General features: G+C 70.3%; 88 protein-coding genes, 1 tRNA gene and 1 riboswitch (2 of these 90 running past the window's edge). Of the genes, 50 read left to right on the top strand and 39 right to left on the bottom strand.

Annotated elements, in window-relative coordinates:
* Positions 1 to 2,430: the 5' portion of a TonB-dependent receptor gene (locus tag VGN74_RS11260; RefSeq protein WP_327448208.1), read on the bottom strand. The gene continues 729 nt to the left of window position 1, outside the view; the window shows 2,430 of its 3,159 coding nt (coding positions 1–2,430); its start codon is at positions 2,428 to 2,430; its stop codon lies beyond the left edge, outside the window.
* Positions 2,431 to 2,660: 230 nt separating this feature from the next.
* On the opposite strand from VGN74_RS11260, the gene VGN74_RS11255 reads away from it, so the two are divergent.
* The 3 genes from VGN74_RS11255 to VGN74_RS11245 are packed head-to-tail and all read left to right on the top strand — an operon-like array spanning position 2,661 to position 8,188.
* Entirely contained in the window at positions 2,661 to 4,172 is a 1,512-nt protein-coding gene (locus VGN74_RS11255; RefSeq protein WP_327448206.1) for a tryptophan halogenase family protein, read from the top strand.
* Complete coding sequence (locus tag VGN74_RS11250) at positions 4,172 to 5,716, top strand: tryptophan halogenase family protein (protein WP_327448204.1); 1,545 nt, start codon at positions 4,172 to 4,174, stop codon at positions 5,714 to 5,716. Before VGN74_RS11255 ends, VGN74_RS11250 begins: the two co-directional genes overlap by 1 nt.
* Before the next feature lie 42 nt (positions 5,717 to 5,758).
* Positions 5,759 to 8,188, top strand: coding sequence for a glycoside hydrolase family 9 protein (locus VGN74_RS11245; protein ID WP_327448202.1), 2,430 nt, complete (start codon positions 5,759 to 5,761; stop codon positions 8,186 to 8,188).
* Here the strand turns inward: VGN74_RS11245 and VGN74_RS11240 are convergent.
* Complete coding sequence (locus VGN74_RS11240) at positions 8,173 to 9,711, bottom strand: tryptophan halogenase family protein (RefSeq protein WP_327448200.1); 1,539 nt, start codon at positions 9,709 to 9,711, stop codon at positions 8,173 to 8,175. The genes VGN74_RS11245 and VGN74_RS11240 overlap by 16 nt on opposite strands.
* Positions 9,712 to 9,817: 106 nt before the next feature.
* Positions 9,818 to 10,564, bottom strand: a complete 747-nt coding sequence (locus VGN74_RS11235; RefSeq protein ID WP_327448198.1) for a FadR/GntR family transcriptional regulator — start codon at positions 10,562 to 10,564, stop codon at positions 9,818 to 9,820.
* A gap of 156 nt (positions 10,565 to 10,720) precedes the next feature.
* Here VGN74_RS11235 and VGN74_RS11230 point away from each other — a divergent pair, with 156 nt between their 5' ends.
* Positions 10,721 to 13,144 (top strand): glycoside hydrolase family 3 N-terminal domain-containing protein, encoded by a 2,424-nt coding sequence (locus tag VGN74_RS11230; protein ID WP_327448196.1) that lies wholly within the window; start codon positions 10,721 to 10,723, stop codon positions 13,142 to 13,144.
* A 93-nt stretch (positions 13,145 to 13,237) separates the two neighbouring features.
* Here the strand turns inward: VGN74_RS11230 and VGN74_RS11225 are convergent, their stop codons facing one another.
* The gene (locus VGN74_RS11225; RefSeq protein ID WP_327448194.1) at positions 13,238 to 14,944 is read right to left on the bottom strand and encodes a glycoside hydrolase family 43 protein; all 1,707 of its coding nucleotides are present in this window, start codon (positions 14,942 to 14,944) and stop codon (positions 13,238 to 13,240) included.
* Positions 14,945 to 15,087: 143 nt separating this feature from the next.
* Between VGN74_RS11225 and VGN74_RS11220 the strand changes: the two genes are divergently transcribed.
* The 4 genes from VGN74_RS11220 (at position 15,088) to VGN74_RS11205 (ending at position 20,075) form a co-directional block, all read left to right on the top strand.
* A complete protein-coding gene (locus VGN74_RS11220) occupies positions 15,088 to 16,245 on the top strand; it encodes a fumarylacetoacetate hydrolase family protein (protein ID WP_327448192.1) in 1,158 nt (385 codons plus the stop codon).
* Positions 16,242 to 17,000: an SDR family oxidoreductase gene (locus tag VGN74_RS11215; protein WP_327448190.1), complete on the top strand. Its 759-nt coding sequence runs from the start codon at positions 16,242 to 16,244 to the stop codon at positions 16,998 to 17,000. The genes VGN74_RS11220 and VGN74_RS11215 overlap by 4 nt, the downstream gene beginning before the upstream one ends.
* A 51-nt stretch (positions 17,001 to 17,051) precedes the next feature.
* A complete protein-coding gene (locus tag VGN74_RS11210) occupies positions 17,052 to 18,560 on the top strand; it encodes a sugar porter family MFS transporter (protein ID WP_414643554.1) in 1,509 nt (502 codons plus the stop codon).
* A 72-nt stretch (positions 18,561 to 18,632) separates the two neighbouring features.
* Positions 18,633 to 20,075: an aldehyde dehydrogenase family protein gene (locus VGN74_RS11205; protein ID WP_327448188.1), complete on the top strand. Its 1,443-nt coding sequence runs from the start codon at positions 18,633 to 18,635 to the stop codon at positions 20,073 to 20,075.
* Between the two features lie 28 nt (positions 20,076 to 20,103).
* Here the strand turns inward: VGN74_RS11205 and VGN74_RS11200 are convergent, their stop codons facing one another.
* Positions 20,104 to 22,281 (bottom strand): alpha-glucuronidase family glycosyl hydrolase, encoded by a 2,178-nt coding sequence (locus VGN74_RS11200; RefSeq protein WP_327448186.1) that lies wholly within the window; start codon positions 22,279 to 22,281, stop codon positions 20,104 to 20,106.
* Positions 22,282 to 22,443: 162 nt separating this feature from the next.
* Between VGN74_RS11200 and VGN74_RS11195 the strand changes: the two genes are divergently transcribed.
* Positions 22,444 to 23,199: a molybdopterin-synthase adenylyltransferase MoeB gene (locus tag VGN74_RS11195; protein WP_327449478.1), complete on the top strand. Its 756-nt coding sequence runs from the start codon at positions 22,444 to 22,446 to the stop codon at positions 23,197 to 23,199.
* Here VGN74_RS11195 and VGN74_RS11190 read toward each other — a convergent pair.
* Complete coding sequence (locus VGN74_RS11190) at positions 23,186 to 24,271, bottom strand: DUF2855 family protein (protein WP_327448184.1); 1,086 nt, start codon at positions 24,269 to 24,271, stop codon at positions 23,186 to 23,188. The genes VGN74_RS11195 and VGN74_RS11190 overlap by 14 nt on opposite strands.
* A 148-nt stretch (positions 24,272 to 24,419) precedes the next feature.
* Positions 24,420 to 25,142 (bottom strand): FadR/GntR family transcriptional regulator, encoded by a 723-nt coding sequence (locus tag VGN74_RS11185; RefSeq protein ID WP_327448182.1) that lies wholly within the window; start codon positions 25,140 to 25,142, stop codon positions 24,420 to 24,422.
* A 113-nt stretch (positions 25,143 to 25,255) separates the two neighbouring features.
* Here VGN74_RS11185 and VGN74_RS11180 point away from each other — a divergent pair, with 113 nt between their 5' ends.
* From VGN74_RS11180 to VGN74_RS11160, 5 genes are all read left to right on the top strand, one after another.
* Positions 25,256 to 26,020, top strand: a complete 765-nt coding sequence (locus tag VGN74_RS11180) for a prephenate dehydrogenase/arogenate dehydrogenase family protein (RefSeq protein WP_327448180.1) — start codon at positions 25,256 to 25,258, stop codon at positions 26,018 to 26,020.
* A 105-nt stretch (positions 26,021 to 26,125) separates the two neighbouring features.
* Positions 26,126 to 28,291 carry a TonB-dependent receptor family protein gene (locus tag VGN74_RS11175; protein ID WP_327448178.1) on the top strand — a complete coding sequence of 722 codons (2,166 nt, stop codon included), beginning with the start codon at positions 26,126 to 26,128 and terminating at the stop codon, positions 28,289 to 28,291.
* Between the two features lie 172 nt (positions 28,292 to 28,463).
* Positions 28,464 to 29,051, top strand: a complete 588-nt coding sequence (locus VGN74_RS11170) for a GbsR/MarR family transcriptional regulator (protein WP_327448176.1) — start codon at positions 28,464 to 28,466, stop codon at positions 29,049 to 29,051.
* 3 nt (positions 29,052 to 29,054) lie between these two features.
* Positions 29,055 to 30,440, top strand: a complete 1,386-nt coding sequence (locus VGN74_RS11165) for a cytochrome ubiquinol oxidase subunit I (protein ID WP_327448174.1) — start codon at positions 29,055 to 29,057, stop codon at positions 30,438 to 30,440.
* Between the two features lie 5 nt (positions 30,441 to 30,445).
* Positions 30,446 to 31,456, top strand: coding sequence for a cytochrome d ubiquinol oxidase subunit II (locus tag VGN74_RS11160; RefSeq protein WP_327448172.1), 1,011 nt, complete (start codon positions 30,446 to 30,448; stop codon positions 31,454 to 31,456).
* On the opposite strand, the gene VGN74_RS11155 is transcribed toward VGN74_RS11160, so the two are convergent.
* Positions 31,447 to 31,992 carry a DUF1826 domain-containing protein gene (locus VGN74_RS11155; RefSeq protein ID WP_327448170.1) on the bottom strand — a complete coding sequence of 182 codons (546 nt, stop codon included), beginning with the start codon at positions 31,990 to 31,992 and terminating at the stop codon, positions 31,447 to 31,449. The genes VGN74_RS11160 and VGN74_RS11155 overlap by 10 nt on opposite strands.
* A 47-nt stretch (positions 31,993 to 32,039) precedes the next feature.
* Between VGN74_RS11155 and zigA the strand changes: the two genes are divergently transcribed.
* Positions 32,040 to 33,245, top strand: coding sequence for a zinc metallochaperone GTPase ZigA (zigA, locus tag VGN74_RS11150; RefSeq protein WP_327448168.1), 1,206 nt, complete (start codon positions 32,040 to 32,042; stop codon positions 33,243 to 33,245).
* Positions 33,246 to 33,265: 20 nt separating this feature from the next.
* Complete coding sequence (locus VGN74_RS11145; RefSeq protein WP_327448166.1) at positions 33,266 to 33,961, top strand: hypothetical protein; 696 nt, start codon at positions 33,266 to 33,268, stop codon at positions 33,959 to 33,961.
* Here VGN74_RS11145 and VGN74_RS11140 read toward each other — a convergent pair.
* Positions 33,958 to 34,338, bottom strand: a complete 381-nt coding sequence (locus VGN74_RS11140) for a MerC family mercury resistance protein (protein ID WP_327448164.1) — start codon at positions 34,336 to 34,338, stop codon at positions 33,958 to 33,960. The two genes, VGN74_RS11145 and VGN74_RS11140, sit on opposite strands and share 4 nt — an antisense overlap.
* An 83-nt stretch (positions 34,339 to 34,421) precedes the next feature.
* Here VGN74_RS11140 and VGN74_RS11135 point away from each other — a divergent pair, with 83 nt between their 5' ends.
* From VGN74_RS11135 to VGN74_RS11115, 5 genes are all read left to right on the top strand, one after another.
* On the top strand, positions 34,422 to 35,051 hold the full coding sequence (locus VGN74_RS11135) for an ATP-binding cassette domain-containing protein (RefSeq protein ID WP_327448162.1): 630 nt from the start codon (positions 34,422 to 34,424) through the stop codon (positions 35,049 to 35,051).
* Entirely contained in the window at positions 35,048 to 36,271 is a 1,224-nt protein-coding gene (locus tag VGN74_RS11130; RefSeq protein ID WP_327448160.1) for an ABC transporter permease, read from the top strand. The genes VGN74_RS11135 and VGN74_RS11130 overlap by 4 nt, the downstream gene beginning before the upstream one ends.
* Positions 36,268 to 36,864 (top strand): DUF3299 domain-containing protein, encoded by a 597-nt coding sequence (locus VGN74_RS11125; RefSeq protein WP_327448158.1) that lies wholly within the window; start codon positions 36,268 to 36,270, stop codon positions 36,862 to 36,864. The genes VGN74_RS11130 and VGN74_RS11125 overlap by 4 nt, the downstream gene beginning before the upstream one ends.
* Before the next feature lie 96 nt (positions 36,865 to 36,960).
* On the top strand, positions 36,961 to 37,836 hold the full coding sequence (locus VGN74_RS11120; RefSeq protein ID WP_327448156.1) for a universal stress protein: 876 nt from the start codon (positions 36,961 to 36,963) through the stop codon (positions 37,834 to 37,836).
* Between the two features lie 20 nt (positions 37,837 to 37,856).
* Positions 37,857 to 38,699 (top strand): universal stress protein, encoded by an 843-nt coding sequence (locus VGN74_RS11115; RefSeq protein WP_327448154.1) that lies wholly within the window; start codon positions 37,857 to 37,859, stop codon positions 38,697 to 38,699.
* 3 nt (positions 38,700 to 38,702) lie between these two features.
* Here the strand turns inward: VGN74_RS11115 and VGN74_RS11110 are convergent, their stop codons facing one another.
* Both VGN74_RS11110 and VGN74_RS11105 read right to left on the bottom strand, forming a co-directional pair.
* Complete coding sequence (locus tag VGN74_RS11110) at positions 38,703 to 39,827, bottom strand: PepSY-associated TM helix domain-containing protein (RefSeq protein ID WP_327448152.1); 1,125 nt, start codon at positions 39,825 to 39,827, stop codon at positions 38,703 to 38,705.
* The gene (locus tag VGN74_RS11105; protein ID WP_327448150.1) at positions 39,827 to 41,878 is read right to left on the bottom strand and encodes a TonB-dependent receptor; all 2,052 of its coding nucleotides are present in this window, start codon (positions 41,876 to 41,878) and stop codon (positions 39,827 to 39,829) included. Before VGN74_RS11105 ends, VGN74_RS11110 begins: the two co-directional genes overlap by 1 nt.
* Positions 41,879 to 42,054: 176 nt before the next feature.
* On the opposite strand from VGN74_RS11105, the gene VGN74_RS11100 reads away from it, so the two are divergent.
* Entirely contained in the window at positions 42,055 to 42,345 is a 291-nt protein-coding gene (locus VGN74_RS11100; protein WP_327448148.1) for a hypothetical protein, read from the top strand.
* A gap of 19 nt (positions 42,346 to 42,364) precedes the next feature.
* Entirely contained in the window at positions 42,365 to 43,996 is a 1,632-nt protein-coding gene (locus VGN74_RS11095) for a methyl-accepting chemotaxis protein (protein ID WP_327448146.1), read from the top strand.
* Positions 43,997 to 43,998: 2 nt separating this feature from the next.
* Here VGN74_RS11095 and VGN74_RS11090 read toward each other — a convergent pair whose 3' ends face one another.
* From VGN74_RS11090 to VGN74_RS11080, 3 genes are read right to left on the bottom strand one after another with little or no spacing between them, the layout of a single operon-like run.
* Entirely contained in the window at positions 43,999 to 44,418 is a 420-nt protein-coding gene (locus VGN74_RS11090; protein ID WP_327448144.1) for a DUF2177 family protein, read from the bottom strand.
* Positions 44,419 to 44,429: 11 nt separating this feature from the next.
* The gene (locus tag VGN74_RS11085; protein WP_327448142.1) at positions 44,430 to 45,449 is read right to left on the bottom strand and encodes a cyclopropane-fatty-acyl-phospholipid synthase family protein; all 1,020 of its coding nucleotides are present in this window, start codon (positions 45,447 to 45,449) and stop codon (positions 44,430 to 44,432) included.
* A gap of 26 nt (positions 45,450 to 45,475) precedes the next feature.
* Complete coding sequence (locus VGN74_RS11080) at positions 45,476 to 46,261, bottom strand: DUF1295 domain-containing protein (protein ID WP_327448139.1); 786 nt, start codon at positions 46,259 to 46,261, stop codon at positions 45,476 to 45,478.
* A 114-nt stretch (positions 46,262 to 46,375) separates the two neighbouring features.
* Between VGN74_RS11080 and VGN74_RS11075 the strand changes: the two genes are divergently transcribed.
* The 4 genes from VGN74_RS11075 to VGN74_RS11060 are packed head-to-tail and all read left to right on the top strand — an operon-like array spanning position 46,376 to position 50,303.
* Positions 46,376 to 47,716 carry an NAD(P)/FAD-dependent oxidoreductase gene (locus VGN74_RS11075; protein ID WP_327448137.1) on the top strand — a complete coding sequence of 447 codons (1,341 nt, stop codon included), beginning with the start codon at positions 46,376 to 46,378 and terminating at the stop codon, positions 47,714 to 47,716.
* A complete protein-coding gene (locus VGN74_RS11070; RefSeq protein ID WP_327448135.1) occupies positions 47,713 to 48,531 on the top strand; it encodes a DUF1365 domain-containing protein in 819 nt (272 codons plus the stop codon). The genes VGN74_RS11075 and VGN74_RS11070 overlap by 4 nt, the downstream gene beginning before the upstream one ends.
* Entirely contained in the window at positions 48,521 to 49,051 is a 531-nt protein-coding gene (locus VGN74_RS11065; protein ID WP_327448133.1) for a lipocalin family protein, read from the top strand. The genes VGN74_RS11070 and VGN74_RS11065 overlap by 11 nt, the downstream gene beginning before the upstream one ends.
* Positions 49,052 to 49,082: 31 nt before the next feature.
* Complete coding sequence (locus tag VGN74_RS11060; protein ID WP_327448131.1) at positions 49,083 to 50,303, top strand: cyclopropane-fatty-acyl-phospholipid synthase family protein; 1,221 nt, start codon at positions 49,083 to 49,085, stop codon at positions 50,301 to 50,303.
* 4 nt (positions 50,304 to 50,307) lie between these two features.
* On the opposite strand, the gene VGN74_RS11055 is transcribed toward VGN74_RS11060, so the two are convergent.
* Positions 50,308 to 52,869: an exo 1,3/1,4-beta-D-glucan glucohydrolase gene (locus VGN74_RS11055; protein ID WP_327448129.1), complete on the bottom strand. Its 2,562-nt coding sequence runs from the start codon at positions 52,867 to 52,869 to the stop codon at positions 50,308 to 50,310.
* A gap of 253 nt (positions 52,870 to 53,122) precedes the next feature.
* Here VGN74_RS11055 and VGN74_RS11050 point away from each other — a divergent pair, with 253 nt between their 5' ends.
* Both VGN74_RS11050 and VGN74_RS11045 read left to right on the top strand, forming a co-directional pair.
* A complete protein-coding gene (locus VGN74_RS11050) occupies positions 53,123 to 55,381 on the top strand; it encodes a hypothetical protein (RefSeq protein WP_327448127.1) in 2,259 nt (752 codons plus the stop codon).
* Positions 55,378 to 56,997 carry an alpha-L-fucosidase gene (locus tag VGN74_RS11045; protein ID WP_327448125.1) on the top strand — a complete coding sequence of 540 codons (1,620 nt, stop codon included), beginning with the start codon at positions 55,378 to 55,380 and terminating at the stop codon, positions 56,995 to 56,997. Before VGN74_RS11050 ends, VGN74_RS11045 begins: the two co-directional genes overlap by 4 nt.
* Here the strand turns inward: VGN74_RS11045 and VGN74_RS11040 are convergent.
* From VGN74_RS11040 to VGN74_RS11025, 4 genes are all read right to left on the bottom strand, one after another.
* On the bottom strand, positions 56,987 to 58,954 hold the full coding sequence (locus VGN74_RS11040) for a sialate O-acetylesterase (RefSeq protein WP_327448123.1): 1,968 nt from the start codon (positions 58,952 to 58,954) through the stop codon (positions 56,987 to 56,989). The genes VGN74_RS11045 and VGN74_RS11040 overlap by 11 nt on opposite strands.
* Before the next feature lie 17 nt (positions 58,955 to 58,971).
* Positions 58,972 to 61,902, bottom strand: a complete 2,931-nt coding sequence (locus VGN74_RS11035; protein ID WP_327448121.1) for a TIM-barrel domain-containing protein — start codon at positions 61,900 to 61,902, stop codon at positions 58,972 to 58,974.
* 31 nt (positions 61,903 to 61,933) lie between these two features.
* Positions 61,934 to 63,598, bottom strand: a complete 1,665-nt coding sequence (locus VGN74_RS11030) for a DUF5597 domain-containing protein (RefSeq protein WP_327448119.1) — start codon at positions 63,596 to 63,598, stop codon at positions 61,934 to 61,936.
* Between the two features lie 67 nt (positions 63,599 to 63,665).
* Positions 63,666 to 66,566: a TonB-dependent receptor gene (locus tag VGN74_RS11025; RefSeq protein WP_327448117.1), complete on the bottom strand. Its 2,901-nt coding sequence runs from the start codon at positions 66,564 to 66,566 to the stop codon at positions 63,666 to 63,668.
* 301 nt (positions 66,567 to 66,867) lie between these two features.
* On the opposite strand from VGN74_RS11025, the gene VGN74_RS11020 reads away from it, so the two are divergent.
* Positions 66,868 to 68,367 carry a tryptophan halogenase family protein gene (locus VGN74_RS11020; RefSeq protein ID WP_327448115.1) on the top strand — a complete coding sequence of 500 codons (1,500 nt, stop codon included), beginning with the start codon at positions 66,868 to 66,870 and terminating at the stop codon, positions 68,365 to 68,367.
* Positions 68,368 to 68,369: 2 nt separating this feature from the next.
* The gene (locus tag VGN74_RS11015) at positions 68,370 to 69,881 is read left to right on the top strand and encodes a tryptophan halogenase family protein (RefSeq protein ID WP_327448113.1); all 1,512 of its coding nucleotides are present in this window, start codon (positions 68,370 to 68,372) and stop codon (positions 69,879 to 69,881) included.
* Positions 69,882 to 69,887: 6 nt separating this feature from the next.
* Here VGN74_RS11015 and VGN74_RS11010 read toward each other — a convergent pair whose 3' ends face one another.
* The 3 genes from VGN74_RS11010 to VGN74_RS11000 all read right to left on the bottom strand — a co-directional run bounded on the left by VGN74_RS11010 (position 69,888) and on the right by VGN74_RS11000 (position 73,427).
* Positions 69,888 to 70,763, bottom strand: coding sequence for an aldose 1-epimerase (locus VGN74_RS11010; RefSeq protein WP_327448111.1), 876 nt, complete (start codon positions 70,761 to 70,763; stop codon positions 69,888 to 69,890).
* Between the two features lies 1 nt (position 70,764).
* On the bottom strand, positions 70,765 to 71,790 hold the full coding sequence (locus tag VGN74_RS11005; protein ID WP_327448109.1) for a LacI family DNA-binding transcriptional regulator: 1,026 nt from the start codon (positions 71,788 to 71,790) through the stop codon (positions 70,765 to 70,767).
* Positions 71,791 to 71,855: 65 nt separating this feature from the next.
* Complete coding sequence (locus VGN74_RS11000) at positions 71,856 to 73,427, bottom strand: alpha-N-arabinofuranosidase (protein WP_327448107.1); 1,572 nt, start codon at positions 73,425 to 73,427, stop codon at positions 71,856 to 71,858.
* A gap of 109 nt (positions 73,428 to 73,536) precedes the next feature.
* Between VGN74_RS11000 and VGN74_RS10995 the strand changes: the two genes are divergently transcribed.
* Positions 73,537 to 75,123 (top strand): GH39 family glycosyl hydrolase, encoded by a 1,587-nt coding sequence (locus VGN74_RS10995; protein WP_327448105.1) that lies wholly within the window; start codon positions 73,537 to 73,539, stop codon positions 75,121 to 75,123.
* Between the two features lie 9 nt (positions 75,124 to 75,132).
* Here the strand turns inward: VGN74_RS10995 and VGN74_RS10990 are convergent, their stop codons facing one another.
* Positions 75,133 to 75,990, bottom strand: coding sequence for a LysR substrate-binding domain-containing protein (locus tag VGN74_RS10990; RefSeq protein WP_327448104.1), 858 nt, complete (start codon positions 75,988 to 75,990; stop codon positions 75,133 to 75,135).
* 97 nt (positions 75,991 to 76,087) lie between these two features.
* On the opposite strand from VGN74_RS10990, the gene VGN74_RS10985 reads away from it, so the two are divergent.
* The gene (locus VGN74_RS10985; protein WP_327448102.1) at positions 76,088 to 77,056 is read left to right on the top strand and encodes a sodium-dependent bicarbonate transport family permease; all 969 of its coding nucleotides are present in this window, start codon (positions 76,088 to 76,090) and stop codon (positions 77,054 to 77,056) included.
* A gap of 67 nt (positions 77,057 to 77,123) precedes the next feature.
* Here the strand turns inward: VGN74_RS10985 and VGN74_RS10980 are convergent, their stop codons facing one another.
* From VGN74_RS10980 to VGN74_RS10960, 5 genes are all read right to left on the bottom strand, one after another.
* Positions 77,124 to 77,783, bottom strand: coding sequence for an OmpW/AlkL family protein (locus VGN74_RS10980; RefSeq protein WP_414643551.1), 660 nt, complete (start codon positions 77,781 to 77,783; stop codon positions 77,124 to 77,126).
* A gap of 125 nt (positions 77,784 to 77,908) precedes the next feature.
* On the bottom strand, positions 77,909 to 79,264 hold the full coding sequence (hemN, locus tag VGN74_RS10975) for an oxygen-independent coproporphyrinogen III oxidase (protein WP_327448098.1): 1,356 nt from the start codon (positions 79,262 to 79,264) through the stop codon (positions 77,909 to 77,911).
* Positions 79,254 to 79,397 (bottom strand): cytochrome bd-I oxidase subunit CydX, encoded by a 144-nt coding sequence (cydX, locus tag VGN74_RS10970; protein WP_327448096.1) that lies wholly within the window; start codon positions 79,395 to 79,397, stop codon positions 79,254 to 79,256. Before cydX ends, hemN begins: the two co-directional genes overlap by 11 nt.
* 24 nt (positions 79,398 to 79,421) lie before the next feature.
* Positions 79,422 to 80,570, bottom strand: coding sequence for a cytochrome d ubiquinol oxidase subunit II (gene cydB, locus VGN74_RS10965; protein ID WP_327448094.1), 1,149 nt, complete (start codon positions 80,568 to 80,570; stop codon positions 79,422 to 79,424).
* 28 nt (positions 80,571 to 80,598) lie between these two features.
* Complete coding sequence (locus VGN74_RS10960) at positions 80,599 to 82,182, bottom strand: cytochrome ubiquinol oxidase subunit I (protein ID WP_327449476.1); 1,584 nt, start codon at positions 82,180 to 82,182, stop codon at positions 80,599 to 80,601.
* 125 nt (positions 82,183 to 82,307) lie between these two features.
* Here VGN74_RS10960 and cydD point away from each other — a divergent pair, with 125 nt between their 5' ends.
* Positions 82,308 to 83,960 carry a thiol reductant ABC exporter subunit CydD gene (gene cydD / locus VGN74_RS10955; RefSeq protein ID WP_327448092.1) on the top strand — a complete coding sequence of 551 codons (1,653 nt, stop codon included), beginning with the start codon at positions 82,308 to 82,310 and terminating at the stop codon, positions 83,958 to 83,960.
* Positions 83,957 to 85,639, top strand: coding sequence for an amino acid ABC transporter ATP-binding/permease protein (locus tag VGN74_RS10950; protein WP_327448090.1), 1,683 nt, complete (start codon positions 83,957 to 83,959; stop codon positions 85,637 to 85,639). The genes cydD and VGN74_RS10950 overlap by 4 nt, the downstream gene beginning before the upstream one ends.
* A 2-nt stretch (positions 85,640 to 85,641) precedes the next feature.
* On the opposite strand, the gene VGN74_RS10945 is transcribed toward VGN74_RS10950, so the two are convergent.
* Positions 85,642 to 86,379, bottom strand: coding sequence for a helix-turn-helix domain-containing protein (locus tag VGN74_RS10945; protein ID WP_327448088.1), 738 nt, complete (start codon positions 86,377 to 86,379; stop codon positions 85,642 to 85,644).
* A 321-nt stretch (positions 86,380 to 86,700) separates the two neighbouring features.
* Positions 86,701 to 87,081, bottom strand: a complete 381-nt coding sequence (locus VGN74_RS10940) for a cytochrome c (RefSeq protein ID WP_327448086.1) — start codon at positions 87,079 to 87,081, stop codon at positions 86,701 to 86,703.
* A 160-nt stretch (positions 87,082 to 87,241) separates the two neighbouring features.
* On the opposite strand from VGN74_RS10940, the gene VGN74_RS10935 reads away from it, so the two are divergent.
* From VGN74_RS10935 to VGN74_RS10890, 10 genes are all read left to right on the top strand, one after another.
* Positions 87,242 to 88,069, top strand: coding sequence for a universal stress protein (locus VGN74_RS10935; RefSeq protein WP_327448084.1), 828 nt, complete (start codon positions 87,242 to 87,244; stop codon positions 88,067 to 88,069).
* A gap of 105 nt (positions 88,070 to 88,174) precedes the next feature.
* Positions 88,175 to 88,642, top strand: coding sequence for a hypothetical protein (locus tag VGN74_RS10930; protein ID WP_327448082.1), 468 nt, complete (start codon positions 88,175 to 88,177; stop codon positions 88,640 to 88,642).
* Positions 88,643 to 88,833: 191 nt separating this feature from the next.
* Positions 88,834 to 90,753, top strand: coding sequence for a DUF6538 domain-containing protein (locus VGN74_RS10925; RefSeq protein ID WP_327448080.1), 1,920 nt, complete (start codon positions 88,834 to 88,836; stop codon positions 90,751 to 90,753).
* A gap of 443 nt (positions 90,754 to 91,196) precedes the next feature.
* Positions 91,197 to 91,652, top strand: a complete 456-nt coding sequence (locus tag VGN74_RS10920; RefSeq protein ID WP_327448078.1) for a helix-turn-helix transcriptional regulator — start codon at positions 91,197 to 91,199, stop codon at positions 91,650 to 91,652.
* Between the two features lie 212 nt (positions 91,653 to 91,864).
* Complete coding sequence (locus tag VGN74_RS10915; RefSeq protein ID WP_327448076.1) at positions 91,865 to 92,479, top strand: hypothetical protein; 615 nt, start codon at positions 91,865 to 91,867, stop codon at positions 92,477 to 92,479.
* 509 nt (positions 92,480 to 92,988) lie between these two features.
* Positions 92,989 to 93,093: riboswitch (SAM-I-IV-variant riboswitch) on the top strand.
* 49 nt (positions 93,094 to 93,142) lie between these two features.
* Positions 93,143 to 94,354, top strand: a complete 1,212-nt coding sequence (gene metK / locus VGN74_RS10910; RefSeq protein WP_327448074.1) for a methionine adenosyltransferase — start codon at positions 93,143 to 93,145, stop codon at positions 94,352 to 94,354.
* Positions 94,351 to 94,830, top strand: coding sequence for a DUF3293 domain-containing protein (locus tag VGN74_RS10905; protein WP_327448072.1), 480 nt, complete (start codon positions 94,351 to 94,353; stop codon positions 94,828 to 94,830). Before metK ends, VGN74_RS10905 begins: the two co-directional genes overlap by 4 nt.
* A 74-nt stretch (positions 94,831 to 94,904) precedes the next feature.
* Complete coding sequence (locus VGN74_RS10900; RefSeq protein WP_327448070.1) at positions 94,905 to 95,606, top strand: SOS response-associated peptidase; 702 nt, start codon at positions 94,905 to 94,907, stop codon at positions 95,604 to 95,606.
* The gene (locus VGN74_RS10895) at positions 95,603 to 96,196 is read left to right on the top strand and encodes a hypothetical protein (protein ID WP_327448068.1); all 594 of its coding nucleotides are present in this window, start codon (positions 95,603 to 95,605) and stop codon (positions 96,194 to 96,196) included. Before VGN74_RS10900 ends, VGN74_RS10895 begins: the two co-directional genes overlap by 4 nt.
* A gap of 113 nt (positions 96,197 to 96,309) precedes the next feature.
* Positions 96,310 to 96,885 (top strand): hypothetical protein, encoded by a 576-nt coding sequence (locus tag VGN74_RS10890; protein WP_327448066.1) that lies wholly within the window; start codon positions 96,310 to 96,312, stop codon positions 96,883 to 96,885.
* Between the two features lie 277 nt (positions 96,886 to 97,162).
* Here the strand turns inward: VGN74_RS10890 and VGN74_RS10885 are convergent, their stop codons facing one another.
* Positions 97,163 to 101,977, bottom strand: a complete 4,815-nt coding sequence (locus VGN74_RS10885) for a DUF3320 domain-containing protein (RefSeq protein WP_327448064.1) — start codon at positions 101,975 to 101,977, stop codon at positions 97,163 to 97,165.
* A 406-nt stretch (positions 101,978 to 102,383) separates the two neighbouring features.
* On the opposite strand from VGN74_RS10885, the gene VGN74_RS10880 reads away from it, so the two are divergent.
* Entirely contained in the window at positions 102,384 to 102,956 is a 573-nt protein-coding gene (locus tag VGN74_RS10880) for a recombinase family protein (protein WP_327448063.1), read from the top strand.
* Between the two features lie 451 nt (positions 102,957 to 103,407).
* Here VGN74_RS10880 and VGN74_RS10875 read toward each other — a convergent pair whose 3' ends face one another.
* The 6 genes from VGN74_RS10875 to VGN74_RS10850 all read right to left on the bottom strand — a co-directional run bounded on the left by VGN74_RS10875 (position 103,408) and on the right by VGN74_RS10850 (position 110,511).
* Entirely contained in the window at positions 103,408 to 104,505 is a 1,098-nt protein-coding gene (locus tag VGN74_RS10875) for an endonuclease NucS domain-containing protein (RefSeq protein ID WP_327448062.1), read from the bottom strand.
* A gap of 375 nt (positions 104,506 to 104,880) precedes the next feature.
* A complete protein-coding gene (locus VGN74_RS10870) occupies positions 104,881 to 108,255 on the bottom strand; it encodes a class I SAM-dependent DNA methyltransferase (RefSeq protein WP_327448061.1) in 3,375 nt (1,124 codons plus the stop codon).
* Positions 108,256 to 108,470: 215 nt separating this feature from the next.
* Positions 108,471 to 109,043: a GIY-YIG nuclease family protein gene (locus VGN74_RS10865; protein WP_327448059.1), complete on the bottom strand. Its 573-nt coding sequence runs from the start codon at positions 109,041 to 109,043 to the stop codon at positions 108,471 to 108,473.
* Positions 109,044 to 109,139: 96 nt separating this feature from the next.
* Positions 109,140 to 109,637, bottom strand: a complete 498-nt coding sequence (locus VGN74_RS10860; RefSeq protein ID WP_327448057.1) for a hypothetical protein — start codon at positions 109,635 to 109,637, stop codon at positions 109,140 to 109,142.
* A gap of 155 nt (positions 109,638 to 109,792) precedes the next feature.
* Positions 109,793 to 109,869, bottom strand: a tRNA-Arg gene (locus VGN74_RS10855).
* Between the two features lie 69 nt (positions 109,870 to 109,938).
* The gene (locus VGN74_RS10850; protein WP_327448055.1) at positions 109,939 to 110,511 is read right to left on the bottom strand and encodes a hypothetical protein; all 573 of its coding nucleotides are present in this window, start codon (positions 110,509 to 110,511) and stop codon (positions 109,939 to 109,941) included.
* Between the two features lie 103 nt (positions 110,512 to 110,614).
* On the opposite strand from VGN74_RS10850, the gene VGN74_RS10845 reads away from it, so the two are divergent.
* A complete protein-coding gene (locus tag VGN74_RS10845; protein WP_327448053.1) occupies positions 110,615 to 112,378 on the top strand; it encodes a gamma-glutamyltransferase family protein in 1,764 nt (587 codons plus the stop codon).
* A gap of 25 nt (positions 112,379 to 112,403) precedes the next feature.
* Here the strand turns inward: VGN74_RS10845 and VGN74_RS10840 are convergent, their stop codons facing one another.
* Both VGN74_RS10840 and VGN74_RS10835 read right to left on the bottom strand, forming a co-directional pair.
* Positions 112,404 to 113,870, bottom strand: coding sequence for a HAMP domain-containing sensor histidine kinase (locus tag VGN74_RS10840; RefSeq protein ID WP_327448051.1), 1,467 nt, complete (start codon positions 113,868 to 113,870; stop codon positions 112,404 to 112,406).
* The gene (locus tag VGN74_RS10835) at positions 113,867 to 114,586 is read right to left on the bottom strand and encodes a TVP38/TMEM64 family protein (RefSeq protein ID WP_327448049.1); all 720 of its coding nucleotides are present in this window, start codon (positions 114,584 to 114,586) and stop codon (positions 113,867 to 113,869) included. The genes VGN74_RS10840 and VGN74_RS10835 overlap by 4 nt, the downstream gene beginning before the upstream one ends.
* 113 nt (positions 114,587 to 114,699) lie before the next feature.
* Here VGN74_RS10835 and rpmH point away from each other — a divergent pair, with 113 nt between their 5' ends.
* The 3 genes in view from rpmH to yidC are tightly spaced (at most 42 nt apart) and all read left to right on the top strand, a layout consistent with a single transcriptional unit that may run on beyond the window.
* The gene (gene rpmH, locus VGN74_RS10830; RefSeq protein ID WP_122465063.1) at positions 114,700 to 114,834 is read left to right on the top strand and encodes a 50S ribosomal protein L34; all 135 of its coding nucleotides are present in this window, start codon (positions 114,700 to 114,702) and stop codon (positions 114,832 to 114,834) included.
* Positions 114,835 to 114,876: 42 nt separating this feature from the next.
* Positions 114,877 to 115,272 (top strand): ribonuclease P protein component, encoded by a 396-nt coding sequence (rnpA, locus tag VGN74_RS10825; protein WP_327448043.1) that lies wholly within the window; start codon positions 114,877 to 114,879, stop codon positions 115,270 to 115,272.
* A gap of 6 nt (positions 115,273 to 115,278) precedes the next feature.
* On the top strand, positions 115,279 to 115,343 hold the 5' portion of the coding sequence (gene yidC, locus VGN74_RS10820; protein WP_327448041.1) for a membrane protein insertase YidC. The gene runs 1,765 nt beyond the window's last position; only the first 65 of its 1,830 coding nucleotides appear in the window; the start codon lies at positions 115,279 to 115,281; its stop codon lies off the right edge, out of view.

Raw genomic sequence — 115,343 nt, 5'->3', positions numbered from 1 at the left:
GGGGTTGCCCACGGTGAAGCGGCCAGTCGGACGACCGTTGACGATGTCCTGCGCGTTGGTCGACAGGGTGATGTTGTAGAACGCCCGGGTCAGGCCGATGTCCGGCGGCGTGATGGTCCGCGACAGGCCGACGCGGAACTGCAGCCCGTTGCCGACCTCCAGGCGCGCATTGAAGCTGGGCAGCCAGTAATCGAAGTCCGTGTCCGCGGTGAACGGCGTGGTCGTGCCGTCGGCATAGGCCCGCGAGGCGGCCCGCACGTCCGGGGCCAGGGCGCAGAACGGCGACGGCTCCTGTCCGACCGGAACCGGGACGGCGCAGTCCGCCTCGCTCGGGAAGGTGCCGAGATTAAACGCCTGGAAGCCCTGGGCGGCGCGTTCGGTCTTGGTGTAGCGCAGGCCGAGGTTGCCGGTCAGGTTCCAGCCATTGTCGAACTCGTTGCCGAAGCGGACCATGAAGTAGGCGGCGTTGGTCTCTTCCTGGACCGGATTGATCTCCTGCGGCAGGAAGCCGTCCGCGTCAGCGCCGCAGCGCAGGGCCAGCGGCACCCAGTTCTGCTGGCAGCCCGCTCCGTTCAGGCGCGCCCGCCACTCGTCGCCGATGGCCAGCGCATAGTCACGATAGAGGCCATTGTAATTGTCGATCGTGCTCTGGCCGAAGAATAGCCGGGGCTGGTCGCCCGTGGGTACCGGCACCTGACCGCGCATGAAGTTGTCGAAGGTGAACACGCGGTTGAAGTCAGCCGGCACGAAGCCGGGGCCGCCGGGCGCGCCGTCGGCGTTCGGCACGCCGTCGACATTGTCGCTCAGCCACACCGGGCCGTTCTCGCCCCACTGCTCGGTCAGGACGCCCCAGTTGTAGGTGCTGAAGCGGGTGGTCTGGTCGCGCACCGCATGGCGCGCGCCGAACCGCAGCGACCGGATCCAGCCGTCATCGAAGCTGTACTCCCCATCGATGCGAACGGCATCGAGCGTGCCCTCGCTCTTCTCGAGGTGATCCATCGCCGCCCGCGAGAACGAGTTGTAGGGCGACGAGAAGTTTTCGTTGCCGTTGCGATAGTAGCCGGGACACGTCGCCGACGGCGCGCCGACGCAGGGCGTCCCGTCGAGGAACGGCGGCAGGAACGTCACCACCGGAACGTCGCTGCCGCGGATCTCGATGCTGGCGTTCTGGTAGGTGGTGTTCCACAGGCCGGCGTCGAGCACGTCCACGGTCGAGTCGACATGCTGGTAGTCGAAGCTGAGCCCCAGCCGGTCGGTCGGGGTCCAGCGCAGGTTGAAGCCGTAATCGGTCGTTACGGCATTCTGCTCGACGTCCCGCCGGATGTTGTTGCTCTGGAGCCCGTTGATCGGCGTGCGCGGGTCCGGGCCGTTCTGGTCAGCGCGCCAGCCGGTGGTGCCGGTGATGATGCCGCTGGTGAACAGGCCGTCCGGGCCGAAGGTCAGGGTCGTGCCCTGCTGCGCCTGGGAGTCGCCGTTGCTGGTGACGTTGTCGGTGGCGATCTCCATGGCGTGTTCGGTCCAGGCCTGGCTGGAATCCGACCGCAGGAACTGCGCCGTGGCCTGCACGCGCCGATCGTTGCTGCGCCACTGGAAGGCGCCGGCGTAGCCGCGCCGCTCGCGGTCGAACTCCTGCGAGCGGAAGGCCGCGCCGCGCGGGAACCAGACATCCTGCACCGCGGTCGCCCCGCCGGGGTCGACCACATCGCCATTGGAATAGAGGGTTCGCGGGCCATAGTTGGAGATCTGCTGGCCATCCCCGCGCGAGATCAGCTGCGAGTAGACGGCGTTCAGCATCACCCCGAACTCGCCCGCCCCGTTCTCCCAGCGGTCGCTGATCAGGGCCGAGATGGTCGGCGTGACCTCCTTGGCGAAGTCGCCATAGCTGGCCTCGGCCGAGGCGGCGATCAGCCGGCCGGCCGAGTCGAACGGAAGGCGCGTGCGCAGGTTCACGGTGCCGGCGATGCCGCCCTCGATCATGTCGGCGGAGGGGCTCTTGAACACGTCGACGCCGCCCATCAGCTCCGGCGGCACATCGGCGAAACTGAGCGCGCGGCCGTTGTTGGCGGTGAAGGTGTCGCGGCCGTTCAGCTCCGAGCGGACGAAGGTCAGACCGCGCACCACCACGCCCGAGCCCTCGACCGAGAAGTGGTCGGGGTCAACGCCGGCGGCGAAGCGGTCGATGGCGACGCCGGGGACCCGCTGCAAGGCCTCGGTGACGGAGCGATCCGGCAGGGCCCCGATGTCTTCCGAGGTGATCGAGTCAACGAAGACCTCGGCGTTCTGCTTCAGGTCCTGGCTGCTGCGCAGGCTGCCGCGAATGCCGGTGACGACCACTTCCTCGACCTCGGTCGGGTCCTGCGAAGACGGCGGTTCCTGGGCCAGCGCCGGCGTGAAAGCGGCGATGGCGACGAGCGAGACGCTGCTGGCCAAGGCCCGGCGAGCTGTTTGCGGACGCACTGCTGGCGTGATGATGCGCATGATGGAAATCCCTCCCTAGCTCCCTCCAGCACTTCCTTGTTAGCGCTATCATCGACAGGCTTGGAAATGTCTGAGTATTGACGCTAACTCACGAAATCGCCGTTCGCAAGCCCATGGTTTCCCGGGGGCTTCGGAGGCAGGATCGGAAGCAAGGACCCGGAAACCGGGCGATGGGAGGCGACATGTCGGAGCGGCGGATCCGCCGGATCGTGATCGTGGGCGGGGGCACGGCGGGCTGGATGGCCGCCGCCGCGCTGTCGCGGCTATGCGCCGACGGCGCAACCCGCGTCGAGCTCATTGAATCCGACGCCATCGGGACGGTCGGGGTCGGCGAAGCCACGATTCCGCCGATCCGCACCTTCAACGCCATGCTGGGTCTCGACGAAGCCGAGATGGTCCGCGCCACGGGCGGGACCTTCAAACTCGGCATCGAGTTCGTCGGCTGGGGCCGGCCCGGCGAAGCCTACATGCATCCGTTCGGCGGCTTCGGCGCCGATCTGGACGGCGTGAAGTTCCACCAGGTCTGGCGTCGCCTGCACGACGCCGGCCGCGCCGGTCCGCTCGGGGCCTACAACATCTGCGAGACGGCGGCGCGCCGCGGGCGGTTCGGTCCGGGCGACCCGCGGGCGCCCTTCACCCGCATGACCTGGGCCTTCCACTTCGATGCGGCGCTTTACGCCCGCTTCCTCAGGACGTTTTCAGAGGCGCGGGGCGTCACCCGGCGCGAGGGACGGATCACCGACGTCGTCCGCAACGGCGCGACAGGCTTCATCGATGCGGTGAGGCTGGAGGACGGCGGGCTGATCGACGGGGATCTGTTCATCGACTGCAGCGGCTTCCAGGGGCTGCTGATCGAACAGGCCCTCGGGGCCGGCTTCGAGGACTGGAGCCACTGGCTGCCCTGCGATCGCGCCGTGGCGGTCCCCTGCGGCCACGGGGGTGAGCCGCCGTCCCCCTACACCCGGGCGACCGCCGAGCGCGCCGGCTGGCGCTGGCGCATTCCCCTGCAGCACCGGATCGGCAACGGCTACGTCTACTGCAGCGATCACATCTCCGAGGACGAGGCGACGGCCGCGCTGCTCGCCAGCCTCGACGGCCCCGCCCTCGCCGAGCCGCGGGGCCTCCGCTTCACGGCCGGCCGGCGCCGCAAGGCCTGGGTGGGCAACTGCGTCGCGCTCGGCCTCGCCTCCGGCTTCCTCGAGCCGCTGGAGTCCACCAGCATTCACCTGATCCAGGCCGGCATCACCAAGCTGCTGGCGCTCTTCCCCGACCGCGACTTCGATCCGCGCGCCATCGACGAATACAATCGTCTGTCAAACCTGCAGATGGAGCAGATTCGCGACTTCATCATCCTCCATTACAAGGCGAACGGCCGGGTCGGTGAGCCGCTGTGGGACAGCTGTCGCGCCATGGCCGTCCCCGAGGCGCTGCAGCGGCGCATGGACCTGTTCCGCCACCGTGGCCGCTTCTTCCGTCATGAGGAGGAGCTGTTCGCCGAATCCAGCTGGCTGGCGGTCATGCTGGGCCAGAACCTCACCCCCGAGGGTTATGACCCCCTCGCCGATCTGATCCCCGAAGCGGAGCTGGACGCGGCGCTCGGCGGCGTGCGGCGCGCGATCGACCAGGCCGTCGACGCCATGCCCGCCCACGCCGAGGTCATCTCCCGCTTCTGCGCAACGCCCGAGGCCGCCTGATGTCCGACGCCCGTATACGCAAGATCGTCATTGTCGGCGGCGGGACCGCCGGCTGGATGACCGCCGCCGCCCTCGGCAGGGTCCTGGGCCGCGATTACGCCGAGATCGTGCTGGTCGAGTCCGACGAGATCGGCATCGTCGGCGTCGGCGAGGCCACCATCCCGCAGATCGGCATCTTCAACCGCCTGCTGGGCCTCGACGAGGACGACTTCGTCCGCCGCACGAAAGGCAGCTTCAAGCTCGGCATCGAGTTCGTCGACTGGGGCCGCAAGGGCCACAGCTACTTCCACCCCTTCGGCCCCTTCGGCGTCGACATGGAGGGCGTATCCTTCCACGCCTACTGGCTGCGGCTCATGCATGGCGGCGACCCGCATCCGGTCACCGACTATTCGCTGCAGTCCGTCGCCGCCGCCGACAATCGCTTCATGCGGTCGATCAATGCCGGCCGGTCGCCGCTGTCGAACATCGCCTACGCCTTCCACTTCGACGCCGGCCTCTACGCCCGCTTCCTGCGGGAGTTCGCCGAGGCGCATGGCGTCCGTCGGCAGGAAGGCAGGATCGTCCGCGTGGACCAGCGCGCGGCGGACGGCTTCATCGAGGCGGTGGTGCTGGAGAGCGGTGTCCGCATCGACGGCGAGCTGTTCGTCGACTGCTCCGGCTTCCGCGGCCTGCTGATCGAGCAGACGCTCAAGGCGGGCTACGAAGAGTGGACCCGCTGGCTGCCCTGCGACCGGGCTCTCGCGGTGCCCTGCGAAAGCGCGGCTCCGCTGACGCCCTTCACCCGGTCGACCGCCCGCGAGGCCGGCTGGCAGTGGCGCATCCCGCTGCAGCACCGCACCGGCAACGGCTATGTCTATTCCAGCGCACACATCTCGGACGACGAGGCCGCCGCCACCCTGCTCGCCAATCTGGACGGGGCTCCGCTGGCCGACCCGCGCCAGATCCGCTTTGTCACAGGTCGGCGGAAACAGGCCTGGGTCAAGAACTGCATCGCCATCGGGCTGGCCGCCGGCTTCATCGAGCCGCTGGAGTCGACCAGCATCCACCTGATCCAGAGCGGCATCGCCAGGATGCTGCAAATGTTCCCGGACCGTGAGTTCCCGGCGGCGGACCGCGACCGCTTCAACCGCATGACCGCCCGCGAGATGGAGCAGGTGCGGGACTTCATCATCCTGCACTACCACCTGACCGAGCGCGACGACACGGCCTTCTGGCGGCGATGCCGGGAGATGGAGATCCCCGATACGCTCCGGGAAAAGTACCGCCTGTTCGAGACGACCGGGCGAATTTTCCGTGAGGACGACGAACTGTTCAATGACACCAGCTGGTTCGCCGTGATGATCGGTCAGGGCCTCAGACCCCGGCGCTACGACCCCGTCGCCGACCTGCTGGACCTGGACGAAACCCGCGCCCGCCTGGACGAGGTGCGGCGGGTGATGCGCACCTGCGCTGACCAGATGCCCGATCACGCCGACTTCATCCGGCGCCACTGCGCTGCGTCAGAGGCGCCACCGGTCTTGTCACCTGCGCGGGAATTTGTCTGAGTATTGTCGACCCGGACGCAGATCCGGAACGGGAGGCACATCATGAAACGCACCCTCATCGCCGCAGCGATGGTGCTGTTCGGGCTCTGGACGCCCGCACCGGCCGCCGTCGCCCAGGACGGCGACATCATGCAGTACGTCATCAACAATCCCCGCGTGGAGTCGTGGCAGGTGATCGGCGTGTCGCGACCGCCCCGGCCTCAGCGGGCTGAAGGCGTTCTGGGCGAGCGGGCGATCCGGGTGGCGGCGCGCCGTTCGGACCAGCCCTGGACCGTGGCGGCCCAGATGACCATTCCCGGCGCCATTCGTCAGGGCGATACGGTGTTGTTGGCGGTCTGGGCCCGCCTGCACACGCCCCCGCCCGGCCAGGCCACCAGTCGGGTGACCCTGCGGGTGCAGGAAGCCGCCGCGCCCTACGGCGGCCTCGCCGAGGACAACGTCGCGATCGGGTCCGAATGGGGGCTGGTCTACGCCTCGGGCGTCGCCGGCGCGGACTATGCCGCCGGCGCCACGAACCTCGCCGTGCACCTCGCCACCGCCGACCACACGGTCGAGCTCGGGCCGGCCCTGCTGCTCAACTTCGGCCAGAACTACGATCCCGCCCGGCTGCCGCGGAACACAGCGCCGACGCCCGGGCCGGCTGCCGCCGCGACCGGCCCCCGGGTGACCGCCCCCGGCGACGCGCCGCCGGTCCGTCTGAACCAGGCGGGCTTCGAGCAGACCGGGCCCAAGGGGGCGACCGTGGTCACGGACGCCACCCGTCCCCTCCCGTGGCGGGTGGTCGGCGCCGACGGCGCTGTCGCCGCCGAAGGCCTGACCCGGGTGGTCGGCCCCGACCCGGCGTCCGGGGAGCGGGTGCACACGATCGACTTCAGCGACCTGCAGGCGGCCGGCGAGGCCTGGCGGCTGCAGGTCGGCGACGCGTCCAGCCGCCCTTTCCGGATCGCCGCCCGGCCGTTCGCCGCGCTGAAGACCGACGCCCTGGCCTATTTCTACCAGAACCGCGCCGGCGTCCCGATCCTGGTCGATCACGTCGCACGGCCCGACCTCGCCCGAGCTGCGGGCCACGCCAGCGAGATCGCCACCTGCTTCTCCGGCCGTGACCCGCGCGGCGTGGACTGGCCCGGCTGCGACTACCGGCTCGACGTGACCGGCGGATGGTACGACGCCGGCGACCACGGCAAATATGTCGTCAACGGCGGCATCTCCGTCTGGACCCTCGTCAACGCCTGGGAGCGCGCCGACCGGAGCGGTCTCGCCCCCTTCGCCGACGGGACGGCCGACATCCCGGAGGCGGGCAACGGCGTCGACGACCTGCTCGACGAGGCCCGCTACCAGCTCGAGTTCCTGCTTCGCATGCAGATCCCCGACGGGGGCCGCGTCTGGGCGCCGGTGACAATCCGGGACGGCGTCCCGCAGCTGGCGCAGATCGACGGCGGCGGCCTCGCCCACCACAAGGTTCATGACCGCGCCTGGACCCCGCTGCCCACCCGCCCGGCGGATGCGCCGGCGGAGCGCCTGCTTTATCCGCCGACGACAGCGGCGACCCTGAACCTCGCCGCGGCGACCGCCCAGTGCGCCCGGGTCTGGAGGGAGATCGACCCCGCCTTCGCCGAGCGCTGCCTGACGTCCGCGCGGCGCGCCTGGGCGGCGGCGGCCCGCCATCCCGCCCTCCGCGCCTGGGACGCGTTCGAGGGCGGCGGCGCCTATGGCGACGACGACACCCGCGACGAACTCTACTGGGCGGCCGCCGAGCTCTACGCCGCCACAGGGGAGGCGACGTACCTCGAGGCCCTGCGCGCCTCCCCTTTCTGGCTGGCCGGGCCGTCGGCGGGGCGGACGCCCGCCGGCGACATCAGCTGGCTATCCACGGCGGCGCTGGGGACGCTCGTCCTCGCCACCGCCCCGACGGCCCTCCCGGCGGAGGATCGCGACGCGGCCCGGGCCAATCTGGTCGCAAGCGCCCGGACCTATCTCGCCGAGGGGCGGACCCAGGGCTACGGCTTTCCGCGGGGCGGCCAGAACTTCGAGTGGGGCTCCAACGGCGCCCTGATGAACCGCGCCATGATCCTCGGCGTAGCCCACGACCTGACCGGCGAGACGGCCTTCCGCGACGGCGCGGTCCAGGCGCTGGACTTCCTGCTGGGACGCAACCCGCTGGACCAGTCCTTCATCAGCGGCTGGGGGGCCCGGCCGATGCGCCATCCCCACCACCGCTTCTGGGCGAGGTCCGCCGATCCGTCGCTGCCGGAACCTCCGGCGGGCGCCCTCTCAGGCGGCCCCAACAACACCGGCATGGCCGACGAGGTCGCCCGCGCGCTGCAGGGGCGCTGCGCGCCGCTCGTCTGCTGGGCCGATGACCTGCGCAGCTACGCCCTGAACGAGGTGGCGATCAACTGGAATGCCCCGCTGGTCTGGGTCGCCGCCTTTCTCGACCCGGTTCCGGTCATGCCGGCTCAGGCTGCCGACTGACCGCTCGGCGGCCGCCAGGCGCAATGGGCGGCGATATAGTCGTCCTGCAGCGGCAGGCTGCGCCCCGCCTCGGCCACCATGCGCCGCAACCGCGCCAGCCCGGCGGCGAGGCGCTGCGGGTCCTCCGCCCGGGCCAGCACGTGCGCGGTGCGCGGCATGATCCTCTGGCCCAGCAGCACCGCCACCCAGGAGGCATGCAGGAAAAGCCCTTCGCGATAGTCCGACACCACGCCCGTCTCGCGGAACAGCTCGATCCGCGTCGCCAGGCTGTCCGGGATGGTCATCTCCCGGATATGCCGCCAGAACGGCGTGTCGTCCCGCTCCGTGGCCACATAGTGCAGGATGATGAAGTCCCGGATCCGCTCGTACTGCAGCATCATCTGACGATTGAACTCGTCCGCGGACACCGTATCGAGCGGCGATCTCGGCCACAGCTCCACCAGCTTGGTTATCCCGGCCTGGATCAGATAGATGCTGGTCGACTCCAGCGGCTCGATGAAGCCTGACGACAGGCCGATCGCCACGCAGTTGCTCGCCCAGTTGAGCTTGCGGTGGCCCGCAAGGAACCGCAGGTGGTTCGGCGCCGCCCGCGGCGCCCCCTCCAGCGCCTGCTCCAGCGCAGCCGTCGCGCCCTCAGGCGTCTCGAAGGCGCTGCAGTAGACGTAGCCGTTGCCGATCCGGTGCTGCAGCGGGATGCGGAACCGCCAGCCCGCGGGCATGGCGATCGCCCGCGTGTAGGGCTGGGTCCGGCCCACGCTCTCGCAAGGGATGGCGACCGCCCGGTCGCACGGCAGCCAGTGCGACCAGTCGGCGTAGCCGGCCTTGAGCGTCTGCTCGATCAGCAGGCCGCGAAAGCCCGAACAGTCGACAAACAGGTCCCCCGCAATCTCCTGCCCGTCCGCCAGCCTGAGGCTGACGATGGCCCCGCGATCGCCGTCCTGCGCCACGTCCACGACCCGTCCCTCGACCCGGCGGACGCCCGCGGCCTCCGCCAGACGGCGCAGGAAGGCGGCGTAGAGCCCCGCGTCCAGCTGGTAGGCGTAGCCATAGGTCGAAAGCACGGAACGGGCGTCGGCTTTCGGTGGGGCGAAGCGGTCCTCATAGGCGGCCACGATGGGGACGGCGTAGTCGTCCAGCGGGCCGGCCTCGCCCCGGGCCTGCGCCGCCAGCCAGTAATGGTGGAAAGGCACGCCGCCGCCCTCGGCGCCGAAGTCGCCGAACGGATGCATGTAGCGGTCGCCAAGCCGGCCCCAGTCACAGAACTCTATGCCCAGCTTGAAGGTGGCGCGGGTGGCGCGCATGAACTCGGCCTCGTCGATGCCGAGCCGGAGATTGAAGTCGCGCAGGTGAGGCAGGGTCGACTCGCCGACCCCGACGGTGCCGATCTCCTCGGACTCGATGAGCGTCACCTCCACACCGGTGGGGGCGATGAGACGGCCGAGCGCGGCGGCGGTCATCCATCCGGCGGTCCCGCCTCCAAGGATCACCACGCGCCGCACAGCGCCGGGGGGAAGGTCAGTCATGGGCCCCTCGCCATTTTGTCAGACAATAATGACTATGCCCGCGGTGGCGCGCCGTGCAACAGGGGCGGGTGCGGCGGAACCCACACTCCCTTCCGGAGCGCCGCGGCTACCGCGACTCCAGCGCAGCCGAGGTGTGGGACAAGGCGTTGGCGATCAGGGTCTGCATCGTGGCCCGCGCCCGCTCGGGATCGCCGGCGGCGATGGCGTCGAACACCGCCCAGTGCTCCGGCAGGGGATCGGCGGGCAGTTTCGCCTTGCGGCTCTTGTAGACCGTCGTCCAGCGAACGCCCGCGCCGATCGTCGACGCCAGGCTGGCAAGCGGAGGATTGGCGGTCGCGTCGAGGATCGCTTGGTGAAAATCACGATCGGCAGCCTGGCCCTCCTCGGTCTTGAGGGTCAGCCGCTCCATGGTTTCCAGCGCCCGGCGCATCTGCTCCAGCTGGGCGGCCGATCGCCGCGTCGCCGCCAGGGCGGCGGCGGCCGGCTCGATGATCATGCGCAGCTCGAACAGCCCCTCGACCACCTTGGCGGGCGGCTCTCCCTCAAAGAACCAGGCCAGAACATCCGGATCCAGCAGGTTCCAGCGCGCCATCTCGTTCACCCGCGTCCCGACGCGAGGGCGGCTTTCCACCAGCCCCTTGGCGGAGAGGATGCGCACCGCTTCTCGATAGGCGCTGCGGGAGACGTTCAGACGCTCGCTGAACTCAACCTCGTTGCTGAGGATGTCACCCGGCCGGTGAATCCCAGAGGTGATCGCGACGCCGAGTTCGCGGGCGATCGCACCATGCAGGCGCTCCGGACCGCCGGAGGGGCGAGACCGGCTCGTGACCGCTTCGGGACCATCTGACTTCAAGGCGGGGCGCCCCTTCGACTCGGCAATCCCCGAAGTCTTAGCAGGTCATGCGTCATGGAGTCAGTTGACGCCCCTTCAAGGCCCGACTTATCGTCATGATAGCGCTATCATCGCAGGTCGCTACGAGAACCGGCGAGGGCCACGGGAGGACTAATCATGACCATCGCCACCCCACGCACGCCTGTGCTTGGCCGCCGCACCTTCGTGTCGGCGCTTCTTGGAGCCGTCGCCACGGCTCCGCTCGCCGGCCTGGCCCGGGCGCAGGTTGCGGGCAGACCGGAGGCGGGCGCCCTCTACCGCGACGCTACCCAGCCGGTCGCGGCTCGCGTGGAAGACCTGCTGCGTCGCATGACGCTCGAGGAGAAGGTGGCCCAGATGGTTGGCATCTGGGAGCGCAAGGGCGACATCCAGGAGCCCAACGGCGACTTTTCGCCGGCCAGGGCCAGCGAACGCTTCCCGCATGGTCTCGGCCAGATCTCCCGGCCGTCAGACTTCCGGGGTGTCGATCCCAGCCTGAACGGCGCGGCGGGCGCCGCTGGCGATGCGGTCAACCGCGACGGGCCGCAGACCGCCAGCTACGTCAACGCCGCCCAGCGCTGGGCCATCGAGAACACCCGCCTCGGCATCCCGCTGATCCTGCATGAAGAGGCCCTGCACGGGTACACCGCGCGCGGCGCCACCAGCTTCCCGCAGTCGATCGCCCTGGCCTCGACCTGGGACCCGGAACTGGTCACCCGCATCTTTTCCGTGGCCGCCCGCGAGATGCGGGCCCGCGGCGCCCAGCTGGCCCTGGCGCCGGTTGTGGACGTGGCGCGCGATCCGCGCTGGGGCCGGATCGAGGAGACCTACGGCGAGGACCCGCACCTCGTCTCGGAGATCGGGCTCGCCGCCATCCGCGGCTACCAGGGCGAGACCCTGCCGCTGGCCCCGGACAAGGTGCTCGTCACCCTCAAGCACATGACCGGCCACGGCCAGCCGGAGAACGGCACCAACGTCGGCCCCGCCAACATCTCGGAGCGGACCCTGCGGGAGAACTTCTTCCCGCCCTTCGAGCGCGCCGTCACCGAGCTGCCGGTCATGGCGGTCATGGCCTCGTACAACGAGATCGACGGCCTGCCCTCACACGCCAACCGCTGGCTGCTGAACGATGTCCTGCGCCAGGAATGGGGCTTCCGCGGCGCGGTCGTGTCCGACTACTTCGCCATTCGCGAGCTGAACACGCGCCACCGCATGTTCACCAGCATCGAGGACGCCGCCGTCCGCGCCATGGACGCGACGGTCGATATCGAGCTGCCCGATGGCGAAGGCTATGTCCATCTGCCTGAACTGGTCCGCAGCGGCCGGGTGACGGAGGCGCAGATCGACGACGCGGTCCGCCGGCTGCTGACCATGAAGTTCCTCTCCGGCGTGTTCGAGCAGCCGTATGTTGACCCGGACGCGGCCGAGCGCCTTACGGCGACCCCGGATGCGATCGCCCTTGCCCGGGAGGCTGCGGGGCGCGGGATCATCCTGCTCAAGAACAATGGCGTCCTGCCCCTGTCGGCCGGACGCGTGGGCAAGCTCGCCGTGCTCGGGACCCATGCCCGCGACACGCCGATCGGCGGCTATTCCGACATTCCGCGTCACGTCGTCAGCGTCGTCGAGGGCCTGCAGAACGAGGCTCAGGGGCGCTTCGAGGTGGTCTACTCCGAGGGGGTGCGGCTGACGAAGAGCCGCGTCTGGGCCGCCGATCTCGTCGAACCGGTCGAACCCGAGGTCAACGCCCGTCTGATCCGTCAGGCGGTCGCCGACGCACGCGATGCGGATGTCATCCTGATGGTGCTCGGCGAGAACGAGCAGCTCAGCCGCGAGGCCTGGGCCGACAATCACCTCGGCGACCGGGACACTCTGGAGCTGTTCGGCCAGCAGATGGACCTGGCGCGCGCCATCTTCGCCCTCGGCAAGCCGACCATCGTCCTGCTGCTCAACGGTCGCCCCCTGGCGGTCACCGAACTTGCCGAGCGCGCCGACGCCCTGCTGGAGGGCTGGTACCTTGGCCAGGAGACCGGCCATGGCGTCGCCGACGTGCTGTTTGGCCGGGTCAACCCGGGCGGCAAGCTGCCCGTCACGATCCCGCGGAGCGTCGGCCAGCTGCCGGTGTTCTACAATCACAAGCCGACGTCGCGCCGGGGCTATCTGCTGGGCGACACCAGCCCCCTGTTCCCGTTCGGCTTCGGCCTCAGCTACACCACCTTCGACATGTCGGCGCCGCGTCTGGCGCGGGGGTCGATCCGCAACGGCGAGTCAGTCCGCGTCGAGGTGGATGTGCGGAACACGGGCCGGGTGCGCGGCGACGAGGTGGTCCAGCTCTACATCCGCGACGACCACGCCTCCATCACCCGTCCCGTCAAGGAGCTGAAGCACTTCCGGCGGGTTACGCTCGAGCCGGGCGCCTCCACCACGGTCGCCTTCGAGATCCGGCCGTCGGACCTGTGGCTCTGGAACATCGACATGGAGCGGGTCGTCGAACCCGGAACCTTCACCCTGATGGCGGGACCGAACTCCGTGGACGTGAAGACGACCACCCTGACCGTCACCTGAACCGCGAACTCTCCCCGAGGCGGCGAGGGCCGGCCGGGTCACCCCGGCAGGCCCTCGTGCTTTCGGGCGCGTTCTGCTCAGGGCGCGCGCTCTTCAGGGCGCACTCTGGGCGAAGGGACCGAAGACGGCGCCGACGAACCCGCCGGCAACACGCGTGCTGAGCATCTCGCCGTCAGCCCGTTCAAGCAGGGTTTGCCAGCCTCCCTCCGCCCGGGCCCAGGCGAAGTCATAGGCCCCGGCGCGCGCCGAGATGCGGAAGCGCACGGGCCCCTCGCCCCCCAGCGGCGCAGCAGCGATCACCTCTCCGGCGGCGTCCACGCCCGGGCCGCGGCGACGGCGCAGCTCGATGCGCGGCTCGCCCCCCCGCCGGACGGCGGCGAGGCTGTACCAGTACTCGTCGCTTTGCAGCACGGCGAGGCCGGCGAGCTCGCCCTCCCCGGCCGGCACGGCTCTCAGCTCGGTCTCGGCGGTGGCGTACTGGTGCTGCTGCCGCCGTCCGAGAAACGAGGGATTGGCGTTGTCGCCAAGCCCGTCCGCGCGGGGGGTCAGCGTCAGGGCCCCGGGATGGCGCGAGAGGTCGAACCAGGTCTCGCGCGGATTGCGCATCATCATCCAGTAGGGCGGCAGCGTCGGCCCGTCGAAGGTATCGATGACCTCGAAAGCGCCCGCCGTCGGCGGCGCGGCGTCGGGCTGGCCCGGCAGGCCCGGACGCGGAAGGGCATAGGGGATGACCCGGCCGTTTTCGAGGATGACCGGCCACTCTCCGGACCAGTCGACCGGCAGCAGGAAGGTCTCGCGCCCGGTATTGTACATGTCGTCGCCATAGGGGCGGACGGCGAGGAAGGTAGCCCACCATGAGCCGTCGGGCAGCTGCACCAGGTCCGCATGCCCGGCCGAGGTGATCGGGTAGGGGCGATCGCGGGGCAGGTCGCGCTGCGTCAGGATCGGATTGCCCGACCAGGCCTCGTAGGGGCCGTCGGGGCTGCGGGAGCGAAGCACCACCTGGGAGTGCCCCTCGGCCGTGCCGCCCTCGGCGCAGATGAGATAGTACCAGTCTCCGCGCCGGATGATGTGCGGCCCCTCGATCCAGATCGGATTGGTCGACGGGTCAACGCCGCCGTCCACCAGAACCTTGCGCGGACCGAACGTCGTGAGGGTCTGCGGATCGAAGCGCTGGATCCAGACCGCCCGGTGCCCCTCGTAGCGGGGCGGCCCCTCGGGCGGCCCGTTGTTGACGACCCAGGCGGAGCCATCGTCATCGAAAAAGACACCCGGATCGATGCCGCCGGCGAGATCAGGCAGCCATACCGGATCGGACCACGGGCCGGCCGGATCCCGCGCGGTGATGACGAAGTTGTCGCCGCAGTCCACGCAGGTGTTGAAGATGTAGAAGACGCCGTCCCGATGCTCGATCGTCGGGGCGAACACCCCGCGCGACAGGCCCAGACGGCCGAAGTCGAGCTGATCCGGCCGGTCGATCGCGTTGCCGATCTGGGTCCAGTTCACCAGATCGCGGCTGTGAAAGACCGGAATGCCCGGGAAGTAGCTGAAGGTCGAGGTGACCAGATAGTAGTCGTCCCCGGCGCGGGTGATTGAAGGGTCCGGGTAGAAGCCCTGCAGAATGGGGTTCAGGTAGGTGTCGTCTCCGGGCGTGAGCCCGGCATGCGCCGGGTCCGCGCCCCGGTAGGTGAAGCTCTCGAAGACGGCTGCGCCGGGGCCGTCGGCAGCCTGGACCGCTCCCGCCATGGCGGCGCCCAGCGCCAGCCCCGATGTGAGAACGCGTCGGATGGTCTTTCCCATCTCCGTATCTCCCCTTGTTAATTGTCTGAGTTTTAGGGCGGTTGTCCGCAGATGCAAGAACGAGAGGCGCTTGACACGCGACGGCGCGAGGAGATGATAGCGCTAACACACTTGAGCTCCGTTCAACGGAGACGGCGGGGGAAATGACACAGTTGATCGATGACTTGCCGTCTGACTGGCGCGACGGCGTCTTTCTTGGCCGGCTCGGCCTGCCGCAAGGCCCCTCCCCCGTGCTGGTTCGCGGCGGCCGCGTGCTCGACATCTCGGGCTTCGCCCCGACCTCGGCCGAGGCGGCGGCGGCGCCGGGGCTGCTGGACGCCGACGGCGAGGATCTCGGCGACCTCGAGGCGCTGGACCTGCGCCCTGCCTGGGAGCATCCCGATCGCGTTCCGCAGCTGTTGTCCCCGGTCGATCTTCAGTGCGTAAAGGCTTCGGGCGTCACGTTCGCGGTCTCCGCGGTTGAGCGGGTGATCGAGGAGCGCGCCCGCGGCGATGCGGGTCGCGCGGACGAGATCCGCAAGGCGCTGGCGGCGCGGGTCGGCGCCGATCTGCGCGCCGTCCGACCGGGCTCGGACCAGGCCAGGACGCTGAAGGCGGCGCTCATCGCCGACGGACTCTGGTCGCAGTATCTTGAGGTGGCGATCGGTCCGGATGCGGAGATTTTCACCAAGGCCCCTCTGCTGTCATCGGTGGGCTGGGGCGACGAGGTCGGCGTCCGGTGCGACTCCGTATGGAATAATCCCGAGCCGGAGGTCGCCGTCGTCGCCGACCCGAAGGGCCGCATCATCGGCGCCACCCTTGGCAACGACGTCAATCTCCGCGACGTGGAAGGCCGCTCGGCGCTCCTGCTGGGCAAGGCGAAGGACAACAATGCCTCGGCCGCCCTTGGCCCCTTCATCCGCCTGTTCGACGGCGGCTTCACCCTGGACGACGTGCGCGCGGCGACGGTCTCGCTCGAGGTCACCGGCGAGGACGGCTTCGTCCTGCGCGGCGAAAGCTCGATGAGCCTGATCAGCCGCGATCCCGAGGAGCTCGTCGGCCAGACCATTGGCGTTCACCATCAGTATCCGGACGGATTTGCATTGTACCTTGGCACCATGTTCGCCCCCATCGAGGACCGCGACACGCCCGGCGGCGGCTTCACCCACAAGCCCGGCGACCGGGTTCGTGTCTCGTCGCCCCGCCTGGGCGCGCTGACGAACCGGGTCACCACCTGCGACCGGGCGAGGCCCTGGACCTTCGGGGTCTCGGGGCTGATGCGCAATCTGGCCGGCCGCGGCCTTCTGGGCGCCGCCGCGTGAGCGGCGCAGTTTACCCGTCCCTGCGCGGACGGCTGGTCGTGATCACCGGGGGCGGCTCGGGCATTGGCGCCGCCATGACCGAAGGCTTTGCGCGCCAGGGGGCGCGCGTGATCTTTCTCGATTTCGGCGAGAAGGACTCCCGGGCGCTGCAGGAACAGCTGGCGCACCTGTCGCCGGCCCCCGAGTTCATGCGCTGCGATCTGAAGGACCTCAAACGGGTGCGCGAGGTTTTCGCCGAGATCGCGGCGATGCACGGCGTGCCCGACGTGCTCGTCAACAATGCCGCCAACGACGATCGGCACGCCCTCGCCGATGTCACCCCCGAGTACTGGGATGATCGGGTGGCCGTGAATCTGCGCCACCTGTACTTCTGCACCCAGGCGGTCGCGTCCGGCATGCGGGCGCGCGGCTCGGGGGTGGTGCTCAACCTCGGCTCGATCAGCTGGCACCTCGGCCTGCCGGACCTGTCGATCTACGAGACCGCCAAGGCGGGCATCGAGGGCATGACCCGGGCGCTGGCGCGCGAGCTGGGCGCGGACGGGGTCCGGGTCGCCTGCATCGTTCCCGGCAATGTGCGCACCCCGCGCCAGATGCAGTGGTACACACCCGAGGGCGAGGCCGAGATCGTCGCCGCCCAGTGCCTGAAGGGGCGCATCGAGCCGCGCGACGTCGCGGCGCTGGCGATGTTCCTGGCCTCGGACGACGCCCGCTTCATCACGGGGCACGAGTATTTCATCGACGCCGGCTGGAGATAGGCGGACGTTGTACACAGGGGCGCAAAGCCCGGGACCGGGGAGGGTTCGACAATGACGGAGACAACCACGGGGGGCGGGGGCGCATCCGCCGACCTCGAGAAGACCAACATGGGGCTGGTGCTGCTCACCGTTCTGGTGGCCACCATCGGCGGTTTCCTGTTCGGCTATGACAGCGGGGTGATCAACGGCACGGTCGACGGCCTGCGCATCGCCTTCAATTCCGAGGACGTGGGCACCGGCTTCAACGTCGCCTCGATGCTGCTGGGTTGCGCCGTCGGCGCCGCCTTCGCCGGGCGCGCGGCCGACATCTGGGGCCGGCGCGCCATGATGATCCTGGCGGCGATGTTCTTCATCGTCAGCGCCTGGGGCTCGGGCATCGCCACCAGCTCCACCGAGTTCGTGATCTACCGCATGCTGGGCGGTCTGGCCGTCGGCGCCGCCAGCGTCATGGCTCCCGCCTACATCTCCGAGATCGCCCCGGCGCACATGCGGGGCCGGCTGACCACGATCCAGCAGATCGCCATCATCTCTGGCCTGTTCTTCTCCTTCCTCGCCAACTACCTGCTGGCCAACACCGCAGGGGGCTCGACCGAGCCGTTCTGGTTCGGCTTCACCACCTGGCGCTGGATGTTCTGGATGGAGCTGATCCCGGCGGTGGTGTTCTTCTTCGCCCTGTTCCTGATCCCCGAGAGCCCGCGCTTCCTCGTGATCAAGGGCCGCCACGAGAAGGCCGCCGAAGTGCTCGGCCGGCTGTTCGGGCCGAAGGCAGCCGGGCTCAAGGTCGCCGAGATCCAGCAGTCGCTGGTAGCCGATCACAAGCCGCGCCTGTCCGACCTGATCGACCGCAAGACCGGCGGCGTGCGCATGATCGTCTGGGCCGGCATCGGGCTGGCGGTGTTCCAGCAGCTGGTCGGCATCAACATCGTCTTCTACTACGGCGCGGTGCTGTGGCAGTCGGTCGGGCTGAGCGAGAACGACGCCCTGCTGATCAATGTGCTGTCGGGCGCCCTGTCGATCGCGGCGGTGATCCTGGGCCTGCTGGTCATCGACCGGATGGGCCGCAAGCCGATGCTGCTGATCGGCTCGGTCGGGATGGCCGTCACCCTCGGCCTCGTCGCCTACGCCTTCTCGACCGGGGCCTTCATGGCCGAGGGGACCGAGATCGCGGCCGGGACGGTGCTGAACAACGGCACGGTCTACGAGACCTCGACGGTGCTGAGCTCCAGCTTCCTCGACCTGACGCCGGAGATGGGCCTGCTCGCCCTCGTCGCCGCCAATGTCTACGTCATGTTCTTCAACTTCAGCTGGGGCCCGGTGATGTGGGTCATGCTGGGCGAGATGTTCCCGAACCAGATCCGCGGCTCGGGTCTGGCGGTGTCCGGCTTCGCCCAGTGGATCGCCAATTTCGGCATCACCCTGAGCTTCCCGATCATGGCCGCCGGCATCGGCCTGACCGCGACCTACGGCTTCTACGCCGCCAGCGCCCTGGTGTCGGTGTTCTTCGTCCTCGCCCTGGTCCACGAGACTCGCGGCAAGGAACTGGAACAGATGACCGGCTGACCCCATTTCTTCTATTGTCTGACAAATCGAAGGCGGCGGTCTCGCCGCCTTCGCCACTTCCGGAGCCCCCTCATGGCCGACACCCTCGAACTGTCCCACTGGATCAACGGCGAGAAGGTCGGCGGCGACCGACCGGCCGAGAGCCTCAATCCGTCGGATACGCGCGACGTCGTGGCGCGGACGCCAGACGGGACCCCTGCGGATGTCGACGCCGCGGTGCAGGCGGCCCGCGCCGCCTTCCCGGCCTGGTCCGAGGCCTCGCCCGAGGTGCGCTCGGATATCCTTGACCGCGCCTCCAACCTGCTGATGGAGCGCCGCGAGCAGGTCGGCCGCCTGCTGTCGCGCGAGGAGGGCAAGACCCTCGCCGAGGGCATCGGCGAGACCGCCCGGGCGGCGCGCATCCTCAAGTATTTCGCCGGCGAGGCCCTGCGCCTGCACGGCCAGAACCTGATGTCGGTGCGCCCCGGCGTGGAGATCCAGACCTATCGCCAGCCGGTCGGGGTGTTCGGCCTGATCACCCCGTGGAACTTCCCCATCGCCATTCCGGCGTGGAAGGCGGCCCCGGCCCTGGCCTTCGGCAATACGGTGGTGATCAAGCCGGCGGGCCCGACCCCGGCCACGGCCGAGGCGCTGGTGGCCATCCTGCACGAGGCGGGCCTGCCCAGGGGCGTCCTGAACATGGTGATCGGCCGCGGCGGCGTGGGCCAGGCCATCGTCGACCACCCGGGCGTCGACGGCGTCTCCTTCACCGGTTCGCAGGGCGTGGGCGCGGGCGTCGCCATGGGCGCGGCGAAGCGACAGGCCCGGGTACAGCTGGAGATGGGCGGCAAGAACCCGCTGATCGTGCTGGACGACGCTGACCTCGACCGGGCCGTGGCGATCGCCCTGGACGGCTCCTTCTTCGCCACCGGCCAGCGCTGCACCGCCTCCAGCCGCCTGATCGTGCAGGACGGCATCCATGACCGCTTCGTCGCGGCCCTGGCCGAGAAGCTGCGCGGCCTCAAGGTCGGCGACGCCCTCGACCCCGAGACGAACATCGGGCCGGCGGTGAGCGAGGACCAGCGCGAGACCTCCTACCGCTACATCCAGGTGGCGCTGGAAGACGGCGGCCGGGTGATCACCGGCGGCGACCGGCCGCAGCTGGACAAACCCGGCTGGTACGTGCGCCCGACCCTGATCGCCGACACGGCGGCCTCCATGCGCATCAATCAGGAAGAGGTGTTCGGCCCGGTCGCCTCGACCATCCGCGTGAGCAGCTACGAAGAGGCGCTGGAGATCGCCAATGGCGTCGAGTTCGGCCTGTCGGCCGGCATCGTCACCAGCTCGCTGAAGCACGCCCGCGACTTCCAGCGGCGCGCCCGGGCCGGGATGGTGATGGTCAACCTGCCGACCGCCGGGGTCGACTATCACGTGCCGTTCGGCGGCACGAAGAAGTCGTCCTACGGCCCGCGCGAGCAGGGCTTCCTCGCCGCCGACTTCTTCACCCAGACCAAGACCGCCTACAGCTGGAGCTGACGCGGCCGGCGGCGTTCGCCCGACGTCCTCAGTCCCAGTGGCCGGGGGCGTCGGGGAAGCTCTGCGCCTGGTACCAGGCGAGGGGATGGGCCGGCTCCGGCGCACCCGGCGGCAGGGGCCGGCCGGACACCTCCCGGAAGTAGGCCACCGAGGCGTCGCGCCACCAGCGCGCCTCCGCCTGCTGGATGCGCAGGAACTGGGACACCTCCGCGTGACGCTCGGGGTCGATGTGAGCGGCGAGCGACGCCCAGGTGGCGGCCATGCGGTCCACAGCCGCCACCCCCCGGTCATAGGTCAGCACCAGCTCGTCCCAGAGCGGTCGTCCGGACTCCATCCGGTGATCCCACGGCACGCGGTGAAACCAGAGCAGGTAGCGTTCGTCGATGGTCGCCGGATCCGCCCATGCGGCCGCGGCGCCGGGCGCGTACTGGGCGAGAGCGTTCGAGCCCGTAACCGTGCGGTCAAAGCCGATGCCGCCGGCGTCGGCGCGGTGATAGTAGGCCGGGTTCCACTCCGGACGGGCGAGGTCCGACACCCACGGCGCCGGACCATAGTGATGCCCCGTGCCCATCAGGTGATGCAGGCCGAGGGGCGTCATGTAGTCCACCACCGCCTCGCGCGACCCCATCATCATCTCCACGATCGGTTCGACGACCTCCGGCGCATTGGAGAAGGTCATCCGGGCCCACTCCCCGGCGACCGCGCGGGCGCCCGTCCCGGCCGGATCCCAGGCCATGCGTCCGAACACGTACCAGTTGGCCTGGTCAAAGTGGCTACCGGCCCAGTTGCGATCCGAGCCGATATTGGCGACCCCGGCCACGCCGGTCAGCTGATGGCCGAAGGCGCGACCATCGACGACATGCGCGACCGTCGTCCCCGGCCGCGGACGATGCGTATCCGCCTGCAGGACCTCCTCGAACAGCGGTCCCAGATAGGCGAGGTGGGTCGAGAAACCGAGGTACTCCTTGGTAATCTGGAACTCGAGCAGCAAGGGGGTGCGCGGCATGGCGCCGAACAGCGGGTGGAAGGGCTCGCGCGGCTGGAAGTCGATGGCCCCGTTCTTGACCTGCACCAGCACATTGTCGCGGAACTGCCCGTCCAGCGGCTCGAACTCGGCGTTGGCCTGTTTGTGCCGGTCCTCGGGGTTGAGCTCGGAATAGACAAAGGCGCGCCACATCACGACGCCGCCGTGCGGGGCGAGGGCGTCGGCCAGCATGTTGGCCCCGTCCGCATGGGTCCGGCCATAGTCCTGCGGCCCCGGCTGCCCCTCGGAGTTGGCCTTGACCAGGAAGCCGCCGAAATCGGGGATGGCGGCGTAAAGCTCGTCGGCCTTGGATCGCCACCACGCCCGGACACGCGGATCCAGCGGATCGGCCGTCGGCAGTCCGCCGATCTCGACCGGCGCGCTGAACCGCGCGGACAGATAGACCCTCACGCCATAAGGCCGGAACACGTCCGCCAGCGCCGCCGCCTTGGCGATGTACGGCGCCGTCAGCGAGCGCGCGTTGCTGTTGACGTTGTTCAGCACCGTGCCGTTGATGCCGACGGAGGCGTTGGCGCGGGCGTAGTCCGCGTAGAGCTGCGGTGTGAACTCCGGCAGCCGATGCCAGTCCCAGATGGACTGGCCCGAATAGCCGCGCTCCACCGTCCGATCGAGATTGTCCCAGTGATTCAGAAGCCTCAACCGCACCGACGGCGCCGAGCGGATGTCCAGTCGGGCCACCGGTCCGCGGGTCTGCAGGTGACGCAGGAAGGCGAAGGCGCCGTAGAGCACGCCCCGGTCCGCATTGGCGGCGATGACCGTGACGGGCCGGCCCTCGATCCTCACGCTACGGATCAGATAGCCCTCCTCCCCCAGCCCCTCCAGCGGCAGGCCCAGGGCGGCGATCTCGGGCGAGGCCGCCGGCGTGCCATACAGGACGACACCGGCGTCCGCCCGGGTGACCACCTCAACCGCTCGACCGGTCAGCCCTGACAGACCCTCACGCAGCTCTGCGGTCGCCGCCTGCAGCGTCGGGCTGTTCCCCGCCGGAAGGAGCCCGGCGGCGAGGGCGCGGTAGGCGTCCCGGTGCGCGGGCTCGACCGGCTCGTAGCGCAGCCACAGCCGATAACCGTCCTCCGCCCGGGCTCCGCCCGGGCTGCCCGGCCCGCACACGAGAATGCAGGCCAGACCAAAGGCCGCAAGGCCGCGCCAAAGTCCCTTCATCGCCCGCTCCCAGAGATCGGCCGGCTGACCCGGCCTGTTTGTGATAGCGCTATCATGACAGACCGGGCCGGCGCGGCAAGGGCGGCCGCCCCGCCGCGGCTGGCGCGCCGCCGCGCGATCTCTATGTTCGGGGAGCCCGGCCGCCCGGGCCTGGAGTATGGCCTGATGTTCAGTGACGAGGAGGTGGAGCGCTACGCCCGGCATCTGGTGCTGCGCGAGCTCGGCGGGCCCGGCCAACAACGGCTGAAGGCCGCCCGCGTGGCCCTCGTCGGGGCCGGCGGCATAGGCGCCCCGGCCGCCCTCTATCTCGCGGCGGCGGGCGTCGGCGCCCTGCGCCTGATCGACGACGACGACGTCGCCCTGTCCAACCTGCAGCGCCAGATCCTGTTCGACACCGCCGACATCGGCCGGCCCAAGGTCGAGGTCGCCGCCGCCCGCCTCGCCGCCCTCAATCCGAACGTCGCGGTCGAGCCCCGCCCCGTCCGGCTGGACGCAGACACGGTCGGCGATCTCCTGGCCGACGTCGATCTGGTGCTGGACGGCAGCGACAGCTTCGAGACCCGCGCCCTCGTCGGCGACGCCTGCATCGCGCGCGGCCTGCCGCTGGTGGCGGCGGCGCTGGGGCGCTGGGACGGCCAGGTCGTCCTGCTGCGAGGCGAGCCCTGCTGGCGCTGCTATGTGCCCGAGCCGCCGCCCGATGCCGAGACCTGCGCCCGCATGGGGGTGGTCGGCGCCCTCGCCGGCGTGATCGGTTCGGCCGCCGCCCTGCTCGCGCTCCGGGTTCTCGCGGAGGTCGGCGAGGCCCCGGCCGGCGAGATGATGCTGTTCGACGGCCTCGGCTGGCGCGCCCGCACCAGCCGCATCGCCGCCGATCCGCACTGCCCGGCCTGCGGCGGCGGCGGTCTCAGCCCAGGCTGAGCATCAGCCCCGCCCGGGGCGGCGTGCGCCCCGCCAGCATGTCGAGCCAGGCCTCGCGGGCGGCGTCCGCCCCCTGCAGATGCCGCACCTCCAGCTGCGCCCCGGCGTCGGCGGCGATCCGGCCGCTGGCCTCCATCGCCCGCCGCAGGGCCACGCCCGGCCCCCAGTCGGCCTCGCGCTTGGCGAACTGGGCCGGAGCGAAGAAGAAGGCGGGCGCCGCGCCCTTCAGCGCCCCGGGGCGCCGCCCCGCGTCCCAGTGGGTCGCCCCCACCAGCACATTGGCCTTCACCCGCTCGCCCAGCCGGTCGTCCACCGCCTGCAGCACCGCGCCCGAGCCGGACATGTCGACCAGCACCGCCGGCGCGTCGGCGGGAAGCCCGGCGATGTCCTCATAGGCGACCACCTCGTCGTACAGCCCCAGTGAGCGGGTGAAATCGAGGTTGCCGGCGGAGGTCAGGCCGACCACGCGCCGGCGCACCGTCGGCTCGCGCGTCAGCATCCAGGCCAGACCGAAGGCGGTCTTGGACGAGGCGCTGGCGATCAGCACCTGCGAGGCCCCGAAGGCGGCGTTGTCGTCCAGATAGTCGGCCAGCACCCAGGAGGTGCCGAACAGCGGGAACAGCAGGGCCCGCGCGTCCCCCGCTTCCGCCAGCGCCGGCGGCTCGCCCGCCAGGCGGCTGTAGCGATTGTACAGGGCCGGCAGGTCGCGGCGGTGCGCCGCCATGTCCGTGAAGCCCGATCCGCTGACCTTGCCCGGCGCGAGCCGGACGTGCGAGGCCATGGGGAAGAAGCCGTACAGACGCTCGCCCACGGCGATGTCCGGGCAGGCCGAGGCGGTCACCGTGGCGAAGCCCCAGACCGGAACCAGGCCCCAGTCGGCGTCGACCGGGAAATAGCCCCAGTAGCCGATGCTCTCGCCGGTCACGGCGTAGCTGACGTTGTTGGCGGTCAGGGCGAACCGGTCGATCGCCGCCACCACCTCGCCCGGCGCCGGCGGCGTCAGCGGCGTGGTCACGACCCGCGCCTGCTTCAGGTCGCGGCGCTGCACCTGCAGCTGGACGATGGACGACATGAGCGGCTCCGGGCTGGCGATCCCCTCTCCATACGGCCCCCCGAGGCCCGGGGGAACCGGGCGTGAGGCGGCGATCAGACGCCGTGGAGGCGGGACGGCGATGACCAGCGCCTCGGCCACCACCACGGTGGCGCAGTCGCCGGCGACCTCAGCGCGGACTTGTCGGAGACGCCGCGCGGGCCCCACGGGCCTCGCGCGCCATCCGGTCGACGCCGCTCTGGATCACCGCCCGCATCGCGGCCGCCGCCCCGTCGGCGTCCCTCGCGGCGATGCAGTCGACGATACGCGCGTGGGCCGCGACGGTCTCGGCGTGGAGCCCCGGCCGCTGCACCGGGGGGCTGATGGTGAAGGCCTCCATCAGCGCCGCCTGGATCACCGCCGCCATCGAGCGGATCATCGGATTACGGGACGCCGCGCCGACAGCGAGGTGGAGCTCGAGATCCGCCCGGGCGAACCCCACCGGCGAGCCCGTCTCGGCGCCCATTCGCTCCAGCGCCCGGGTCATGGCCGCGAGGTCCTCGGGCGTGCGGCGCTCCGCCGCCAGCGCGGCGGCGGTCGGCTCCAGCGCCAGCCGCACCTCGGCCAGGTTGCGGCGGAACTCGGCGTCGACCCCCGCCTCGACCCGCCAGGCCAGCACGTCGGGATCGAAGTAGTTCCACTGCGCCCGGTCAGCGACGCGGGTGCCGACCCGCGTCTTGGCCACCAGCAGCCCCTTGGCGGACAGGGTCTTGATCGCCTCGCGCAGGGCCGTGCGGGACACGCCGAAGCGCTCCAGCAGCCGCGGCTCCGGCGGCAGATTACCCCCGACGGGCAGGTCGCCCGCCAGGATCTGCACACCGAGACTGCGGACGATCTTGTCGTGGTTCGACATGCCGCCAGTGATGGACGCCGCCGGCCCGGCCTGCAAGCGGGCGGCGGAGCACGAGGACGTCGCGGCGCCGGGCTGATACACATCCGGGGGTCTTCCTCCCCCTGCAGGCTCCCATGCGCGCGTCCCTTCGCTCCGTCTCGACCGTCGGCCTTCTGGGCTTCGGCGCCTTCGGGCGACTGACGGCGCATCATCTGCAGCCCTGGTTCGCCCTGCGCGTCCACGACCCCTATACGCCGGTCCCGACGGACCCTGCCGGTCGGGGTCTGGCCCCCGCCACCCTGGCCGAGGCGGCCGCCTGCGACGTGGTCATCCTCGCCGTTCCGGTCCCGGCCCTCGCCGCCACCGTCGCCGCCATCCGCCCGCACCTGAGACCGGGCGCGCTCGTGCTCGATGTCGGCTCGGTCAAGCTGGAGCCCTCCGCGATCATGGCCGCCGGCCTGCCGGAGCACGTCGAGATCCTCGCCACCCACCCCCTGTTCGGCCCCCAGAGCGCGCGCGACGGGGTGCGCGGCCTCGGCATCGCCCTGTGCCCCGTGCGCAGCCCCGGCGTCCGGCGCGTCGCCGCCTTCCTGCGCCGCGCCCTCGGCCTGAAGGTCCACATCACCACCGCCGACGCCCATGATCGGGAGGCGGCCATGGTGCAGGGCCTGACCCATCTCATCGCCCGCATCCTCGTCGAGATGGAGCCCCTGCCCCGCACCCTCACCACCCGCAGCTTCAGCCATCTCATGCAGGCGGTGGAGATGGTGCGGCACGACGCCCCCGAGGTCTTCCTCGCCATCGAGCGCGCCAACCCTCACGCCAAAGCCGTACGCGACCGCTTCTTCGACCTCGCCGCGCAACTGCGGCGCGAGCTGGACGCCGCCCCCGGCCATTGAGCCTCCCCCCGCGACCGGACGCCGCGACCGCGCGCCGCTTGCTTTTGGGAGCCATTCTCATTAGCACCCCGCGACTGCGAATAACTCGCCATCTCAGGGCCCCTCATGCTCCGCTCCCTCGCGCTCGCCTCCACCATGCTCACCGCCTTCGTCGCCAGCGGCGCCGCCCAGGCCCAGGCGCCGGCGGCGGCGACCGAGGCCGGGCCGCGGGTGGCCGAGATCGTCGTCATCGGGCAACGCGCCGACCTGCTGACCATCCCGGGCTCCGGCGCCACCCTCGAGGCGGACGACCTGCTGCGTTCGCGCCCCTTCACCGTCAATGACGCCCTGCGCCAGGCGCCCGGCGTCTTCGCCCGGGACGAGGAAGGCTTCGGCATGCGGCCGAACATCGGCATCCGCGGCCTGAACCCGACCCGCTCGACCAAGGTGCTGCTGCTGGAGGACGGCCTGCCGCTGGCCTATGCGCCGTATGGCGACAACGCCAGCTACTTCCACCCGTCGCTCGGCCGCTACGCCCGGGTCGAGGTGCTCAAGGGCGCCTCCCAGGTGCGCTTCGGGCCGCAGACCATCGGCGGCGTGATCAACTACATCACCCCCGAGGCCCCGGAGACCTTCGGCGGCGCCCTGCGCGTGGCGGGCGGCTCGCAGGGCTACCGCGAGGTCGACGGCCTCGTCGGCGGGCCGGCCCTCGGCGGCCGCGGGCTGCTGCATGTGCAGACCCGGCGCACCGACACCAGCCGCGACAACCAGGACCTGCAGTACACGGACATCCTCGGCAAGATGACCTGGGACATCGGCGCCGATCAGGTGCTCACCGCCCGTATCAGCCGGCACGAGGAGGACTCGCAGGTCACCTATTCAGGCCTGACGCTGGCCGAGTTTACGGCCGACCCCTACGCCAACCCCTTCGCCAACGACTCCTTCGAGATCGAGCGCTGGGGCGCGGCGCTCAGCCACGCCTGGTTCCTCGACGCGGCCACGACCCTGAAGACCAGCTTCTACGGCTCCACCTTCGACCGCTACTGGTGGCGCCAGTCGTCCAACTCGGGCCAGCGGCCCAACGACGCCTCCGACCCGGCCTGCGGCGGCCTGGCCAACCTCAACACGACCTGCGGCAACGAGGGTCGGCTGCGCGAGTACCGGACCGGCGGCATCGAGACCCGGCTGAGCCACGACACCACCGCCTTTGGCGCCGAGGTCCGGCTCGAGGCCGGCCTGCGCTATCACACCGAGGAGCAGCAGCGCCGCCAATGGAACGGCGACACGCCCCGCGCCCGCACCCCCGGGACCGGCCCCAACGCCGGCGTGGTCGAGAACAATGAACGCCTCACGGACGCCTGGAGCGCCTTCGCCAGCGCCCGCATCGAGTCCGGCGCCTGGATCGTCGAGCCCGGCGTGCGCGTGGAGCGGATCGCGTACGAGCGCCTGAACCGCCTCAACGGCGCGCAGGGCGAAACCGACCTCGACGTGGTCGTCCCCGGTCTCGGCGTGATGTACCGCCTCGGCGACCGCTCGGTGGTCTATGCCGGCGTGCACAAGGGTTTCGCCCCGCCGCGCGTCGAGGACATCATCAGCAACAGCACCGGCGGCTCGGTCGACCTCGACGCCGAGGAGAGCGTCAACTGGGAGCTGGGCCTGCGCGGCGACGTCGCCCCGGGGCTCTACCTCGACGTCGGCCTGTTCCGCATGACCTTCGACAACCAGATCATCCCGCAGAGCGTCGCCGGCGGGGTCGGCTCGACCCTGACCTCGGCCGGCGAGACCCTGCACCAGGGTGTCGAGCTGCTGGCGCGCGGCTCGGCCCGCGAGGCCGGCTGGCTGCAGAATGGCGACGATCTCTATGCCCGCCTCAGCCTGACCCACGTCGCCGACGCGAGCTTCGAGGGCCGGCGCTTCTCCAGCGTCTCCGGCTTCACCACCGTCAGCGTCACCGGCAACCGCCTGCCCTATGCGCCGGAGTGGCTGTGGACTGCCGCCGTCGGCTACGAGTACCGCGGCTGGCTGCAGGGCGAGATCGAGGCCCAGTACACCGACGCCATGTTCACCGACGACCTCAATACCGTGGCCGTCACGGCCAATGGCCAGCGCGGCCGCATCGACGACGTGCTGCTGTGGAACGCCACGCTGAACGCCGACCTGCCGGGCACGCCGCTCACGGTGTTCGTCACCGGCCGCAACCTGACCGACGAGCTCTATGTCGTCGACCGCTCGCGCGGCATCCTTCCGGGCGCCCGCCGCGGCGTCCAGGCCGGGATCAGCTTCGCCTTCTGAGGCGTCTCTCTCCAGGGACACCCGGACCGCCGGGCGCCCGCGGGGGCGCCCGGCGGTTTGCGTTTCGCCCCCCCCTGGGCCGGCGCGACACGCGGCCGCGTCGCCGCGACTTGCCCGCCGCGGCCGCGCCGCGTATCTGCAATTTCAGAAAATTCTGAAAGTTCAGATGGCGATGCAACTTCCCCCGCTCCACCAGGAGTTCGTGCTCCACTTCGGCGAGATGGGCTCGCGCTGGGGCATCAACCGCACGGTCGGCCAGATCTACGCCCTGCTGTTCCTCAGCGCCGAGCCGCTCAATGCCGACCAGATCGTCGAGCGCCTCGGCTTCTCGCGCTCCAACGTCTCCATGGGGCTGAAGGAGCTGCAGAGCTGGAACCTCGTGCGCCTGCGGCACATGCCGGACGACCGGCGCGACTACTTCACCACGCCGCAGGACCTGTGGGAGATCGTCCGCACCCTCGTCGAGGAGCGCAAGAAGCGTGAGATCGATCCGACCCTGACCAAGCTGCGCGAGCTGCAGATGCAGCAGCCCGCCACCGAGGAGGACCGCCACGCCCACGCCCGCATCGCCGAGCTCGGCGGGCTCATCGAGCTGCTGTCCGGCTGGTACAGCGACATGAACCGTCTGGAGACGGAGCGGCTGGTCCAGCTGCTGGCCCTGGGCAGCAAGATCCAGCGCCTGGTCGAGGGGGCCGAGCGCATCGTGCCGTTCGCGGGCGGCGCCCGCAAAGGCCGGCTGGTCCCGGCCACGGAGGCCTGAGCCATGGAAACCCTGCTGCTGTCGCGGATCCAGTTCGCGGCCAACATCTCCTTCCACATCCTCTTCCCCACCATCACCATCGCGCTGGGCTGGGTGCTGCTGTTCTTCAAGCTGCGCTTCAGCGCCACCCGCAACGAGAAGTGGATGGAAGCCTACCGCTTCTGGGTGAAGGTCTTCGCCCTCAGCTTCGCCCTCGGCGTCGTCTCGGGCATCACCATGAGCTTCCAGTTCGGCACCAACTGGCCGGGCTTCATGGAGACCATCGGCAACATCGCCGGCCCCCTTCTGGCCTATGAGGTGCTGACCGCCTTCTTCCTCGAGGCGGTGTTCCTCGGCATCATGCTGTTCGGCTTCAGCCGCGTGCCGGGCTGGCTGCACACCCTGGCGACCTTCCTCGTCGCCTTCGGCACCACCATGAGCGCCTTCTGGATCCTGGTGCTGAACTCCTGGATGCACACCCCGGCCGGGTTCGAGATGCGTGACGGCGTGGCCCACGCCACCGACTGGCTGCAGATCGTCTTCAACCCGTCGATGCCCTACCGGCTGACGCACATGCTGCTGGCCAGCGGCCTGACCGTGGCCTTCCTCATCGCCGGCCTGTCGGCCTTTCGCTACCTGCTCGGCGACCGCTCGGCCGGCCTGCGCGCCGCCCTGAAGACGGGCGTGGTCCTGGGGGCCGTGCTGATCCCGGTGCAGATCTTCGCCGGGGACATGCACGGGCTGAACACCCTCGAGCACCAGCCGGCCAAGGTCGCCGCCATGGAAGCCAACTGGGAGACCCGGTCGAACGTCCCGCTCGTGCTGTTCGCCGTCCCGGACGAGGAGGCGCGCGAGAACCGCTTCGAGGTGGGCGTGCCCAACGGCGCCAGCCTGATCCTCAAGCATGACCCGAACGGCGTCGTCCCCGGGCTGAACGACTTCGTCGCCGAGGACGGTACGCGCCTGCACCCGCCGGTCTCGCCGGTGTTCTGGTCCTTCCGCATCATGGTCGGCACCGGCCTTTTGATGCTGGCCATGTCCTGGGCCGCGGTCTGGTTCCTGCGCCGCAAGGCCGGCTTCGACGACCGGCTCGGGCGCTGGATGCTGCGCGGCCTGGTGGCCATGAGCTTCTCCGGCTGGCTGGCCACCCTGGCCGGCTGGTACACCACCGAGATCGGCCGCCAGCCCTGGCTCGTCACCGGCGTCCTGACGACGAAGCAGGCCATCGCCGACGTCCCGGCGCCGATGGTCCTGTCCACCCTGCTGATGTACCTCGCGGTCTACGCCCTGCTGATCGCGGCCTATGTCGGCGTCCTGTTCTATCTGGCGCGCCGCGCCGCCCAGGGCCGGCCCGTCGCCCTCGAGCCCCGCTCCGGCGCGGCCGAGGTCGCCGTGGTCCCGGCGGAGTGAGTGCCATGACCCTGCTCGGCGATCCGACCGTCTGGCTGCCGGTGGTGTTCGCGGGGCTGATGGCCCTGTCGATCCTGATCTATGTCGTGCTGGACGGCTTCGACCTCGGCGTCGGCGTGCTCCTGCCCTTCGCCGAACCGGACCAGCGCGATCGCATGATCGCCTCGATCGGGCCCTTCTGGGACGCCAACGAGACCTGGCTGGTGCTGGCGGTGGGTCTGCTGCTGGTGGCCTTCCCGGCCGCCCATGGCGAGATCCTCTCGACCCTCTACCTGCCGGTGGCGATCATGCTGCTCGGCCTGATCCTGCGCGGCGTCGCCTTCGAGTTCCGCGCCAAGTGGCCGGGCAAGGGCAAGGCGCGCTGGGACCAGGCCTTCTTCGCCGGTTCCCTGCTGACCAGCCTGTCCCAGGGTTTCATGCTCGGCATCTATGTCATGGGGCTGCAATTCACCCCCTGGACCCTGCTGTTCGCGCTCGGCGTCGGCGTCTGCCTGACCGCCGGCTACGCCTTCATCGGCGCCGCCTGGCTGCTGATGAAGACCGAGGGAGAGCTGCAGCAGCGCACCGTGGGCTGGGCGAAGACAGGCCTGTGGGGCGTGCTTGGCGGCCTCGCCGCCGTGTCCCTCGCCAGCCCGCTCGTCAGCCCGCGCATTTTCGACAAGTGGTTCAGCCTGCCCGAGGCCGTGCCCCTCGCCGTCCTGCCCCTGGCCTCCGCCGCCATCCTCGCCGCCCTGTGGCTGGCCCTGCGCCACCTGCCGGACTCCCGCGACCGCTGGAGCTGGACGCCCTTCGCCGGGGCCGTGGCGCTGTTCGTGCTGGCCTTCACCGGGCTGGCCTACTCCTTCTACCCCTATGTGGTGCCGGAGCGGATGACCGTGTTCGAGGCCGCCAGCGCGCCGGAGAGCCTGTTCCTGATCCTCATCGGGGCCCTGTTCGTCCTGCCGATGATCCTCGCCTACACCGCCCTCGCCTACGTCATCTTCCGCGGCAAGGCGACCGAGCTGCGCTACGACTGAGCCGGTCGGACCGGCGTGACCGGATCGAGGGCCAGCACCCAGCGCGGCCGGGCGCGGCTGGCCTTCGGCGACCGGTGCAGCAGCGGCCGGGCGCGCGTCGGCCAGTCCCGGCCCTTCATCAGCACGACGGCCCCGGTCCCGGCCTGACCGATCGGCCCCTGGCCCGAGGCGCAGGTCCATTCGACGCCGGGCCCGCGGTAGGTCGTCAGCAGCCGCAGGCGCACGGCGTCCTGGTGGAAGCGCGGGCAGGTCCGCTCGATCGCTGTCTCCAGCCGGACGCGAACCTCGACCACGCCGGTCGCGATCCGGACCAGCCCGGACAGCAGCTCCAGATCCGCCTCCAGCCACGACGGCAGACCCCGCCACTCGTCGCGCATCGGCTCGGCATAAGCCGGATAGCCTTCGTCGACACAGGGGTTCGGCCGGGTCCAGACCACCGCCGCCACCTCGTCCCGCGCCAGTTCGGCCACGACCGACGGCGCGTCGCCGGACACGACGAGGCTGGACGGGGTGGTCGGGGCGATTGCAAGCAACATTATAACATCACATAACGGCTTCCCTGCTGTCTGTCACGGAGTCCGGGATGCTGCCCACCACCGTCCTGTCCGGCTTTCTCGGCGCCGGAAAGACCACCCTGCTGAACCATGTCCTGGCCAATCGCGAGGGCCTGCGCGTGGCGGTGATCGTCAACGACATGAGCGAGGTGAACATCGACGCCGCCCTCGTCCGGGAGGGGGGCGGGGCCGACCTGTCGCGCACGGAGGAACAGCTGGTCGAGATGTCCAACGGCTGCATCTGCTGCACCCTGCGTGAGGACCTGCTCAAGGAGGTGGCGCGCCTCGCCCGCGAGGGCCGCTTCGACTATCTGCTGATCGAGTCGACCGGCATCTCCGAGCCCCTGCCGGTCGCCGCCACCTTCGACTTCCGCGACGAGGACGGCTTCAGCCTGTCCGATCTGGCGCGCCTCGACACCATGGTCACCGTGGTCGACGCCTTCAACTTCTTCCGCGACTACCCCTCGACCGACCGGCTCAAGACCCGCGGCGAGCACCTCGGCGAGGACGACGAGCGCACCGTCGCCAACCTTCTCGTCGATCAGATCGAGTTCGCCGACGTCATCGTGCTGAACAAGATCGACCTGCTGCCGCCCGCCGACCTGGGCCTGCTGGAAGCCATGATGGCCCAGCTCAACCCGCGCGCCCGCATCGTCCGCGCCGAACGCGGCCGCGTCCCCCTGCGCGACATCATCGGCACGGGCCTGTTCGACATGGAGAAGGCCGAGCAGGCGGCGGGCTGGAGCGCGGCCCTGCGCGGCGAGGTCACGCCGGAGACCGAGGAGTATGGCGTTTCCAGCTTCGTCTATCGGGCCCGTCGCCCCTTCCACCCCCAGCGTCTCTACGACCTCTTCCAGGAAGAGTGGCCCGGCGTCTGGCGCTCCAAGGGCTTCTTCTGGCTGGCCACGCGCATGGCCTACGTCGGCTCCTGGAGCCAGGCCGGGGCCGTCACGGAGCATGAGTGGGGCGGCCTGTGGTGGGCCTCCGCCCCGCGCGAGCGCTGGCCCGACGACAATCCCGAATGGCTGGCCGCCATCGAGGCGGTCTGGCGCGCCCCCTGGGGCGACCGTCGCCAGGAGATCGTCCTGATCGGCGCCGGGATGGACCGCGACGCCCTCACCGCCCGCTTCGACAAGGCCCTGCTGACCCGTTTCGAGATGGAGCGCGGTCCCGACGGCTGGAAGAAGTTCCCCGATCCCTTCCCCCACTGGGGTCCCTCGGCCGCCGCCGCCTGACCCCGCCTGCCGAGACCGACATGACACGATCCCCGCTCGCCCTCGCCGCCGCCCTCGTCCTGCTCGGCGGTCCGGCCCTGGCCCAGACCCCGCCCCCCGCGCCGCCCCACGCGCCGCCCCACGTGCCTCAGGGCGCCGCCCACGCCCCGGCCCCGTCGCGGGTCAGCCAGCTGATCGACCAGCTGCGCGCGGGCGGGCTGGTGATGCTGATCCGGCATGAGCGCACCGAGATCCCGGCCCGCGATGACGACTACACCCGGCCTGCCCACGACTGCACGGCCCAGCGCAACCTGTCGGTCGCCGGCATCGCCGGCGCGCAGGAGACCGGCGTGGCCCTGGGGGCGCTCGGCCTGCTGCCGTCCCGGGTGCTCAGCAGCCCGATGTGCCGCACCACCGAGACGGCGCGCTACATGTTCGGCACCTATGAGATCGAGCCTCGCCTGATCCACCCCAACCCCGGCGTGCCCGGCGGCCGCGACGTCAACCAGGCCGGCGAGGAGCTGGCCGCCCTGCTGCGCGCCCTGCCCCGCGAGAGCGGCAACGTCGCCATCGTCAGCCACGGCGGCAACATCGTCCGCGCCACCGGCCTGCGCCTCGCCGAGGGCGAGATCGGCGTAGTCCGGGTCCAGCCGGACGGGAGCATCGTCGCCGTGGGCCAGCTGCCCGGCAGCGACCTCGGCCCGCCCGCCCGCGTCGCCCTCGGGACGCTTCCCTAGGCGGCCTGCCGGCCACCGCTGGCGAGGTTGATCACGTGCGCCAGGGCCAGCGTCAGCCCCCCCGCCACGGTCAGGGGCGTCTCCGCGTCATGATCCGGGACGCCGGCCGCCCCGGCGACCAGCAGGGCGAGTCCCGCCAGCGCGAGGGCTAGCAGGCCCGGCCGCACCGCGCCGCCATGGGCCGGGCGCGCCAGGGTCCAGAGCGAGACGGGAGCCGCGATCGCCACAAAGGCCCAGTGGACCCACTCGGCCTCCGCCCAGAGACCGAGCACCGGCAGGGCCGCCGCCGCCAGCGGCAGGGCGAGGCAGTGGGCGAGACACAGGCCCGACAGGCTGATGGCGACGGCGTCGCCGGCGCGAGCGGACAGTTGCGGCATTTCGGTCTCCTGACTTGAGCGTCTCATATGTTATCTTGTAACGTCTTCGCAAGGGCCCGCCGGACCGGAGTGCAGACCCGCCCATGATCGATATCGAGACGCTGGACGTCGGCCGCGGAGGCCGCGCGGCGGCCCGCCTCGCCGCCGCCCGGCTGGCGCCGGGCTCGGCCTGGCGACTGCCGGGGCCGTCGGGCAGCGGCAAGACCACCGCCCTGTTCACCCTCGCCGGCCTGCTCCCGCCGGTCGCCGGCGCGGTCACCTGGTCAGACACCGGTGCGCCGCTACGCCGAGGCGATGCCGCCCTGGTGTTCCAGGACCTCGTGCTGGTCGATGGCCTGAGCGTGCTGGAAAATGTCCTGCTCGCCCCCTTCGCCCTCGGCCGGGCGCAGGACGCCGGCGCCGCCCGGGCGCTGCTCGACCGCCTCGGCGTCGGCCATCTGGCCGGGCGTCGCGCGGACCGTCTCAGCCGCGGCGAGGCCCAGCGGGTCGCCGTCGCCCGGGCCCTCGCCAGCGCGCCACGCCTGCTGCTGGCGGACGAGCCCACCGCCAGCCTCGATGACGCCCACGCCGTCGCGACCGCCGATCTGCTGCTGGAGGCCGCCGCCCTCAGCGGCGCGGCCCTGGTCATCGCCACCCACGACAGCCGGCTCGCCGCCCGCGTCCCGGACGCCCTGACCCTGACGCCGATCCGCACCCCGGCGGAGGCTGCATGACCGGACAGGTGAACACCCTGCGCCTCGTGCTCGCGGGCCTCGCCCGCCGGCCCCTGACCTGGCTGTTCCACAGCCTGCTGCTCGGCCTCGCGGGCGGTCTTCTGCTGGCGGTCGCCCTCGTCCAGACCGCAGCCGAGACCCGCCTGCAGCGCGACCTTGGCGGCGTCGACCTCGTGGTCGGGGCCGAGGGCGGCGGCCTCCAGCTCGTGATGTCCGCCCTGCTGCAGGCCGACGCCCCGACGGGGATCATTCCGGCGCAGGTCTGGACCGACCTGACCCGCGACCCCCAGGTCGCCGCCGCCGTCCCGGTGGCCATGGGCGACAGCGTCGGCGACATCCGCATCGTCGGCACGACCCCGGCCTACGCCGACCTCTACGGGGGCGACGTCGCCGCGGGCCGCTGGTGGACCGGGGGGATGGAGGCGGTGCTGGGGGCGCAGGCGGCGCAGCGGCTCGGCCTCGCGCCCGGCGGCACCTTCATCGGGGCCCATGGCGAGGGCCCCGGCGCGGTGGCCCACGCCGACCATCCCTATACGGTCGTCGGCGTGCTCGCCCCCACCGGCACGGTGCTCGACCGGCTCGCCCTGACCGCGCTGGACAGCGTCTGGGACCTCCACGCGGCGCCGGGCCACGACCATGACCACAGCCATGACCATGCACACGCCCACGACGACGCCGCGCGGCGGATCACGGCGGTTCTAGTCGATGTCCGCAGCCCGCTGGCGGCAGTCACCCTGGCCCCCCGCCTGGAGGCCGAACCGGGTCTGAAGGTGGCCCAGCCGGCGCGCGAGGTGCAGCGCCTCAACGCCCTGCTCGGCGGCGGCGCCGGCCTGCTGCGCCAGTTCGGCGCCGGGCTCGGCCTCCTGGCCGCCGCCGGTTTCGGCCTCGCCCTGACCGGCGCCCTGCTCGCCCGGCGACGCGAGTTCGCCTTGCTGAAGGCGCTCGGGGCCAGGCCCGCCACCCTCGCCCGACTGGTGCTCGCCGAGGGTCTGCTGCTGGGCCTTGCCGGAGGCCTCGCCGGCTGGGCCATGGGCCGCGCGGTCATGGCGGTGACCGCCGCCGCCGAAGCGACGCCGCTGGCGCTTGTTCCGCCGCCGCTCGGGCCCGCCGATCTCCTGACCCTGCTGATCCCGGCCGCCCTCGGCCTCGTCGCCGCCCTCCCCGCCCTCGTCGTGGTGCTGCGCCTCGACCCCCTCGCCGCCCTGGAGAGCCGGTCGTGAGAGCCGCCGCGTCCCTGATCCTCGCCGCCGCCCTGCTGGCCGCCTGCGACCGCCCCGCCGCAGAAGCTCCCGAGGCCGCGCCCCCGGAAGATCTCGCCGCGCCCTGGGCGGACCTGCCCCCTGTCGCCACCGGCCCCATGGCCAGCCAGGGCGGCGGCCTGCCCGTCGACGAGGAGCTGGCCGCCGAGCGCGAGCTGCAGATGACCCTGCCGCGCGCCGACCATCCCCTCTGGCGCACCCTCTCTGCGACCCGCATCTGGATCGACGAGCCGACCCAGCTCTACCGCGCCGCCCATCCGCCGGAGGTGCGCCGCCTCGACGGCCGGCGCGTGACCCTGCGCGGCTACATGCTGCCGCTCGAGGCGACGACCCGCATCCGCCACTTCCTCATCTCGCCCTACACGCCGGTGTGCCTGTTCCACCCCCCGGCCGAGCCCAACGAGGTGGTCGAGGTGCGCCTCTCCCGCCCGATCGAGGCCGGCTATCACCTGGTCGAGGTCACCGGCCGCCTGCGCCTCGCCGACAACGGCGAAAAGGGCCTGTTCTTCGTCCTCGACCGCGCCTCCGCCCGCATCGCCCAGCGGATCGAGTAGGGAAACCGTCCGTCCACATCGCCGGCTTGTTCTGGATCAAGGCGGGTCGGCCGCTGGCGATCGATCATGGCGCTACATCCCACAAGGAGACGCGACATGACCGACGCCCGGACCCCGCCCGCCACGCCGCGCACGATCCTGCTGGCCACCGACCTCAGCAGCCGCTGCGACCGCGCCCTCGATCGCGCCGCCTCGCTGGCAGCACGGTGGGACGCCCGCCTGATCGTCGTCAATGTCATCGAGCCCAGCCGCCGCGATGCCGACGACCTGCCCAGCTGGCGCCGCCTGTCCGACCCTCGCGCCGCCGCCGAAGCCCGGGTCCGCCGCGACCTGCCCGCCACGCTCCGCACGCTGGACGTCCGGGTGGCGGAAGGCGACCCGGCCGACGCCATCCTCGCCATAGCCGCCGCCGAAGGCGTCGATCTGATCATCACCGGGGTGGCCCGGGACGAGGCCCTCGGCCGCCATCTGCTGGGCGCCACCGTCGAGCGTCTCGTCCGTCGGGCTGCAGCGCCCGTCCTCGTCGTCAAGCGGCGGCCTCGTCCGTATGAGGAGCTCCTTGTCGCCACCGACTTCACGCCCGCCAGCCAGCACGCGCTCGGGACGGTCGCCGGCCTGTTCCCTGACGCCCGCCTGACCCTGATGCACGGCTGGGAGGTGCCCTTCCCGGGCTTCCAGGACAACCCGCGCTTCCGCGACGACCTGCGCGCCGAACTGGCGCGCCACAGCGACGTCTTCGTCGCCGCCGCCCGGATCGCCGAGGCGCGCCGGCCGGCCCTTCAGGTGCTGATCGAGCATGGTGCGCCCGAGCGGCTGGTCCGCGACTACATGAACGACCGGGACGTCGATCTCGTCGTCATCGGGGCCCATGGCGGCGGAGCGCCCTTCGACGGCCGCCTCGGCGCCGTCGCCCGCCGTATCCTCGAGGCCGCGCCGGGCGACGTGCTGATCGTTCGCGAACCTCGCGCCTGAGTCAGGGAAGGGAGACCGCCATGACCCCGAAGTCTGTTCTGCTGCAGCTGGTGACCTACCCGGAGCCCGTGCCCGAGGCGGTCATCGGCTGGGCCGCGCACTTCGCGAGCCTGATCGAGGCGCATCTCGACGTCGCCGTCTTCGAGGTCGACATCCAGCCCCCGTCGAACCCCCTGGCCAATGTGCTGCTGGACCTGCCCGCCCTGGCGGCGGCCGAACGCGAGCGCAGCGCCAGCCAGGCCGGTCGCTATCGCGCCGCCCTTGAGGGCCTCGACACCGGCTCCGGCCCCGTCGGGGTCGAGGTGAGGCGTTGCGCGTCCTGGGAGACCCCGGGCCTCACCGCCGCCGAGGCCCGGCTGCACGACCTGACCCTCGTGCCGTTGCTGCCGCCGCCGAGCGTCCAGAGCGAGGTGGCCGAGCGCGTCGCCTTCAGCTCCGGCGGGCCGTCGCTCGTTCTGCCCCAGGGCTGGGCCGCCGCCGGGGCGTCGCTCGACCGGGTCGCGGTGGCCTGGGACTTTACCGCCCCGGCCGCCCGCGCCCTCTCGCACGCCCTCCCCCTGCTGCAGCGCGCGGCGGAGGTCGACCTGCTGATCGTCACCGGCGAGAAGCCCATCCCGGCCCTCGCCTCTGCAGACCGCGTGCTGCAACGCCTCGCCCGCCACGGGATCGAGGCCCGGCTGCATCAGGAGGAGGCCCGCGGCCGGCCAATCGGCGAGGCGCTCTCGGGCTTCGCGATGGACCGGGGACTGGACCTGCTGGTCATGGGCGCCTTTGGCCACTCCCGGTTCAGGGAGTTCGTGCTTGGCGGGGCCACACGCAGCCTGCTGGAATCGCCGCCCTGCCCGCTGCTGCTGGCGCACTGAGGCTCAGCCGCGCCCGGCGACCCTCAGCCGCCGCCGCCACAGGTCGACGCCCGTCCACACCAGCGCGGCCGTGACCAGCCCGCCGAGGAACACCAGCCAGCGGCCGACCTCGCCGAAGGCCTGACCCGAGTGCAGGGCGAACTGCCAGGCGAAGAACTCGTCGCCCGGGCCCTCGCCGCGGTCGTGGCGGCGCCCGACGATGCGGCCGTCGGTCATGTCCACATAGGTCCACTGCCGGCCCTGATAGTCGAGGTCGCGCCGGTCGAAGGTGCGGATGGCCCAGAGGCCCTTGTCGGGCAGGGGCCGGAAGCTATCGATCTGATCCGGCGCCGTGGCGACCCGGGCCATGGCCTGTTCCACCGACACCGCCGGCGTCGCCACGGGGCGGTCCGGCAGGGCGTACTCCAGCCGGTCCGACACGGGGGCGACCGTCCGCACCACATCGCGGCTGATCTCCGGCCAGGCCAGGGTCACGCCCGTCAGGGCCAGCGCCGCCGTCACCGGCCAGGCCCACATCCCCGGGGCCCGGTGCCAGTCAAACAGCCGGCGCAGGCTGCCGGCTTTGCCCTTGACCCCGAAGGCCTCGCGCCAGCGCGCCAGACGCGGCACGGCCAGCACCCCCGCCAGCACGTGGTCGATCAGCCAGAGCAGACTGACGAGGCCGAACAGGAAGGTCACCCAGGGCGCGACCAGCAGGTCCACATGCAGGCCGTAGAGCAGGTCCGGGATGTGCCGCCGGTCCAAAGACCAGACCCCGCTCTGGCGCCACCCCAGCAGCGCCCCCGTCTGCGGGTGGGCGAACGCCTGCACGCTGGCGCGGGCGCCATCGATCTCGGCCGAGCCGATCAGCCACAGGCTCTCGCCGGGCCGGTCCGGCAGGTCGACATGGCGCGCCGCGAAGCCCGGCAGGGCGGCCCCGGCCGCCGCCAGCGCCGCCGTCACCGGCTCGGCCACCGCCGTCCCCGGGGCCGCCGCCGGGGCCCGGCGCAGGTCCGGGTTCAGCGCCGTGTCCAGCTCGTCGTACCAGGTGATGGCAGACCCGGTCAGCGCCAGCAGCAGCAGCCACAGCCCGGTCGTCAGACCGAACCAGCGGTGCCACAGACGGATCGCCGGCCGGGCGCGACGCATCAGAAGCGATAGGCCGCCGTCAGCCGGACATTGCGGCCCGGCTCATTGATCCCGCGCACGATCTCGTAGCCGGGAATGGCGCTGTAGTCGGCCACGCTGGCATGGTGGCGATAGGTCTCGTCGAACAGGTTGTAGACCGCCGCCAGCAGCTCCACGTCCGGGTTGGCGAACGGCGCCCAGCGGGCGAACAGGTCGACCACCGTATAGCCCGGCTTGTCGACAAACTGGGTCTGCCCGATCCAGCCCAGCTCGACCTCGCGGAACAGCACCTCGAGATCCTCGAGATCCTCGTACCGGGTCAGGCTGACCTCGAGGTCCAGCGTGTCCGACGGCGTGTAGCGCGCCGTCAGGTTCCAGCTGTCGCCCATCGAATTGCCCAGCGCGATCTGCTCGTAGCCCTCGATCCGCTTGCCGTTCAGCCGCGAGTCGTAGCTGTTGAAGTAGGCGTCCACCGCGAACGGCCCGGTGCTGTAGCCGGCGCGCAGCTCGATCCCGTCCGACTCGAACCGGCCGACGTTCTCGTAATAGGTCGCGCCCTGCGGGGCCGGGCCCGAACCCAGCTGGTCCAGCACCACATTGTCGATGGCCATGTCGAACCACACCGCCGAGGCGCGCCAGCCGTCGCGCGCCCAGTCGAGGCCGACCTCGAAGTTGCCGACCTCCTCGGGCTTCAGGTCGGGGGCCAGCGAGATCCGTCCCGGCCGGGTCTCCAGCGTGAAGGCGTCGCCGATCTCCTGGCCGCGGAAGGCCTCGGCATAGCCGATGTTGAACGCCAGCTCCGGGGTGACGTCCCAGGTCAGGCCGCCGTTGAAGCTCACGCCGTCGCTGGACGTGCTGTTGGCGTAGGTGACCTGGTCCAGCTCATAGTCGTCGTAGCGGGCGCCGAAGCTGACCAGCAGCGTGTCGCTCGGCCGCCAGTGGTCCTGCACATACAGGCCCGTCAGCGTCCCCTCCTCGACGAAGCGTCCGACGGCCGGGTTCCAGGCCCACGCCGCCCAGACGGCCGGGTCGGCCAGATACTGGCTCACCACCTCGTCGCGGCGGTGCTCGATCCCGGCCGTGATGCGGTGCTGACCCAGCTCGAAGCGACCGCGCAGATCGACGCCGCGCGACTCGATCCCGGCGCCGTACAGCCCCCAGCGATCGTAGCGGTCCTGGGTGAACTCGGTGCGGGTCTGGTACCCGGTCGCCTCGATCTCCCACCCCTCGCCGGAGTCGAAGCCGTAGTTGCCGGTCAGGGTGCGCCGCTCGGCCGTGCCCGGGAACAGGCGGTCATTGGCGCGCACCGGCCAGTTGGGCCGCTGGCCGAACTGACCCTCCTCGTCGCGCATCTCGTAGCTGAGGCTGAACCGGTGGCCGCCGCCGAGGTCGCCGCCCAGCTTGACGAAGCCGAGGGTCTGCTCGGCCGCGGTGCCGCGCAGCACCTCGCCGTCGCCATCCTCGAGATCGCCCCGGTCGACCTGCACCCAGGAGGCCAGCAGGCCGACATCCCCGAACAGCCGCCCGAAGCCGGTCAGGCTGATCTTCTCGCCGTCGTTGGAGAACCAGCCGGCCTTGGCGATGCCGCCGAAATCACGGCCGTCGCGCAGCAGCGCGGTCGGATCGACCGTGCGGAAGCGGATCGCGCCGCCGATGGCCCCGAAGCCGGCCGTCGCCTCCCCGGCCCCGGTCTGCAGCTCGACCGATTCCAGCAGCTCCGGCTCCACCGACACCCGGCCGATGTGGTGGAACAGGGTGCCGCGCTGCGGCGCGCCGTCGACGGTGACGTTGAGCAGCGAGTCCTCAAGACCGCGCACATAGATCTTCTGGGCGAGGCTCAGCGACCCGCCCACCGCCACCGACGGGGTGGCCCGGAACAGGTCCTGCAGGTCGTTGGCCTGGGTCCGCTCGATGTCCGACCGGCGCACCACCACGTCGGTCAGGGCGCCGACCACGACGATCTCCTCGACCTCGGACGGCGACGGCGCGGCCTCCTGGGCCGACACGGCCCCCGCGAGCGCGAACAGGAGCGGCGCCGCGGCGGCGGCGGCGCGAAGAGACAGACGACGCATGTAGATCCCCGAACAAGACAGGCGCGCCGCCTCCCACGCCCAATCTTGCGAGTCAATATCATTGCGAGTGATTTTCACCCGCGCCCCAGTCTGTGGCGCCCTGTCTCGCCATGGACAACGGGACGTTAGCGATTTGCCGGCATGACTGGGGGCTGCGTCCTGTAATGGAGCCGGGAATGCGTCGCCTCGCCTGGTCTGCCGCCGTCCTCAGCCTGATCCTGGTCACCGCCCTGCCCGCGGTCGTGGCCGCCGCAGGCCCGCGCGCCCCCTTCGCCGTGGCCGTCGTCTTCCCGCCCTGGTGGGACGAGGCGCGCATCCGCACAACCTCCGAAGCGCTCGGTCAGGTGACCCGCCGCGGCGTGCTGGACAACATTGTCACCATCTACGGCGACCCGACCCTCGCCGAACGTGCCCGCGCGGCCGGCGGCCTGTTGCTGCTGGATCCCACCGTGCCCGGCGCCTGCTGAGCCACCGGAGCCTTTTCCCATGATTTTCCAGGCCAAGGATATCGAAGCCCAGCGTCGCGGCGGGGCGACCGTCGTCACCGCCCTGATGTGGCTGGCGGTTCCGATCCTGTTCGCCCAGTCGATGTGGCTGGGCGGCAGCGGAACCACGCTGATTCCCGCCATCGTATCCGCCGTCGCCGTGACGCTGTTCTGGCGCTTCCGGCGCGACAGCGGCGCCGGCCGCATCCTGTCGGGCGTCCTCCTGATGGCCCAGGTGTCGTTCATGGTGGCCGAGGCCAGCGGCACGCCCTGGCAGCTCGATCTGCACATGACCTACTTCGCCATGCTGGCGGTGCTGATCATCTACTGCGACTGGCGCGTCATCCTGGCGGCGACGGCCACCGTCGCCGTCCACCACCTGGTGCTCAGCTTCGTCGTGCCGGCTGCGGTGTTCCCGGGCTCGGCCAGCCTCACCCGCGTGCTGCTGCACGCGGTCATCCTGATCATCGAGGCCGCCGTCCTCACTTGGGTGGCCCAGAGCGTCGTGCGCATGTTCACCGTCTCGGGCGAGGCCGTGTCCGCTGCCGAGCAGGCCGCCGGCGAAGCGGTGGCGGCCAATGAGGCGGCCGAGTCGGCCCGTCGCGAGACCGACGCCCAGCGCGCCGAGGCCGAGGCCCGCGACCGCGAACTGCAAAAGGTCCAGCAGGCGGTGGTCGAGCTGACCGGCCGCGGCCTCGGCGCCCTCGCCGCCGGCGACCTGACGCACCGGCTCGGGTCGGACTTCCCCGAGGCCTACGGCCGCCTGCGGGACGACTTCAACACCGCCGTGGCCTCGCTCGAGTCCGCGCTCGGCTCCATCAATGTGCAGTCGGCCATGATGCGTAACGGGACCGCCGAGATCGCCAACGCCGCCGAGGCCCTGGCCCAGCGCACCGAGCGCCAGGCGGCCAGTCTCGAGCAGACCGCTGCGGCCATGGAAGAGATCACCGCCACCGTCGCCAACTCGGCCAAGGCGGCCGAGCGCGCCGGCGGACTGGTCGGCGACGCCCACGGCGAGGCCCTGCGTGGCGGCGAGGTGGTCGGCCGCGCCGTCGACGCCATGCGCGACATCGCCGGCTCCTCGACCCAGATCGAGCAGATCATCGGCGTCATCGACGAGATCGCCTTCCAGACGAATCTGCTGGCGCTCAACGCCGGGGTCGAGGCGGCCCGGGCCGGCGAGGAAGGCCGCGGCTTCGCGGTCGTCGCCTCCGAGGTGCGCGGCCTCGCCCAGCGCTCGGCCGAGGCGGCCAGGGAGATCAAGGCCCTGATCAGCGTCTCCAGCAGCCAGGTGCGACAGGGCGTCGACCTCGTCGGCCAGACCGGCGAGGCCCTGAACGCCATCATGGCCCGCGTCGGCGAGGTCAACGAGGTCATGGAAGGCATCGTCGGGGCCGCCCGCCAGCAGGCTTCCGCCCTGTCCGAGGTCAATACGGCGGTGACCCAGATGGATCAGGTCACCCAGCAGAACGCCGCCATGGTCGAGGAGACCCAGGCCGCCTGCGACCAGCTACAGGGCGTGTCGGCCGAGCTGGCGCGGCTGGTCGGCACCTTCTCGGTGTCCGGGGCCGGGCAGCCCGCCTCGGGCGCCCGGGCGCTGCAGTCGCGCCTGGCCCGCGACGTCGCCGCCTGAGCTCAGGCGGCGCTACGGCGCGGCGCGCCCACCCGGCTGGCGGCCAGATAGGCGACCGTCGCCGTCGTCGCGGTCAGGAAGGTCCCCCAGGCGATGTCGATCAGGGTGATGTGCGTCGCCCAGACCTTCAGCGTCGCCTGGTTGGTCAGGTCGTAGGTGGCATAGGCGACAAAGCCGAGCGCGCCGCCGGTGAAGGTCGCGCGCCGCAGCGAGCCTTCCTTCAGCGCGGGGACTACGGCGATGATCAGGATGCCGACCAGATAGATCACATAGAAGGCCAGCGCCGCGGTCATGTTCGGCTGGTCGGCCATCAGCTCGCCGATCACCGGCCGGTACAGCCGGTCGGCCATGTTGGTCAGCCACACATAGTCGAGCGCGCCCAGGGTCAGGGCGGCGGCGAGGAAGGCGACGACGTAGCGCATCGGAAGTCCTTTCAGCGTGGCTTCAGCCGGTAGTGGCTCACACCCCATTCGTCGCCGTTCCGGTCGCCGAACAGGCCCGCCGTGGCCATGTAGAAGCGCCGCCAGCGGCGCGTCCACAGGGCGGCGTCTGCACCATAGACGCCGCTCATGATCGGCCCCACGCGGTCCGCCGCCGCATCCATGTTCTCCAGCCAGTGATCCGCCGTGCGCCGGTAGTGGTCGCCAGACCAGCGCCAGTCCTGCTCCAGCGCGAACAGGTCGTCGTACTCGCGGATCAGGTCATGGCTGGGCATGATGCCGCCGGTGAAGAAGTGCTGGGCGATGAAGTCCGAGCTGTCCGACACCTCGAAGCGGTAGGGCGTCGTGCGGTGCGTGAAGACGTGCAGGAACAGCCGGCCGTCCGGCTTCAGCCAGGTCCGCGCCCGGGTCAGCAGGGCGCGCCAGTTGGCCATGTGCTCGAACATCTCCACCGAGACGATGCGGTCGAAGCGCTGGTCGGTCTCGAACACATTCATGTCGCGCGTCAGCACGGTCAGGTTGGTCAGCCCCAGCTGCGCCGCCCGCGCCTCGATGAAGCCGCGCTGACCCGCCGAGTTCGACACCGCCGTGATCCGCGCCTTCGGGTAGCGCTCAGCCATCCACAGGCTCAGCGAGCCCCAGCCGCAGCCCAGCTCGAGGATCTCCTGGCCGTCGGCCAGATCGGCGTGGGCGCAGGTCTCGGTCAGGGCGGCGACCTCGGCCTCGGCCAGGCTCTCCCGCCCGGTCGGATAAAGGCAGCAGGAGTACTTCAGCCGCGGCCCGAGGCAGAGCTGGAAGAAGGCCGGCGGCAGCTCGTAGTGCTGGCCGTTGGCGGCGTCGACGTGCTCGGCGATCGGCCGGGCCGCCATCTCCTCGGCGAAGGCCCGGTTCAGATCCGACCCGCGCGGCAGACGCCCGCGCGCCCCGGCCACCAGCGCGGCGATCGCCGGCCGCACCACCAGGTCCGGGGCCGGCGCATCCTGCAGGCGGTTGATCAGACGATCGAAGGGCATGGAAACTCTCCCGAAGCGACAGACAATCAGCCGCGGCGCGGCGGCAGGGGCAGGAAGCGCGACACCCGGGCCTGATAGGCGCGATAGGCCTCGGGCCGGGTCCTCAGCATCTGCTGCTCCAGCATCGGCACGCCGCTGACGTGGTTCAGCAGCCACCACATGAACACCGGCGCCACCAGCGACGCCCAGCCGAACGGCCAGGCCGGGTCCAGCGCCATCACCGGCCAGGCCAGCCAGCCGAACCACTGGAAGAAGTAGTTGGGGTGCCGCGACCAGGCCCAGAGCCCCTTGTCCATCACCCGGCCGCGCCCGGCGCCGCCCTTGCGGAAGGCGGCCATCTGGGCGTCGGCCAGGCCCTCGCCGGCGATCGCCACGATCAGGATCGCCACCGCCAGCCCCTCGCGCCAGCCGATCTCCGCGTCCGGGCGCGCCGCCGCGGCGCGGATCGACAGGGCCAGCAGCCAGACCACCGCCGCCTGGATCATCAGGAAGATCCACGCCTGCAAGCCCCAGCCGCCCCAGCGCCGGGTCAGCAGCACATAGCGGGGGTCGACCTCCTCGGTCTTCCAGGTCCGGGCCCACAGATAGCCCCCGAGCCGCACGGCCCAGAGGCCGATCAGCGCCGCCGCCAGGCCCTGCCGCAGCGGGTCGGCGCCGACCGCCGGGGCCAGCGCCACGCCGGCGCCCACCAGGCCCACGGCGAAGGTCCAGACCACATCGGTCCAGCCGCCGCTGCCGGTGCGGCGCACCACCTCCCAGGCCAGGGTCATCAGCAGGGCGGCGGCGAGCGCCGCGAGGGCCATTACGATCATGCGCGGTCAGGTCCTCTTCCGGTTCTGTCGTCTATACGGCAAAGCTCCGGCAATGGATGCATCCGCCGGGACATCGGGTCCGTAGATCGGTCATCGTCCTCAGCGGAGCCGTTCATGAGCCAGCCGTCCCAGCCCCTGCGCGTCGCCGTCGTCGGCGCGGGCATTTCCGGACTGTCCTGCGCCTGGCTCCTGTCGCAGCGGCACGAGGTGGTGCTGTTCGAGGCCGAGGGCCGGCTGGGCGGTCACTCCAACACGGTCGACGCCCCCGGCGCGAACGGGCCCGTGCCGGTCGACACCGGCTTCATCGTCTTCAACGAGGCCAACTACCCCAACCTGACCGCCATGCTGGCGCACATCGGGGCGCCCTCGAAGCCGGCCTACATGTCTTTCGCCGTCTCGGTCGACGGCGGCGCCTTCGAGTATTCCAGCCAGGGTGCGGCCGGCCTGTTCGCCCAGAAGCGCAACCTCACCAGCCCGCGCTTCTGGTCCATGCTCAAGGACCTCAAGCGCTTCCATCGCGAGGCGCCGCGTGACCTCGACGGGCTGGAGCTGTCGGGCATCTCGCTCGGCGAATACCTGAACCAGAACGGCTACGGCCGCATGTTCATGGACAACCACCTGCTGCCCCAGGCCGCCGCCATCTGGTCGGCCACGGGCCTGCAGATGGCCGACTACCCCGCCGCCGCCTTCGTCCGCTTCTATCGCAACCACCGCCTGCTCGAGGTCGACATGCGCCCGACCTGGCGCACCGTCGACGGCGGCAGCCGCGCCTATGTCGAGCGCCTGCGCGACGCCTTCCGCGGCGAGATCCGCACCGGCGCGCCCGTCCGCCAGGTCCGGCCCGATCCGGCCGGCGGAGCCGAGGTTGTCACCGACGCCGGGAGCGAGCGCTTTGACGCCGTGGTGCTGGGCGTGCACGCGGACCAGGCCCTGGCCCTGCTCGACAACCCCACGTCGGAGGAGCGCCGCCTCCTCGGCGCCATCCCCTATCAGCGCAACCGCGCCGTCCTGCACCGCGACACCCGCCAGATGCCGCGCCGCAAGGCCGCCTGGGCCGCCTGGAACCACGTCAGCGCGCGCGGCGACGAACGCCTCGCCGGCGGCGTCACCTACTGGATGAACCTGCTGCAGTCGCTGCCGGGCGAGCCGCTGTTCGTCACCCTCAACCCGGTTAGCGAGCCCGACCCGGACAAGGTCATCGCCGCCTTCGACTACGAGCATCCGGTGTTCAACGCCGCCGGCATCGCCGCCCAGGACCAGCTGTGGAGCCTGCAGGGCACGCGCGGCGTCTGGTACTGCGGCGCCTGGTTCGGGGCCGGCTTCCACGAGGACGGGCTGCAGGCCGGCCTCGCCGTGGCCGAGCAGCTGGGCGGCGTCCGTCGCCCCTGGACAGTGGCCGACGAGAGCGGCCGCATCCGCCTGCCCGCGACCGCCCCGGCGGCGCTCGCCGCGTGATCGCGGCCGACGGCCTCTATCGCGGGGTGGTGACCCACGCCCGGGTCCGGCCGCGGCGGCACGCCCTGCGCTATCGCATCTTCATGCTGCTGCTGGACCTCGACCGACTGCCGCAGACCTTCGCGCGCCTCAAACGGCTTCGCCCCGGCCGCTTCGGCTGGCTCAGCTTCGAGCCGCGCGACCACGGCGACCGCAGTGATCGTCCGCTCACGGAGCAGTACCGCGGGTTGGCGGCTGACCATGGGGTGGACGCCGCCGGGCCGCTGCGCCTTCTGACCATGCCGCGCATCCTCGGCCACGGCTTCAACCCGCTCAGCCTGGTGTTCCTGCACGCCGCCGACGGCCGTCCCAGCGGCGTGATCTACGAGGTCTCCAACACCTTCGGCGAGCGGCACAGCTACCTCGTCCCCACGCCCGACGGCGAGGGCCCGCAGCAGCACGCGGCGGACAAGGTGTTCTACGTCTCGCCCTTCATGGACATGGACCTGCGCTACCGCTTCACCCTGCGACCGCCGGGGGAGCAGGTCTCTCTGTCGATCGCCGTGTCCGACGCCGAGGGCCTGCTGCTCACCGCCGCCTTCGCCGGCAACCGCCGTCCGCTGAACGACGTTGAGCTTTTGCGCGCCTGGTGGGCGCACCCCCTGTTGACCCTCAAGGTCGTGGCCGGGATTCACTGGGAGGCCCTGTGGATCTTCCTCAAGGGGGTCGGCTTCCGCCATCGGCCGCCGCTGCCGGCGCAGCCCGTCACCCTCGGCCGCGCCCTGACGCCCCCCGGGGCCAAGGCCCCACCGCCGGAGACCGCCCATGCGCTCTGACCGCCGCGCCCTCGCCCCCCTGCTGGCGACCCTCGCCCTCAGCCTGGCCGCGCCCGCCGCCGCCGAGGCGCCGGAGCCGCGCCGCCCGCTCGACATGGAGCGCTTCGTCGGCCGCTGGCACGAAATCCTGCGCACCCCCAACGCCGCCCAGCGCGACTGCCACGCCGCCTCCCAGGTCTGGCGCGAAGACGAGGGCGGTCGCTACCGGGTCATCCAGACCTGCCGCCGCGGCGGGCCCGACGGTCCGGCCCGCAATGTCGACACCGCCGTGCGGGTGCTGAACCCCGGCGAGAACACCAAGTTCGAGGCCAGCTTCTTCGGCGGCCTCGTGCGCCAGCGCTACTGGGTCGTCGACCGCGCCGAGGACTACAGCTGGATGATCGCCACCACCGCCGACGGCCGTTTCCCGGCCGTGCTGGCGCGCACCGCCGATCTGCCCGCCGCCGAGGTCGAGCGCCTGCGCCGCCGCGTGGCCGAGCTCGGCCTGCCCGCCGGCGGGCTCACGCCGTCCCGTCCTTGACCCGTCTCCGCCTCGCCCCCAGGAAGACCCCATGACCATGAACGCCACGCGCGAGGAGCTTGAGGCCGGCGCCGCCCCGGACCGCAGCGCACCGCCGCTGTTCGGCGCCCTGGCCCGCCTGTGGGAGGTCGGCCGCCTGACCGTGGTCCTGCCCGGCGGCCAGGTCTGGCGCCTCGGCGAGGCCCACGCCGGGGGGCCGGAAGTCGAGTGGCGCATCCAGCGCTGGAACGCCGTGCCGCGCATGCTGCGTCGCGGGGCGGTGGGCTTCGCCGAGGGCTATATCGCCGGCGACTGGGACACCCCGGACCTGGTGGCGCTGCTGCTCGCCTTCGCCGCCAACTACGATCGCATCGGCCGGCTGACCGAGGGCAGCGCCCTGGCCCGCGCCCTCGGCCGCCTGCGCCACGCCCTGGCGCGCAACAGCCGCGCCGGCTCGCGCCGCAACATCATGGCCCACTACGATCTGGGCAACGATTTCTACGCCGCCTGGCTGGACGGCACGATGACCTATTCGTCGGCCCTGTGGACCGACCGGTCGCTCGACCTCGCCGAGGCCCAGACCGCCAAATACGCCGCCCTGGCCGACGCCAGCGACATCCGCCCGGGCCAGACGGTGCTCGAGATCGGCTGCGGCTGGGGCGGCTTCGCCGAATATCTGGCGCGCGAGCGCGGCGTGCACGTCACCGGCATCACCCTGTCGCCGGCCCAGGCCGAATTCGCCCGCGAGCGCCTGCAGCGCGCCGGCCTGTCCGACCGCACCGACATCCGCCTCGTCGACTATCGCGATGTCGAGGGCCGCTACGATCGCATCGTCTCGGTCGAGATGTTCGAGGCTGTGGGCGAGGCCTGGTGGCCGGTCTACTTCCGCCGGCTGCGCGAGCTGCTCACTCCCGGCGGCGTCGCCGGCCTTCAGCTCATCACCATCGATGACCGCCTGTTCGAGTCCTACCGCCGCCAGGCCGACTTCATCCAGCTGCACGTCTTCCCGGGCGGCATGCTGCCGTCAGAGGCGCGGCTCGCCCCGGTCATCGCCGGGGCCGGCCTGACGTCGACGGTGGTGCGCCGCTTCGGGCCGGACTACGGCCGCACCCTGCGCCTGTGGCTGGAGCGCTTCGACCGCGCCTGGCCGACCCTGCCGGCCGGCTTCGACACGCGCTTCCAGCGGCTGTGGCGCTACTATCTGGCCTACTGCGCCGCCGGCTTCGAATCCGGCCGCACCGACGTCATCCACCTGGTGGCGCGCGCCGACTGAGGCGTCAGCGCGCCGGGCAGATGGCGTCGCCCTCGTTGGAGCCGAGGCGGATCTCCGACACCGACACGGTCAGCGCCGCCGCCGTCGACAGACGGAAGGGCGTGTCCACCGCCGTCAGGTCGGCCCCGGCGTCGCGGAAGCAGCTCAGCCGGATCTTCACCGAGCGCCACTCGCCGGGCGTGGCCGCGTTCAGCAGGCCGGTCACGTCCAGCCGGCCGTCGCCGACCGACAGGTGCACCGGCCCCGCCGGGGCGGCGTCGACGCGATAGCGGAACGACAGTCCCATCTCGCCATTGGCCTGACGGCTCAGATCGACCGGCGTGCCCCAGATCTGGGCGCTGGCCTCGCCCATGCCGGCGAAGGTGAACTGCTGGGCGCTCTCCTGGGCCAGGTCATCGACCGCCCGCGAGCCCACCCCGTCGCGCGGGCTGCTGGCCACCTTCAGCGACCCCGGCTTGGCCTGGCCGCCGGCGTCATTGAGCATCAGCGCCCAGGGCGAGATGAAGCGTCCGGCCACATAATAGCGGTCGATGCTGGAGCCGCCGCCGGCCACACCGCTCTCCTCGCTCAGGGTGATCACCTCGCCGGGGGCCGCGTAGCTCAGCCCGTAGCCGTAGGCGAACAGCGGGTTGTAGCCCGGCTCGCCCCGGTTCAGCGGCGCGCCGGTGGCGTCCTTCGGCCAGCTGAACGACAGCCGGCCGGTGAAGTCATGGCGCGGGTCGCCGTCCGTGTCGCCGATCAGCACATCGGCTACCCCGCCGCCTTCCGAGCCCGGCAGCCAGGCGGCCACGAAGGCGTCCGAGGCGTTGATCTCGGGATTGGTCCACATCGGCCGCCCGGACAGGAACACCGACACCGTCGGGATCCCCGCCGCCTGCAGCCGGCGCAGGGTCTCCAGCGGCTCTTCCGGGACGAAGTCGAGCGTCTCCACGTCGCCCTGGAACTCCGCGTACGGCGTCTCGCCGAAGACGACGATGGCCACGTCGGGCCGCGTCTCGAAGCTGCCGTCCGGGCTTAGGGTCGCCTGTCCGCCTCCCGCCGTCACCGCCTCGGCGATGCCGCCCCAGATCGACTGGCCGTTCGGGAAGTCGGCGTTGCTGTTGCCGGTGCCCTGCCAGGTCAGGGTCCAGCCGCCCGAGGCCTGGCCGATGTCGTCGGCGGCGGTCCCGGCCACCAGCACCCGGGCCGAGCTGCGGATCGGCAGGACGCCGTCGTTCTTCAGCAGCACCAGCGACTGGCGCACCGCCTCGCGCGCCAGGGCGCGGTGCTCCGGCGAGCCGAGCAGGTCGGCGCGCCCCTCGTAGCGACGGTCCGGCTGGAACAGGCCGGTTTTGACCTTGACCCGCAGGATGCGGCGCACCGCCTCGTCGAGGCGAGCCATCGGAATCTCGCCCGAGCGCACCTGGGCGAGGGTGTTCTCATACAACGGCCGCCAGCTGTCCGGCGCCATGAACATGTCGATGCCGGCGTTGAAGGCGACGGCGCAGCTCTCGTTGGAACAGCCCGGCAGCTGGCCGTGGGCGTTCCAGTCGGACACGACGAAGCCGTCAAAGCCCAGCGGCCCGCGCAGCACGTCGGTCAGGATGGTCTCGTTGCCCGTGTGCTTGACCCCGTTCCAGCTGGAGAAGCTGGCCATCACCGACAGCACCCCGGCGTCGATGGCCTGGACGTAGCCGCCCAGATGGATGTCCACCAGCCCGGCCTCGTCGCCGACGTAGTCGCCCTGGTCCTTGCCGTCGACAGTGCCCCCGTCGGCGAGGAAATGCTTGGCCGAGCCGGCGATGCGGCCGGGAGCCAGCGGCGCGCCGGGGCGCAGCTCGCCCTGCAGGCCCAGGGTCATCGGCCCGGCGTAGAGCCGCTGGATCTCGGGATCCTCGGAATAGCCCTCATAGGTCCGGCCCCAGCGATCGTCGCGCGGCACGGCGAGGGTCGGGCCGAAGGTCCAGTCGGCCCCGGACACCGCCACCTCCAGCGCCGTGGCCTCGGCGATGCGGCGGATCAGGTCGGGATTCCGCGCGGCCCCCAGGCCGATGTTGTGCGGGAAGATGGTGGCCCCGACGACGTTGTTGTGGCCGTGCACCGCGTCGATGCCGAAGATCAGGGGCACGGCCGTCCCCGGCCGGGCGTCGTTGGCGGCGCGATAGGCGCGGGCCAGCTCGACCCAGGCCGCCAGCGGGGCGCGCTCGTCGCCGCCCGGCGAGGAGTTGCCGCCGGCGAGGATCGAGCCCAGCGGATACTGCAGCAGCTCCTCGGGACGGATCGCGGCGATGTCCGCCTGAATGGTCTGGCCGACCTTCTCCTCGACCGTCATCCGGCTCATCAGCTCGGTGACGAAGGCCTCCGTGGCCGCGTCGCTCATGGCGTCGGGGGAGCTGGCCTGCGGCCAGTTGGCCGGGTTGGCGCGGGCCGCCGGCGTCACGATCGAGGCCTCGGGGGTCACCGCCTGCACCGGCGTCTGGGCCGGGGCCTGGACAGCTGTCTGCGCGGCGGCCGTCATCGGCAGGACCGGAGCGGCCCCGAGCACGATGGCGAGGGCGGAGGCGGAAAGCAGCGCGGGTCGGAGCATCGTCGGGCCCTATCGGAAAAGCCGGCGCGGCCGGTGGGGCCGCGCCGGAAAGGTCGCTCAGGAGTCCGCAAGGCCGAGGCGAGGAAAATCGTCGGAGGGCGCCGAATGGTGTTTCGCTCCCGGACGCCCTTCAGTGCGCGCCTCGTTCTTGCCGGCCCAACTTGAGGGCCCTCGTCTTCACCTGTCAAACGATTTTTGTTAGCGCTATCATCAGAACAGGCGACGGATCGAACGCGATCGCCGGGAGGACTGTATGGCGATCGCCTTCACCCGGCGCGGGCTCGCGCCCCTCGCGATCGCGCTCGCCGCGCCGGCGGCGGCGCAGACCGGCGGCGGCGACGCCCCCTACAGCTGGCGCAACGTCGTCGTCGGCGGCGGCGGCTTCATCCCGGGCGTCCTGTTCAGCCGGGCCGAGCGCGGGCTCGCTTACGCCCGCTCCGACATGGGCGGGGCCTATCGCTACGACGCCGCCGCCGGCCGCTGGATCCCGCTGCAGGACGACAACCCCGTCTCCAGCTACATGGGGGTCGAGAGCCTCGCCCCCGACCCGGTCGACCCCAACGTGGTCTATGCCGCCGTCGGCATGTCGCGGCGCGAACCGGCGGCCATCCTGCGCTCGACCGACCGCGGCGCAACCTGGCGCGTCACGCCCGTCGACTTCCGCATGGGCGGCAACGAGGACGGCCGCGGCCTCGGCGAGCGCCTCGCGGTCGATCCCAACGCCCCGGACATCCTCTACTTCGGCTCCCGTCACGACGGCCTGCAGCGCTCGACCGACGCCGGCCGCAGCTGGCGCAGGGTCGACAGCTTCCCCGTGCGCGGGCCCGGCCTCGCCCCGGACAGCCCGGCCCGGGCCGGCCTCGCCTTCGTCGTCTTCGACCCGCGCGGCGTCCCGGGCCAGCCCAGCCCGACGATCTGGGTCGGGGTGGCCGAGGCGGAGGGCCGGGGCCTGTACCGCTCGCGGGACGCCGGGGCCAGCTGGACCCGCCTTGAGGACGGCCCGGCGGGGCTGATGCCGGTCAAGGCCGAGGTCCGCGACGACGGCGTCCTGTATGTCACCTGGTGCGACGGCATGGGGCCCAACGGCGTCACCGACGGCGCCGTCTGGCGCTTCGATCCCGACGGCGCCGGTCGCGACATCAGCCCGCCCCGCCCGCCCGGCGACCGCGCCGGCGGCTTCATGGGCGTGGCCCTCGACCGCAGCCGGCCCGGAACCCTGCTGGTCTCGACCCTCAATCGCTGGTCGCCCGGCGACACCCTGTGGCGCTCCACGGACGACGGGGCCAGCTGGACCAGCCTGCGCGAGCGTTCCGCCCACGACGTCGAGGCCACGCCCTTCCTCTACTGGGGCAATGACCGGCCGGACTTCGGCTGGTGGATCGCCGCGCTGGCGATCGATCCGTTCGACAGCGAGCGGGCCGTCTACGCCACCGGGGCCACCGTCTACGAGACCCGCAACCTGTCGGCGGAGACGCCCCTGTGGCGCCCCTGGGTCGAGGGCATCGAGCAGACGGCGGTGATCACCCTGGTCAGCCCGCCCGGCGACGGTCCGCCCCTGCTGACGGGCTTCGGCGACATCTCCGGCTTCGCCCACACCGACCTGTCCGCCTCGCCCCGCGCGCAGTTCCGCACCCCGGTGTTCGCCAACACCAACCGCATCGACTACGCCGGCCTCGCCCCGCGCGTGGTCGTGCGCAGCGGCGCCCCACACGAGGGCGTGGGCTCCGAGGGCCACGACGGCGGCACCCTGGCGGTGTCGGAAGACGGCGGCCTGACCTGGACCAGCCTCGGGCGTCCCCGCCCCGCCGACGGCCAGCCGCGCATGGACGGCCGCACCGACCTCTATCGCGACGCGCCGATCACGGTCTCCGCCGACGGCCGCACCCTCGTGCTGATCACGCCGCAGCCCCTGTGGTCGGACGACCGCGGGCGCAGCTGGCGGCCCTGTCAGGGCCTCCCGCCGCGGCTGCACCCGGTCGCCGACCGGGTCGATCCTCTGCTGTTCTACGCCCTCGACTTCGACACGGGCGCCTGGTTCGTCTCGACCGACGGCGCCCGCAGCTTCGTCCAGGTGGACAGCCGCGGTCTGCCTCCCACCCTCGCCGGCGACCGACCCACCTCGCGCGAGACGCCCTGGCCCCTGCGCGCCACCCCCGGCCGGGCCGGCGAGCTCTGGCTCGTCAGCCACGCCGGCCTGTTCCACAGCCGCGACGGCGGTCTGGTGTTCCGGCGCATCGACACCGGCGGCGTCGAAGTCTGGCGCATGGATCTCGGACCGGCGCCCTTAGACGGCGGCGCCCCCGGCCTCTACGCCATCGCCACCCGCGACGGGGTGCTGGGCGTCTACAGCTCGAGCGACGGCGGCCGGCGCTGGCGTCGCCTCAACGGCCCCGCCACCGAATGGGGCCGCCGTTTCCGCGCCATCGCCGCCGACCAGCGGCGACCCGGCCGGGTCTATGTCGCCACCGACGGCCGCGGCGTGTTCGTCGGCGATCCGGAGACCAACGCATGATCACCCCCTCCCGCCGATCCCTGCTGTCCGCCGGCGGCCTCGCCGCCATGGGCGCCTGCGCCGGCCTCCCGGAGCCCGCGCGCGGCCCCTTCCGCCCGTCCTGGGAGAGCCTCGCCGCCGGCTATCGCGCGCCCGACTGGTTCCGCGACGCCAAGTTCGGCATCTGGTCCCACTGGGGCCCCCAGTGCGTGCCCGAGTTCGGCGACTGGTACGGCCGCCAGATGTACATGCAGGGCAACGCCTTCTACGAGCACCACCTGCGCACCCGGGGCCATCCGACCCGCACCGGCTTCATCGACATCATCGGTGACTGGAAGGCCGAGGCCTTCGACCCCGAGGACCTGCTCGACCGCTTCCAGGCGGCCGGCGCCCGCTACGTGGTATCGATGGCCAACCACCACGACAACCTCGACATGTTCCCCAGCACCGTCCACGGCTGGAACACCACCCGCGTCGGGCCCATGCGCGACATCGTCGGGACCTGGGCGGAGGCGGTGCGCCGCCGCGGCCTGCGCTTCGGCGTCTCCAACCACGGCGCCCATGCGTGGCACTGGTGGCAGACTGCCTATGGCTACGACCCCGAAGGCCCGCTCGCCGGCGTCCGCTATGACGCCGCCCGCCTGACCCGCGCCGACGGCGCCGGGACCTTCTGGGAGGGCCTCGACCCGCAGGAGCTCTACACCGGCCCGACCTTCATGCCGCCGGACGGCATCACCTCCATCGCGGAGATGAACGCCTGGCGCGACGCCAACGACGGCCGCTGGATCGAGACCATTCCGGCCAACAACCCCGCCTTCGTCCGCAGCTGGGTGGCGCGGCAGCGGGAGCTGGTCGACCGCTATACCCCGGACCTGGTCTATTTCGACAACTACGGCCTGCCGCTGGAGCATCACGGGCTGGAGGCCACCGCCTACCTCTACAACCAGGGCCTGGCCCGCACCGGCGAGCTGCCGGTGGTCAACGGCAAGCGGCTGGACCCGCACCAGCGACCGGCCCTGGTCGAAAGCGTCGAGCGCGGCTTCTCCGATGTGATGCGGCCCGAGCCGTGGCAGACCGACACCTGCATCGGCGACTGGCACTACAACCGCGCCCGCTTCGAGCAGAACTACTACGTCCCCGCCAGCTCGGTGGTGCAGCGGCTCGTCGACGTGGTGTCCAAGAACGGCAACCTGCTGCTCTCGGTCCCCCAGCGCGGCGACGGCTCGATCGACGACACCGAGAAGCGGATCCTCGCCGACATCGCCGCCTGGATGCAGGTCTGCGGCGAGGCGATCTTCGCCAGCCGGCCGTACCGCGTCTTCGGCGAGGGGCCGACGCAGCAACAGGCCGGCATGCACGGCGAGGGTCAGGCCCGCCCCTGGACAGCCCGGGACATCCGCTACACCACCCGCGGGGCGACCCTCTACGCCTTCGTGCTGGACTGGCCGGCCGACAACCGCGTGGTCCTGCGCGAGCCGGCGCGCGGCCCGGGCCGGGTCCAGCGCGTCAGCCTGCTGGGCGGCGAGGCCCTGCCCTTCACCCTCACCGCCGCCGGGCTGGAGGTCACCCTGCCGGCGACGCGGCCCACCGCCTTCGTGCCGGGGCTGCGGCTGGAGGGCCCCGGCCTTACCGGCTGACGGTCAGCTCGAACGGCGTCGCCGGCAGCCCGTCGCCGCTGTAGAGGTTGCAGATCGGGCTGTCGGCCCAGCAGAACCGCACCCGGGCGATGTCGGGGGCGGCCGGCAGCCTGAGACCGTCGCCGTCGACGCGCCCCTCGCTCCAGCGGCAGGCGCCGGTCGCATCGCACACCTGCAGGCCGATGATGCGGTCCGACCCATAGGCCGTCAGCGTCGTCCCGGCCGGATAGGCGACGCGCAGGTCGCCGCCGTCCACGAACACCGCCGTCGGCTCCGGCGAGCGCGGCGCATCGCGGCCATAGGCCACCCGGCGCGCCTCCAGCGCCAGCCTGCGGCCGACCTCCTGCTTGTTGGTCGGATGGATGTCGAAGCGGTCGCCGATGTCGATGGCCACCGCCAGGCCAGCGCGGCCGTCCGCCGCCACCACCCGCCGCTGGCTCTCGCGCAGTTCGGCCCAGAACGACCGGGTCGGCTGCGACGCGCGCGGCCCGAAGTCGGCCAGCTGCACCACCAGGAACGGCAGGTCGGGGCTCTCGAAACGGGCGCGCCAGGCCGAGAACAGGCCGTTCAGCAGGTCGCGGTAGCGCGCGGCGTCGCTGACGTTGGACTCGCCCTGGTACCAGGCCACGCCCTTCAGCCCCCACGGTCCCAGCGGCGCGATCATGCCGTTGTACAGGGTGGTCAGCCCGCTGCCGCCGATCCACGGCGTGCGCGGCGTCGCCGGCAGCTCGGACAGGGGCGCTGCGACCCGGTAGCGGAAGGTGTCGCCCAGCGGGATGCGCGTCCCGTCGGCCAGCACCAGCACCTTGTCTTCCGCCGGGCCCCAGGCCCCGCCGCCGCCGCCCGTGTCCAGCACGCCGACCGCGATCAGATTGTCTCCGGCACGCAGCGAGCCGGGCGAAATGGCGTAGCTGCGCGGCGTCTGCCAGCCTTCCTGCCCGCCGACGAAGCGACCGTTGACCCAGGTGGTGTCGAAGTCGTCGACCGGACCCAGCTCCAGCCGCGCCGCCTGCCGCGCCTGGGCGCGGGTCAGGCGTACGGTGGCCCTCAGCCATACCAGCCCGTCGAAGGTCGCCAGCTCGGGCGTCGTCTCCCAGAACCCGCCGGCCGGCAGGGTGGCCCAGTCGGCGTCGTTGTGGCGCGGGCTGTTCCAGGCCTGACGCGTGCCTTCGTCGCGACCGCGCCACCAGGTGTCGCTGATGTCGCGATACGCCGCCTCACCGGCCTCCGGCGAGCGGGCGTAGAGGGCCAGCACATTCAGCGCCGCGTCGAACCCGCCGAGGCGCCGCAGGGTCGGCTCGTCGAGCCAGTCCTCGATGATCGACCCGCCCCAGGAGGCGGCGATCAGGCCGATCGGGACGTTCTCCGTCCGGCGCAAATCGCGGCCCATGAAGTAGCAGGCGGCGGAGAAGGCGCTGACGCTCTCGCGGGTCGCCGGCGTCCAGCGCGCCACGGGCTCGCCCGCCGGCCGCACCGCCGGCTGGCTGCTGCGCGCCACATTGAACAGCCGCAGGTCGGGATCATCGACCGCCGCCAGCTCGGCGTCGGCATTGGCCGACTGCCGCACGGTCCACTCCATGTTGGACTGGCCCGAGCACAGGAACACGTCGCCGCCGGTCAGGCCCGAAACGGTCTGGCTCCGCCCCCCGGCCTCGGCCGTCAGGTCCAGGCGCTGCCCGGCCCCGATCGCCGGCAGGTCGACGCGCCAGGCCCCCTCGATGTCGGCGAGGGCCTGGATCGCACGGTCGCCCGCACGGACGGTGACCACCGTCCCGGGCGCCGCCCGGCCCCAGACCGGCGTCGGCCGGTCGCGCTGCACGATCGCCCCGTCCTGGAACATCGGATCCAGCAGGGGCGCGGCCGGGGCCGCCCCGGGGCTCTGGGCCGCCGCCGCCCCGGCGAGGCCGAGGACCAGCGACAGGGCGAAGGCGGCGGGCGCGACAGGCGTTCGGGACACGTGGGACTCCGGAGACTCTAGCGGCGGACTTCGATCTGGCGTCCCTCATAGACCACCGTGCGATGCGGCGTCGCCTCCGGATCAACGGCCGAGGCGCCGGGACCGTCGATGAAGCGGACATTCACGGTGCGCTGCGCCGCCATGCCCGGCCAGGCGCCGGCGCGATCGCCGATCGTCAGCACCCCGCGGGCGTTGTCCCAGCGGATCGGCGTGACGGCGAAGGCCCCCGTCTCATAGCCGTAGTCCAGCCCGGCGTCCTCGTAGAGCTCGAAGCTGCCATCGGCCCCGGCGTAGACCACCAGGGTCAGCGGCCCGTCCTTCATCTGGCCGGTGTGCTGGATGTCCTGACCGGTCGGCAGGATGGCCCCGGCGCGGGCGAACACCGGAATGGTCCCCATCGGCGCCGGCACGGTGACGCGGCTGCCGCCGGCGTAGGTCGCGCCGCTGCGCAGGTCGTACCAGGCGCCGCCGGCCGGGAAGTAGACTTCACGCTCGCGGGCCCGGTAGGCCGTCACCGGCGCCACCATCAGGGCCGGGCCGAACATGTACTGGTCGTTGATGTCCCGCACCGCGCGATCGCCCGGGAAGTCCATCACCAGCGCCCGCATGATGGTGCCGTCGCGCCGCCAGGTGTCCCCGGCCAGGCTGTAGATGTACGGCATGACCCGGTAGCGCACGCGCATGGCGTCCTCGAAGGCGCCATAGGCCTCCGTGCCCGGTTCGGCGAGGTTATAGACCTCGCGTAGCGGGAACTCCCCGTGCGAGCGGAAGATCGGCGACCAGGCCCCGAACTGGAACCAGCGCAGGTTCAGCTCCAGCCACTCCGCCGCATCCTCCGGGGTCATCCCCGCCGGATTGGAATAGCGCGCCTCGACCGAGAAGCCGCCGATGTCGTGGGTCCAGTTCGGCACCCCGGACAGGCTGGTGTTCAGACCGGCCGAAATCTGGTCATTCAGATTGTCCCAGCGCGCCACCACGTCTCCCGACCACAGGGTCGAGCCCGTGCGCTGCAGGCCGCCCCAGGCGGCGCGGGTCAGGATGTAGCTGCGGCGTCCGCCCAGCTCCTCGCGGAAGCGGCGATAGACATTCTCGGCGTTCACCAGCGGATAGCTGTTGAAGTACTCGGCCGCCGGCCCGATCGCGGTCGGCCCCATGCGCAGGGTCCGCTCCGGGATGTCGAGGTTGGAGTGCATGTCCGGCTCGACCGAATCCAGCCACCAGCCGTCGAAGTTCATGCCCCGGAAGCTGTCGGAGATCTGGTTCCAGTAGAGCTCCGCCGCCGCCGGCAGATAGGGGTCGTAGAAGCTGTTGGCGTAGCCCGGGCCGACCCAGTCGCGCGCCCCGACCTCGACGTTGCGGCGATACATGCCGCCGATCGCATCCAGCTCCTTGTAGTGGTCCGTCGTGGGATAGAACTTCGGCCAGACCGAGATGATGACGTTGGCGTCCATCGCGTGGATGTCACGCACCATCTGCGCTGGATCGGGGAAGCGGGCCGCGTCGAATTCGTGGCTGCCCCAGGCGTTCTCCGGCCAGTAGAACCAGTCCTGCACGATATTGTCGATCGGCAGTCCCAGCTCGCGATAGCGCCGCACCACGCCGACGATCTCTTCCTGGGTCGAATAGCGCTGGCGGCTCTGCCAGAAGCCGTAGGCCCAGCGCGGCAGCATCACCGACTTGCCGGTCAGGGCGCGATAGTCGGCCACGACACCGTCCAGATTGTCCGCCGCCATGAAGTAGTAGTCGATGGCGTGGCCGACCTCGGACGCCAGGCTCAGCGCGCCCTGGTCCTGCGCCGGCAGCGGGTCGAGGTGGCGCAGGGCGATGTAGCCGTCCTGGGGGATCCATTCGATGCGGATCGGCACGCGCCGGTTGGCCTCCAGCTGGACCTGGAAGTCGTGGTCGAACGGGTTCCAGTTCTGACGCCAGTTGTCCTCGACCAGCTGGCCGTCGATCCACACCTTGGTGTAGCCGGACGAGTAGAGCTTGAACTTGTGCAGGCCGGCGGTCGGGGTCTCGATCGTGCCTTCCCAGGTGACCGTCACCCCCTCCTGGCCCGGCCGGCCCATGTCGCCCGTCTGCACCGGGGCCCCGGGCTGGGCCTTGAAGCCGGGCGGCCAGCCCTGGTGATCACGGATGAACTCGTAGTTCACCTGCCCCTCCGGCCGCTGCAGCCGCAGCTCGCCGTTCTCGTAGTAGCTGGCGGTCAGGCCGCCGAAGGCGCCGCTGCTGTCGCGCACGATCAGCCGCTCGGTCAGGTGGCCATAGGGCCGCGGGTCGCCGAACCGGGTCAGGGAGTTGTTGTCCCAGAGCAGGCCGTAGTTGCGGCTGGAGACGACGAACGGAATGCCGGAATCGATGTTGTGCTGGGTCAGCAGGACGTCGTGACCCTTGTAGTCCATCACCCCCTGCTGGTGCTGGCCCAGCCCGTAGAAGGACTCGTCCGCCGGGCTCTCCCAGATCTGGCGCAGGCTGCGGAAGGCGTGCTGGCCGTCCTGGTCCTCGACGATCGTCGGGCTCAGCTCCCGCGCGCCCGGCCGCTCCGCCAGGATCTCGCGGCCGGCCGCGTCGAGGAAGCGCACCGCGCCGGTGACGCGCGACACCTCGGCCGCCGCCGCCGCCGTGCGCAGGACCACCACATCGTCGCGCACCTCGACCCGGAAGGGGGTCTCGGTCGACGGCCGGGCCACCACCTGCAGGCTCGGCGGCAGGGTGAAGTCCGATCCGGCCACGGCGGTGACGCGGATGATGTCCGGCCCGTAGACCTGCAGCCGCACCCGGCGCGCCGCGCCGTCCTGCGGCGTGACGATGATCCCGGCGTCGGTGCGCTCATAGGCGGCGGCCTGCTGCACCGGCGCGGCGGGCCCAGGCGCGGCGGCGACCGCAGTGAGGGGCGCGAAGGCGAGGGCGGAAGCCAGAAGCAGGCGGCGGGCCAGGGCGGAAGTCATCAGGGGCGCTCGCTCGTCGAAAGTTGAAGGATCAGAAGGTGGCGGTGACCACCCGCAGCAGCTGCGGACGGTTCATGAAGTTGACGCCATAGTCGGTCTGGTCGCCGTTCCAGATGCGCTCGAACACCCAGCGGCCCTCGGCGTCGAAGTGGCCCTGCTCGTAGCGCAGCACGATACGGCGCGGACCGCCCGGCTTCGGCTCGAACTCGATGCGGGCCTGACGCGCGGTGACGAGGAACTCGCCCGGCGCGATCTCGGCCACGAGGGCCCCGCCGCCCGGCTGTTCGCGACCCGGCACCTCGGCCAGCGGGCCCAGCCAGGTCCAGTCCGGCTGCCCGAACTGCCAGCGGCGGTAGTGGACGCGGATGGTCCAGTCACCCAGCTCCATGGTCTGGCTGCTGCGGTCGTCAGGCTCGGCCACGCCGCGCACCCGGCCCTCGAAGGCCAGCCGCGCCCAGACGCGCTGCCACGGAGCCACCAGGGCGTAGATCTCGCGCAGCGGCCGCAGCACCTCGGGCGTCACCTCGGGCGCGCCGAGCGGATAGTTGGCGTAGCCGGTGTAGTCGATGCCGAACGGCGAGTAGCCGATGCCGCCCCGGCCGAGGGTCGAGAACACATAGCGGGCGTAGACTCCGTCGTTCCCGGCCTCCGACACGAACAGGCCGTTGTCCGGGCGGGCGTAGCGGTCGAGGTGGCCCTCGAAGGTGCGGGAGTCGCGGTTGTAGATGTCCGGCGTCAGCATATCGATCGCCGGCGCCGCGACCTTCCACACGTCGAACACCGGCCACACCGGCCCGCCCGAGGCGTAGTTGGTCGGCGAGGTGCGCTCGTACGGGTCCGGCAGGGCCGCATTGGCGTACATCGGCAGCGGGTACTCGGCCTTGCCGGCCTCGGCCACGGCATTGACGTAAGAGGCGATGGCCCAGGCGTGGAAGAACTCTTCCGCCTCCTCGCCGAAGGCCTCCGCCCAGGTCGCGCCGCGGCGGCCCGTGCGCGCCATCAACGCCTCCGGCGGCGCCGACCGGAAGGCCGCCTCGGCCGTCGGCGAATAGTCCCGCACCGAGCCGTAGGTGCCGACCTCGTTCTGCGGCTGGACCATGATGACCGTGCGATGCGCCTCGTCGATCCGGCGGATGTGGCGCATCAGGGCGGCGAAGGCGCGGGCGTCAGCGGCGCGGGTCTGCGCGCCGAAGGGCGACAGGGCGTAGGACCGGCTGCCGTCCCGCTGGATCAGCTTGGGGAACCGGTCCTCGTTCAGCTTGACCCAGTCGGGCGCATAGCTGGGCGAGGTGTTCTTCCAGGTGGCGAACCACAGGATCACCAGCCGCACCTCGTTACGGCGCGCCTCGGCCACGAGGTGGTCGACGAAGCTGAAGTCGAAGCGGCCCTCGACCGGCTCGATCTGCTGCCAGGCGATCGGGACCTGGACCGTATTGGCCCCGATCTCGTGGATCGCCGGCCAGGCCTCGGCCAGCGGGGCCGGGTAGTTGGTGGAGTTGTTGACCTGGGCCCCGAGGATCAGGAACGGCGCGCCATCGACGATCAGCGCATGGCGCCCGTCCCGGGTTTCAAACCGCGGAATGGGCTCGCCCCGCGTCTGGGCGGCGGTCGGGGCGGGAAGGACGGACAGCGACAGCAGGGCCGCCGCCAGCGTGAAGGCCGCGGCGAGCATCCGCCGGGCGGGCCGAAAGGACATGGCCGGCTCCGAAACAGTCAGGGAGGTCCGGGGGCGGGCGAACCCGCCCCCGGGTCTCGGGGAGTCGTCAGAAGGCGGCGCGCAGCACGATGGCGACGCGACGGTCCGTATCCACCCAGTTGTAGTTGGGCTTGCGGGTCTCACTGCCGACCTTGAGCACGGTCCGCTCGTTGAGGATGTTGGTCGACTGGATGCCGATCTTCAGGTCATCGTTGATGTTGTAGAAGATCGACCCGTCCAGCTGGCCGAAGTCGCTGGCCCAGACCGGGGCGTTGATGTTCGCCGCCGAGGTGGTCAGCAGGTACTCCTCGCGCCAGTTGTAGGCGAGGCGCGCCGAGATGCCGTTCCGCTCGTAGAGCAGCGCCGCATTGTAGCTGGTGCGCGACATGCCCTCGAGCGGCAGGGTGCCCGCGGCGGCCCCGTCGTTCTGCAGCGGATCGAGGATGTTCTGGCTGGTGTTCCGGCCGCCGTCGGACTCGATCAGGGTGAAGTTGCCCTGGAAGCCGAAGCCGCCCATCCAGCCGGGCAGGAAGTCGAAGAACTGCTGATAGGCCAGCTCGAAGCCGTCGACCGTGCCCTCGTCCCCGTTGACGTAGCGCGTCATCAGGAAGGGATAGGTCACCCCGCCGTTGGTGATCTCCACCGTCTCGGTGCCGGTGAAGATGTAGTCGCTGATGTCCTTGTGGAACACGGCCAGCGTCACGCTGCCGGTCGGGGCGAAGTACCACTCCAGGCTGGCGTCATAGTTGTTGGACTTGATCGGCTCGAGCGCAGGGTTGCCGCCGACCCCGGTGAACGGCGTCGTCGGATCCAGCGTGTAGCCGTCGGTCAGGAAGTTGATCGACAGGTTGGTGAAGGGCTGCAGCTGGTACATCTCCGGCCGCACGATGGCCTTCGACGCCGCCAGACGCAGCTGCAGATCATCGCGCAGGAAGGCGCGGATGTTCAGGCTCGGCAGCCAGTTGTCATAGCTGGTGCTGACCGGCTGGCCGTCCAGAGAGCCGCCGCTGGCGAACTGCTGCGCGCGGTTGAAGGCGGTGCAGTCCGCCACACCGCCGCCGGCCGGCGGGCACTGCCCCTGGATGACCGGCAGGGTCGTGACCGTGTTGGTCTCGGTCGTGGTCTCGACGTAGCGCAGGCCGATGTTGCCGTCGAAGGCGCGGCCGAAGAAGCCGGTGTCGTGGCCGAAGCGGGCGTAGACATAGGCGGCCTCGGTCGACTCGGTCAGCTCGGTGATGCCGCCGTTGCCGCCGCCCAGGCGATAGCTCTCGTAGTCATCCGACAGCGGCGACCAGCCCCAGCCCGAGCTCAGCGTGTTGCGCAGGATGTCATAGGCGTAGGCCGTGCCCTGGTTGAGCAGCGCCTCCGAGGCGAACCAGCCCGTCCCCGGGACATTGGCGTCGCCGCGGAAGAAGTTGTCGAAGGCGTAGAAGGTGGTCGACTCCGGCAGGCGCGGATCCTGGGTCCCGCCCGGGAAGCCGGTGTCGTCCAGATAGACCACCGCGCCGCCGCCATTGCCCCAGTACTGGTTCGACAGCAGGCCCCAGTTATAGCCGGTCTGGCGGTTGATGTAGTCCTTCTCGGTGGCGCGCACGCCGGCCGAGACGCTGCGGATGAAGCGGTCGTCGCCGAAGTCGTAGGTCACGTCGACACGGCCCGCCAGGGCGTCAGCCTCGTTATCCTCGATGTGGTCCATGGCCGCCGCCCACCAGTAGGCGGACTTGTCCTCGATGGTGCCGCCGGTCGAGGTGATGGTCGGCAGGTCGCCGCCGATGTCGATGCGCAGGTCGGGCCGGTTGGCCAGCTGCGTGAAGGCGGTCATCGAGTAGATCTCGGCGGTCGAGCGGACGTACTGCAGGTCGCCGCTCACCGACCACGGCGAGTCCGGCGTCCAGCGGAAGCCCAGCGACACGTCGCCGGTCCGCTTGGTGTCGTCGCCGATCCGGGTGTTGGTGTTGTAGTTCGCCTGCGGGATGTCGCCGCCGACGAACACGCCCGTGCTGTCGTAGGTGTAGCTCGAGTTGACGTTCAGGACGCTCTCGGTGCCCAGCGTGTACTCGACGTTGTAGGCGTCGGCCTGCGAGCCCAGCGCCTGCAGGGTGAACAGCCAGTCGGCGTTCGGGGCCCACTGGGCGGCGAAGGCGATCGCCGTGCGCTCCTGCTCCCAGTCGATGGTCCGCCAGCCCAGGTACTTGGGCACGAACACCGTCTGGCCGGCCTGGCCGGTGCCATCGGCGGTCGCCGAGGTCAGGGTCACCGGGTCGTAGCGGTCGACCGCGATCGAGTCCGTGCGGTTGCCGACGTTCGAGACGCTGAGATTGGCCAGAAGGCCGATCTCGCCGATGCCGGTCATCCAGCGGTCCGACGCGATGGCGCTGCCCGACCAGAAGCCCTCTTCCGACAGGTCGCCGTAATTGTAGTCGGTGTTGATCGCCAGCAGCCGCCCGCTGTTGTCGAATGGCACGCGGGTGCGCAGGTTGATCGTGCCGGCGATGCCGCCCTCGATCATGTTGGCGGCGACGTTCTTGTAGACATCGACGCCGGCCAGCAGGTCGGCCGACACGTCCTCGAAGCTCAGGCCACGGCCCGAGGAGGCCGAGAAGATGTCGCGGCCGTTGGTCTCCGAGCGGACCCAGGACAGGCCGCGCACGAACACGCCGCCGCCTTCGGCCGCCAGACGGGCCGGGTCACGCGCGGCGTTGGTCCGCTGCAGGGTCACGCCCGAGATGCGCTGCAGCGCCTCGGACACCGAACGGTCCGGCAGGGCGCCGATGTCCACGGCGGTCACGGAGTCGACGATGACTTCCGAGTTCCGCTTGATCTCCTGGGCCGAGCGCAGCTGCGCCCGGATGCCCGTGACGATGACTTCCTCGACCTCGGTGGCCGCAGGATCCTGGCCGTCCTGGGCGAAGGCCGCCGGCGCCGCCAGCGCCAGACCGATCGCCGACACGCCACACAACAGCGCCACGCGCTGCTTCCGATGAGTACGAGACACCCCTCTGGTTCCTTCCCTCTAGCGTCGCCGCGCGGCCTCGGCCGGCGCGGACGACGTCTCCCCCAAAAACGCCATGACGGTCTTCGCCGTCTCGGCTTGAGAACGATGCCGAAAGTTTTCACCGATGGAAAGCATTTTCTGATAGCGCTATCATTGCGGCAGGACGGAACATGCGCCTGAATGGGCGACAAGGCCCGTTGCAGAAGGGTTTTGGCCGATCCGCGGAGGGGTCAGGCGACGTGCCATGACAGGGGCTCTAGAGACAGATCGCCGTGTGAAGCGGGTCATCGTGGCCGGCGGCGGCACGGCCGGCTGGATGGCCGCCACGGCGCTCGCCGCTGCGCGCTTGCCCGGTGGCGACAGCGCGCCGCTGGAGATCGCGCTCGTCGAGTCCGAGGCCATCGGGACGGTCGGGGTGGGCGAGGCCACCATCCCTCCGATCCGCGCCTTCAACGCCGCCATTGGCCTCGACGAGGACGCCTTCATCACCGCCACCGGCGCGACCGCCAAGCTGGGCATCGAGTTCCGCGACTGGACGGCCCCGGGCTCCGCCTATTTCCATGGCTTCGGCGACTATGGCCCGCAGGTGAACGGCCAGCCCTGGCGTCAGGCCCTGTTCCGGCTCGCCGCCGCCGGCCGCCTCGACAGCCTCGACCCTTGGTCCGTGCCGACCGTTCTGGCCCGCGAGGGGCGCTTCGCCCCGCCGGCCGCCGATCCGCGCTCGGTGCTGTCGCACTACAGCTACGCCTACCACTTCGACGCCGGCCTGTTCGCCCGCCACCTGCGCGGTCTCGCCGAGGCGCGCGGCGTGGTCCGGCACGAGGGCCGCATCGTCGGCGCCCCGCTGGACGCCCGCGGTCATGTCAGCGCGGTCGAGCTGGAAGACGGCCGCTGCATCGAGGGCGACCTGTTCGTCGACTGCTCGGGCTTCCGCGGCCTGCTGATCGAGCAGGCGCTGACCGCCGGCTATGAGGACTGGTCGCGCTGGTTGCCCTGCGACCGCGCCGTGGCCCTGCCCTGCCCGGCCGCCGGGCCGCCGCAGCCCTTCACCATCTCGGCGGCCCGCCCCGCCGGCTGGCGTTGGCGCATCCCGCTGCAGCACCGGGTCGGCAACGGCCATGTCTACGCCAGCGCCTTCCTCGACGACGATGCGGCCCTCGAGGATCTGCTGGGTCAGATCGAGGGCGCGCCGCTGGCCGAGCCCAACCGCCTGCGCTTCCTCGCCGGCCGCCGCCGCGAGGCCTGGCGCGGCAATGTCGTGGCGGTCGGCCTCGCCGCCGGCTTCCTCGAGCCGCTGGAGTCGACCAGCATCAACCTGATCCAGACCGGCATCGGCCGTCTGCTGGAGCTCTTCCCCGACCGGGACATGAGCCCCGCCCTGGCGCGCGAGTACAACCGCCGCACCGCCCGCGAGATGGAGCGTGTGCGCGACTTCATCATCCTCCACTACCACCTGGCCGGCCGCGACGACGGCGAGCTGTGGCGGCACTGCCGGGCCACCCCGCCGCCGGACACCCTCGCCGACAAGATCGAGCTGTTCCGGGCGCGCGGTGAGATCAGTCTTCTGGAGGACGAGTCCTTCCGCGAGGACAGCTGGACCGCCGTCTTCACCGGTCTCGGCGTCTGGCCGCAACAGGCCGCCCCCCAGGTCGGGCGCGAGCCCCTCGCCGCGGTCGAGCAGCAGGCCGGCCGCTTCGCCGAGCTGATCCGCGCCGCGGCCCGTACGGTCCCGCCCCACGCCGACTTCCTCAGCCCTCGCAGACACGTCGCCTGACCATGACCCCGACGCCCCTCCGCTCCATTCTGATCGTCGGCGGCGGCACCGCCGGCTGGATGGCCGCCGCCGCCCTCTCCACCGTCCTGCGCGGCACGGTGCGCATCGATCTGGTGGAGTCCGAGGCGATCGGCACCGTCGGCGTCGGCGAGGCCACCATCCCGCCGATCCAGCTGTTCAACCAGCTGCTGGGCATCGACGAGGACACCTTCCTCGCCGCCACCCAGGGCACCTACAAGCTCGGCATCCGCTTCATCGACTGGCATCGTCAGGGTACGGATTACTTCCATCCCTTCGGCCAGTACGGCACGCGCATCGACGCCGCCGCCTTCCACCAGTACTGGCTCCGCCTGCAGGCCCACGGCCTCGGCGGGCGGCTCGACGACTATTCGGTCACCACCATCGCGGCCGAGGCCGGCCGCTTCGCCCGGCCCGAGCGGGACCCGCGCTCGATCCGGTCGCAGATGACCCACGCCTTCCACTTCGACGCCGGCCTCTACGCCCGCTTCCTGCGCGCCCGCGCCGAGGGCCAGGGCGTGGTCCGTCACGAGGGCCGCATCGCCGACGTCCGCCTCGGCCCGCCGGACGACCGGGTCGCCTCGGTCGTGCTCGACGATGGCCGTGAACTGGCCGCCGACTTCTTCATCGACTGCTCCGGCTTCCGCGGCCTGCTGATCGAGGGGGCGCTCAAGACCGGCTACGAGGACTGGTCGCACTGGCTGCCGGCCAACCGCGCCGTGGCCATGCCCTGCGCCCGCGTGGAGGCCCCGACGCCCTATACCCGCGCCCAGGCGCTGGAGGCCGGCTGGCGCTGGCGCATTCCGCTGCAGCACCGCACCGGCAACGGCTACGTCTACTGCAGCGAGTACATCTCCGACGACGCCGCCGAGGCGCGGCTGCGCGGCCTGCTGGATGGCGCGCCCGGAGCCGACCCCAACTTCCTGCGCTTCACCACCGGCCGGCGCCGCAAGGCCTGGAACCGCAACGTCCTGGCGCTGGGCCTCGCCGCCGGCTTCCTCGAGCCGCTGGAGTCGACCAGCATCCACCTGATCCAGACCGGCATCTCGCGGCTGCTGCTGAACTTCCCGGACACGGCCTTCGCCCAGGCCGACATCGACACCTACAACCGGCTGGTCCAGCTGGAGTTCGAGCGGGTGCGCGACTTCATCGTGCTGCACTACCACGCCACCGAGCGGGACGATCAGCCCCTCTGGCGTCACGTCCGGTCGATGACCATCCCGGAGACCCTGCAGCAGAAGATCGACCAGTTCCGCAGCCGCGGACGCATCTTCCGCTTCGAGGACGAGCTGTTCCAGGAGGCCAGCTGGATCGCGGTCCTGCTGGGCCAGGGCGTGCAGCCCGAGCGGCACGACCCCCTCGCCGACGTCATCCCCCTGGACCAGCTGCAGCTGCGTCTCGACCGGCTGCGGGCCGCCATCCGCGAGGGCGTCGCCGCCATGCCGACGCACGAACAGGCCCTGTCCGGCCCGGCCCGGGCCCGCCCGGCGGCCTGACGCGGCTCAGCCCGCGAGGGACAGACGCATCCGCAGGCTCATCGTCTCGCCCGGGGCCAGCACCCGCAGGCCCGAGGCCTCCCCGGCCGGCGCATTGACCGCGTCCGGCCGGTGGCTGACCGGCTCGACACAGACGAAGGTCTCGCCCGGCGGCGCATAGACCTGCACCCGACGCGCGCCGGGGTCGGCCTGCAGCACGACGGTGCGGCCGCCGCCGTCCAGCCGGGCCTCCCCGCCCCAGCCCTCATAGGCGTGGTCCACCAGCGGCAGCCCGGCCAGCGCCACGCCCCCGGCGAAGTCGACCACCTCGCCCGGCGCGACCAGGGCCTCGGGGATCAGACTCGCGTCGGTGCGCCAGACGCCGCTGGCGGCCAGCGTCAGCCGGGCGTCCTCGGGCCGGACGAAATAGGGATGCAGCCCGACCCCGCCGGGCATGTCCGTGGCGTCGTCATTGGTCAGGGCGAGATCCACCGTCAGCCCGTCCGCGTCCAGCTGCAGGGTCTGCACCGCACGATAGCGCCAGGGCCAGCCCTCCGGATCGCCCGGCCAGGCAAAGCCAAGACCCAGCCGCGTCGCCGTCTGCGCCTCCACCGTCCACGGCTGCAGCCAGCCGTCCCCGTGCAGGGCGTGCGGCGCGAAGCGCGGCAGCACCGGCAGCCGCACCTCCCGCCCCCGGAAGCTGAACCGGCCGCCGGCGATGCGGTTAGCGTAGGGGACCAGCGGGAAGCACCCCGTCTCCAGCACCTCGACCGTCCCGGCGGGTGTCGGCCGCAGCACCGGCGACGCGCCATGGGTCAGGGCGCTGATCGCTCCGCCGAGGTCCGGCCGGACCTCGCAGCGCCAGTCGCCGGCCGTGAGCACCGCTGACGATGCCGCGCTCACCTCAGGCCCCGCCCGGCGGAGGCCCGTCCGAATCCCTGATCACGAGGCGCCAGGTCACGAGATGATCGATCCTGACCGTGTCGGGGTCGCTGTCGCCCTGCGCGCGGGACAGCATGGCGACAGCCATCTGGGCCATCTCGGTGACCGGCTGGCGGATGGTCGTCAGCGCGGGCCAGATCTCCGACGCTGTCGGCGTGTCGTCGAAGCCGACGACCGAGAGGTCGCGGGGCACCTCGAGACCGTGCCGATGCGCGGCGGCGATGGCCGCGGCGGCCATGTCGTCGTTGGAGGCGAAGATGGCGGTCGGCCGGCCGGGCGCGCCCAGCAACCGCTCGGCGGCGTCGAAGCCCGAGCGATAGGTGAACTCTCCCGACTCGATCAGCGCCTCGACATCACCGCCGGCGCGCGCCATCTCGGCCTCGAATCCGCGCAGGCGTTCGGCGCTGGCGCTCTGGTTCGGCGCGCCCTTGATGAAGCCTATGCGCCGGTGCCCCAGCTGCAGCAGCCGGCGGGTCATTGCGGCGGCGGCGGCGAAATCGTCGATGCGGATCGACGGGACCCGCGAACGATAACGGCCCGGCGCCACCGCCACGGCGGCCAGCCCCAGCTCCTCCAGCTCCATCAGCGCCGCCCGGGACTCGCCGTGCGGCGGCGGCAGGATGACGCCCACGACCCCGCCCGCAGCGAGCCGCGCCAGCGCCGCCCGTTCGCTGCCCGGATCCGCGTCGCACTTCTCCAGCAGCAGCTGGGCCCCGACCTGGTGGGCCCCATCCAGCGCCCCCAGAAGGAAGGCGCTGAGGTAGCCGGGGCTGGGGTTCGAGTACAGCAGACCGATCCGCCCGGCGCCGGCCCGGGCGAGATTGCGCGCGGCGGCGTTGGGCCGGTAGCCGAGACGCTCGACGGCCACCATCACCGCCGCGCGGGTTTCGGCGCGGACCCGGGCCGTGTTGTTCATCACCCGCGACACAGTCATCGGCGACACACCGGCGGCGGCGGCCACGTCCTCGATGCGAACCGGCTTTTTCATGGACGACGACGTCTCCCTCAGGCGGTCCTTTCGGCCCGCCCGACGGAATTGACAAGGGCGCGGCATCAGGAGCGCGCCAGCCGTACAACCACCACCGAGCCCGCGGGCAGGACAAGCCGAAGCTGATCGCCGTCGACGGTCGCGCCGTCGAACACCCGCGCGCGCACGACATCGGGAGCCTCGAACGTGTTGTGGGCGTCGATCCGCCCCGCGGTGAGCACCTCCGCGGACACCGTCCGGGGGCCCAGCCCGGGGATGCGCAGCGTCACCGTCCGGCTCCGGCCCGGATCGAGCTGAACGAGCCCGACCACCACCTCGCCGTCCTCGCGCACCGCCGCCGTCACATCGACCGCGGGCAGGTCGCCATAGGCCGGCGTATCGAGCCGGACCGGCAGGGTCTGCGCCCCCTTGAACGGCCGGTACATGTGGAAGGCGTGATAGGTCGGGGTGCGCACCATGCGCGGGCCGTCGGTCAGCAGGACCGACTGCAGCACATTGACCATCTGCGCCACATTGGCCAGCCGCACCCGGTCCGCATGCCGGTGGAAGATGTGGAAGTTGACCGCCGCCAGCAGGCCGTCGCGCAGGCTGTTCTGCTGCTGTAGCGCCCCCGGCAGCGTGCCCGGCGTCGGGTCGTACCAGGCGCCCCACTCATCGACCGCGAGGATCTTCTCGCCGGCCGGATCGGCGACGTCCATCAGCCCGTCGTGCAGCTGGAGATGGGCCTCCATCCGGTAGGTCTGGGTGAAGGCCGAGCGCCACTGGTCCTCACCGAAGCCGATCGCCGGTCCCTTGGTGGTCCAGTCGCCGGTCGGCAGGGTGTAGTAGTGCAGGGCCAGGGCGTCGAAGTGGTCGTCCGCCGCCATCAGCACCCGGGTCCAGTTTCCGTCGTCGCCGGCCGGTCCCGCCGCCACCACCACCGGATCCTGCCCGCCGCCGGTGACGAAGCCGACGTAGTGGCGCAGCAGGTCGGCGTAGTACTCCGGCCGCATCCGCCCGCCGCATCCCCACGGCTCGTTGCCGATGCCGAGGTAGTCGATCGTCCACGGGGCCTCGCGCCCGTTGGCGCGGCGTTCATTGGCCAGGGTCGAGCGGCTGGGCGAGGTGATGTACTCGATCCAGGCCATGGACTCGGCCACGGTTCCGCTGCCGACGTTGAGGCTGAGGTAGGTCTTCGCCCCGATCAGCTCGGCGAACTCGAAGAACTCGTGGGTGCCGAAGGCGTGCGCCTCCTCGGCGCCGCCCCACCAGTGGTTCAGCCGCACCGGCCGCGCCTCACGCGGGCCGATGCCATCGCGCCAGTGATAGATGTCGGCGTAGCAGCCGCCCGGCCAGCGCACGACCGGGACCTCCAGCGCCTGCAGCGCCTCGACCACGTCCCGGCGATAGCCGCGAATGTTCGGGATGTCGGAGTCCGGGCCGACCCAGACGCCGCCGTCGATGCCGGAGCCGAGCTGCTCCATGAAGTGGCCGTAGACCTCCGGCGCGATCACCGGGCCCGGCTGGTCAAGGGCGACGACGCCCGTCGCGACGGCCCCGTCGACAGCCCCCGACTGCGCCGTCGCGCCGCCCGCCGTCCCAAGCGCCAGCGCCGCCATCGCCCCCACGAACGCCCGGCCGATCATCGTGCCCGTCATTGGCCGCTTCCCCCTCCGGCATTTTCACCTATGATAGCGCTATCACCTTTGATGACAATCTGGCGCGCGTTTTTCCAGGGCCGCGACGCCGGAGACCGGGAGGACATCCATGCGTCACCTGCTCGTCGCCGCGGCTGCGGCGCTGCTCGCCGCCGCTCATCCGGCCGCCGCTGACTCCCCTCAGGCGGCCGCCGCGCCCCTGCCCGCCCGCGCGCTCGTCATCGACGCCGCCGCCCCGATCGGCCCGCGCGACCGCATGGCCCAGCTCTCGGTCGGCTCCGACTACCCCGGCACCCTGATCCGCGACGACAGCCTCGCCCAGCTGCGGATCGCGGCCGACGAGCTCGGCTTCCGCTACATCCGCTTCCACGACATCTTCCACGACAACCTGGGGGTCTATCGCGAGGTCGACGGCCAGCCGGTCTATGACTTCAGCCGCATCGACTATCTCTACGACCAGCTGCTCGCCATGGGCATCCCGCCCTACATCGAGCTCGGCTTCACCCCCTCGGCGATGCGCACCTCGGACCAGCGGATCTTCTGGTGGCAGGGCAACACCTCGCACCCGCAGCCGGACAAGTGGCGGGGGCTGATCGACGCCTTCGTGCGCCACCTGATCGCCCGCTACGGCGCCGAGGAGGTCCGCACCTGGTACTTCGAGTTCTGGAACGAGCCCAACCTCGACGGCTTCTGGGAGCGCGCCGACCAGCAGGCCTATTTCGACTACTATGCGCTGACGACGCGGACCATCAAGGCGATCGATCCGGCCCTGCGCACCGGCGGACCCGCGACCGCCGGCGCCGCCTGGATCCCGGAGTTCCTCGCCTACGCCGAGGCCAACGACGTGCCCGTCGATTTCGTCACCACCCATGCCTACGGGGTGCAGGGCGGCTTCCTCGACGAGTTCGGCGAGAACGACAACAAGCTGACCGCCTCGATGACATCGATCATCGACGAGGTGCGCCAGAGCCGCGCCCGGATCGAGGCGTCGCACCTGCCCGGCACGCCGCTGTACTTCACCGAGTGGAGCAGCAGCTACAATCCGCGCGACCCGGTCCATGACGACCACCTCAGCCCCTCGTGGATCCTCACCCGCCTGCGCGGCAGCGAGGGCTACGTCCAGGGCATGAGTTACTGGGCCTACAGCGACCTGTTCGAGGAGCCGGGCCCGCAGACCCGGCCGTTCGAGGGCGGCTTCGGCCTGATGAACCCGCAGGGCATCCGCAAGCCGGCCTGGTTCGCCTACAAGTATCTCAATCGCCTCGGCGAGCAGGAGCTGGCCACCGGCGACGACCAGAGCATCGCCACCCGTGACGCCGACGGCGGGGTGCAGCTGCTCGCCTGGCGCTACGAGGCCCCGGACCAGCCGACCAGCAACCGGCCCTTCTTCACCCGCGTCCGGCCCGCCGCCGCCGCCGCGCCCCTGGCGGTCAGCCTCTCGGGCCTGACGCCCGGAACCTGGCTGGTCGAGCTGCGCCGCACCGGCTTCCGCGCCAATGACGCCTATACGGCCTACCTTGAGATGGGTCGGCCGGAGCGGCTCGACGCCGACCAGCTGGCGCAGCTGCAGGCCCTCACCACCGACGCCCCGGTGACCTCGGTCATCCGCGTCGGCGCCGACGGCGCGGCGCAGCTGGAGGTGCCGATGAACGTCTACGATGTCGTGCTGGTCGAGCTGACTCCGCTCGGCCGCTGAGGCCCCACCTCAGACCGACGTGCGCGACATCACCTCGCGCACGTCGCGCGCCAGCAGCTCGGCCGCGCCGGTCTGGCGGCCGCGGGCGAACAGCAGGGCGATCTCCACCTCGCCGAGACGCGGCAGGTCGCCGGCGTCGATGACCAGATCCGCCGGGGCCAGGGTGGCGGGCACCGCCGCCACCCCCAGCCCGGCCCGCACCGCCGCCTGCTGGCCCGCCAGACTGGGCGAGACGAAGGCGTCGCGGAAACTGATCTCGCCCGCCTGCAGCGCCGCCAGCGCCCGGCTGCGATAGGCGTCCGGCGAGGGCGCGATGACCAGCGGCAGCGGCCGCTGGGCGAACTGGTAGGCGTCGCGCGCCACCCAGACGAGGCGCTCGGTGAACACCCCTTCCGGGCTGCCCCCCGGCGCCGGCTCGCGCTTGACCAGGGCCACGTCGAGCCGACCCTGGGCCAGGGCGGTCATCAGATTGGCGGTGAAGTCGCACACCACCGACAGGCGGACCCGCGGGTGCGCCTGGGCGAAGCGGCCGATGATGCGCGGCAGGTGGGTGGTGGCCAGGTCTTCCGGGGCCCCCAGGTGCACGTCGCCCTCGACCTCGGTCTCGCGCAGCCCCGCCAGCACCTCGTCATTCAGCGCCAGCAGCCGCCGCGCCTGGGGCAGCAGGTCGCCGCCCTGAACCGTCAGGGCCACGCCCCCATGGCCGCGGTCGAACAGGCGTCGGTCCAGCAGGGCCTCTAGCTTGCGCATCTGCAGGCTGACCGCCGGCTGGCTCAGGCCCAGCTGCGCCGCCGCCCGGGTGAAGCTCTCCGACTCGGCGATGGTGACGAAGGCGCGCAGCAGCTGCAGGTCGAGGTGGCGGGCCATCCATAAACATCACTTATGTGGCTCATGAGGTCAATCAGCTTGAGCATGGTGTCGCACGGGCTCAAGGGGCGCCACCTCCCCGCATCGAAAGCCCCCCATGCCCGCAGCGCTCGACCTGCTGACCTCGCCGGCCATCCTGTTCTTCTTCGTCGGCGTCGTCGCCGCGCTGGCGCGCTCGGACCTGAAGCTGCCGGAAGCGACGTCCAAGACCCTGTCGCTCTATCTGATGCTGTGCATCGGCTTCAAAGGCGGCGTCGAGGCCCGGGCCGCGGGCCTGTCGGCCGACCTCGGCCTCGCCACCCTGATCGGCGTCGGCTTCAGCGCCCTGATGCCCGTCGTCGGCTTCTTCCTGCTGCGCCGGATCACCCGGCTGGACAAGCCGACCCTGGCCGCCCTCGCCGCCACCTACGGCTCGGTCTCGGTGGTCACCTTCGCCGCCGGCCAGCAGCATCTGGTCGCCACCGGCGTCGAGCCCGGCGGCTACATGGCCGCCGTCCTGGCCATGATGGAGACGCCGGCGATCCTCACCGCCCTGCTGCTGCTCAACGCCGGCAAGGGCGCGCCCTCGGCGGCCGAGCGTGGCGTCATCCTGCGCGAGGTGTTCGTCAACGCCGCCGCCGTGATGCTGATCGGCAGCTTCGTCGTCGGCCTGATCTCCGGTGAGGCCGGCATGACGCGGCTCGACCTGTTCGTCGGCCCGCTGTTCCAGGGCGCCCTGTGCCTGTTCCTGCTCGACCTCGGCCTGACCGCGGCGCGGCGGCTGATGGCCGACGCCGGCCGGCTCAGCCCCGGGGTGCTCGGCTTCGCCATCGGCTTCCCGGTCGCCTCGGCCCTCACGGCGCTCATGCTGGCGCGGCTGGTCGGCCTCGGCGAGGGCGACGCCGCCCTGCTGGCCATCCTGTGCGGCTCGGCCTCCTACATCGCCGTCCCCGCCGCCATGCGGCTGGCGGCGCCCGAGGCGGACGAGGGCGTCTATGTGTCCGCCTCGCTCGCCGTCACCTTCCCCTTCAACCTCGTGCTCGGCATCCCGCTCTACGCCGGACTGGCGGCCTGGGCCTGGGGCTGAGCGTCGGCCACGACAAAGGGGCCGCCGGTCGCGCCGACGGCCCCTTTCATCCGGTTGGGAGCTGACGTCAGAAGCGGCGGCCGATCCCGACCGACACCACCCACGGATCCAGGTCCACGTCGCTGGTCAGCGTGCCGCCGTTGATGGTGGCCTCGGTGTTGAACCACACCTTCTTGACGTCGACGTTCAGGCTCCACGGCCCCTTCAGCCCGATGTCGGCCCCGGCCTGCAGCGCCAGCCCCAGACCATTGTCGAGATCGACCGTGAAGCCGTTCTTGTCCTCGCCGTCGAAGAAGATCATGCCGTTGACCCCGGCGCCGACGTAGGGGCTGACGCGCCCTTCCATCTGCGGCCGATACTGCACCGTCACCACCGGCGGCAGCACCCAGGTCTCGTGCACCGCCACGTCGGTCGTCCCGCCCTGGGCGCGGATCTCGTGCTGCGTCGCCCCGAGGATGGCCTCCACCGCGATCGTGTCGGTGAAGAAGTAGGTGAAGCCCAGCGTCGGCATCACATCCGAAGAGACGTCCACCGCCAGACCGCTCGCCGCACCCGCGGAGGTGAAGATGCCATCATCCGTCGTCGGAGCAACCTGGGTGATGCGGCCATTGATCAGCCAGTCGCCGGCCTGCGGGGCGCGCCACGCCTCGGCGCTCTGAGCATGCGCGGTCCCGGCGGCGGCGGTGACGGCGAGGGCCGTGGCGAGGAGAAGGGTGCGGGCAGTCATGAGAGACATCTCCAACGGAGGAAATCGCCCCATGCGACGCCGCCGTTGGCGGCTTGATTGCGCCGCAGACCCACTTACCGCATTGATCTGGCTCAATTCGACACCAGACCGGCACACACCAGTCCCTAGAGAATCCGCGCGTGCCGTCCCTCCGCCGGGGCCACCGCCGGGTCGAACGCGGCCGCCGCTGCGCGCAGGAAGGGTCGCCCGCGCGGGGTAATCGTGACGCTCGCCCCGTCCTGCCGGATCAGACCGTCCGCCTCCAGACGATCCAGTGTCGGCCAGGCGTAGGCGAAGCTGCGCACATCGGCGCCGTGACGCCGCGCCACCGCCGCCGTGTCGACCGATAGGTCGCACATCAGCCGGGCGATGACCTCCGCGACAAAGCGGTCCTGCCGGCTCAGGCGCACGCCCCGCACGGCCGGCAGTCGCCCCTCCCCCACCGCCGCGCGCCAGTCGCGCTCGGCCGGGGCGTTCTGCACATAGAGGTCGCGCGTGCGCGAGATCGACGAGGCGCCCAGCCCGATCAGGGTCTCGGCCTCGTCGGCCGTATAGCCCTGGAAGTTGCGCTGCAGCCGCCCGGCCCGCGCCGCGGCGGCCAGGTCGTCGTGCGGCAGGGCGAAGTGGTCGAGGCCGATGGTCTGGTAGCCGGCCGCCCCCAGCAGCGCCTCGGCCGCCCGGCTCATGGCGAAGCGCGCCTCCGGCCCCGGCAGGGCGTCGGCGTCGATCAGGCGCTGGTGCGGCTTCATCCACGGCACATGGGCGTAGCCGAACAGGGCGAGACGCTCGGGCCGCAGGGTCAGCACCTGCCGCAGGGTCGCCTCGACCTCGGCCACCCCCTGGTGGGGCAGGCCGTACATCAGGTCGAGATTGAGCGAGAACACCCCGGCGGCGCGCAGCCCTTCGGCCGCCGCGGCGATGGTGTCGAAGGTCTCGGGCCGGTTCACCGCCGCCTGCACCTGCGGCGACAGATCCTGCACGCCGAGGCTGGCGCGGGTCAGGCCCAGCGCCCCGGCGGCGTCGATCCATTCGGGCGTCAGCACCTCGGGATCCAGTTCGGCGGCGAACTCCATCAGCCGCGAGGTGTCGAAGCGGTCGGCCAGCCCCTGCACCAGCCGGGTCAGGGTCTCCGGCGGCAGCATGTTGGGCGTGCCGCCGCCAAGATGCAGCCGGTCGATCCGTAGCGGCCCGCGGACCGCGGCCGCCACCAGATCGGCCTCCTGCAGCAGCAGCTCGACATAGCTGTCGATCGTCTCGCGCCGGTTCACCGCCCGGGTGTTGCAGCCGCAGTACCAGCACAGCCGCTTGCAGAACGGCAGGTGGACATAGAGCGAGACGCCCCGGTCCGGCTTCAGCCCGGCCAGGGCGGCGCGCCAGTCGGCCGCCCCGACGGCGGGGCTGAACGCCGCCGCCGTCGGGTAGCTGGTGTACCGGGGCGCATGGGCGTCCCAGCGGGCGATCAGGTCCGCCTCAGACGGCATCGCGATCGATCGGGAAGGCGTTGGAGGCGCCGTCGTCGCCCTCATCGAACAGCTGGAACTCGTGCCACAGGCCGTTCAGCACCCCGAACGCCACCGCGAGGCCGAGGCCCAGGATCCAGGCGAAATACCACATGTCAGGTCTCCTTGGTTCCGGGGGTCAGTACAGGTCGGGGTTGGTCTTGAGGTCGGCGGTCGAGGTCCGGCCCCACAGGACCTTGTAGACCCAGGCCGTGTAGGCCAGCACGATCGGCAGGAAGACGATCGTCACCCCCAGCATGATGAACAGGGTCACGTGGCTGGACGAGGCGTTCCACACGGTCAGGCTCGACTGCGGATCGATCGAGCTGGGCAGGATGAAGGGGAACATCGACAGACCGACGGTGGAGATGATGCCCACCGCCGAGATCGACGAGCCGGTCAGGGCCAGAGGCGACGCCCGGGTGGTCAGGCCGATGAGCGCCAGCAGCGGACCGGCGAAGCCGAGCAGCGGCGCCACCATCATCCACGGATAGAGGCTGTAGTTGGTCAGCCAGGCGCCGGCCTGGGCCTCCACGGTGGTGCGCAGGGGGTTGGACGCCCCGCCCATGTCGAGCGCGCCGGTGACGGCGAAGCCCATGCCCGACCAGGCCACGAAGGCCCCGCCGACGGCGAACAGGATGAGGGCGGCGAGGGCGGCGACGACCCCGAAGGCGCGGGCCCGGGCCTGCACCGGCCCCAGCTCGGCCTTGACCCCGATCCAGGCCGCGCCGTGCAGCACCAGCATGGCCACCGACAGCAGGCCGCAGACCAGGCTGAAGGGGGTGAACAGGCCCAGCAGCGTGCCCTCATAGAAGGAGCGCAGGTCCGTATCGAGGCGGAAGGGCGCGCCGAGCAGGACGTTGCCGACCGCCACGCCGAACACCAGGGCCGGCACGAACCCGCCGACGAACAGCGCCCAGTCCCAGGTCGTGCGCCACGCCTTCGAGGGGCGCTTGGAGCGGTACTTGAAGGCCACCGGCCGCAGGATCAGCGCCGCCAGCACCAGGAACATGGCCAGGTAGAAGCCGGAGAAGCTGACGGCGTAGACGAACGGCCAGGCCGCGAAGATCGCGCCGCCGCCGAGGATGAACCAGACCTGGTTGCCTTCCCAGGTCGGGCCGACGGTGTTGATCACCATGCGCCGTTCCTCGTCGGTTTTGGCGACGAAGGGCAGCAGGGCGCCGACGCCGAGGTCGAAGCCGTCGGTCAGGGCGAAGCCGATCAGCAGCACCCCCAGCAGCGCCCACCAGATCAGGCGGAGCGTGGCGTAGTCGAGAGGCAGTTCCATCTCGCGGTTTCCTTTGCGAAGCGGGGGGTCAGGCGGTGGCGGTCTGCGGACCGGGCAGCGGGGCGGCGGGGGTCTCGGGCCGCGGCCCGAACGCCTCCTGCTCCGCGAACGGCCCCTTCTTGATCAGGTGCAGGAGCAGCCCGACCTCGATCACCGCCAGCACGCCGTAGAACAGGGTGAAGCCGATGATGGTGGTCCACAGCTGCGGCACGGTCAGGCTGGAGGCCCCGAGGAAGGTCGGCAGGACGCCCTCCACGGCCCAGGGCTGACGGCCGACCTCGGCCACGACCCAGCCCACCTCGGCCGCGATCCACGGCAGGGGAATGGCCAGGACGGCCAGCCGCAGGAACCACTTCGTCTCGTGCTTGCGCAGGGTGCAGAGGATGAAGGCCGTGGCGAACAGGGCGATCATCAGGAAGCCGATCCCGGCCATGATGCGGAACGACCAGAACATCAGCGGCACGTTCGGCACCGTGTACCAGGCCGCCTGCTGGATCTGCTCGGCGGTCGCCTCGCGCGGATCGGCGACGAAGCGCTTGAGCAGCAGGCCGTAGCCGAGGTCGTTGCGGTGCGTCTCGAACACGCCGCGGTTCACCGCGTCGGTCGGGTCGGCCTTGATCTTCTCCAGCGCGTCATAGGCGACCACGCCGGACTCGATGCGGTCCTCGGCCACGGCGACCAGCTCGAGAATGCCCATCACCTCGCCGTTCAGGCTACGGGTCGAGATCAGGCCCAGCACGTACGGGACCTTGATCTCGTAGTGGGTCTCGCGGTCCTCGAGGCTGGGGAAGCCGATCAGGGTCAGGCCGGCCGGGGCCTCCTCGGTGCGCCACATGGCCTCGAGCGCCGCCAGCTTCATTTTCTGGTTGTCGGTCAGGGCATAGCCGCTCTCGTCGCCGAGCACGACGACCGACAGCGACGACGCCAGGCCGAAAGCCGCGGCCACGGTCATCGACCGGCGGGCGAAGCCCTTGTGCTTGCCCTTCAGCAGATAGAAGGCCGAGATGCCCAGCACGAACACGGCGGCGATGACATAGCCGGCCGAGACCGTGTGCACGAACTTGGCCTGGGCCACCGGGTTGAACAGCACCGCCATGAAGTCGGTGACCTCCATCCGCATCGTGTCCGGATTGAAGGTTGAGCCGACCGGGTTCTGCATCCAGCCGTTGGCGATCAGGATCCACAGGGCCGACAGGTTGGTGCCCAGCGCCACCATGAAGGTGACGAACAGGTGGGTCACCGGCTTCAGCTTGTCCCAGCCGAAGAACATCAGCCCGACGAAGGTGGCCTCAAGGAAGAAGGCCATCAGCCCCTCGATGGCCAGCGGGGCCCCGAAGATGTCGCCGACGTAGTGGCTGTAGTAGCTCCAGTTCATGCCGAACTGGAATTCCATGGTGATGCCGGTGGCGACGCCGAGCACGAAGTTGACGCCGAACAGGGCGCCCCAGAACTTGGTGATGGTCCGCCAGATCGGCCGGCGGGTCATCACATAGATCGACTCCATGATGACCAGCATGAACGACAGGCCGAGCGTCAGGGGGACGAACAGGAAGTGGTAGAGCGCCGTCAGTGCGAACTGCAGACGGGACAGGTCGACGACTGCAAAGTCGATCATGGGAGGGTCTCCGACACCGGCCCCGACGACCGGCGATTTGACGCCCGATAGGCCGACCCGGCGTCCCCCGCCTTGACCTCGATCAAAGCGTCGTCCCCTCGCGCGGGCGTAGGGAAGGCGGCATGAGCGCGCCCTCCCTGAATGTCCCCCCCGACCTGCGCGTCGCCCGCGCCTGGCTGAAGACCGCCGCCGGGCCCCGGCGCGGACCGACCCGGCGCGCCCTCGCCCGGGCCGGGGCGCTGGTGGTGGCCGACACCGTGCCGGCCGTGCTGTTCGCCCTCGGCCTGGCCTGGGCGCTGGCCGCCTGGACCGGCGGCGTCGAGGCCATCCTGCCGGGCGCCGCCCTCGCCCTCGGCGCCCTCGTCGTCAGGGGCCTGCTGGCCCGCGCCGCCGTCATGGCCGGGGCCGGGGCCGCCGCCGGGGTCAAGCAGGGCCTGCGCGCCCGCGCCGTCGCCGGCCTGCTGTCCGGCCGCCCGGGCGCCCTGACCGCCGCCGCCGAGGGGGTCGAGGCCGTCGACGGCCACTACGCCCGCTTCGAGCCGGCCCGCCTCGCCGCCGCCGCCTCGCCGCTGATCCTGATCGCCGTGGTCGCCCTCGCCAGCCCGGTGGCGGCCGGCATCCTGCTGTTCACCCTCATCTCCTTCATCCTCGGCATGGCCCTGGCCGGGGTCGCCGCCGCCGGCGAGAGCCGCCGCCAGTTCGAGGCCCTGGCGCGCCTCTCGGGCCTCTTCCTCGACCGGGTCCGGGCCCTGCCGGCCATCCTCGCCTTCCAGGCCGAGGCGCGCATGGCCCAGGACGTCGCGCAGGCCGCCGGCGAGCTGTCGACCCGCACCGGCAAGGTGCTGCGCATCGCCTTCGTCTCCTCGGCCATCATCGAGTTCTTCGCCGCCCTGTCGGTGGCGCTGGTTGCGGTCTACTGCGGCTTCAACCTGCTGCGCCTGCTGCCCTTCCCGGTGCCGGAGACGCTGGACCTGGGCCGCGCCTTCTTCGCCCTCGCCCTCGCGCCCGAGGTCTACGCCCCGCTGCGCCGCCTCGCCGCCGCCTACCATGACCGCCAGGCCGCCGAGGCCGCCGTGCCGACCCTGTCGACCGCGCTGGCGGCCTCGCCGACCGACGCGCCCGCGTCCCTCATCGCCCCCGCCGTCACCGACCTGCCGCGCACCCGCCCGCCGGCGATCCGCTTCGAGCAGGTGGCCATCGCCTACGGCGAGGCGCCGCCGGTCATCTCCGGCTTCGACCTCGACATCCGGCCGGGCCAGATCGTCGCCCTGACCGGGGCCAGCGGCGCCGGCAAGAGCAGCCTGCTGCACGCCCTGCTGGGCCTCGCCCCTGTAGTGTCCGGCCGCATCCTGATCGACGGCGAGCCCCTGTCCGCGCGCGCCTGCCTCGCCGGCCTCGCCGCCTGGGCCGGCCAGGCCCCGGTGGTCCTGCCGGGCACCCTGGCGGAGAACATCCAGGTCGCGGACCGTGGTGCCAGCCGCCGCCGGGTCATGGCCGCCGCCGCCGGGGCCGGCCTGCACGGCGACCTCGACCGGCCGCTCGACGAGCGGGGCGGCGGCCTGTCCGGCGGCGAGATCCGCCGCCTCGGCCTCGCCCGCGCCCTGCTCAAGCCCGCGCCGATCCTGCTGCTGGACGAGCCCACGGCCAACCTCGACCGCGAGTCCGAGGCGGCGCTGATCGAGACCCTGCGCCAGGCCGCCGAGGGCCGCACCACCCTGATCGCCACCCATTCGGCCGCCGTGGCCGCCATGGCCGACCGCGTGGTGCGGCTGTGAGCGCCCGCTTCGACGTCCGCGCCGAGGTCGCCGCCGAGGGCCGGCGCGAGGCCCTGCGCCTGCGCCTCGCGCTCGGCATGGGCGCGCTGGTCACCGCCGCCGCCGTGGCCCTGCTCGGCCTGTCCGGCTGGTTCATCACCGCCGCCGCCCTCGCCGGGGCCGCCGGCGTCGCCACCGCCGCCGCCTTCAACTATCTGGTGCCCAGCGCCGCGATCCGGCTGTTCGCCATTCTCCGCACCGGGGCCCGCTACGTCGAGCGCGTGGCGGGGCACGAGGCGGCGCTGAACGCCGTCGCCCGGCTGCGGCCGCAGCTGTTCCTGGCCCTGACCCGTCGCCCGCCGGAGGCCGCGCTCGGCCTCTCCGCCGGCCAGGCGTCCGCCCGCCTGGTGGAGGACGTCGAGGCGCTGCAGACCCTCTACATCCGCCGCCCGGCCCCGTTCGCCCTGATCGCCGGCGCCGGCCTGTCGGTCAGCCTCGCGGCCGTGGCCCATCCCTTCGCCGCCGCCGCCGTCGCCGCCGTCATGGGCGCCGCCGTGCTCGGCCTGCTCGTCCTCGGCCGCCGCCTCGGTCCGGCCGGCGCCGCGGTGCAGGCGGCCACGGGGGCGCTCAAGACCCGGCTCGCCGTGGTCGCCGCCGCCGCGCCCGAGCTGCGCGCCTATGGCCTCGAGACCTGGGCCGCGGACGAGACCGCCGCGGTGGCCGCCCGTCTCGATGACGCCCGCCGCGCCCAGGCGCGGGCCGAAGGCGCCGTGGTGGCCTGGCAGACGGTCGCCACCGGCCTCGCCGCCGTCGGCGGCCTCGTCGGCGCCACCCTCGGCGGCGCGGCCCTGCCGCTGGCCGCCCTGTCGGCCCTCGTCGGCGTGACCGGGGTCGAGGCCGCCGCGGCCCTGGCCCAGGCCGTCCTGCAACGCGGCGCAGCCGAGGCCGGTCTCGACCGGCTGCAGGCCCTGGCCGATCCGGGCGGCGAGCGCGATCCGGGCGATCCGACCCTGCGCCCGGCCGGGGCGACCCTCGCCCTCGACGGCTTCGACCTGGAGGCGCGGCCGCCGGTCCGCCTCGCCCTCGTCGGCCCCTCCGGCTGCGGCAAGACCTCCTGGGTCGAGCGGCTGCTGGGCCTGCGCCCGCCCCTCGACGGCGAGCACGCCCTCGGCGGCGTGGCCCGCGAGCGCCTGACCCGTCAGGCCGGCCTCGACCTGTTCGCCTACGCCGCCCAGGACGTCCGGCTGCTGGACGGCACGGTGCGCGAGAACCTGGCGCTGGCCGACCCGACCGCCTCGGACACCGCCCTGTGGGTGGCGCTGGAGGACGCCGGCCTGGCCGCCCGTTTCCGCGCCGCGCCCCTCGGGCTCGACACCCCGGTCGGGCTGAATGGCGGCGCCCTGTCCGGCGGCGAGCGCCGCCGCCTCGGCCTCGCCCGCGCCTATCTGCGCCGCGCGCCCTGGCTGGTGCTGGACGAGCCGACCGAGGGCCTCGACCGCGACACGGAACGTCTGGTCCTGACCCGTCTCGACCAGCGCCTGCGGGAACGCGGTCAGGGCCTGATCCTGATCACCCACAGCCCGGCCGCGGCCCGGCTGTGTGAGCAGGTCGCCACCGTCTGCGGGCGCAACGCCGGCGGTCGGCTGGCAGTGTCGCTGCGGACCGTGGCCCGGGCCACGCCGGACCGGTCGCCGGCCTGACCCTACGCCTCGCCCTCGGCGAGGGCGCGCAGCCGCTCCGGCCGCTCGATGCGCAGCTCGTTGAGCGACAGCAGCCGGACCACGCCGGCGGTCTTCAGCTTCGTCAGCACCCGGCTGACGGTTTCGATCGTCAGGCCGAGATAGTCGGCGATCTCGGTGCGGGTCATCGGCAGCCGCACGATCCCGTCCGGAGCCTCGCGCAGCGGATCGTGCGACGGCAGGTCCAGCAGGAAGGAGGCGATCCGCTCCTGCGCCGTCTTGCGGCCCAGCAGCAGCATCTGGTTCTGCGCCGCCGCCAGCTCGTGCCGCGCCCGGTCAAACAGGGCCCGCTCGAGGTCCGGGGTCTCGCGCACCAGCGCCTGGTACTCGGTGCGACGGAAGCGGCAGGCGGTGCTGGGTTCGATCGCCTCCGCGGTGAAGGCGTGCCGGTCGCCGGCGGCGAGGCCGAGGAAGTCCCCGGCGAACAGGAAGCCGGTGATCTGGCGGCGGCCGTCGGCCAGCAGCTTGTAGACCCGCACCGAGCCGCTGGTGATGTTGAACAGCTGGTCGGCGGCGTCGCCCTCATGCACCAGCGTCTGGCCGGGCGCATAGCTCATGCCCTCGGCCAGGGCGTCGAGCTTCAGCAGATCCTCCTGGCCCAGGGCGCCGCAGACCGAGTGCGGGCGCGCGCCGCAGGTGGCGCAGGCGGAGTCGCTGCGGCGGCTGGCGCAGCTGGGCGGGAGCGTCTTGAGCTCGAGCATGGCGAAGTCCTCGAAGCCGGTGCCGCCACCCTAACCGCGGATGCGTCGGTCCGCCACCCGGCTTGACCTGCATCAAGGCGCCGGGCCCGCGGGCGGCGCATCTTCAGCGTCACAGACACAGGAGGCTCCCATGCCCGTTCCCGCTGACGCCGTCCCCGTCCTGATCGCCGTCGTGGCCTACTTCGCCACCTTCATGGTGGTGGTCGGCGGCGTGCTCGTCTGGACCCGCGGCCCCGCCGGCCAGAAGTAGAGCTCCCGCCCCCGGAGCCGTCGTCGCCCGCCGCCCCTCCCTGGCGGGCGACGACGTGCGGGCGACCTGCCCTACAGCGTCTCGAGATAGGCGATCAGGTCGCGGATCTCGTCCGGCTCGAAGGCGAACTCCGGCATCCCCGGGTGCGCCGTCACCAGCCCCTCGGCCAGCCCCTCCTGCAGGTTCGCCACCGGATAATTCTCCGACAGCCGCCGGAACGGCGGGGCGTCCGGATTGGGGCTGTCGCCCATCCGCTCCACCGCGTGGCAGGAGGCGCACTGCGCCTGGGCCAGGGCCGCGCCGCGGGCCACGGATCCACCCATCGACCCGCCCATCGACCCGGCCTGCGTTTCGCCGCCGCGGACCGGCCCGTCCATGGCGCAGCCCGCCAGCATCAGCCCCGCGGCGCTGCCGGCCAGTCCCGCGACAAGTCGCTTCCGGATCGCTCGCATGCCGGTCTCCTCCATGATGGTCAGGGCCGGCAGAATGAACGCCCGGCCGCCTTGCGGCTTTGACGGGGATCAAGGCGCGTCGCGACCGGTCTGTCCAGAGTGACCCTCACCCTTGCGGCCCGTCCCGGGCCGACGGCGCATGACAGGAGGCCCGATCGCCATGGACTGGACATCCCTGATGGTGGTGCTCGACGCCGGGCCTGACAGCGCGGCGCGACTGGCCCTGGCCGTGGACCTGGCGCGCGCCTTCGACGCCCGACTGATCGGCGTGGCCGGCCTTGTCAGCACCCCGCCGATCCTGACCGATCCCTACTTCGGCGGCGGCCTGTCCGCCGAGGTGCTGGAGACCTTCCGCAATCTGGCCGACGAGGAACTGGCGAGCCTGTCGGTCGCCTTCGCCGAGGCCACGGCCGGCCTCAAGACCGAATGGCGCGGCCAGATCGGCCACCCGGCCGATGTCGTCACCCGCGAGAGTCGCGCCGCCGACGTCATCGTCATGGGGCGCCGCAGCCCCCTGTGCGACAGCCGCGCGCCGGATCCGGGCGATGTCCTGCTCGCCGCCGGCCGACCGGTGCTGGTCGTGCCGCCCCGGCCCGCCCGGTCGCCGCTCGGCGCCCCCGCCGTGCTGGCCTGGAGCGAGCAGGCCGAGGCGCGCCGCGCCGCCGCCCTCGCCCTGCCCCTGCTGGCCCGCGCCGGACGCGTCGCCGTCACCTCGGTCGTCAGCGAGCGGGATCCCGGTCCCGACCAGTGGGCCCCCGTCTGCGACGTGGCCGACTGGCTCTGCCGCCACGGCCTGACCGCCGAGGCCGAGGTCCGCTCCAGCCTGCAGGAGGTGGCCGACGAGCTGCTCGACGCCGCCGCCCAGGCCGGCGCCGGCCTGATCGTCGCCGGCGGCTATGGCCACGCCCGGCTGCGCGAACAGATCCTCGGCGGCGTCACCCGCGCCCTGCTGGCCGAGGGCGACGTCTGCGTGCTGCTGGCCCATTGATCGCGCGCCTCACATTGCGAATGCGATTGACTCGCAACTAAGCGCCCCGCATCCTCCGGGGGCTCGCCAAGGTCCGGCGAGTCGTCCTTCGAGGCCCGCGCCGCCATGACGCCCGATCCCGCCCTGCCCTGCCGCCTGTCGGCGCTGGCCCCGGCCGACCACGCCCTGCTGCTGGCCCTGCGCGCCGTGGTCACCGGCCATGACGCCTCGCCGGTGCTCGCCGCCCGCCTGCGCCACCTCTGCGGCGGCGACGCCGGCCCCCTGCTGCGGCAGGTCCGCACCCTCGTCGGCCAGATCGCCCTGCGCGGCCGGCGCGAGGTCCGCATCGCCCCGCTCGGCGTCATCAGCCTGACCCGCGACGAGCAGCAGCTGCTCGCCACCCTCGCCGCCGCCCGCCTGGAGCGCCCCGACCTGCTGACCGCCCGCCTGCGCTACCTCCTCGGCCGCGAGCCGGACGCGATGATCATGGCGAGCCTGCGCGAGGTCGGCGGCGCCCCGGACGCCCTGGCCCCGCACGCGCCCGCCACACCCCGGCCGGCGGGCGCCCGCTCGCGCGGCGGCGCCCCCGCGTGATCCGGGGCCAAACAAGCAATTGATCTGGAAAGGAAAATGGCGCGCCCGGAACGACGAGAGCCGGTGGCATTTCCAAGCGCCGCTTAAAGCCAGGACCAGCAACAAGTTGCTGATTTACAGTCCAAAATGAAAATTGACGGTTGCGTTTCCCGATGTAAATCCCGCTGGAAATCTGAAGCAGGATCGACGTCGTGGGTCGGAAGAGACAGACCGAAAACAGCCGCCTCGGCGAGCACCTCCAGCGCAGGTCCGGCGGCATCATCGAGCTGCGGTTTCCGATCCCCCCTGATGTGCGGCATGCCTTCCCGAACGCCAGGGGAGCACCGCGGGCGCTCTTCATTCAATCCATGGGGACGACAGACGTTCGGCTAGCCAACGATCGCGCCGATCCGATCCGCGCCGACATCAAGCAGAGGATCGCCCGAGCGCGAAGCGCCACATCAGGCGATGCACTCGCCGAGTATCTCAGGTGGCTCTATCGCTATGAGACCTCGAAGCTCGGCTCAGCCACGCCGAAGGTGACCGCGGAAGCGGCACGCCGCCGCGCAATGTTCGGACTGGATGAGGACGAAGGGGCCGAGGTCGTTCCTCACCCGTCAGGCGGTCTTGCGGCGCGACTGAGAGCCGGGATGCCGAGGCAGATCAGGGAGGACATGGAGGCCGGCCTGGAAAGGTGGCATGGCGCAACCCTGTTCACCACTGATCCAGAAAAACAGGTCGCAGTCGCCGGGTGGGCTGCCGACTTCTTCTTCGAGCAAACCATCGGCACGCCTCCCGCCGCCGACACGCCGGCATATCGGGAGGTTCTCGATGAGTGTCTTGCCGTCCTTCAGGACGCCCAGACAAGAAAGGTCGATGTCCGGGAAGGCTTGGAGCCGGGAAAGCCGCTGCACCCCGCCCTGAATGAGGCCCAGGTCTCCACCGATGGAAACGAGGCCCTGACCGCTGAGGGGCGACTGACCGTTCGCGACTACTATGAGCGCGTATTCGAGCCGACGCTGACAAAGGACGGCAAGCGCATCGGCGAACGCTCACTGCCAGAGAGGGCCTTCGCGATCGAGAGGTTCATCGACCTGCAGGGCAACAAGCGCCTCTATCAGATCACCAAAAGCGACATCTGGGAGTTTCACGACAAGCTGTTGCGCCTGCCCAAGACTTCCGAACTCAAGGATGGATGGCGGCAAAAGCCTGCCTCGGAGGTGCTGAGGGCCGTGGATAGCGGACTCAAGCTCGGCGAGCCGATGAGTCCGAAGACCGTCAACAAGAGCCTCACAGCCATTTCGACCATGCTCCGGTATGCCGAGAAGCGGCGTCACATAAAGCTGAACGTCGCGTTCGGCGTGAGGGCCGAGGTGCAGGACGACGAGGAGCCGGGACGGCCCTTCGAGGCTGCCGAGCTGAATCGCATCTTCCAGCAGCCCATGTTCACCGGCTCAATGGTGGGAGCCGAGAAGCGGGGGCGGATCAAGGCTGGGCCTGTCGTCGTCCGCGATGATGCGTTCTGGATTCCGGTGGTTCTCTTCCTCACGGGAGCGAGGGCGTCGGAGATCGTTGGACTGCACTGCGACGACGTGGTGGTGGACTGCGAAGTTCCCCACTTTCTGATCGTTGAGAACGAATATCGCCGGCTGAAGAATCCGCAGTCGGAGCGGATGGTGCCGATGCATCGCTATCTCATTGAGGCGGGATTTCTAACGTTCGCCGCAGATCGAAAGAAAGCTGGAGGCAGGTTCTTCCCCGCGGCGAAGCAGGAGTTCACACGGGATCGGCGAACCGGCGCGATGGTCCCGAAGTCGCTTGCGAACAGCCCCCTCATGAGACAGTTCAACCGCACGGTCCTCAAGCGGGCGAACGCCACGGAAAACCGGGGGTCCGTAAAGTGCTTCCGAAACACGTTCGAGGAGGAAGCTTTCAACCACATCCGGGACGAGGAGATTCGCCTCCGTCTGACCGGGAGAACGATCAAGAACTCTTCGAAGGTCTACAAGCGGCGCATCCCGACCGACCCTGAGGGGCGTTTGTTGCGGCTTCGGACGCTGAAGGACGCGATCGACCAGATGACGTTCGACAAGGTGGACATCTCCCGCATCCGGGGAATCCGGAAGTCCTAGGGTTATCGCCACCTATCTGGACCCTGGTCCCCAGTTCATCGGGCTCGTTTGTCCGGCGGCCTTATACTTTGGCGGCCCGGGACGGGTATAAGCACTCCGGCGTCTCGCCGGGGGCCGAACACAAGCCATATCGATTATCGATATATTTGGCCCCAGCTTTCAGGGTTGCCCTTATAGTTTCCCGTCACCCCGCCCAAAGCGAGTCATGGCCGGACGACGCTCCGGGGCGGGCAAGCGGCGATCCGAACCGATCCTAACGCCCGGCCTTCCGGTTCCTGCCAACGGCTTCGCGCTAAAGCGTCCAGGCGGTGGTTCGCGACGTCCTTGAGCGCTCAACGAGCGGCCCGGGCGAAAGGGTATAAGCATCGGATTTCCCACGCATTTGCCAAGATACCTCCCGGCGTCGGGCGACTAGGTTCTCTCCATCCACAGAGGAGAAACCAATGACCAACCGACTACCCCCGCACACCCTGATCGTGACCTTCCTGCACGACCGGCTGAAGAAGCGAAGCCTCTCGCTTCATGACCTCGTCGAGCTGCTCGACCCGATCCCGGAGAAGCGTATTCAGGACTGGTTCAAGGGTCACGCGGCCCCGGAGCCGACCGAACTCATGCCGCTGGCCGAGGCCCTCCAGGTCTCGCCGGTCGAGCTCACCTGCGGCTGGCTGATCGATCAGGCCCCGCATCTGGAGAGCCTGATCCGACAGCGGGCGCTGGACCGGATGCCCTCCCGCTTCCCGCGCTCCGACGATGACGACCTCCGGGCGCCCAGTCCCCGCCCGAGGCTGGACGTCGAGGACCCGTTCGATGTCCGCGTCCCCGGGACGCCCACCACACCTTCCGAGCATGGACCTGTGAGGAAGGCCGCCCCGGGCTCAGGGAAGCCCGTGGAGCCGTAAGGCGGGCCAGGAGTCACCGGACAGCAGGCGGGACGACTTGCCCGCCTGCGAGCCCCTCAGGGGCATCCTCGGGGCGGTGGCTTCGCGTGCCTCCCGCTGCATCCCCCACTGACGAGCGCGGCCAGCGGGGCTGGCGTTGAAATTCCGAGGGATTTGGGCTATGATTACGATCTTATTCAACAAACGCCTTCGAGGTGCCCCGGACCCGTTTCATGTCCTCTGCCAGATCGCTGCGTCACGCATACGCAGAGCTGTTGATCAACCAAGCTGAGGACCGGAACGCGACACACTGGGGTGTCCTGAAAATCGGCTATCTCGGACGGCCCGGCGTCTGCCTTCAGCGAGACCTGATTAAACCGCTCGGCATCCTGTTGCGCGCCTACGCGCAGGACCGGCACGATCTGCCAAAGCGCCGGCGACCGTCGCTGACGGACATGCCCCCCCTTGTCGGCGTGGTGGAGCGCTACGACAAGGCAGGCAACTTCGACCCCCACCTGAACTTCTTCATCGCCCTGAAGCCGGACGAGGAGCCTCGCTTCCGCGGCTTCCTCAGGCTGCGCTTCGGTCGCGACGCAACGAAGGGCGCCGATCGGCTCCGAGCCACCGCCTATGCGCCCGGGACTGACCGGCGCTGGCGACACCTCGACTGCGAGGAACAGGTCCCGAACCTGAAGCTGGCCCCGCGGCCTGTGCTTCAGCGCGGAATGGTCGAGCCGTCATTCGATCTTCAGACCCTGCATTCTGACTGGAAGCGGGCTGCCGACTATTCCGTGAAGCAGTCCGCCACCGACACCATCGTGACCGAAGCCGACCTGTTCAGCGCCTGACGAAATCCGCGAAACCACGACAACAGACCAAACAAAAAAACTTCAAACGCTCAAACGTCTCACCGCACCAACGCTCCACGACAAAGCCGACAGACCGACAAAACGAGAAAACGAGAAAACAAATCCCTGCCGCCCAAGAGGCGTCGGGCGCGGAGCTCGGGCTCCGGCGTTGCAGGGTTGGGTACAGCGTGGCCGTGTCTACGGCTGCCCACCGGACATAACAGGAGTAGCGCCATCGCCAGGCGCGCAGCTCCGGCCCACGCGGGCAGGAAGCCAGAAAGAGGCAGGCGACCAAGCTGCAGCTTGGAACTGGTCATGACGTCCAATGGGGTCGGGATGCGCAGCCCGACCCCAATGGTGAAGTATTGCCTGAAGACCACCGAACGAGGGAAAGCGTGTCAAGAAAATGAGCCGGTGATCCAAAGAATGATGACCTCACACCACTCTGCGAAAGATCCCCGGCGGCATCTCATAGTTCTTGACGCCGGGTCCCCCAGCCTTCATCCATGCTCCCACATCAAGAGAGCGGTCGCAGTGATCGTCGCCAACCTGCCTTCCCGGGCAAGGTGGCTCCCGAAAGGGGATGTGGCCGACCGGCAATGATACGGGCTTTCGGACACACGCTTCGTTTGGGCCTCCTTGGTGTTCAAAGGAGCGCCTTGCATGAACCGCATCTCGATTGGTCGCCTCGCCCCGGTCACGGGTCTTTTCACGTCGGAGAGTGTCAGCGACGGCCATCCGGATAAGATCGCTGACCAGCTGTCAGATGCCGTGCTCGATGCCGCCCTTGCTCTGGACCCTACGGCACGGGTGGCGGTGGAGGCGGGCATCAAGGGCTCCTCAGTCTGGCTCTTTGGTGAGCTGAGCGGCCATGGCCTCGACTTGGATTTTGAGGAGATCGTCCGGGACGTCTTGATCTCGATTGGTCACGGTGGCGACCGTTGGGGCCTCGATGTGAATGCGTTGGACGTCAGGACCTCCATCTCCCGCCAGTCCGAAGAAATCCGCACCGGTGTTGATGGCGGAACCGATACGGGTGCCGGGGATCAGGGGATGATGTTCGGATACGCCACGCGCGAGACGCCCGAGCGTTTGCCGACGCCGATCGCTCTTGCCCACCGGCTCATCCGTCGTCAGCGGGAGGTCAGGGACCGACTCGGCCTTCTCGGGCCAGACGCAAAGGCCCAGGTCAGCGCGCGGTATGAGAATGGGCGAGCTGTCGGCCTCCAGACCATCGTCCTTTCCAGCCAGCATGTTCCAGAGCTTTCTCTGGCGCAGGTCCGAGAGCTTCTGCGGGAGGAAGTCGTCCGGCCCGTTCTCGGCGAGGCCGCCGCTGGCGTCGAGCTCCTGCTCAATCCCGTCGGGACATTTATCGAGGGTGGTCCCGTAGCGGACGCCGGCCTGACCGGGCGCAAGATTATCGCCGACACCTACGGCGGCTTTGCACGCCATGGGGGCGGGGCCTTCTCCGGCAAGGACGGCACCAAGGTCGATCGTTCCGGAGCCTATGCCGCTCGTCAGTTGGCATTGAGCCTCCTGGAAGCACACCAGGCTGACGCCTGTGAGGTCCGGCTGGCCTATGCGATCGGAGTTGCCGAACCGGTCGCCATACATCTCGATCTTGCAGGTGGTGGCGGCTCACTGATCAGTGATGAGAGCCAAGCTCGGCTGCTTGGGTCGCTTCGGCCCAGATCAATCATCGAGCGGCTCGGGCTGGAAGCGCCGGGCTTCCGGGCTACCGCCAGCTTCGGCCACTTCGGTCGCGACAAATTCACTTGGGAGAGACCGGAAGTGGAGGCGCTGCTCGGCGTGGATAAATCTCGCACCTATGGCTTCTCCCCCGGTGGTCAGAACGTCGAGGAGGCAGCGCGATGACCGAGTTTGCGCCCGCCCTGATGGATCAAGGGAATGGGGATGGCGTGCTCATCGCTCGGAGTCTCATCGCGGCCTATGAGGCCGCGCATTACGGTGCCGACCTACCCTCCGGGCGCATGGCCCTTGAGATCGGGAAGCCGTGTCCGCCCACCGATGCGCTTCCTGTCGGAACACGGTTGGCCGTCGTCACGGCCTGGAACCCCTTCAGCAATGTGCTGAGCGACACCGAGAATGCATCCCGGCATGAAGCGCTGGTTGAGGCTATCTATGTTGCTCGCTTGGCCTGGTATCCAGCTTCTGGAGGTGATCCAGCCGGCGAGTGGGAGCCCGAGATCAGCGCCGCCGTCGTTGACCCGTCTGATGAGCTGCTAGACCAATGGATGATCCGGTTCGGCCAGAATGCGGTGGTCGTGGCCGTTGTGGGCGGTCTAGCGCAGCTGCGGCTGCACCCTTGGGCGGTCATCGTCGATGGATGAATCCTGGCACAGGGAATAGTGGATTGGGCTCCGGCCTTCTCGACTCTCCCTCCTCCCCATGATCCCGTCCGGCCATGTGCAACCTCTACAGCCTCCGCAAAGGTCCGGCGGCGATCCTCGATCTGGCGCGGGCCATGCAGTCCGACGTCGGAAACCTTGAGCCTCGGGACATCTACCCTGACTATCCGGCCCCCATCGTGCGCCAGGACGAGAACGGCGACCGGGTCCTGACCCTCGCCCGTTGGGGGATGCCCTCGTCCCAGAAGGCCCTGCTCGACGCCGCCACAAAACGTGCCGACAAGCTCCGGGCCAAGGGCAAGGAGGTGGACTTCGCCGAGCTCCTGAAGATGGAGCCCGACGCCGGGACGACCAATGTCCGCAACACCACGAGCGCCCACTGGAAGCCCTGGCTGACCCCGGAGCATCGTTGTCTCGTGCCCTTCACCGCCTTCAGCGAGCCGGGCCGCGACGCCGAGGGCCGCTATCGTCCGGTCTGGTTCCGAATGGCCGGGAATGATCCCGAGCCCCTGGCCTTCTTCGCGGGCATCCACGTCCGGGGCTGGGAGGGGGTGCGCAAGATCAAGACGGGTTGGGAGACCGCCGACCTGTTCGCCTTCCTGACGACCGAGCCCAACGCCGAGGTCGGCGCGGTCCACCCCAAGGCCATGCCGGTGGTCCTCAACGACCCGGAAGAACTGGAGGTCTGGATGCGCGCGCCGTGGGATGAGGCGAAGGCGTTGCAGAGGCCGTTGGCAGGAGGGAGTCTCGCATCATGATCCTCGGCAGTTTCCCCAAAGTCACACTCATTGATTATGCTAACGACAAGCCCACGCGGGCTCAGTCGATCTTCCACACGGCAACATCGTTCCACTTCTCTGCCGCTAGGACCAGCGAGCGCATCACCTTTGAAGGTGGCTACCTTTCACCACTAGCCCCCTCCATAGCGAACTACGCAATCGCAACCGAACTGTATGTAAAGAGCATGCTGCAGGTGCGCGGCTTGTCTATGAAATCACATTCACTTAACGTTCTTTTTCTTCGTCTGGATCGCGGCGTTCAATCCAAAACAAGGGAAAATTTGACCCTCTTTAAAGGGGTTAGTGAGTCTGACTTCATAAAGGCAATTCAAGAAATATCATCGGCATTTGTTGACTGGAGATACATACACGAGCTTGCCCCCGGAAAAAGAATATACACTTCCGCGCTAATCGACTTCTGTGTGGCGCTCTACCGGACTGCCGCAGACGCGAATCAATGGGAGGCTTCACATCACATGCGCCCCTTTCTGGAGCGAGCGCCTTCTGAGTATGAGGTCGCCGAATGCTGGGGCGATGGCCGGTTCACACGCGTTCGAGTCCAGCCTTAGGCTGGGCGTGGTTCCTTTTATGTTCTTGACGCCGCTGCCCCCGTCGCTACCACTCCCTCCGGGTCGGTCAGGTTCTGGAGGCGTCTCGCGTTGCGGGACCGGGCTGCCGACGCATGGGTCACAACATCAGCCGCGCCCGACAGGAGGCGCAGGCCGAACGCCAGCGGCTCGCACGTCTCGCGCAGCATGTGGTGCTGGGCTGGCGGCTTGAGCTGTCCCCGGAGCGGATCGTCCCCACCCCCGACCTGCTGGGGGCGCTCCAGAGGGGCCAGAAGCTCCTCTACAGATGCGAGCGACCGGATTGCGGGCGGCGGGTCGAGCCGGACCTCGATGGCCTCGTGCGGGCCGGGCACGGCCACCAGACGCCGGGGTGGCTCACCCACCTCCTCCAGTGCCGCCACCCGCTCGGGTGCCGCCTGAAGCTCTCCGCAGAGACCTACCCCCAGGGCGTCCCGCTGGTCGGCTACCTATGTGATCCCGAGGCGCTGATCGCCCTCAGATGCGAGGGCTGCGGCCTGACGCTGACCCGGGGCGTCGAGGAGACGATCGCGCGCCTGATCGCCACCCGACGAGGGGATGGCGCGACCGGGGTTCTGGAGCTCGGCCAGCGGGTGCGGGGGCCGTGCCGGAGGTGCCAGGGGCGGCGCTTCGCCTCGGCGGTGGTGTGGGCGTCAGGGCGAACGGGGTGAGCGAGTTCGTCCACGTCGAAGAGCGCATTGGCGCAGTGTCGGCCTCCCGCATGGAGACTTGGGTCCGCTTGCGACCCGAAGTGGACGCCCGACGCAGCCTGTGGATGGCTTCAGCTAGGCGCCATGAGCGGACGTCAGGCCTAAGCGACCTTCAGACGTTCCGCTTGAGCCTAAACCGCCCATCCGGACATTCGGTTCGCCCAATTCGGCCATGCTCGTCATCCGCGCCGGCGTGAGCGAGACCTCTGACAGGGCATAAGGCGGGGCCATCGCTCGCTTAATCCACGAGCCGTAGCCTACCCAAGTGGTCCGCCTCAACGGCGTCGGTAAGTCTCGCATTGATGGCGGCGCGGACGGCAACGTCTATGTCCTTGCCGACGCGGGCGAAGCCAAGGAGACGTGCCGTTTCCACGACCAGGTCGTCCTCGCTCAGGGCGAGGCTCTCGCGAAGTGCGTGCAGGCAGGCGGCGGCGATTTCGATCGGGCTGATCATCTCGATTTTTCGAACCCATGCAGTGGCGACGATGCCGGATCGATCCCGGGGGACCACGTCCTGGTCATCCGCAACGAACCAGAAGTCACCGTCCCGGACCACGTCACCTTTCCGCTTCGCGGCGAGCAGTCCAGCGTAGGCGCGCTCCTGAATGACCGAGCCGGCCCGCTGCCAGCCACAACACGCGGCCAGTCGTCTTCCAACTTCCTCGGAGTGGATGGGCTGCTCGACCTCGACGATCTTCGTCACCCAATAGGCAAGTTGGCCTTCGGACAGCTCCTGCGGCTTGATCGGGGTCGACCGCACATTGAAGTCCGCGAACTCATAAGGAGCCAGGCCATGGGTCCTAGGCCCCAGCTCCATCTCGGACTGGTCGGGCATGACCCAAGCGCTGGGTTCTTCAGCCATAGACGAAGGCGGGTCGTAAGACCGCGCATTCTCCGCGAGCGGACGCCCGCTGATCGCCGCCTCTATGGACGCCTGGAGTTTTCCGATCTCGCGGTCCCGCCGATAAAACCAGTCGGTGGACCAGATGCGGTGGATCTTCCAGCCACGCTTTTCGAGGATCGCCTGACGAAGGCGGTCCCGGTCACGGGCATACTGCGACGAATGGTAGGCCGCTCCGTCGCACTCGATGCCCAGGAGGTAACGATCGGGATCACGGGGATCCAGCACCGCCAGATCAATGAAGAACCCAGCCATGCCGACCTGAGGACGGCAGTCGTAGCCTAGATCACGGACCGCGTAGGCAACAGCCTCCTCGAAGTCGCTATCGAACCCTCTCTGTGTGTCCTCGGCATATGCGGCGTAACCATCCTTCGCGAGCTTGAGGAACTCCTTCAAGGCCCGGACGCCGGGTTTGCCGATCCCGTCGAACTTTATGTCCTCCGCCACCAGCGACGAAAACACCTCGCAGCGCTTGCGGGAGCGCGTGATCAGGACGTTGAGGCGCCGCTCCCCGCCGTCTCGCCCCACGGGGCCGAAATTCTGCGTGAGCTTGCCGTTCGCATCGCGCCCATAGCCAATGGAGATGTAGATCACATCGCGCTCGTCACCCTGGATGTTCTCCAGGTTCTTGACGAAGACGGGCTCCCGCCCCGCCTTCCCCTTCATGAACTCGTCCAGTTCGGGGTGCTTCCGAGCGAGATCATCGAGCCGATCGCGGATGCAATCGCGTTGGGCGACAGAGAAGGTCCCGATGCCCAAAGTCAGTTCGGGGCACTCCCGACTATGTCGGAGGACCGCATGGGCGACGTCCTCGGCCTCCCGCTCGTTTCGAGCCGTTCGTCCGCGCTCATAGTGGCCTTCAGCTGTCTGATGGAACAGTAACCCGGTCTTGCCATCGTTCGCCTTCGCGATGACTGACGGCGGGAGCATCAGGTCGCCGTGGTAGAAGTTGCGGTTTGACGTTGCGATCAACGACGGATGTTCGCTGCGGTAGTGCCAACGCAGCATCCGTTGCGGGAAGCGCGAGCAGAGATTGAGGATGCTCTCGACGTCCTTCACGGCTGCGCGGCGCCCCTCGCCTTCCTCCAGCTCATCATCTTCGTCCGGACCGTCATCATTGACCATCCGGTTGAAGAAGTTGGTTGGGGGCAGCTGCTTGTCATCGCCCACCACGACGAGCTGCTTGCACCTGGCAATCGCTCCCAAGGCGTCCTCTGGGCGCACCTGACTGGCCTCGTCGATTACGAGAAGATCGAACTCTATAAGCCCGGGCTTCAGATACTGCGCGACCGAAAGCGGACTCATCATGAAGACGGGCTTGAACCGCTGGATGGCTTCGCCCGCTTCGATCATCAGCTTGCGGACGGGCTTCAGGTTTCGCGATTTGCGGGTTTCGTCCAACAACACCCCAACAGCCCCTGAGCTGCCAGTAGGGTGCCGGTCAATGTGGGCCCGGGCTACCTCATCTGACGCAATGCGGATCCGATCAACGTCCGCGCGACGGAAGCGCCCGACCACTCTATCAAGCTCATCGCCTTGAATGTTCTCGATACCCGGATCGTTCGCGCGCAGTTCCGTCCACATCGCTTCGTAGGCCGCGAGCAAGAGCGTGGATTGGACTTGGGAGGCGGTAACCGAACCGATGAAGATCTGCTGCGCGAGTTCCGGGCAGCCGATCGAACGGAGCCATTCGAGGTCGTCTCGGATCGGGGGCCACTGCACGATGTCGGAGAAGGCATCCGTCCAGCGCCGCGTCAGCGCGACAAGGTCGTCAGGAGTGCTGACTCCCGGCGACTTGCCATCCAGCGCGAGAGCTTCGTCCAGCTGCACTTCCTGAACGACCAGACCTATTGCCGTAACGGCCTCTTGGAGAGCGCGCTCCAGTTCAGATGCAAGCTGCCTAGCTTCGTCCTGATCGATCAAGCTCGACGGCTTTCTGACGTCGATGTCGCCTGGCAGCGCCATAGCCTTTTCGATCCAGGCGACAAAGGTCGCCAGCATCTCCCAGTCGCTGTCTTCTCCCCGCCATAGAGGGGTCAGCACTTGGCCCAGGGCGCTTGTGTGGACATCCAGCTGGCTGCGCAGGTTCTGCGCATCAATCAGGTCATCGAGCCTGGTCAGGCGGACCTCGTGCGCCTTAACCAGGTCACCGACCCAGACGCCCCGTAGCTGAGCTACAGCATCCCGATACTCACTCGAGAAAATGCGGAAGAGCGACCGCCCGTGGCCGGCAATAGTCCGGCGAACGCCTACCCAGTCCGAGCCCCAAGCGTCGTTCCTGAACGTCGAAGAGAGATCACGTCTCAGAACGGCAAGGCGCCTGCCGCAGTCTATCGCCGCCTTGATCTGCGAGACCGACTTCTCGACTGCGGTGCTGATCAGGAGTTCGTCGATACCTGCCGGACGGCCTCCAATGTGCCTGAGAGCGACCACCCAAGTGCGCAACTGGTCCGTCCCTCGGGGTCCGCTGTGAGCGAGAGTCGCGTTCGCCTTCTCAACCAAGGCATGAAGCATGAGCGACGCGGTGTGAGCTTCGTCAACCTTGGGCTTCAGGCGTTCCTGCTCGAGCATGTCGGGGACGCTGGTGCCGACGCCCCTCCATGGATGGGAACATGGCGTTCCTGCTAAAGCCAGTCGGTCGCCAAACTGGCCAGCGCGGCGCTCCGCCGCCTCCAGGTCAAAGGGAGTCCATTTCGACGCCTGCGGGAACCGAAAGGCCGGGGCCGCCGTCCCCTTAGCCTTCAACAGGCTCATGCGACCCAGCAAGTCGAAAGCAGACAGGCCTCGACCTGCAGCATGTAGTCGATCCGCATGGGCGCGTAGTGAGATCTGGGACTCAACCAGCTGGTCGAAAATCGACGACGACCAAGAGGGTGGCGAGGGTGCGTTGCGTCCCTGCTTGATCTGGTCGAGAACTTGGGTCTTGGACGACTTCCGGCTGTGAAGCTCGAGGCATATTGGTGCCAGCTTCCGTTCCGCAAGGCGGTCGTGAACCACCTCGAGAGCGGCCATTTTCTCCGCGATGAACAGGACCCGCTTCCCAGCATGGACAGCGCCGGCGATTATGTTCGTAATTGTCTGTGACTTCCCGGTTCCCGGAGGCCCCTGAATGACCAAGTTCTTGCCGCTCATCGCCTCCTGGATCGCTATGGCCTGAGAACCGTCAGCGTCGGTGACGTGAACCAGCTGGGCGGGTGGGAAGACTTCGTCGATCCGGTCTTCCGGCCCTACCAGTGGAGTGTCCTCAAGTGGCGCGCTGTCATCATCCCGAAGGAGGATCGTCTTCAGCAGATCGCTAGCCAGCAGCGCATCCGGGTTCGGCCAGTTCTCCGGATCCAGATCTCGCCAGAGCAGGAACTTCGCGAACGAGAAGAACCCGAGGACGATCTCGTTGGGGTGGACCTTCCAGCCCTGTCGGTCGCCGATCGCCTCTCGCACCTGGGCCATATACTCCGATGGCTTCCACTCGTCGGCTTCAGGTATGTTGGGAAGATCGACACCAAACTGCTCTTTCAGCCAAGCCTGCAGGCTGACGTTTGTGATCAGGTCTTCGTCGCGGATGCGCAGCCTGAAGCGGTCCTTCGCGCCATCGCGCTGAAGCTCCACCGGCAGGAGGACTAGCGGCGCGAAACGGGAGATCTCCGATTGCTTGGCCTCCCTCCACTCAAGGAAGCCGATTGCGAGGAACAGGACATTGACGCCTTGCTCCTCCTCTAGCGTTTGCCCTTCGTAGAAGAGGCTCAGCAGCCGCTTTTGGAGCCCCTCGGGGCTCATTTTGGTCTGGAGCTTTGTGTCGGTATGACGACTCGCCGAACCTGTCGCCGTCTCCTCCTCAACTTCTGACGGCACCCAGGTTTGATCGCCATCATCTTCTTCAGAAGCAGACAGACCTGAAGCAGAGAAGGTCATCGCCTTGCCCGACCGGAGCATGGCGAAGGCTTCATCCCCCAGCTCATCAAACACCCTCACCTGTCGGGCTCGCGAAGAAACAAGCGGCGTGCTGATCAGCTTGTTGCGCAACGAGCGGTCCAACAACCGATCGCGCGCAGCAGCCAACGCCTTCATTAGAGACGTCGACTTCAGAGAAGCCTGACCGTCCCCGACCGTCGCGGCATCTTCGGCAAGTTCGGTCAGTTCGATCGTGTTGGTCATTCAGCGCGCCCAAGCCCCCTAGTCCGCAGGTTCACCCTGCGACTTTGAGAACCTACACGACAACCGCTGGTGACGAGTAGTCTCCTCAAGCGGAGGGTGGGCCGCTCCGAGGTTGGGCGGTTTACACCGCTCTTGACGCCGCCGATCGTCACAAGGACTGGCGTCAGGGCGATTTCGTTAGAGTACATCAGCTTGGGCAGCCGACGGTGCCCAAAGCAGACCATCCGACCTTCCCGGAAGAGCCCTCAGCGGGCAAGCGGACAGACTGCTTCCAAGCCCTGCCCGCCCATCGGGATCGAAACCGACCGATTTCGATACGCCCGCCGGATGTGTATCGAAAAATAGCTAGACGCCTGTTTCGATCCGATCCATATTCCGATATGGGTTTTCGATACGAGATCAGGCTATGAGCCGCACCTTCGCATACTGCCGCGTCAGCACCGCCGACCAGACGCCCGACAATCAGGTGCGGGAGATCGAGGCCGCCGGGTTCACGGTGGCGGCGACACGCATCGTGCAGGAAACCATCTCCGGGTCCGTGGCCGCCATGGAGCGCCCCCAGTTCGCCCGGCTCGTGGATCGACTGGAGGCAGGGGACGTCCTGCTCGTCACCAAGCTGGATCGCCTCGGTCGGAACGCCATGGACGTCCGGGGAACGGTCGAGCGTCTGGCCGCCGCGGGCGTGCGCGTCCATTGCCTCGCCCTGGGGGGCGTCGATCTGACCAGCCCCGCCGGAAAGATGACCATGGGCGTCATCGCCGCCGTGGCCGAGTTCGAGCGCGACCTCCTGATCGAGCGGACCCAATCCGGACTGAAGCGCGCAAGGGAACAAGGGAGGAAGCTAGGCCGACCGTCCGTCCTGACACCGGCCCAACAGGAGGAAGTGCGAGCGAAGCGGGCGGCGGGAGTGTCGCTCGGCGCGCTTGCGAAGGCGTATGGGGTGACCAAATCGGCGGTGCAGAGGGCGGAGAAGCGATGAGCTTGGGGACCGCGGCGGCCATCGGCAAATCGACCTCGGCTTCTAACGTCCTCGAGAACACGCCACCGGCGCGCGCCTGTCCGCGATCCCACGGCGCCTAGCGGCTTTGCCACCGCGTTTGCACCCGGACGGCCATGTCCGGTGGATGAGAGTGGCGTCAAGGAGAGGAAATCGTTGGATTGAGGACGCCGCGCGTTGGATCGCGGACGGCGTCACGTGGGGTCGCGGACGGCGTCTCGTGGAATTGCGGACGATGCTGACCATGCCATCCACCGCCGTGATGCCCCTTATCTCCGGGCGAAGATGCCTACTTCCCTCTTCTGTCCGAGAAAGCACGCGAGAAGGCTGCCCCAGGCACCCGACTTGAACGATTTCCCCTATCAGCCAGCTTGGCCGAGCCGCCCCCCTTCGAGGCTCGAACCTATGGATCGTGCGTTCAAGGACGCTGGCCTTATCCAGCGATGGCCCACCGCTCCTTCAGCCGCTCAACGGTGGTGCGCCACTTGGGCGTGGTGGGCTTGCAGACGGTGTTCTGGTTGCCGAACAGCCCGAGCTCGTTGACAGCCTCGTCGAGCGGCACCGTGTGCTGCCAGCGGACCGGGACGAATACCTCGGCGCGGTCGGCGTCCTCGACGCAGTCGCGGTGGTAATCGCCTTCCCGCAGCACCTCATAGACAGGCCGCTCGCCCGCCGCCGTGACCAGCCTGAAACTGGCTGCGGGCTCCGCCGGCCCCAGCACCTCGCCGACCCCCACGAAGCCATGGCCGGGCACTTTCACCCAGATGCGATCCCCGGGACTCAGGAGGTTGAGGGTGTTGCTATACCAGGCCCCGCCACCGGCGCTGATGAAGCCGAAACGGCGCTCCTCGTCCCACGATCTCCGCGCCTTGCCGAGCCCGAACGAGGCGTAGAACTCCCCATTCCACGGCTCGCTCTCGCGCTGGCTGCGCGGCTTGGGACCGGTCGAGGCGCTGACCTGGGTGTGGACCGGGTCCATCAGCCAGGCGCGGCTCAAAAGCTGGCCGCCTTCGTGATCGAAGACCTGGAAGCACAGGACATTGATCGCGATGTCGCGCTTGTTGAGATAGGCGACGATCCGCTCGCTGCTGTCATCGAGCGAAGCGGCCACGATCACGATCTGATGACTGCTGTTCAACGCTTCCTCGTCCAGCGCCTGGCCGAAACGGGCGAGGAAATCCTCGGCGAGGTCGCGCTCGCCCGAGAAGCGACGGTAGATGGCGTTGATGTCCTGCGGCTCCAGCCCCTCGACCCAGACCGCATAGTCCAATGCCTGGGCTACGACCTCCCGCGGCGTGCGATCCCGCTTCAGCTCGATTAGCACCAGCGCCCCGTCGGGCGCGATGGCGAGCAGGTCGATGAAGCCGCCCGAGAGGGTGCGCTCCTGCCTGCCAATCAACATCCACTCATCGGACAACAGGCGCGGTGCGGCGACGATCATGTCCTCCAGCGCGCGCTCGCTGGGCAGTCGACCTTCGACCAGCTGTGTCGGACGGCCACTGACGGTCCAGATGGCGTTACGGATGGGCATCAAGCGAGCCTTTACGTACCTTGCGCCCCAACGTCCTGCCGGAGACTGCGATCATGTTCAATTGGATCAGCATGGGGTTGGCGATGAGCGCCTTCGTCTTCGGGCTGGTTGGTGCGTGGCGGTGGTATCAGGCCTCACTGGTCAAGACTGACCCAGATTGGTCGCCCCATGGAGGCCCTGTTGATCCAACGCAGTCGCTGTCAGAGCTTCTGCTCTCCAACCTAGAGGCATCGGCCAAGGCAGCAGAGTTGAACCGCCGGGCCGCAGTCGCAACAGCTGTGGCGGCCCTTCTTTCAGCTGCCTCGACCCTGTCAGCCGCCTTCACGTAAGCTTCTGACCCCCGGATGCGGAAGGTGCTAACGCAGTCAGCACGACCTACGCCACCCGCCGCGCAGCATAGGTCCCGTCAGGCAGCGGGATGATTTCGGCGTAGCGGACGAGGGTGCGAAGCGCCTGGACCACCCGCTGCTCGATCTTCTTGCCGCCGCCCTTGAAGGCGCGGGACACGGCGGCGGCGTCCATGGGACGGTTCGCGGCCTGAAGCACGGCGCGGATCGCCATGACCTGTTCGCCCTTGTCCTTCGGGAAGGCGGGGAGACCCTTGTCGATGGCGACGATCTTGGCCCCGAGGTCCAGTTCGCCGGTCTTCGCGGAAGCGGCGCCCTTGGCGAAGCGGGGGATTTGGTAGTCCGGGCGCAGCCAGCGGACATGACCCGCGGCCTCCTCCTTCGCCCGCTCGGCGTTCAGGGCGACCAGCTTTTCGAGGATTTCCTCGTCGCTCAGGTCATGCGGCCAGCCATAGGCGTCGGCGGTCGCCCGGTCGATCTGGTCGTGCAGGTCCTTGAGGATCAGCACCCGTCCGCGCGACTTCACGTCGGCCTCGGCGGGCGTCAGCTCGGCCCCGGCGCGCACCTTCTCCAGCACATTGTAGAGCCCGGTCAGGGTCAGGTCCGGATGCTCGGCCTGCACCGTCTTGCGTGTGGCGTCGAGTTCCTCGCCGAGGGCGCGCAGGCGCGCGCGGGTGGCCTCGTCGGCGTCGGGGAAGGGGAAGGGGTCGAAAGAAAGCTGGTTCTGATAGCGAGGACGATCTTCTAGCGTTCCAGCCCCCCAGAGCGTCCATGCTAAATGAACGCGGGATGAAAGTACCGATAGCTGCCAGGGTTCGCTGAGCGCGATTACGATGACTCCACCGTCAGCCAATACTTCAGGGTTATCCACCGGCACAAAAAATCTGTGCTTGGAGACTTCGCTCGTGACCAGATATCGTTCAATACCATGAACAGCGTCCCTCATCTCGGGGCGAGGACGTCCGAATAACCACCATTTATTCCTGAATCCTTCGTCCTTGTTTCTGAGCCGATCATCGCGAACGCGCTCAAGTAAATGCTGATACAAGTAGGGATATTCAACCCTAGCCTCTTGCTCAATCATGCCGAAAAAATCGATGACCCACTCGGCGGGCCGTGCGCGATTGATGCTCATGCCGGTGAGATACGGTCGGATCAAATGTGCGCTGTCCTTTTGGCGTTGGATCAGCAGCTCTCGCTCAGATTGATTAAGCCGGAAGCCATCCCCAACGAGTTTTACGCCTTGCCAGCAGACACCTGCGTTGGCCTGCATTCGCAACGTCCGATAAATGGAAAGGCCGATCTGGAACTTCTCGTTCACAAGGCCTTCTTGGCGCGTGAGCTCAACGATAGCTTCGCTTTCGTCGGCCCAGCGCTCATGTGTAACTAGATCAACAGCGCCCGCTTTTTCGCCAAGCTCAATGCAGCCGAGGCTCACGCGAACACGAGCGGCTCCCTCGACGTCCATCCAGGGATGGTCAGGTATGGCCCAGACAAGCGAGATGGGTTTCTTGGCTCCGAGATACGCGGCGAGCAGTCGACGGCTGTAGAACTGCGTAATCGAATTTGTAGACACTAGTCCGGCCCGGCGGGTCTTGGATTTTTGCACTAGCTGCGCGGCCCTGTTCCACCAGTAGAGGACGTAGTCTACCGATTTAGGAATGTCTGGCTCCGCCTTCCGAAGTGCAGTGACGTATTCCTCGGTCAGATAGGCCTTGAGCCGTTTTGACCCGATGAACGGCGGGTTCCCCACGATGAACTCCGCCTCCGGCCATTCCGGCCTCCGCGCATTCGGAAAGACCTGCACCGCCTGCCCGTCCCGCATCTCGAACTGCAGCTCGGGATACCCGTCCCAGGTCAGGACCGCGTCCTTCTGCTGGATGTTGCCGAAGGCCTTGAGAATGGGCTCGGCGGGGTGCTCCGAGCGGTTGCGATAGTGCTGCTGCAGATAGCCGATCCACAGCACAAGCTCGGCGATGGCGGCGGCGCGGACGTTCAGCTCGATGCCGAGGAACTGATGCGGATCGACGGTCTCTAGCCCTATGCCTTCGGTCTCGCCCAGCTCGGCGAGGGCTTCGAGCACCTCGCCCTCCAGCCGCTTCATCAGCTCCAGCGCGACATAGAGGAAGTTGCCGGTACCGCAGGCGGGGTCGAGCACGCGGGTGGTGCACAGCTGGTGGTGGAAGGCGCGGATGGCGGCCACGGCCTCCTTCAGCTCGCCCCGGTCCCGCGCATCCCCGGCCTTGATCTGGGCGGCGGTCCAGTCTTCGCGCAGCGGCTCCATGACCGTCACCTCGACCAGCCGCTCGACATAGGACCGGGGGGTGTAGTGCGCGCCCAGCTTGCGCCTCTCCGCCGGGTCCAGCGCCTGTTCGACGAGGGTCCCGAAGATCGCGGGCTCGACGTAGCGCCAGTCGTGCCCCGCCGCCGCCAGTAGCTCGCCGATTTCCTCCCGGGTCATGGGGAAGGCCCGGGCGTCGCGGAACAGTTTGCCGTTGAAGTGCCGCAGGTGGGTCTTGAAACCCGAGAAGAAGCGGTTGTCGTAGTCAGGGTCGTCCATCCGCTTCCACAGGTCGCGCAGCAGCGGGGCAAAGCTGTCGGGACTGTCGAGGCACTCCTGAAGCAGGCGGGTGAACTCGCCCCGGGGAAGCAGGTCCACGTCCTCGGCGAACATAGTGAAGATGCTCCGCATCAGGAACTGGGCCACCTCCTCGGCGGGGTGGTTGCGCTCCAGCCGCCGGGACACCGCGGCGAGACGTTCAGCGATCTGGCGCGTGACCTGGGCCGACTTCTTTGATGGGTCGAGCGCATGCGGATCGGTCCAGATCGTGCGGAGACGCGCTGCGATATCCGGGTTGCGCAGGTCCTCCAGCTTGATGCGGAAGCCCTTGCGGTCCGGAAAGTGGGTGTAGGCCCGACCGCTGCCGGAGAAGTCAGCGTAGACCTCGAACACATAGCCGACGTCGCAGACGAGGATGAACGGCGGGGCCGGATGGTCGGGAGGCAGGCGGAAGACATAGTCCTCGGCCTGGCGACGCGCATTGCGCATCAGCGTGTCCCACTTGCCCTCGGCGGACGCCAGCGAGGCCCCGTCCTCGGGCTTGAAGAAGGACAGCTGCGCCCCGCCATCGTCCCGCTGGCTGGCCCGGGACTGCTTGGCCTCAAGGATGAAGCAGCCGCGTTTGTAGAGGTCGATACGGGTGGTCGAGGCGACACCCTCGGACTCGCGCCGCTTCACCCCACGCTCGAAGACGTAGTCGTTGGACCGATTGTCGTCGCTGGCCGGATCGGGCCGCGGAAGCTCCAGCGCCTCGCACAGCTCCGTCAGGAACATCTGGTAGTTGGCCCGCTCGGCCCCGCCCCGTCGGGCGCTCCAGCGTTCTATGAAGTCATTCAGGTCCACGGCATCCCCCGGCGGCGCAGTTGTGCCCACTAAACCGCGCGGTGCAAGCGGGAAGGCATGCGACCAATTCTGGCGCAGCGAAAGGCGAAGGTGAGCTCCAGGGAGGCGGCAAAATGAAACGTCACGCCACAGGGGTGAAAGGCTGTCTGATCGTCCTGGCCGCTTTCGCGCTGGGCCTCTGTTTGCCCGTCGTGGTCGTCATGCTGCTGTAGCGACTACCCCGCACTTCGAACGTTCCACGGCAGGTCGAACGTCTGGATCAGCCCCAGCTCCAGCCCCGCATCACCGCTGACAGGCAGCCCGTTCCATTCAAGCGCCGGGGGCATGGCGACGTAGACCTCGATCAGCGGCCCCTGGCTCGCGATCTGCTGGCGGATGACCTCGTTCAGCCGAACGCTGGTCTTCTGGGTGGCTCCGGGCTTGCCGTAGAAGTAGAGGCGCTTCGCCAGGCCCATGGTGGCGAGCCCAACATACATGGCGCGGCCCTCGACGACGAAGGCATAGACGCCGCGCTCCTTCGGCACGGGACGGTCAAGCCGGAGGATCGCCGCTTCAAGGACCCAGCGGGCAACGGGACGGAAACCTCCAGCGACGAGCGTCTCCACCGTGAGCGACGGCTTGGCCCGCGGCAGGACGGGCGTCGAGCTCCTTCCCTTGGCCGGGGCGCTCACGCCAGCCTGCCTCAGCACATTGTAGGCGTGCTGGTAGCGGACCCCCATCCGCCGCGCGATCTCGGTGGTGGACAGCCCTTGCTTGGCCAGAGCCCGGATTTGCTCAGACTTGGTCATCACCCCCCGACCCCGAGCTGCGCCAATCCGCCCGGAAAGCCCTTTGGCTCGGCGCGGGTAAGCTCCACATCGTCCGCCCATCGCGGTGGTGAGACATCAATCCAGATCGGCCAGCGGGTCAAACTCCGGTCCCCGGAACGCCAGCGACTTCAGGTAGGCGTGCCCGCGCTTCGTCCAGAAGGCCGCTACGCTCAGGGAGGTCACGCTGCCCGCGGCGATAGCCGTGCAGAGGTTCCAGCACATGGAGGGAGGCAAAAAGCCGCCGACGTCGAACCGCGTGCGCGTAGCGTGCAGGCTCCCTACGGCCTTGATGGCCTGCTCAGGGCGTCGTTGACGCTCCGGACTGCCAGCCTCAAGGCCCTCCCGACCAAAGAACCTGGCGACGGTCTCCCTCCCCCTGAACTTCTTTGGCTCAAGGCACTCAATGGGGAACTGCAGTGACAGGAGCTCGGCGTAAGGGTCGTCCTCGCGGCGATCATGCTGGAGGCTGAAACTGCAGGTGATCGACGGCCTTCGCACCCAAAAGCGGAACTCATCGAACAAAGGGGCCGGTTCTGGTGATCGCTTTGCCATGGTCCGCTTCTCCAGCGGCATCTTGCGCCCACCCGCCTCAGCACGTCGACACGTGGTGTGGGGGCTAGGAGCAGAAACCCACGGGACCAGGGCGCTGCGAGAGGCGATGTAAAAAGCGATGAAAGACCCCCGCTACAGGAGGTCTAACTCGTTGATTTTCCGAGATTTCAGGAAAATGGCGCGCCCGGAACGATTCGAACGTCCGACCCTCAGATTCGTAGTCTGATGCTCTATCCAGCTGAGCTACGGGCGCGCTGCCGCCTTGCAGGCAGGGGCGGGTCCATAGCGGAGGCCGGGCGCGGGGGCAAGCCCGGAAAATGGATCAATCCGGCAGAAGTCCCGCCGGCGGCGTCTCGCCGGGCGGAATCGAGGCCCAGGTGACGGCCACCACCCACCAGCGCTGGCCATCGTTGAACAGATGGATGGCGTTGACGCCCCGGTCGAAGGGCGCGGCCTCCGGCGTTGCGCGGCTCTCGTAGCCCGACAGCAGCGCCGTCACCGCCCCCAGCCGCTCGCTGCGCCGGCCGGTCTCCGTCTCGAAGAAGCCGCGCCCGGTGAGCACCGGCCCGTTGCGGGCGATATAGTCCTCGACCGTCATGCGCCGGGCGCGCGGCGTCCCGTCGGGCCCCGCGCCGGTCCCCGTCAGGGTCGCGCCGGGCAGGAACAGGGCGCGGAACCGGTCCCAGTCGCGCGCCTGTCCGGCCGGCCCCGAGATCACGGCATAGAGGGCGGCGATGATGGCGTCCTCGGAAACATGGTCGGCGGCGTGGGGCGACGGCGTCGCCTGCACCGACCCCGGGGGCGCCGGCAGGGCGACGACCGGCTGCCCCGTCGCGATCAGGGCCGCGACGGCGGCGAACAGGCGCAGAGGGCGGGGGCGGACGGCGGGACGCATCTCGGGGCTCCGGTCTGACGGCCTCCACACTGGACCCGCGGCGCCCTTTCGTCGAGCCGCCGCAGCGGCCACATTGCGGGCTCGTCGTTCAAGGTCCTGTCGCATGCGTCGTCGTCCCCTCCCCGTCTCCCGTTCCGTCCGCCGCGCCGGGCTCGCGGCGCTCGCCGCGCTGGCGGTCGCCGCCTGCGCCGTGCCGGGATCGAGGACCCCGGACGTCGCCCCCACGGCGACCGACGTCGCTCCCGCCCCCACACCCGCCCCCGTCCCGGTCGCCCGTGGCCCTCTGGTCAGCGCCGCCAATCCGCTGGCGGTCGAGGCGGGCATGGCGGTGCTGAACCGCGGCGGCTCGGCGGTCGACGCCGCCGTGGCGGTGCAGGCCGTGCTCGGCCTCGTCGAACCCCAGTCCTCCGGCCTCGCCGGCGGGGCCTTCCTGATGCACTACGACGCCGCAACCGGCGCGGTGACCGCCTATGACGGCCGCGAGACCGCCCCGGCGGCGGCCGGCCCCGACCTGTTCTTTGGCGAGGACGGCCGGCCGCTCGGCTACGCCGACGCCGTCCTGTCGGGCCGCTCGACCGGCGCGCCCGGCGTCGTGCCCATGCTGGCCATGGCCCAGGCGGCGCACGGGCGGCTGCCCTGGTCCAGCCTGTTCGGATCGGCCGAGCGTCTGGCCGAGGACGGCTTCACCGTCACCCCGCGCCTGGCCGGCATGATCGCCAGCCGCGCGCCGCAGATGACCACCCCGGACGCCCGCGCCTGGTTCACCCGCCCGGACGGCCAGCTCCACGCCGCCGGCGACCTGCTGCGCCGCCCGGCCTATGCCGAGACCGTACGCCTCATCGCCCGCGACGGGGCCGAGGCCTTCCGCCGCGGCCCGCTGGCCGAGGCGATCGTCGCCGCCGTCGCCCGCGACCCCCGCCCGGGCGCCCTGACCCTCGCCGACCTCGAGGCCTATCGGCCGCTGGAGCGCGGGGCTCTGTGCCGCCCCTACCGGGTCTATGTCATCTGCGTGCCGCCGCCGCCGTCCAGCGGCGTGGCGGTGCTGCAGCTGCTGGCCATGGCCGAACAGACCCCGGCCATCACCGGCGGGCCGGACGACCCCGAGGCCTGGGCCGCCTTCGCCCGGCTGCAGCGGCTGATGTACGCCGACCGCGATCGTTACGTCGGCGACCCGGCCTTCGTCGGGGTGCCGGTCGAGGGCCTGCTCGACCCCGACTATGTCGCCGCCCGCGCCGCCCTCGCCCCCGGCCTGACCGGCCCGGCCGAGCCTGGCGTGCCGCCCGGCGGCCGCCTGACCGCCGTCGACCGGACGCAGGAGCCCGCCGGCACCTCCCACTTCGTCATCGTCGACGCCGAGGGCGACGCGGTCAGCATGACCACCACGGTGGAGAGCATCTTCGGCTCGGGCCGCATGGCCGGCGGCCTGTTCCTCAACAACCAGCTGACCGACTTCTCGCGCAGTGGCGAGGGCGCCAACGCCCCGGCCGGCGGCAAGCGGCCGCGCTCGTCGATGTCGCCGGTCATCATCCTCGACCGCGAGGGCCGTTTCGTCGGGGCCCTCGGCTCGCCGGGCGGCACCTCGATCCTCGCCTACAACGCCCGCGCCCTGATCGCCGTGCTGGACTGGGGCCTGCCGATGCAGGCGGCCTTCGACCTGCCCAACCTCGTCGCCCGCGGGGCCGGCTTCGGGGCCGACACGGGCCGCTTCAGCCCCGAGCTGCGCGAGGCCCTGGCCGCGCAGGGGATCCCCCTGGCGCCCAACGCCTCGGAGACCTCCGGCCTGCATGGGGCGATCTGGCGCGACGGCCGCTGGGACGCCGGGGCCGACGATCGCCGCGAGGGCGTGGTCGCCGTCGCGGCCCCCTGAGGGGCCCGGGCGGGTTCAGCCGGGTTCAGGCCGGCAGCACCAGCTCGAACACCGTGCCCTGCGGGCCGGTCTCGACGAGGGTCAGGTCGCCGCCGTGGGCCTGGGCCAGCTCGCGCGCGATGGCGAGGCCCAGGCCGGTGCCGCCGCGCGCCCCGGTGACGAACGGCTGGAACAGCCGCTCGCGCACCCGCTCCGGCACGCCGGGACCGTCGTCCTCGAGCCGGAGCACCCAGGCGCCCTCGTCCTTGCGGGCGCTGACCCGCACCTGTCCCCGGCCCTCGCGCGCCGGATCGTTGAGGATGGCCTGACGGGCATTGCGCATCAGGTTGACGAGGATGCGGTGCAGCTGGTCCGGGTCGGCCGACACCGCCATCCGCGCCGCAATCCGCCGCTCCAGCCGCACCCCGTCGGCGTCGAGGTCGGCGTCCTCGGCGGCGGCCTCCACCGCCGCAGCCAGCGGCACGCGCCGGCGCACCGGGGCCGGCTCCTCCGAGCGGCCATAGTCCAGCACATTGCGCGACAGGTCCGAGGCCCGGGTCAGGGCCCGCTCCAGCCGCGGCAGGGCGCGCGCCACCATCGGGTCCGGCGAGGCCGCCAGCCGCTCCGAGGCCATCTGGGCCGAGGTCAGCATGTTCCTCAGGTCGTGGTTGATCCGCGCCACCGCCTCGCCCAGCGCCACCAGCCGCTGGCGCGACTGCAGCGACTGGCGCACCTCGGCCTGCATCCGCGCCAGTTCGCGCTCGACCTGGCCGATGGCGTCATCGCGCGCGCTCGGGGCCTCGGTCGGGGCGTGGGGGTCCTCGGCGAAGCGCTCGATGGCCCGCGTCACCCGCCCCAGCGGCCGCAGCACCAGCAGCGCCAGACCGGCGTAGAGCAGCCCCCCCGCCGCCGCGGCGATGGCCAGCGACAGCAGCAGGGTGTTGAGCAGATAGGCGCGCAGTTCAAGCTTGAGCGGCTCGGCCGGGGCGACGATCTCGATATAGTCGCCGGTGCGATAGCGCGGCGCCGCCCGCACCCGGATCGACCGGTCCGGGTGCCCCGCCAGGGTCTGCCAAGGGTCGAGCAGCCAGGCCCCGAGGCTGTCCCGCCGCAGGTCGATGAAGTCCGGCGTGCGCGGCAGGGCCGGGGCCTGCAGCAGCAGGCGCAGCACCCCCTGGTCGCTGACGGCGACGGCGGTCACCCCGCCGATGGCCAGCAGCTGGTCCCCGGTCTCCGGCTCGACCGCCGAATAGGGCAGGGCCTCGACCCCGACCGAGGCCAGCTCGGCCGACTGCAGCCGGTCGCGCAGCCAGCGCTCGTGGAAGGTCGCGGCGCTGGGCGCCAGGATCAGCACGGCCACCACGGCGGTGAAGACGGCGGTCAGCAGCAGCAGGCGCGTGGCCAAGGGGTCGGGCCCGCTGATCCGCTGGCGCACCCCGGCCGCCGCGGCCGTCAGCCAGGCCCCGCCCCTGGCCAGTCGCGGCCTCAAGCCCTCGTTCGCCGCACCGCTCATGCCGCCCGCCGTCGCAGCACGAGGGCGCGGCCGGCGCGCAGCAGCAGCGGCAGCACCACCGCCAGCACGAACACCCCCGTCAGCGGGGCCCAGAACTGGGCGAACAGGGCCTTCACGTCGGGATCCGGGTCCACCTTCAACAGCTCGTCCAGACGCGAGCCGATCCAGCAGTAGATGATATGCGCCGGCAAGAGACCGATCACCGTCGCCAGGCTGTAGGGGCCGAGGCGCACGGCCATCAGCCCCGCCGCGACGTTGATCATGTGGAACGGCACCACCACCGCGAGGCGGCTGGCCAGCACGTACCAGAAGGTGTTGCGGTCGATGCTGGCGCAGACCCGGTCCAGCAGGCCGCCGTCCCCCATGCGCCGGCGCAGGCTCTCCCCGAGGGTGGTCCGCGCCACGGCATAGACCGCCAGCGCCCCGGCGGTGGCCGCGATCGAGGTGGCGACCCCGCCGACCCAGGGGCCGAACAGATAGCCGGCGGTGATCGTGACGAAGAAGACGCCCGGCACCACGCTGGCGGTCAGCGCCGCGAACACCAGCATGAGCAGCAGCAGCGCCGGCAGATAGTGGGCGGCGACGAAGGCCTGCATCTCCTCGCCGTGCCGCTGGACGGTCTCCAGCGACAGATAGCGGTTCAGGCCGGTCCCGAACACGAGGGCCAGGCCCAGGAGCACAAGGATGAGCGGCCAGAGCCGTTTAAGGTGGTTCATTCTCGCTCCAGCGGCGGCTCCGCCCTTGACGGCCGGGGCCCCCACCCGTATAGGCCCGCCCTTCCTGAGCGGCGGACCTGTCCGTCGCCCCACCCTGACCAACGGAGCCGACCGTGAAGCGGACCTATCAGCCGTCGCGACTCGTGCGCAAGCGCCGTCACGGGTTCCGCGCGCGCATGGCCACCAAGAACGGCCAGAAGATCGTTGCGCGTCGCCGCGCCAAGGGCCGCAAGAAGCTCACGGCCTGATCGCGCTTGTGAGCTCCTCCCCGTTCCTGACGGGGGCGAGCCATGACGGAACACCCTGACATCCAGCGCCTGACCCGGCGGCCCCAGTTTCTGGCGGCCGCCAAAGGCCGTTCCGAGGCCCGCGGCGCCGTCGTCGTCCAGCGCCTGGCGCGCGAGGACGGCAGCCCGCACGTCGGCGTCGGCTTCACCGCCACCCGCAAGATCGGCGGCGCCGTGGTCCGCAACCGCGCCAAGCGCCGCCTGCGCGAGGCCGCGCGCGCCCTGCTGCCGCGGCTCGGGGAGCCCGGCTGCGACTATGTGCTTGTGGCCCGCATGGGCACGACGGTCCGCCCGTGGGACCGTTTGCTTGACGATGTCGCCTCGGCCCTTACAAGGCTGGCGACCCAGGGGGCCCCGCCCCGGACGCCGCGCCCGCCCGCGCCCGGCCAGGACAGCTGACGCCGCATGAACACCGAGAACAGCCGCAACACGATCATCTTCGTGGTGATCACCGGCCTCATCCTGATCCT

Origin of the sequence: Brevundimonas sp., assembly GCF_035998205.1 — a bacterium.
Taxonomy (GTDB): Bacteria; Pseudomonadota; Alphaproteobacteria; order Caulobacterales; family Caulobacteraceae; genus Brevundimonas.
This window is presented reverse-complemented; position numbering and strand designations above follow the sequence as displayed.

What these genes read in the sequence shown, in the direction of transcription:
- VGN74_RS11110 (WP_327448152.1), bottom strand. Translation starts at nt 39,827, where the DNA reads ATGCGTCGCGCCCGGCCGGCGATCCGTCTGTGGCACCGCTGGTTCGGT.
- VGN74_RS11055 (WP_327448129.1), bottom strand. Translation starts at nt 52,869, where the DNA reads ATGCTCCGACCCGCGCTGCTTTCCGCCTCCGCCCTCGCCATCGTGCTC.
- VGN74_RS11140 (WP_327448164.1), bottom strand. Translation starts at nt 34,338, where the DNA reads ATGCCGCAACTGTCCGCTCGCGCCGGCGACGCCGTCGCCATCAGCCTG.
- VGN74_RS10885 (WP_327448064.1), bottom strand. Translation starts at nt 101,977, where the DNA reads ATGACCAACACGATCGAACTGACCGAACTTGCCGAAGATGCCGCGACG.
- VGN74_RS11065 (WP_327448133.1), top strand. Translation starts at nt 48,521, where the DNA reads ATGCGCTCTGACCGCCGCGCCCTCGCCCCCCTGCTGGCGACCCTCGCC.
- hemN (WP_327448098.1), bottom strand. Translation starts at nt 79,264, where the DNA reads ATGCCGTCTGAGGCGGACCTGATCGCCCGCTGGGACGCCCATGCGCCC.
- VGN74_RS10875 (WP_327448062.1), bottom strand. Translation starts at nt 104,505, where the DNA reads ATGCCCATCCGTAACGCCATCTGGACCGTCAGTGGCCGTCCGACACAG.
- VGN74_RS11190 (WP_327448184.1), bottom strand. Translation starts at nt 24,271, where the DNA reads ATGTCGTCCATCGTCCAGCTGCAGGTGCAGCGCCGCGACCTGAAGCAG.
- cydX (WP_327448096.1), bottom strand. Translation starts at nt 79,397, where the DNA reads ATGTGGTATTTCGCCTGGATCCTGGGCCTCGGCCTCGCGGTGGCGTTC.
- VGN74_RS11135 (WP_327448162.1), top strand. Translation starts at nt 34,422, where the DNA reads ATGATCGATATCGAGACGCTGGACGTCGGCCGCGGAGGCCGCGCGGCG.
- VGN74_RS10840 (WP_327448051.1), bottom strand. Translation starts at nt 113,870, where the DNA reads ATGAGCGGTGCGGCGAACGAGGGCTTGAGGCCGCGACTGGCCAGGGGC.
- VGN74_RS11220 (WP_327448192.1), top strand. Translation starts at nt 15,088, where the DNA reads ATGACACAGTTGATCGATGACTTGCCGTCTGACTGGCGCGACGGCGTC.
- VGN74_RS11255 (WP_327448206.1), top strand. Translation starts at nt 2,661, where the DNA reads ATGTCGGAGCGGCGGATCCGCCGGATCGTGATCGTGGGCGGGGGCACG.
- VGN74_RS11225 (WP_327448194.1), bottom strand. Translation starts at nt 14,944, where the DNA reads ATGGGAAAGACCATCCGACGCGTTCTCACATCGGGGCTGGCGCTGGGC.
- VGN74_RS11085 (WP_327448142.1), bottom strand. Translation starts at nt 45,449, where the DNA reads ATGCCCTTCGATCGTCTGATCAACCGCCTGCAGGATGCGCCGGCCCCG.
- VGN74_RS11205 (WP_327448188.1), top strand. Translation starts at nt 18,633, where the DNA reads ATGGCCGACACCCTCGAACTGTCCCACTGGATCAACGGCGAGAAGGTC.
- VGN74_RS11250 (WP_327448204.1), top strand. Translation starts at nt 4,172, where the DNA reads ATGTCCGACGCCCGTATACGCAAGATCGTCATTGTCGGCGGCGGGACC.
- VGN74_RS11115 (WP_327448154.1), top strand. Translation starts at nt 37,857, where the DNA reads ATGACCCCGAAGTCTGTTCTGCTGCAGCTGGTGACCTACCCGGAGCCC.
- VGN74_RS11095 (WP_327448146.1), top strand. Translation starts at nt 42,365, where the DNA reads ATGATTTTCCAGGCCAAGGATATCGAAGCCCAGCGTCGCGGCGGGGCG.
- VGN74_RS10915 (WP_327448076.1), top strand. Translation starts at nt 91,865, where the DNA reads ATGTCCTCTGCCAGATCGCTGCGTCACGCATACGCAGAGCTGTTGATC.
- VGN74_RS10920 (WP_327448078.1), top strand. Translation starts at nt 91,197, where the DNA reads ATGACCAACCGACTACCCCCGCACACCCTGATCGTGACCTTCCTGCAC.
- VGN74_RS11180 (WP_327448180.1), top strand. Translation starts at nt 25,256, where the DNA reads ATGCGCGCGTCCCTTCGCTCCGTCTCGACCGTCGGCCTTCTGGGCTTC.
- VGN74_RS10930 (WP_327448082.1), top strand. Translation starts at nt 88,175, where the DNA reads ATGACGCCCGATCCCGCCCTGCCCTGCCGCCTGTCGGCGCTGGCCCCG.
- VGN74_RS11240 (WP_327448200.1), bottom strand. Translation starts at nt 9,711, where the DNA reads ATGACTGACCTTCCCCCCGGCGCTGTGCGGCGCGTGGTGATCCTTGGA.
- VGN74_RS11050 (WP_327448127.1), top strand. Translation starts at nt 53,123, where the DNA reads ATGGCGATCGCCTTCACCCGGCGCGGGCTCGCGCCCCTCGCGATCGCG.
- VGN74_RS10905 (WP_327448072.1), top strand. Translation starts at nt 94,351, where the DNA reads ATGACCGAGTTTGCGCCCGCCCTGATGGATCAAGGGAATGGGGATGGC.
- VGN74_RS10995 (WP_327448105.1), top strand. Translation starts at nt 73,537, where the DNA reads ATGCGTCACCTGCTCGTCGCCGCGGCTGCGGCGCTGCTCGCCGCCGCT.
- zigA (WP_327448168.1), top strand. Translation starts at nt 32,040, where the DNA reads ATGCTGCCCACCACCGTCCTGTCCGGCTTTCTCGGCGCCGGAAAGACC.
- rnpA (WP_327448043.1), top strand. Translation starts at nt 114,877, where the DNA reads ATGACGGAACACCCTGACATCCAGCGCCTGACCCGGCGGCCCCAGTTT.
- VGN74_RS11120 (WP_327448156.1), top strand. Translation starts at nt 36,961, where the DNA reads ATGACCGACGCCCGGACCCCGCCCGCCACGCCGCGCACGATCCTGCTG.
- VGN74_RS11000 (WP_327448107.1), bottom strand. Translation starts at nt 73,427, where the DNA reads ATGACGGGCACGATGATCGGCCGGGCGTTCGTGGGGGCGATGGCGGCG.
- VGN74_RS10980 (WP_414643551.1), bottom strand. Translation starts at nt 77,783, where the DNA reads ATGACTGCCCGCACCCTTCTCCTCGCCACGGCCCTCGCCGTCACCGCC.
- VGN74_RS11185 (WP_327448182.1), bottom strand. Translation starts at nt 25,142, where the DNA reads ATGTCGAACCACGACAAGATCGTCCGCAGTCTCGGTGTGCAGATCCTG.
- cydB (WP_327448094.1), bottom strand. Translation starts at nt 80,570, where the DNA reads ATGGAACTGCCTCTCGACTACGCCACGCTCCGCCTGATCTGGTGGGCG.
- VGN74_RS10940 (WP_327448086.1), bottom strand. Translation starts at nt 87,081, where the DNA reads ATGCGAGCGATCCGGAAGCGACTTGTCGCGGGACTGGCCGGCAGCGCC.
- VGN74_RS10880 (WP_327448063.1), top strand. Translation starts at nt 102,384, where the DNA reads ATGAGCCGCACCTTCGCATACTGCCGCGTCAGCACCGCCGACCAGACG.
- VGN74_RS10890 (WP_327448066.1), top strand. Translation starts at nt 96,310, where the DNA reads ATGGGTCACAACATCAGCCGCGCCCGACAGGAGGCGCAGGCCGAACGC.
- VGN74_RS10865 (WP_327448059.1), bottom strand. Translation starts at nt 109,043, where the DNA reads ATGACCAAGTCTGAGCAAATCCGGGCTCTGGCCAAGCAAGGGCTGTCC.
- VGN74_RS11060 (WP_327448131.1), top strand. Translation starts at nt 49,083, where the DNA reads ATGACCATGAACGCCACGCGCGAGGAGCTTGAGGCCGGCGCCGCCCCG.
- VGN74_RS11170 (WP_327448176.1), top strand. Translation starts at nt 28,464, where the DNA reads ATGCAACTTCCCCCGCTCCACCAGGAGTTCGTGCTCCACTTCGGCGAG.
- VGN74_RS11090 (WP_327448144.1), bottom strand. Translation starts at nt 44,418, where the DNA reads ATGCGCTACGTCGTCGCCTTCCTCGCCGCCGCCCTGACCCTGGGCGCG.
- VGN74_RS10945 (WP_327448088.1), bottom strand. Translation starts at nt 86,379, where the DNA reads ATGCTCGAGCTCAAGACGCTCCCGCCCAGCTGCGCCAGCCGCCGCAGC.
- VGN74_RS11100 (WP_327448148.1), top strand. Translation starts at nt 42,055, where the DNA reads ATGCGTCGCCTCGCCTGGTCTGCCGCCGTCCTCAGCCTGATCCTGGTC.
- VGN74_RS10900 (WP_327448070.1), top strand. Translation starts at nt 94,905, where the DNA reads ATGTGCAACCTCTACAGCCTCCGCAAAGGTCCGGCGGCGATCCTCGAT.
- VGN74_RS11210 (WP_414643554.1), top strand. Translation starts at nt 17,052, where the DNA reads ATGACGGAGACAACCACGGGGGGCGGGGGCGCATCCGCCGACCTCGAG.
- VGN74_RS11145 (WP_327448166.1), top strand. Translation starts at nt 33,266, where the DNA reads ATGACACGATCCCCGCTCGCCCTCGCCGCCGCCCTCGTCCTGCTCGGC.
- cydD (WP_327448092.1), top strand. Translation starts at nt 82,308, where the DNA reads ATGAGCGCGCCCTCCCTGAATGTCCCCCCCGACCTGCGCGTCGCCCGC.
- VGN74_RS11080 (WP_327448139.1), bottom strand. Translation starts at nt 46,261, where the DNA reads ATGATCGTAATGGCCCTCGCGGCGCTCGCCGCCGCCCTGCTGATGACC.
- VGN74_RS11160 (WP_327448172.1), top strand. Translation starts at nt 30,446, where the DNA reads ATGACCCTGCTCGGCGATCCGACCGTCTGGCTGCCGGTGGTGTTCGCG.
- VGN74_RS11230 (WP_327448196.1), top strand. Translation starts at nt 10,721, where the DNA reads ATGACCATCGCCACCCCACGCACGCCTGTGCTTGGCCGCCGCACCTTC.
- VGN74_RS11105 (WP_327448150.1), bottom strand. Translation starts at nt 41,878, where the DNA reads ATGCGTCGTCTGTCTCTTCGCGCCGCCGCCGCCGCGGCGCCGCTCCTG.
- VGN74_RS11005 (WP_327448109.1), bottom strand. Translation starts at nt 71,790, where the DNA reads ATGAAAAAGCCGGTTCGCATCGAGGACGTGGCCGCCGCCGCCGGTGTG.
- VGN74_RS11175 (WP_327448178.1), top strand. Translation starts at nt 26,126, where the DNA reads ATGCTCCGCTCCCTCGCGCTCGCCTCCACCATGCTCACCGCCTTCGTC.
- VGN74_RS11200 (WP_327448186.1), bottom strand. Translation starts at nt 22,281, where the DNA reads ATGAAGGGACTTTGGCGCGGCCTTGCGGCCTTTGGTCTGGCCTGCATT.
- VGN74_RS10845 (WP_327448053.1), top strand. Translation starts at nt 110,615, where the DNA reads ATGCGTCGTCGTCCCCTCCCCGTCTCCCGTTCCGTCCGCCGCGCCGGG.
- metK (WP_327448074.1), top strand. Translation starts at nt 93,143, where the DNA reads ATGAACCGCATCTCGATTGGTCGCCTCGCCCCGGTCACGGGTCTTTTC.
- VGN74_RS10990 (WP_327448104.1), bottom strand. Translation starts at nt 75,990, where the DNA reads ATGGCCCGCCACCTCGACCTGCAGCTGCTGCGCGCCTTCGTCACCATC.
- VGN74_RS10985 (WP_327448102.1), top strand. Translation starts at nt 76,088, where the DNA reads ATGCCCGCAGCGCTCGACCTGCTGACCTCGCCGGCCATCCTGTTCTTC.
- VGN74_RS11165 (WP_327448174.1), top strand. Translation starts at nt 29,055, where the DNA reads ATGGAAACCCTGCTGCTGTCGCGGATCCAGTTCGCGGCCAACATCTCC.
- VGN74_RS11155 (WP_327448170.1), bottom strand. Translation starts at nt 31,992, where the DNA reads ATGTTGCTTGCAATCGCCCCGACCACCCCGTCCAGCCTCGTCGTGTCC.
- VGN74_RS10850 (WP_327448055.1), bottom strand. Translation starts at nt 110,511, where the DNA reads ATGCGTCCCGCCGTCCGCCCCCGCCCTCTGCGCCTGTTCGCCGCCGTC.
- VGN74_RS10935 (WP_327448084.1), top strand. Translation starts at nt 87,242, where the DNA reads ATGGACTGGACATCCCTGATGGTGGTGCTCGACGCCGGGCCTGACAGC.
- VGN74_RS11245 (WP_327448202.1), top strand. Translation starts at nt 5,759, where the DNA reads ATGAAACGCACCCTCATCGCCGCAGCGATGGTGCTGTTCGGGCTCTGG.
- VGN74_RS11045 (WP_327448125.1), top strand. Translation starts at nt 55,378, where the DNA reads ATGATCACCCCCTCCCGCCGATCCCTGCTGTCCGCCGGCGGCCTCGCC.
- VGN74_RS10860 (WP_327448057.1), bottom strand. Translation starts at nt 109,637, where the DNA reads ATGCCGCTGGAGAAGCGGACCATGGCAAAGCGATCACCAGAACCGGCC.
- VGN74_RS10895 (WP_327448068.1), top strand. Translation starts at nt 95,603, where the DNA reads ATGATCCTCGGCAGTTTCCCCAAAGTCACACTCATTGATTATGCTAAC.
- VGN74_RS11130 (WP_327448160.1), top strand. Translation starts at nt 35,048, where the DNA reads ATGACCGGACAGGTGAACACCCTGCGCCTCGTGCTCGCGGGCCTCGCC.
- VGN74_RS11015 (WP_327448113.1), top strand. Translation starts at nt 68,370, where the DNA reads ATGACCCCGACGCCCCTCCGCTCCATTCTGATCGTCGGCGGCGGCACC.
- VGN74_RS11035 (WP_327448121.1), bottom strand. Translation starts at nt 61,902, where the DNA reads ATGACTTCCGCCCTGGCCCGCCGCCTGCTTCTGGCTTCCGCCCTCGCC.
- VGN74_RS11075 (WP_327448137.1), top strand. Translation starts at nt 46,376, where the DNA reads ATGAGCCAGCCGTCCCAGCCCCTGCGCGTCGCCGTCGTCGGCGCGGGC.
- VGN74_RS11030 (WP_327448119.1), bottom strand. Translation starts at nt 63,598, where the DNA reads ATGTCCTTTCGGCCCGCCCGGCGGATGCTCGCCGCGGCCTTCACGCTG.
- VGN74_RS10835 (WP_327448049.1), bottom strand. Translation starts at nt 114,586, where the DNA reads ATGAACCACCTTAAACGGCTCTGGCCGCTCATCCTTGTGCTCCTGGGC.